We start from the raw sequence: 115343 nt of genomic DNA on the forward strand, positions 1-115343 counted from the left end.
GTGCCTTCGTTTGACGCCTACCTGCAATTTGAACTATTTAGAGGATGGATCCCGTGTGTTATTCAAACCGCGGCGGTGTTGGCCTCACTCAGCTACTTGGGTCACATACTTGTGTATGCTCCCCAAGCTATCTTCGTTTGCCACCTAGCTGCAGTCCGAATTATTTAGAAAATACATTTTGGTCATACTTTGACCTGTAGCGATGTTGGCTTCACTTGCCTATTGTTCCTTTTTATTCCTTTAATAACAAATCAACTATCTTTTGGGCGTGCAGGTAGCTTTGCTCATTACCGAAAATATGGGCTTGATTAAGTAAATAATATAATTGGTAAATAGGTTGCCTATCTAAAAAGCCATTTGGCAGCGGCCAAACACTTTGGTAACCATCAATAATTTGAATGGGAATATTTTTATACAATGGCAACATCGCAATGTCGCATTCTCTATCACCCCAATAACACGCAGGATCATAAAGAACTCCATCGATTTGATGGGTAATGGCACAGTTAGCTGGCCATAAATCACCATGTAATAAAGAGGGTTGTGGTTGGTGACCTGTTAATTTATTTTTAACAATATCCACAATTCGCTGAATATCACCAAATACCATGCCTTTTTCAGAGGCTAATTGTAATTGTAAGCCAATGCGTTTTTCCGCAAAGAACGAATTCCAGCGTTTTTCCCAGCCATTTGGTTGAATAATAGTACTTAACATGGTGTCAAAATCAAAACCATAACTAGGCTGTTCTTCCCATTGGTGTAAACGGGCAAGCTGTTGACCAAAATGCCAAGCGTTGGTGGTATCAAACGGTTTTAAAGGGAAGTATTCAAGAAGAAGAAAACTATGGTGCTTATTACTCCCCACGCCATATACCTTGGGAACGGTGATTGTTTGGCTTTTGGCGAGCATTTCAAGCTGTTCAGCTTCTTGCTTAAACAAAGGTAGAAACTCACGTCGATTTTGTTTAACGAATACTGTGTGTTCGCCATAGTCGATTCTTAGCGTATGGTGAATATCACCACCAGAGAGAATGACTTTGTTACGCAGCTCCGCTTCACCTAAGTGTTCACTTAATAAACGACACATTGCTTGCCACATGACTCACCTCGCTCTGCTTTGGTCTTCATTAACACAATACTATAGCGGCAGTTTGGGAATTAACAGTGATAATTATTTAAAAAGAAGCACCTATCACGAAATAACCGTTTAAGAATTTTATTCATTAAAATAAATTATCACAAATTTAAAGATAGCTGTTTTTGAACAGATTGAGAATGTTCAGATATTTGTCTATTAAAGCGATATGCCAGCGCGTTCCTTGTTTTATTCAGGTAAACTGCAAAAAATGAAATAATGAGGGGAAGACATGCATACTGATTTTCAAAATCCACGTTGGTTAAGGGACTTACTGCGATTTATCCCGCTGAAAAGTCAGTTTGTGTTATTTGGTAATGTTCGCGATTTACAAGCCAGTGAAATTGCGCCTTCAGTTGTCACGCCTTTACCATTTAACCAGTCTTTATTTAATAGCTTATTTAAAGCAGGTTATGCATATGCGCTGACTTACACGCCATTAGTGGGCTTTCAATGCTTAGCAAACCCCGCGCAAGATGCCCAAGAAACTGAGGCCGTTATGCAACGGCTTGGGTTAAATATTACTGAGGGTAAAGCAGCTGGTGGCATTGATATGTTGAATCATCTGCTTGAACGGCTTATTCAAGATAAACAAGAGCCTATTGCCTTATGTATCGACTTCGCTTCTTGTTTAATTTCCCATCATGATAACCTCACCCCTGCAGAACACAGTTTATTTACTCGTGCATTAGTTGCATCACATCAAAGCAAGGCAAGGCCAGCAGGGGAGCATCATCAGCCGTTCTATAATACGGTGTTTTGGATAGTCGAAAAAGAAACAGATTTACCCGATTGGTTTGTCATTAATAACCCACGTATTCGAGCTATTCCTGTTGCCAAACCTGATGGTCAAGTGCGCCGTTTATTAGCCCAAAGTTTATTAGGCTCGCTGGTGGATTTTAATGGTATTGAAGAAGCTGATAAGCCACAGATAATTAATGACTTTGTTGATGAAACCGAAGGGTTGCTTTTATTGGATTTAACGGCAATTGTGCAGTTGGCGCGTATTGAGCAGGTGCCTGCAGCCAGTATTCGCGATGCCGTTCGCCGATATAAAGTGGGGATCACCGAAGATCCGTGGAAAAAAATTGATAAGCAAAAAATTCATCATGCTCCAGCTGTGATTTCACGTAGAGTAAAAGGTCAACAACATGCTGTTACGCATTTATTAGATATTATCAAACGTGCAATGACAGGGGTTGGTAGCCATAAAGGTGGGCGTCCTCGCGGTGTATTGTTTTTAGCAGGGCCTACAGGTGTTGGTAAAACGGAACTTGCCAAAACGGTGACGCAATTACTGTTTGGTGACGAAAGTGCTTATATTCGCTTTGATATGTCTGAATTTAGTGCCGAACATGCAGACCAGAGACTGATTGGAGCCCCCCCAGGTTATGTGGGGTATGATTCTGGTGGTGAATTAACCAATGCGATCCGTGAAAAGCCATTTAGCGTGGTTTTGTTTGATGAGATTGAAAAAGCCCACCCTCATTTAATGGATAAATTCTTACAGATTATTGATGATGGAGTTTTAACATCTGGGCGTGGTGATCGCGTATATTTTTCGGAATCGTTGATTATTTTTACGTCAAACCTCGGTATCTACCGTTTAGATACTAATGGGGAGCGGGTGGCCAACGTCCAGCCACATGAACCGTTTGAAACGGTTACGCGTAATGTAAAAAATGAAATAGAACGCCATTTTAAATTGGTACTTAATCGCCCTGAGCTACTTAACCGTATTGGTGAAAACATTATTGTTTTTGACTTTATTCGTCCAGACGTTGCTGAGCAGATTTTTGAGCAAATGGTGGATAACATTTTGTTAGGCTTAGAAAAGCAGCTTTTAACTATTTCAATATCCGCTGAAGCCAAAGAGGCGTTAAAAGTGAGTTGCTTGGCGGATCTTTCTAATGGTGGACGTGGGATCCGTAATCAATTGGAAATGCATTTGATTAATCCATTATCGAGAGCAATTTTTGATCAAGACATACAAACCAATAGCGCTTATCAAATTACGTCCATTCAAATGGGGGAAAATACGCAAATCATGTTAACCGCGGTTGGTAATTAACTTAATGAATATTAGCGTCTCACGTATTCATTTCCCTGTGACAACCTTAGGACCAGGGAAGCGTATTGGTATCTGGTTTCAAGGTTGTTCATTGCGCTGTAAAGGGTGTTTATCTCCCGATACTTGGCATGTGAAAGAAAGTTATCTTACGGTGGCAAAGCTGATTAACCAAATTGTAGAATGGTATCCTGTTGCGGACGGTATCACCATTTCAGGGGGCGAGCCATTCGAGCAGCCAGATGCCTTATTTGAACTTATACGTGAAATGAAACAGCGATTTCAAGGGGATATCTTAGTATATAGCGGTTATGAATGGGATGTGATTGAAGATAGAGTTAAGCGAATGAATCCCTACATTGATGCGTTGATCAGCGAACCCTTTAAAGTCGAAATACCGCAAACATTGATGTTAAGAGGCAGTGATAACCAACAGCTTCACCTTCTAACACCGCTCGGAAAGACATTATTTAAGCAATACCAACGCGTTATAACACCAGAAGATAAGAAATTGGATTTAGCCTTCGATGAACAAGGGAGACTGTTTCTGGCGGGGATCCCTGAACGTGATGATATGTCGCGGTTGAGTCAACTCCTTGCTCTGCAAGATAACACTTTAAAACAACTCAAAAAATAGCAACGAGAGAGAAGGATGACGATGATACGCTTTTGCCCGCATTGTTTAACAGAACGGCCGCTGACGGAAATATTTTGTGCGGGGCAAATCCAAACAGAGCAAGGAAGTTTCCAACGCTGTAGTTGGGACCTAACATTAGAGCCTATTCATCCAAAAGGATGGCGACCAGAAAAAGAGCAAGTGACTCCGCTCGAAACTTCAGCTTCAAACAGTCATCAAAGAGAAACAGATAACCGTCAAGTACGCTACTGTGAAAATGGCCACCCAATAGCTGCAGATGACTTTATTTGCCTCGAGTGTGGGGCTGATGTCGCAGTAGAACCCGTCATTGAAGTTGTATCGTCATCCTATCCTCAAATAGGCGCTTGGCGTATAGAAAGACGGATTAATGGTAGTGATAGCCCCCGAGAACGCTACTTTGTCACGCATTGTACTGAAGAAAAACGTGGTGTACTGACCCTGTATCAAAAAGGGGAGGAGCCAGATCCCAATATTTATCAAGTCATTAAGCGTACCCCAACTGAGCATGTTCCCGAGTTTTATGAAATAGGCCGCTATGAAAACCGTGCATGGCATGTGACTGAAATGCTTGAGGGGGGATCATTAAGCCAATTTATACAACAAGGTGAATTTTGGCAACCTCATGAAATTCCTAGATTAGTGGAAGAAATGGGGCAGGCTCTTGCGGCGTTTGCAGAACATGGGCTGCGTCATCGTAATTTGTGTCCCGCTAATTTACTTATTCGTCGTCGTCATCCCTTAGATATCGTTGTGATTGAATATGGTTCCGCCTGCCTATCTGAGTTTGACCTTGATATTGTTACACCGCTGGATATTTCTCGTTATTCAGCACCTGAAACGCTAGCGGGTGGTGTCAGCGCAGCATCTGATTGGTGGAGCCTAGGAATTATTCTCTTGGAACAACTCACCCAAGGGCAGTGCTTTACCCAGGTTCAAGATAATGCCTTTCTTATCCAGGTTATGACGAATGGCGTTGATTTACCTGACGATTTACATCCGAATATTCAGTTGTTATTACGCGGGTTATTGTGTCGTGATCGTTTTTTACGTTGGCAATGGCCACAAGTATCAGCTTGGCTACAAGGGAAGCCTCAACAAGCTCCTCAAATTCAAGAAACCAATAGACAAAGCCATTTCCACACGCTGACGTTTGCAGGGCGGCAATTCCAGCAACCTGATGTATTTGCATTGATGGCCGCGGAAGCTAGCCATTGGGATGATGCGTTGCCACTTTTATTTCGGGGGGATATAAGCTCTTGGCTCGCACAATTTGAAAATAGCCAAGCGCAATTAGTAAAATTGCAGGCATTGCTGGATAGTGATTTTCATCAAGAAAATCTCGATGATATTAAGCTGACCTTCGCTTTAAAAATCTTGAATGAAAACATTCCATTGATTTACCGCGGTGAGATAATTACCCCTGCATGGTTGTTAGAAAACCCAAATTTAGCTTTTGCATTGATTAGCGAACCTCTTAACCAATACGTTCAAGATATTGACCCACAGCATTGGCTAGTACAGCTTTATCATCGCCAATACTTGGTGCGTGAACGTGCAAATCAGTTAAACATCATTTTGAATGAAGAAAGCCTCAGATTGTATTTATTGATTACGTCAATCAATCAATTATCGGCAAGATGGGCGCTCTTTCATGCCCAATTCCCTGATTCACATAATGAAAGTTTACAAGGGCTATTTGACAGGCAAAGTCCACAAGAAATTGATTACATTCTATTATTGAGTGCGGATATTGGCCAATTTATTTCAGTGTCAGCATTAGTTGAACAGGCATTTGAACTCGCTAAACAAAACGATATTCATAATTTTGATCATGAAATCGCCAAAAAGCAGCTTTCACTAACGCGTAAGGAATTGTATTTACTGCTTAGTGAACGAGTAAGTGACTTCAAGCGTATTGGGTTGGCCGTTTTAGACAGTTGGGTTGACCAGTTTTTATTGATGCGTAGGCTTTCACTTAAGAAAATATTGGTATTACTGGCAGTACCCGTAGAACACTGGCAAGTTCCTGAATCACAAAAATATGTACTAGAAGTGTTGCGCTTTTTTAACCAAAAACTAACGGCGGTGACACAGCGGGGTAATTTAGTTCGCATGCGTTTAACGCCAAATACAGGGCGTATTGATTTAACTGAGTGTGATAGCGCAGTTCGCCGTGCAAGCACATTATTGGAACATCTACTTAATCGTAAAAAAGGGTTGATAACGATTGATAGCGATATGTTGCTACAGCGAAAAGGTGTGAATAGCCGCTTAAGAATGTTGCAAGCAGATACGCAATTATATCAAAGGGATACAGGTATAAATGGAATGTATCTGGGATTTCCTTTTTTAGTACTGAATACCCAGCCAAACCAAATTAAACCCCGAATTGCCCCATTATTTTTATGGCCAATTTCAATGCAATCGGCTATTGCACAACAAAGTCCCATCCAATTGAATTTTGACCACGAACGAGGAGCCGTCCGTCTTAACCCTGCATTAGCGAGTTTTGTCGGTATTCCTGCGATGAGTCAATGGCAGGGAGCGTTAGACACGTTATTGTCTAAAGCAGGCTTGACCATTGGTGAAGTCATGGAAAGTTTGTCAGCATTGCTGCCAGTACAAGACCTTGATTTAGCTCCATTACCTGCATTAACCGACCCAGTTGCTGAAAACTGTGCGCAAATTGCCTGTTCCGCGGTGCTATTTCATACCTCATTTATTGGGCAGGCGATGAGTAGCGATCTACAGCAAATCGCGAATACCTCTATTGCTCAAACGGCGTTGTCGACCTTACTGAAAGTGAATTCAGTTAATATTCAAGAACCTGTTATGGACTCCGAAAATATCCTGAGCCCATTTGCGTTGTCCCTTGCTGACCCCTCTCAAGAACGTGTCGTTCAAGCGGCACAGCAACAAACTGGACTATTGATTGAAGGGCCACCAGGAACAGGGAAAAGCCAAACCATCGTTAGTTTAATTGCAGATGCATTAGGCCACCAACAGACAGTATTAGTGGTATGCCAAAAGCCTGCGGCACTTGAGGTGGTATATAAGCGATTGGTTGCCAATGGTTTAGGCGACAGAGCGTTGCTCATCAACCAGAACCAAAAGGGCCGTGATATTATTTTGACGGTACGTGAACAAATCGAGCAACTGTGGAACAAAGAAAACAGCGTATTATTTGAACAAGATTGGCAGGAAGAACGCGCTAATTTACTCTACCGAGTACAATTTTTTGAGCAAAAACTCGATGGTTATTACCATGCACTCAACCATGTTGATGAGTATTGGCAGCTGTCTTATAAGCAAATTTTAAGTCAATTAATTGAGGTTGAAGATTCAGAGCGCTTAAACATCCAGAATGATGCGTTAGCCCCAGTATTTAATGAGTTTAATCAAACCAAATTTGCCCAACTTTTTGATGATGTAAACCAGCATGCTCAGGCCTGGTGGCAACTCGATTATGAAAATAGTGCACTAAAAGCATTGGCCCTGTTTTCTGTGAACGACCATCAATATACGCTGTTTAATCAATATATTGCATTATTTATAGAGGCTGAAAAGCAGCGTGATCAGGTGTACCAATCGGATTATCACCGTATTCAACTCACTGAACTGACAAGCCATGAATTAATTCTGGAACAACTAAAACGGCATTTGGGCCTGCAAACGCAGGCGCAGTGGCAAAGCTTATCCCAGTGGCTAGCTTTGTTTATCAATTTACAGGGTTCAGTCACCACAGGTAAAACAGTTATTGAACAATTAGAACAATACTATCAACGCTTATTATTGATTGACGTGGTGAATACAGATTCACTGTTGTTCCCATTGTTTAAGGGGATTAAGTCGAAAAAACTGGCTCAGCTATCTCGTGCAGCAATTGAGTCAATGCAAGGTTCATGGTTACGCTTCCTCAACCCATTTTATTACGGGCGCCATAACCTGTTACAGCAATTTATAGCGCAAAGTGGGGTAAATCAGACGAGTTTGCCTGTGTTGCAAGCAACGATTGAGGTAGAGCAACAATGGCGTTTGATTGCACAAGAAATTATGCCTATTTATCAAAAAATGGGTGTTAATTTTGAACAGGATTGGCGAGCTCACTTACCGCAATTAATTGAGCAATTAAAATGGGTGGATAATACGAGCCAATTATTACTTCAATACCCTGAAATTTCACATTTTTTATTCGCTATTATTGATGAACAACAAATCGGGTTTGAACGCCAGTGCCTTGAGGTGCAGTCTGCGATTGCAAGAGTTAAAGCACAACGTGAAAGCACGAGCCAATTAAAACGTATGGCGTCTGTTTTTTCACCTCAGACGGTTGAACGTTTCCAATGTGCCATTAATAAAGGCGAATCATTTACGGACGAATTAGCCCAAATATTCCAAGAAAAAAATAACTTATTAAAATATCAATTATTTAGAATGGAAACGGCTAATTTTACTCAACAACATTGGCAAGTTTTATCAATATTATACCCTGTCGCTGCGCAATATATTCATGAGAATAGCCACCAAAAAGATTGGGTTGCGGTACTGAGCCAAACCATTAGCTACGGTTTCTATCACTTTGTCAAAGCGCAATTTGATGCCAAATTACCTGCACTTTCAACTAATAATATACAATTTATGGCGGATTTAGCGGAACTTGAAAGCGCACAGAAACAACTGCAATCGTTTAATCGTACAGCGCTGACACGCAATTATGACTTAGCTAAAATGGGGGGGCGCCGTGAATGGGAAGAAATTACACGCCTTGCAGGGCCAAGGGCGCGCCGTTTAAGGGAGTTTATTAATGAAGGACGCGAAATTGGCTTGATGCAATTACGCCCAATTTGGCTGATGACACCTGATGTGGCAAGCCAAGTATTGCCATTGCAAGCGGCAATGTTTGATAGTGTAATTTATGATGAAGCGTCTCAAATGCCGATTGAATTTGCATTATCTACCTTGTTTAGAGCGAAACAAGCCATTGTCAGTGGTGATGAGAAGCAAATGCCACCATCGAAATTCTTCACAGGGAAGCTGGTTGAAGAAGACAATCATGATGATGAAGATGAACAGCAGGAAGAGGCCGATGAGGAATGGGATTATCGGCAAATTAGTGATTGCCCTGACTTGCTGCATTTAGCGCGTACCGTATTGCCTGTGCATACTCTAGATATCCACTACCGTTCGGCATATCGGGAACTGATCAACTTTTCAAACTTTGCTTTCTATGAAAACCGGTTAAATATCCCAGCACAATTTTCAGCAAAATTAGTTAATAAAATTAAGCCGCTACAACTTGTGGCGGTTAATGGTGTGTATACAAATCAAACAAATGAGGCAGAAGCAGCAGCGATTGTCGACCATCTTGCAACATTATGGCAATTACCTTTTGCACAACGCCCGTCAGTAGGCGTGGTCACCTTTAACCAAAAGCAAACAACATTGATTAATCAACATATTCGTTTGCGTGCGGAGCAGGACGACGAATTCTTGGCTGCCTATACTCAAGAAAATCAACGTTTTTTAGATGAAGAAGATATGTCCTTTTTTGTCAAAAATGTGGAAAACGTGCAAGGAGACGAGCGTGATGTGATTTTATTTTCCACTACATTTGGCCGTAATACACAAGGGACATTTAGGCGTAATTTTGGCGTATTAGGGCAATCAGGGGGAGAACGTCGTTTAAATGTTGCGATCACACGGGCACGACAACGTGTGGTCATTATGTCTTCGATGCCTATTGAAGAAATATCGGATTTATTGACAACCTATCGTAAGCCTGAAAGCCCGCGAGATTACTTACAAGGTTATTTAGCTTATGCAAAAGACGCATGTGATCCGACAAAACAGAAAGAAAACCAAAAATTGCTTAACCGAATGTGCCAAACTCAGTTTGCCGTGCAGGATACACTTGAGGAACCAAGTGCGTTTGTCGCTTCAGTCGTTGAATTTATTCAGGAAAATGGTTGGCAGGTAACGGTATCTACAAAAAAAGAAGTGTTTCATTTTGATTGCCTGATTGAAGATAAAATAACAGGGCAATTACTCATTGGTATTGAATGTGACATGCCCTCGCACCCACTTTTGCATACGGCTAGAGCGCGAGAGTTATGGCGCAGCAATATTTTAAGTCGCGTGATCCCCCAACGTCACCGCATTTCGATTATTGACTGGTATAACAATAGAGCATCAGCGCAGCAACAGTTACAGGACGCGATTGTCCACGCATCATTAAATTTAAATGGCTCTAAGAGCATGGCGACTAATCAAGAGGGCGAGTTATGAGTTCATCTGTGCATCGTATCAGCGTTAGGGAAATGAATGAAATCCAGTGCCGTCGGCAATTGGCTGTGACAAGTAAAATGTTTCAACAATGGCAAAAAATGGCCAATACAACCCAGTATCATCAGTCACGTATTGAGCAATTAGCCACATTATTTCAGCAGCTTTCAACGAGTGACATTGCCACATTGCCTGCACGCCAGTTAACGGTGTTGAAAAATCAATTAAGTGAGTTGAATGGCACATTGAAACACGAGATTCAAACCGTTCGCGAACAACAACTTGAACAACAGGCATTAGTGGCCAGAACAAACGCGCACCGACAGCACAACCTTGAATCTTTAGCCGCGTTAGTTCGTGAAAAACTTCCCCATGAAAAACAGCTAATTGCGGAGTTAGAAAATGCAGATACGATGACCGAAAAGGCCACGAGCTCACTCATTTTCCGCGCACTCGCCGTATTAAATGACGTGCAAAATCAGCTTTCACCATTTGCTAATCAATTATTAGATCAGTTAAAAGCACAATCTGATGGTGTCCCTCAATTTTGGCAGCACGGAGCACCATTATCACCATTTGCCAAGCAATGTGAGCAAATTTTACTGATGATTGAAAAGCTTAAACTGGTGGAATATTTGGCTGAAGTACAAAGTGCACAGCAACAGCTCACTGAAATTCAAGCCATGAATGAAAGCCCACAGCGCCACTTACGAGCCGATTCACTCATCCTAATGTTGGCTAAGCAGTTGAAAGAAAGCCAGCAACATACTGAGTTAGTTGAAAAAATTGAACAGCTTTGTGCTGAGCTTGCTATTTTTTCTGATGAGGAAAATACAATAATTATTAATGAGGCATTAGCTTCAACGCATTTAAGCTCAGTTGCTGAGTTGATGTCACTGGCTGAACAATTAGATGCACGAATTAATTTCGCGGAACAGGCGTTTGTCGCAGAGGCGCAAAGAAGAACGGTGCTAGACGGCTTAGGTAAGCTGGGTTATCAAGTCCAAGAAACGGATGTTAAAACCTGGATGGATGATGGTAAAGTCGTGGTCAGGCACCCTGCAACCCCAGGATATGGTTTAGAGTTGGGGGGAAAACAAGCTCGTTTTCAAACACGTACAGTGGCATTATCCACAGAAAGAGACACTCAACGAGACAAAGATATTGATGCAATTTGGTGTAGTCAGCATCAGCAATTGCAAGCGTTAATTGCTCAATCGGACGCCGAGCTAGTGGTTGAACGTGCATTGCCCGCAGGAAGCGGCGAAATGAAAGTTTATGATATGGAAGCGGCTGAACTGCAGAGAAATACCGTTGTACACCAGCGACCTCGCACACTACGTAAATAAGCGATTACTCATAATTTATCATATTTCAAAAAAAGGCTGCTCTAACTATATAGGGTAAATTCAATAGCTTAGATCAGCCTTTTTATATGAACGTATGATTTTAGTTTAAGCTGTGTGCATACTTTGGGGATTTGTCTGGCTCCGTTTACGGGCTAATACCAGCTTGCTATAGATTAGGGCAATAACAAAATAAACAGCTTGAGTCACCACGATGGTTGGCCCTGTTGTTGCATTAATATGAAAGCTAAGAATAGTACCAATGACGCTAGATGTCACTGAAGCGATAATGGCGACGACCAGCATTTTGCCAAAGCTACGACAAAGAACGAACGCAATAATTCCTGGTGAAATCAGCATGGCAATGACAAGAATGATCCCAACAGCTTGCAGTGAGGCAACAATGGTCAACGCTAATAACGATAACAAACCATAATGAATCAACTTAACGGGTAAGCCAATCACGCGAGCTTGGTTTGGGTCGAAGCAATACAACATAAAATCTTTACGTTTCAGTAAAATAATTGCAATCGTGATCCCCGCAAACAGTAAAATCTGTTTAAATTCGCTATCGGTGATCCCCAGAATATCGCCAAATAAGATGTGCGTCAGGTGTTGCTCTGTATCGATTTTAGCAAACATCACTAAACCGATAGCAAACATTCCTGAAAACACAATCCCCATGACCGTATCTTCTTTTATTCGACTGTTTTCTTTGAGATACCCCGTAGCGACGGCACAAAATAACCCTGAGGCAAATGCCCCAATTGCTAATGGGATACCCAGCAGCGAGGCAATAATGATCCCTGGTAAAACAGCATGGGAAATAGCATCCCCCATAAGAGACCAGCCTTTTAACACCAAAAAGCAAGATAAAATCGCACACACAGTTCCTGTTACGATAGCGGTGATTAATGCCTTCTGCATAAAAGGAAATGCGAATGGTGCCATCAATAAGTCAATAAAATCACTCATGAGAGGCTCCTTGCTGGTGTAATCGGGCGACTTCTTTTTTCGCCTTGCGACGAGAGGCAAAAATGCCGTGCTTCGGTGCAAAGAAGAAAGCCAATAAGAAAATCATGGTTTGCAACGTGACGATTAACCCACCTGTTGCGCCATTAAGGTAGTAGCTGATATATGCACCAACTGCGCTGGTCACAGTACCGATAGTCACGGAGATGATTAACAATCGCTTAAATTGGTCAGTCAGTAAGTAGGCCGTGGCGCCAGGCGTGACAACCATTGCTATCACTAAAATAGCCCCAACCGTTTGCAGTGCGGCGACTGTACAGGCGCTTAATAATGTAAAGAAAATGATTTTTAAGCGTAAGGGGTTTAAACCGATGGAGCGCGCATGGCTTTCATCGAAAAAGACGGCTAAAAGGTCTTTCCATAAGCATAATAAAACGATGAATGAAACACCGATAATTATTTCAACTTGAAGCACATCCGCATCTGCAATGCCTAAAATATTACCAAATATAATGCTTTGCACGTTTACCGAGGTTGGGTTTAATGAAACAATTAATAATCCCGCAGCGAAGAAAGTGGAAAAGATAAAGCCGATAACGGCATCTTCACGCAGGCGAGTTAAATGTTTTACCAGCGTCATGGCAAGTGCCGCGAGGATCCCCGTAAAAAAAGCACCTGCAGCATAAGGTAAGCCTAATGCATAAGCTCCAGCCACCCCTGGAACAACGGAGTGGGAAAGGGCATCACCCATTAATGACCAGCCTTTTAGCATTAAATACGCAGATAAGAATGCACAGACGGCACCGACAATGGCGCTCACCCAAATGGCTTTTATCATAAAATCGTACTTAAAGGGCTCTAATAACAAATCAATCATTCTTCACCCTTTGGCTGATTTTTTCTCACTGGCGCATCGTGATCATGACCATAAAAAACCGCAGCCCTTTCATCATCGGTAATGACGGTAATTGAGCGAGGGTCATCATCATCATGCAGTTCTTGCCCTGACAGATTGATGTGGCGTAGTACTCCTCCAAAGGCCTGCTGAAGGTTTCTTTGTGTAAACGTCGTTTCAGTTGGGCCACTGGCTAATACGGTACGGTTAATCAAGATGACTTGGTCGCAGAACTCAGGGACGCTCCCTAAGTTATGAGTGGAAACCAAAATGAGGTGGCCTTCATCACGTAAACTGCGTAGCAGATCGATGATGGCATTTTCGGTTTTTACGTCAACCCCCGTAAATGGTTCATCTAAAAGCAAAACTTTACCTTGCTGTGCAAGGGCGCGAGCCAAAAACACCCGTTTTTTCTGCCCACCAGAAAGTTCACCGATTTGACGATGTTCAAGGCCAGCAAGGTCAACACGTTCCAGTGCCATCTTCACGGCATCTTTATCTTCTTTTTTGGGAATACGGAAAAAACCCATTTTCCCGTAGCGCCCCATCATGACAACATCCGACACTAAAACAGGAAAGTTCCAGTCAACTTCTTCTGTTTGCGGGACATAAGCAATAATGTTTTCTTTTAAAGCAGTTTTAATCGGTTGGGCATTTAATGTCACGCTGCCAGATGATGGGGTGACAAGCCCCATAATGGTTTTAAAGAGCGTCGATTTTCCACTACCGTTTACACCAACGAGTGCACAAATGGAGCCTCCCGTAATATTAAAACTCGCATCATAAATTGCGGTGTGACCGTTATTGTATGTTACGGTTGCATCATCAACGACCAGATTGGGATGCTCAAATTGATTAGAGTGAGTCATATTACTGTGAAAATCCTTTAGCTATCGTGTCTACAGTGGTTTTTAACAGGTCGATATAAGTTGGTACTGGGCCATCAGCGGTGGAAAGTGAATCTACATATAAGATACCACCATATTTAGCCCCTGTTTCTTTGCTGACTTGGCGAGCGGGTTTGTCAGAAATTGTGCTTTCGCTAAATACAACAGGGATATTATATTGACGAACAGTATCAATCACTTTTTTAACTTGTAGAGGAGTACCTTGCTCTTCCGCATTGATTGGCCACAAATAGACTTCTTTAAAGCCGTAATCTTTCGTCAAGTAGCTAAATGCGCCTTCACTGGATACTAACCAGCGTTCATTTTCAGGAATGCGGTTTAAACGTTCACGCAGTGGTGCATCAAGGGCTTCAATTTGTTGCGTGTAGTTTTTGGCATTTGTATTGTAGGTTTCAGCATTTTCAGGGTCATACTTGACCAAGGCTTGACGAATGTTTTCGATGTAAATCTTGGCATTTGCAGGAGACATCCAAGCATGTGGGTTTGGGTTATCTTTGTATTCCCCTTCACGAATAGGCATTGGCTCAATCCCTTCGGTCACAATAACAGCGGGAACATTGTTAAGGTTTTCAAAGAAACGTTGGAACCAAACCTCTAAATTCATGCCATTCCATAAGATTAAATCGGCATCATAGGCCTTCATAATATCTTTAGGTGTGGGTTGATAGCCATGGATTTCAGCGCCAGGTTTTGTAATTGATTCGACAACAGCGGCATCTCCGGCTACATTTTGAGCGATATCTTGTATAATGGTAAATGTGGTGACCACTTTAAATTTTTTAGCAAAGGCGGGTTGACTCACAAAGAGCATTGCCGCGAGCGCAAATACAGTGGTAAGTAAAGGTGCGGATAATCGAGATAAGTTCTTCTTCATAAAAGTTGACCCTGACATTATAGGCTTAGCATTTTTAACAGTATAGTTGTTAAGGTTGATAACAATTATACTTTATAACTTAGTTGATAATGATTATCAATATCATTTGTAAAAATAAACATAAAAAATGGGGAATTACATCTATAGTTATTATGGGTTTTGATTTCCCACTGTTATTTTGTATGACTAAAACACGTCCTGAAGTAAAAGTTAAGTAAAAATTATTTTATTTTTCTTGGGATTAGTTATTCTCCCAGTGGCTTTGATAGCAGAGGATACAACAGTGAAAAAAATAATCAGCGGTACTTTTGTGCTACTGCTACTTGCCGGTTGCTCTAGCGAGCCTGATAGGCAAACAACAAAAACGCGGATGTTGGACAATCGTAATACGCTGCCAACAACGGCACAAAATACCACGTTTCCACGTACGCCTTTTGATGAATTTATTCGTGACTCTGCTTCCCGTTATAGCGTCGATGAAACGCTTATTAGGGCAATCATTGAGGTTGAATCAAACTTTAGGCCAGAAGTGGTGAGTAAATCAAATGCAATTGGTCTTATGCAAATTAAAGCCTCGACAGCAGGGCGTGATGCTTATCGTTTCCAAGGCAAATCAGGGGAGCCAAGTTCCAATGATTTGAAAGACCCGCAAAAAAATATCGATATCGGCACAGCTTATATTCGAATTTTAAGGGATCAGCACCTTGCTGGGATCAATCATCCGCAAACGTTGTATTATGCAACCGTTGTTGCATACGTCAATGGCGCTGGGGCATTACTAAGAACCTTTGATAATGATAAAGGTCGGGCGATCGCGATGATTAATAATTTATCGCCTGAAGAATTTTATCAGCATGTACAATCTAAGCACCCAGCACCGCAGGCACCACGATATTTGTGGAAAGTGAAAAATGCCTACAATGCTTTAGCGATGTCTTATTGATACTCTGTGAGTAAGTGTGGGAGCTGCGCGATAATTTCAACAATCCCGTTGATGACAAATTGCACTCCCATACAAATTAATAAAAAACCCATTACGCGAGCAATCGCATCAATACCACTATTTCCTAACCATCTCATAATTGACGTTGCCCCTCGCAAACCAATCCACACAATTAAACTGGCTAAAAGAAAGGTAATGACAGGGGCGACTTTAAGCACCCAAGGCGCAAAGGTTACGTTTCCTTGCAGCGACGCAGTTGAACTGATGATCATCGCAATGGTACCAGGCCCCGCTGTACTTGGCATAGCCAAGGGAACAAAGGCAATATTGGGGGATTCTTGGCGTTTTTTGGGAACACTGGGGTCATCTAATGGGGTTGCCGGTGAATCATTGGATGGATCACTATTAGGAAATAACATCCCAAAACCAATAAAAGCAACAATTAACCCACCAGCAATACGTAAACCTGGTATTGATATACCAAATGTATTCATCACAAGTTGACCCGCATAAAAAGCAATTGTCATGATGGCAAAAACATAAATTGAGGCGAGAAAAGCTTGGTGGTTGCGTTGCTCTTTGGTCATGTTTGCTGAGATGCTGAGCATAACTGCAATTGCTGTTAATGGATTAGCAAGGGGGAGAAGCAAAACAAGGCCAATACCAACAGCTTGAAAGAGTTCTAGGAAATTTGTCATAGTAATTAAATTCAATCTCCTGATAAGTGTAAGTAATTTCCCTTATCCTAAATAATAACGAAAATTGTTATAGATCTGTATCTTAGCATTTTTAATTAGGTTAATGTTTTATTATTGAATAGGAACTAATGCAATGAATATTCAGAATAAGTGCTTACTATAAAGAATCAGGGGGAGGTTGAAGTTGTTCACATTTACTGTGGATAACTGCCGCATTCGTTTGTGAATAACCAAGATAAATACTTAACTTACAATTAGATAGCTGCTTGTGCTAAAAGTATGCAATTTTGATAGGCAAAAAAAAACCTTCTTATGGGGGTCATAAAAAGGTCAAGGGCATCTATTAACAGGTTATCTAATGTCGATGTGTTATTGAGTATACCTTCTGCGATGTGATGTACTGATAATTTATGTAAATTCATTAAAAGATATTTTTAAAGTATATAAAAAGAGAAAGATAATATGCTAAATGGGATTAATCATTTAACCTTGGCCGTGAGTGACATAATAAGAAGCATTTATTTTTATCAATCGTTATTAGGGATGAAACTACACGCTAAGTGGAAACATGGGGCGTATATTTCTTGTGGTGATTTATGGTTGTGCTTGTCTGTCGATATATCACGCCAACACTTAGCGCCGAGTGAAACAGATTACACTCACTATGCATTTTCCATATCAGAGAGCAATTTCGCTCTACTCGTCAATAAGCTAAAAGAGAACGAAGTTGTGGTGTGGAAGGAAAATAAGAGTGAAGGGGATTCTTTTTATTTTCTCGATCCAGATGGGCACAAATTAGAGTTGCATGTAGGTGATTTAACTCAACGCTTAAAAAGTTGCCAGAGTTCACCTTATGACGGTATGGAATTTTATTAATCAATAATGAGGTGAATATGGAAATCGTTACAATTACTTCACTTGATAACTATGAACAGCAGCTTGCTTCGTTATTAATTGATAGTGTAGAACATGGTGCTTCTGTGGGCTTTCTCGCCCCTTTATCTATTGATGAAGCATCGGGTTATTGGCAGCAAATAAAACCAGATTTAGTGCAACAAAAACGCTTTCTTATAGCATGTATTAATGATGATAAAATTGTGGGCGCCGTACAAATTGCGTTATGCCTAAAGGCTAATGGGCTACACCGTGCGGATGTTGAAAAATTAATGGTTCATAGTCAATTTCGCCAACAAGGAATTGCGACTCAATTACTTAATGTTGTTGAGAAAATAGCACTGAAAAATAATCGTACATTATTAGTATTAGATACTCGTAGTCAGGATGTTGCATCTGTTTTATACCGAAAACAAGGGTATAAAGAGGTTGGTGAAATTCCAAATTTTGTGGTTAATTCACAAGGTCGATTTGAAGGGACGACATTTTTTTATAAGCTGCTGGTTTAAAGCACACTGAATAAATTCCAATGATGATGTTTCTTTAAATAGCCGAAAGTCGCTAGAGTTTTCTTTACAAAGTATTTTTAATTTTAAAAATTGCTTTACGCACAATTGTATATCCTATGTTCAAGTTATTTTGAACAGTAGGAATGAGTATGAAAAAGCTGATAGCGACGTTTGCTGGGGCATCAATGTTATTTATTTTAGCTATCGCAATAATGCTCATTGTTTTTCCCCAGCAATGGAAAGAAAACATTTATCCTAGTTTGTCACAAGTAATCCCTGCATCATTAAGTTCTGTATTGCCTCAAGGACTTGTCAGTAATAATGTTTGTGATAGTTTGGAAAATAACTTACAGAGTTTCGCTAACTATCTGAAAGTGAATCAGGATATTGTGGATATAAAAGGTATGAATAGCCTAGATGAGCAATTAGCCAATATACAGGTGAGGATAGACTCAATGCCTGCAGATGTCCGTAATTTAGTATGCCAACAGGAATACAGCAAATTAGAAGGCTTAAAAAGTGTGTTCTCATTAGGGCACAATAATTAGTTTTTTGAGTCCATTATTCCACTTCACAATAGACACCACAAAGTTTCCTCGCTGTTTTATGGTATGCTAATTAACCTCATTTAGAGTTTAAGGTAGCATAATGAGAATTTTAAAATATCCATTGTTAAACTGGCTAATCGCAAATGGTGTGGCCATTTATTTTCTATTCAAACAGGATGCATTAATTTGGCAATTTTCAGGTTGGATGGGAATACTTGGCATTTTAGTTGCTTTTGAAAGTGCTAGCTGGGTCGCGACGAGTTTATTTTATTTTTATAAACATAAGACTTCACCAAATCCAAGTGTTCAAGCAACGCACCTTGTCACTAATGGACCCTATCGACTATCTCGAAATCCAATGTATTTAGCGTTTACTTCCATGAGCTTAGCATTGGCATTTTTTACACACTCACCTTACTTTTTGGTTTCTGGATTAGTCTTCTGGCTAATGACAGATTTATACACCATCCCGCAAGAAGAACGTTTTTTATCTGTCACATTCAGTGAAGAATGGGAACGTTATCGCAAACAGACTCGACGTTGGTTATAAATTAATGTTAATGAGACGTTTTCTCAATTATGATGGATCATTGTTTTTTATGATAATTAGGAATTTCAATGAACTACCAAGTTGCGCCACTTTGGATTAATTCTGCAAAGTTAGCGTGTTTGATTGTGATAAGTCTTTTTTTGGTTTTTTTTTCAGTTAGTGGGTTTATTGTATACTTACTGGCTATCGGGGTGGTATGGGCTGTAGTCGTTTCTTTTAAAATCCATGCAATGAAAGAAAAGGGGATTGTTTTAAAAAATAGTGATGTATCTGATTGGATGATTTATATCCAAGGTATTCCTGTTGAGGAAAAAAGACAGTCTTTAGCGAACCCTTGTTTTGCAATTTTACAGCAAGGTCAATCATTCTTTAGTAAAGCACTTATTTTAAGAGGGCTTATTCAAGCTTTTTTCTGTGTGTATATTTTTCAGCAAATCTATTTTGTGAATAATATTTATGTGCAGGTATTCGCTTTAATGTTTGAAGCATATATTTTGTATTCGTTATGGAATACCATCCAAAACTTCATTGCGATGAAACAAAATAAGATTATTACTGAAGAATTAGTCGCGCCTAGTGGATCGCATTGGTATCGCCTTTCATTCATGAAAAAAGGAAAACGAATTCCTGCCTTGGAGAGTTTATTCGCCATTTAATCGGGAAGGTGTTGATTCTTCATATATTGAGGCACAATAAACGGCTTTGCGCTATCGCCATAAAATATGTCTGTGTTATCATTGATAGTTGAGTAACTAGCGATGTATCAATTTATGTTGTCTTAAATTATCTATAATTGTGTACATATCTCGCACAGTGAAGCGAGAAATCGTTAGTAACGTATTGATTTATAAACTTTGGAATAATCAAGCAAGTGATCTGGCGTGTGGGTCACCACTGCTGATAAGGATTTTTTAATGCCTGTTATTACTCTTCCTGATGGAAGTCAGCGTCAGTTTGACCATCCTGTTTCTGTGATGGATGTTGCTCGCGATATTGGCGCGGGTTTAGCTAAAGCATGTATTGCTGGCCGTATTAATGGTGAGCGTGTTGATGCATGTGAAATGATTGAACATGATGCAAACGTGTCCATTATTACGAGTAAAGATGATGACGGACTCGAAATTATTCGTCACTCTTGTGCCCACTTATTGGGTCATGCAATCAAACAATTATGGCCAAACACTAAAATGGCTATCGGTCCAACTATCGATAATGGTTTTTACTATGATATCGATTTAGACCACATGCTGACGCAGGAAGATTTGGAAAAGCTTGAAAAGCGTATGCTTGAGCTTGCCAAAACAGATTATGACGTGGTGAAAAAACGAGTTTCTTGGGCTGAAGCTCGCGAAACGTTTGTCGCTCGCGGCGAAGACTATAAAGTCGAAATCTTGGACCAAAACATTAGCCAAGATGACCGCCCAGGTTTATATCATCACGAAGAATATGTGGATATGTGCCGTGGCCCGCACGTTCCTAATATGCGTTTTTGCCACCACTTTAAATTACAAAAAGTGGCTGGTGCCTACTGGCGCGGCAATAGCGACAACAAAATGCTGCAACGTATTTACGGCACAGCATGGGCTGATAAAAAGCAATTAGCGGCTTATTTATTACGTTTAGAAGAAGCGGCTAAACGTGACCACCGTAAAATTGGTAAACAACTAGACTTATACCATATGCAAGAAGAAGCGCCAGGTATGGCATTCTGGCATAACGATGGTTGGACAATTTTCCGTGAACTGGAAACTTTCGTACGTACAAAACTGAAAGCATATAACTATCAGGAAGTTAAAGGCCCATTTATGATGGACCGTGTACTGTGGGAAAAAACAGGCCACTGGGAAAACTACAAAGATGCGATGTTCACAACCTCGTCTGAAAACCGTGAATATTGTGTTAAGCCAATGAACTGCCCAGGTCACGTACAGATTTTCAACCAAGGTTTAAAATCTTACCGTGATTTACCACTGCGCATGGCAGAATTTGGTAGCTGTCACCGCAATGAGCCATCAGGCGCACTGCACGGTTTAATGCGTGTACGCGGCTTTACGCAAGACGACGCGCATATCTTCTGTACTGAAGAGCAAATCTTAAGTGAAGTGACCAGCTGTATTGAAATGATTTATGACGTTTATGCGACGTTCGGTTTCGAAAAAATCGTCGTTAAGCTGTCAACTCGTCCTGAAAAACGCATCGGAACTGATGAGATGTGGGATAAGGCAGAGGAAGATTTAGCGAATGCACTGAAATCAAAAGGCATTGAATTTGAATACCAGCCAGGTGAAGGTGCATTCTACGGCCCGAAAATTGAGTTTACACTGTACGACTGCCTTGACCGTGCATGGCAATGCGGTACTGTTCAGCTAGACTTTTTCTTACCTGGTCGTTTAACAGCTTCCTATGTGGGTGAGAACAATGAGCGCATTGTTCCTGTTATGATCCACCGTGCAGTGTTGGGTTCATTAGAACGCTTCATCGGGATTTTAACTGAAGAGTATGCAGGTTTCTTCCCTACATGGTTAGCACCACAACAAGTGGTTGTTATGAACATTACGGACGGTCAAGCCGACTATGTTCAAGAATTAGTAAGCAAGCTGCAAAGTGTTGGCATTCGTGCGAAAGCGGACTTACGTAACGAGAAAATCGGCTTTAAGATCCGCGAACACACACTGCGTCGTGTCCCTTACATGTTAGTCTGTGGTGATAAAGAAGTTGAGTCAGGTAAAGTTGCCGTACGTACCCGTCGTGGTAAAGATTTAGGCAGCATTGATGTCAACGAATTCACGACTGAACTGCTAAAAGAGATCCGCAGTCGTCAACTCAATCAGATGGAGGAATAAGGTATTAAAGGCGGAAAAAAACTCCCAACAGCACGTCCTAATCGTATCAACGAAGAGATCCGTGCAACCGAAATCCGTGTCACTGGTTTAGACGGTGAGCAACTTGGTGTCATGAGCGTGCGTGAAGCACTCTTTAAAGCAGAAGAAGCGGGTGTCGACTTAGTCGAAATCAGCCCAAATGCAGAGCCGCCAGTTTGCCGTATTATGGACTACGGTAAATATCTTTATGAGAAGAGTAAGTCTCAGAAAGAACAAAAGAAAAAACAAAAAGTTGTTCAAGTGAAGGAAATTAAATTCCGTCCAGGAACAGACGAAGGTGACTACCAAGTTAAACTGCGTAGTTTGATTCGCTTTTTGGAAGATGGTGACAAAGCTAAAGTTACGCTACGTTTTCGTGGTCGTGAAATGGCACACCAACAGATTGGTTTGGAAGTGCTTAATCGCATCAAAACTGATCTGGATGAACTGGCATCAGTGGAATCATTCCCTTCAAGAATTGAAGGACGCCAGATGATCATGGTATTGGCACCAAAGAAAAAATAATTAAGCCAGTATGGTAATAGTTAAACAGCGTTCATTTGAACGCTGTTTAACGTATTTTTTAGTAATATGAGGCGATTTTTCGCATGCTCGTAGCGTTTTTTTGAGTATAAAACTGGTACTCTCGACCCTCCTAAGATTAAAAATCTTACGCAAAAGCTAAGTTTTCAGATATGTTAGCGTGATTTATTTCAAGATTTACTTGAGTAATCGGACAATAAGCATTAAAATCCGCGGTCGAATCATATTGTCGACGGCTTATAGAGCCAAGACAAACAAAGAATATCGTATACACGTTAAGTTTTAACAACATAACGGGTGTATTTGCTTGAGAGAATATGCAAATCTCTTTACCCAGTTGGAGGAATGAAGTATTAAAGGCGGAAAAAGAATCCCAACAGCACGTCCAAATCGTATTAACGATGAAATCCGTGTTCCTGAGGTCCGTTTAACAGGTTTAGACGGTGAACAGTTAGGCATTATGAGCGCGCGTGAAGCGCTTGAAAAAGCTGAAGAAGCAGGTGTAGACCTCGTTGAAATCAGTCCAAATGCTGAGCCGCCAGTTTGTCGTATCATGGACTACGGCAAATTCCTTTATGAGAAGAGCAAGTCTCAAAAAGAGCAGAAAAAGAAACAAAAAGTTGTTCAGGTGAAGGAAATTAAATTCCGCCCTGGTACAGATGAAGGTGATTATCAGGTCAAACTACGCAACCTGATTCGCTTTCTGGAAGATGGTGATAAAGCAAAAGTCACGCTACGTTTTCGTGGTCGTGAAATGGCTCACCAACAGATTGGTCTGGAAATGCTTAACCGCATCAAAGCTGATCTTGAAGAACTGGCATCTGTGGAATCTTTCCCTTCAAGAATTGAAGGTCGTCAGATGATCATGGTGCTGGGACCGAAGAAGAAATAATTAGGCCTGCAAGTAATACGCATCCATAGCAATATGGTTGTTATTCGCCTAATTAATTCGTAGTTAATCACAATGCGAAGTTGGAAATTAAAGAAATGCCAAAGATTAAAACTGTACGTGGCGCAGCAAAGCGCTTTAAAAAAACTGCAGGCGGTGGCTTTAAGCGTAAGCATGCAAACCTTCGTCATATCCTGACTAAAAAGTCAACTAAGCGTAAACGCCATTTACGTCCGAAAGGAATGGTATCTAAAGGCGATCTGGGTCTGGTAGTTGCTTGCCTGCCGTACGCATAAGTAGACAATTTAGTTAATTAAGATAAAAGACGATAGGAGATAGCTATGGCTCGCGCAAAACGTGGTGTAATCGCACGTGCACGTCACAAAAAAATTCTGAAACAGGCGAAAGGTTACTATGGTGCACGTTCACGTGTTTACCGCGTAGCGTTTCAAGCGGTAATCAAAGCTGGTCAATATGCTTACCGTGACCGCCGTCAACGTAAACGTCAGTTCCGTCAACTGTGGATCGCGCGTATCAACGCAGCGGCTCGTCAGAACGGTCTGTCTTACAGCCGTTTCATCAATGGCTTGAAAAAAGCTTCAATTGAAATCGACCGTAAGATTTTAGCAGACATCGCAGTTTTCGATAAAGCAGCATTCACTGCTTTAGTTGAAAAAGCGAAAGGCGCTTTAGCTTAATTGTTTGCTTGAAAAGGGGAAGGTAACTTCCTCTTTTCATTTATAGCTATTTGTGTTACTACTTTAAAATGCAATTTTATTGGAAAGATATCACATGCACACTGTTATTTTTCGTTTCTTTTTTTACTTTAGCACCTGAGGTTCGGGGGCTTTTTCGCGTAAATAAAGAAGAAACGAAAAGTTACGCTAAAGCCTCCTTAGGGAGGCTTTTTTGTTTTTAGTTTAAGATTAAATGCAGTAAAATCAGTTAAGTACTCATCCATTATGTAATGGAATGTGAAGCTTAATAAATTTAGTGAATAACTAGCAAAAAGACCAAGTGGTCATAAAGGGGAAACAATGCCACATCTCGCTGAGTTGGTTGCACAGGCAAAAGCAGCCATTGAACAGGCCCAAGATGTTGCTACGTTGGAGTCAGTGCGTGTTGAATTTTTAGGCAAAAGCGGCCATTTCACACTCCAGATGAAAACGTTGCGTGATCTGCCTGCTGATGAACGTCCAGCAGCAGGGGCTGTGATAAATGAAGCCAAAGTACAGGTTCAAGATGCACTGAACGCCCGTAAGGATGCGATGCAAGCTGAGATCCTTAATGCGCGCCTCGCATCTGAAAAAGTTGATGTGTCACTACCTGGGCGTCGTATGGAAAATGGTGGGTTACATCCTGTTACCCGCACAATTCAGCGAATTGAAGAGTTTTTTGGCGAGTTAGGTTTCTCCGTAGAAACTGGCCCTGAAATCGAAGATGATTATCATAACTTTGATGCATTAAATATTCCTGCCCATCACCCAGCACGTGCGGATCACGATACGTTTTGGTTTGATGCAAAACGTCTGCTACGCACCCAGACCTCTGGTGTGCAAATTCGTACTATGAATGGGCAGCAGCCACCAATTCGTATTATTGCGCCTGGTCGCGTCTATCGTAATGACTACGACCAAACACACACGCCAATGTTTCACCAAACAGAAGGTTTGATAGTTGATAAAGACATTAGCTTTACCAACTTAAAAGGTACACTGCATGATTTCTTGAATAATTTCTTTGAAGAAGAAGTTCAAGTGCGCTTCCGTCCATCTTATTTCCCGTTTACTGAGCCTTCAGCAGAAGTTGATGTCATGGGTAAAAACGGCAAATGGCTAGAAGTATTAGGTTGCGGAATGGTACACCCAAATGTATTGCGCAATGTGGGTATTGATCCAGAAGTTTACTCTGGATTTGCATTCGGTATGGGAATGGAACGTCTGACAATGTTACGTTACGGTGTTTCTGACCTGCGTGCATTCTTCGAAAATGATCTTCGTTTCCTCAAACAGTTTAAATAAGGCGGGTTTATCTCATGAAATTCAGTGAACTCTGGTTACGCGAGTGGGTGAACCCGGCGATCAGTAGCGAAGCATTATCAGACCAAATTACTATGGCTGGCCTTGAAGTTGATGGCGTTGAAGGTGTAGCTGGTCAATTTCACGGCGTTGTTGTTGGTGAAGTGGTTGAATGTGGTCAACACCCAAATGCAGACAAACTGCGCGTGACAAAAGTCAACGTGGGTGGTGAGCGTTTATTAGATATTGTTTGTGGTGCCCCGAACTGCCGCCAAGGCTTAAAAGTTGCAGTAGCAACAGTCGGCGCAGTATTACCTGGTGACTTTAAAATTAAAGCCGCTAAATTACGTGGTGAGCCATCAGAAGGGATGTTGTGCTCGTATTCAGAGCTGGGTATTTCAGATGACCACAGTGGCATCATTGAATTACCACTCGATGCAACCATTGGTACCGATATCCGTGAATATTTAAAATTGGATGATAATGCGATTGAAATCAGCATTACACCAAATCGTGCAGATTGCTTAAGCATTTTAGGGGTTGCACGTGATGTGGCGGTTATCAATAAATTAGAATTAACAGAACCTACAATTAATGTAGTTCCAGTGACCACGGAAGACACTTTCCCAATTCGTGTTGAAGCGCCAGAAGCCTGTCCGCGTTTTGTGGGCCGTGTAATTAAAAATATCGATGTTTCTGCACCAACGCCGTTATGGATGAAAGAGAAACTGCGCCGTGGTGGTGTTCGTTCTATTGATGCAGTTGTTGATATCACCAACTATGTCTTACTGGAAATGGGGCAACCACAACACGCCTACGATTTAGACCGTTTAGACGGTGCTATCGTTGCGCGTATGGCGAAAGATGGTGAAAAACTGGTTCTGCTTGATGGTAATGAAGCTACGCTAAAATCAGACACACTAGTGATTGCGGATGAGTCTAAAGCACTGGGTATTGCGGGTATTTTCGGTGGTGAGCACTCAGGTGTGAACACAGAAACGAAAAATATCTTATTAGAATGCGCATTCTTTAATCCACTGTCGATTACTGGCCGTGCTCGTAACTATGGCTTACATACGGATGCATCACACCGCTTTGAGCGTGGTGTAGACCCGGAACTGCAATTCAAAGCGATTGAACGTGCAACAGCGTTGATTGTAGATATTTGTGGTGGTGAAGTGGGTGAGATCATCGATGTCACTAGCGAACAGTATTTACCAAAAGCGGCAAATATCAAACTGACTCGTCATAAATTAGACCGTTTAATTGGTCATTTTATTGAGGACAATTTAGTCACCGATATTTTAACTCGCTTAGGATGCAAAGTGACTGCTTCGGAAAATACATGGGATGTTGTTGCTCCGAGCTGGCGCTTCGATATGCAAATTGAAGAGGATTTAGTCGAGGAAGTTGCACGTGTTTATGGTTACAACAGTATTCCTGATGTGCCATTACGTGCTGACCTCATTATGACCAATCATAAAGAAGCCAATTTGCCATTAAAACGCCTTAAAGCGATGTTAGTAGACCGTGGCTATCAAGAAGCGATTACGTATAGCTTTGTTGACCCGAAAGTTCAGGCTTTATTGCACCCAGCACAAGAAGCATTACTGTTACCAAACCCAATTTCAGCGGATATGTCAGCGATGCGTTTGTCGCTGTGGACTGGCTTATTGGGGACGGTTGTCTATAATCAAAATCGTCAGCAGAACCGAATTCGTTTATTTGAAACGGGTTTGCGCTTTATTCCTGATAATCAAGCAGAATATGGAATTCGCCAAGAACCTATGCTTGCAGGTGTGATCACGGGCAATAGATTTGAAGAACATTGGTCATTAGATAAACAAGTTGTTGACTTCTTTGATTTAAAAGGTGATCTTGAAGCTGTTTTTGAATTGACTGGGAAACTAAATCAAATTACATTTAAATCTGAGGCACATCCTGCGTTACATCCAGGCCAAAGTGCTGGGATTTATCTGGAAAATGAACATATTGGCTTTATTGGTGTTGTTCACCCAGAATTAGAACGTAAACTCGATTTAAATGGTCGTACGGTGGTGTTTGAGGTTCGTAGTGATGCGATAGCACAACGTGTCATCCCTGAAGCTAAGGCGATTTCACGCTATCCATCGAACCGCCGTGACATCGCTGTGGTCGTGCCAGAAAATGTAGCTGCTGCAGAAGTTTTAGCAGAGTGTAAAAAAGTTGGCATAAATCATATAGTTGGCATAAACTTGTTTGATGTGTATTGTGGTGAAGGGATAGCGGAGGGTTATAAGAGCCTTGCTATCAGTCTCGTCTTCCAAGATACCCAGCGTACGATGGAAGAAGAAGAGATTACCGCTACCGTTGATCTGTGTGTTGCTGCGTTAAAACAGCGATTCCAAGCCTCCTTGAGGGACTAAACCTATGGCGCTTACTAAAGCTGAAATGTCAGAAAATGTGTTTGAAAAATTGGGTGTTAGCAAACGTGATGCTAAAGAACTAGTCGAAACCTTCTTTGAAGAGGTTCGCCTTTCTTTAGAAAACGGTGAGCAAGTAAAATTATCTGGATTCGGTAACTTTGATTTACGTGATAAAAATCAACGTCCCGGACGTAACCCAAAAACTGGGGAAGATATTCCAATTACTGCACGACGTGTTGTTACCTTCCGCCCAGGCCAAAAATTAAAAAGCCGCGTGGAAAAAGCAACGCCAAAAGAGTAATCATATCAATTCAATTTGGTATAGAAAAAGACCGCCTAGGCGGTCTTTTGTTTTACTGAAACCTAAACTATTTAAGCTGTTTATTAATTAGCTCCATAAGGAGTTTATTTGCGAGATCAATGTGAGCAGTTTCTTGCTTAATCAACTCTTTTTGTTGCTCGTTGTTTAATTTGTTGAACGCCTTTTCTTCAGCAATTGTTCTTTTAGTTGAGTGCAAACCCCCTCCAAAAGCAATGGCAATATTCATTGGTTTCATTTTATTTTCTTGTGAATGCTTAGCAACTTCAACAAACAGAGGCATACAAATTTGTAAATGTAATGGCAGCTCTTGCAACCCTGGTAATCTTTTATCTGCGTTGTTTTTCGCTATCTGTAAAATTTTATCTCGCTTGTCAGGGGGCATGTTTGCAACATATTCTTTCGTTGCATTTTCCTGATTAATAGATTCTTTGTATGTACTAATTAACTTATCAAGTTTGTCTTTTTCCTTTGGATGCTCGGTGAGTATTTTGTTTCGTAATGCCTTGATTGCACCTGTAAGTTCGTTTTGATTAAAACTCTGTTCTGTATTTAACTGTTGACCAAGAGTCGGATGATCAGCAAGTCTTGATAAGAGCTCAGATATCTTAGAGTTAACGCCATTGTTTCTAAAGATACCTTCTTGTTTAATAAATGCTGGGTTGCTCAGCAAAGCTGAAATGGCTTTGTTCATGCTAATAAAATCTTTTTTATCATCCTCTGATATATCAGCATACTGCTTGATTAATTCAATGTTCTTTGAGCTGATATTGTTGGATTTAGCCTTTTCTTGTTCGGCTTCTTGGGCTCTTTGAGGTTGCTTCTGAGCTTTTCCTATCATTTTGTGTTTATTCTGATGCAGTTTGGTATGATTTGGTTCAAGACGTTGATTTACAGAGTTTTCAGTATGTTGGTTATTGATAGGTACGTGTAAGCTTGTTGTTGTATTTTTAAGATATGCGGGGTTCTCTACAATTTCAATATTTGCCAATTTCTGTTTTAGCATAAATCTGAGTTTATGATATGTGGAAATAATGGATTGAATTACTGTGTTTTTAACGCTTTTTAGTGAGTGAATAAAAGACGTATTTTGTATCTTCTCAGGTGGTTTTTCTTTATTAGTGTGTACTAGACTCGTATTTATTTTTAAAGCTGACATGTGCATTACTCCAAAGTTAAAAAGCCAAAATAAGTTTAAATTCATTCATGTGCTATCTCTTACATAAAAAGCTATAATTGCTTAACTTAATAATAAATAAGTCAATCTATCGATGAGCTACTCTTTATTTCAGCTACAAAAACAACAGGAAAAATCAGACATTCGCTTGATTGTTTTCTTGTTGTTCACTCTTTGTATTGTGGCGATAGTTTCACTCAGCGCTGGAGAGATATGGTATTGGCCAAATCAATGGATGGATAACTCCGCACAGCTGTTTGTTTGGCAAATACGATTGCCAAGAATGCTTGCTGTAATCGTCGTAGGGGCAGGGCTCGCGGTTACGGGGGCGATTATGCAGGCTCTATTTGAAAATCCTCTGGCTGAACCTGGTCTCTTGGGGATCAGTAATGGTGCTGGTGTTGCAGTCGTATTCACGATATTAATGTCATCAGGCATCACACACTATGGAATACTGAGTGCTAGCGCGATTACAGGGGCTTTATTGCTCACGGCCTTATTGCTCTATTTTGCCAAACGAAAAAACTTGAATAATGCCAGTTTATTACTGGTTGGCGTCGCTTTAGGCGTCGTGAGTGGCGCTTGTATGACATGGATGGTGTATATGAGCAGTAACCTTGACCTGCGCCAACTATTATATTGGATGATGGGGAGCTTTAGCGGTGTTGATTGGCGGCAATTTGGTTTAGTTGTCGCCTGTATGCCATTTTTAGTGTGGGCTGGATGCCAAGGTAAAATATTAAATTACCTTTCTTTGGGCTCGCTGCAAGCTTATCAATTAGGTGTATCAGTACATAAGTGGCGTATTATTCTTATTATCATTAGTGGTGTATTAATTGGTTTGAGCGTTGCTATTGCTGGTGCCATTAGCTTTATTGGTTTAGTGATCCCGCATATTTTACGATTAAGTGGTTTAACCAATCATCGTTTACTGTTACCTGCTTGTGCAATCGCTGGGGCATTAGGCCTGTTATTAGCTGATTTATTATCACGGTTATTAATTGCGAATGCTGAAGTGCCTATTGGCGTTATTACTGCCACATTGGGTGCGCCAATATTTATTCTGTTGCTTATTCGTCATCAGCAATGGCGGTGAATCAAATGAATACACAGATAATTATTGATATTAAGAATATTACCTCAGAGAACCGCTTAATCAATTTTACTGAATATGTGTTTTCAGGTGAGCAAATCCATCTTTTAGGGGCCAATGGCGCTGGGAAAAGTACGTTACTTTCTGCGCTAAGTGGCTATCTTCCTGTCACAGGTGAAATTTGGCTCAATGGTGAAAATATTCACCATTGTTCTATTGCTCAGTTAGCTAAGCAAAGGGCTTATTTTATTCAGCTTGCGAGCAATGCACCTATCATAAAAGTTTTTCAATACCTTGAACTGTTTCTGCCATTAACACCTGTTGCTGCGGATATTTTTGTGCGGCTGTGTGATGATTTTCAATTATCACCACTTTTACATAAAGGCATTTATCAACTCTCTGGAGGGGAATGGCAACGAGTGAGAGTTTGCGCAGCATTTTTACAGGTTTGGGATGATAGAGACTTAACAGGGAAAATTATTTTATTTGATGAGCCAACCAATAATTTGGATATTATTCAACAGGCAATGCTAGATAAATGGATTAAATATTTTTGTGATTGCGAAGGAACCGTTATAATGAGTGGGCATGACCTGAATCATTCTTATAAAAATGCATCGCGAATTTGGCTATTAAAACAAGGCCAATTATTTGCTTCAGGGAAACCTGCTGAGGTGATGACGGAACATAATTTATCTGACATTTTTAAAACTGAAATTAAGATAAGTCAGAGCACATCCTATAGACAATGGCAAATTATAAATTTTGACGATTAGCCAAAAAGTTGTTTTAATCACTCGTTTTTATGCGGGATAATGCAGCAATGTTTGTCGGTGTTGAGGTTCGGTTAAAGTACAATTAACTAGAATATTCTATTCACAATGAAAACTAGGCTATAAACAATATGAGCAATTTCTTACCATTTTCAAAACCCGCAATTGGTGATGAAGAGGTCAAGGCAGTTGAAAAGGTTCTGCGTTCAGGCTGGATTACCACAGGTCCACAGAACCATCAGTTAGAAGAAGATTTTTGCCAACGTTATGGCTGTAAACATGCAATTGCATTGTCCTCTGCAACCGCGGGGATGCATGTCGTTTTGATGGCATTGGGTATTGGCCCTGGTGATGAAGTGATCACACCTTCACAAACATGGGTTTCAACTATTAATATGATTGAGTTGCTCGGTGCAACACCTGTCATGATTGATGTCGATCGCGATACACTGATGATCCAACCCGAAGCCGTAGAACACGCTTTAACAGCAAAAACAAAAGCGATTATTCCTGTTCACTATGCGGGGGCACCTTGTGATTTAGACGCGTTGCGTTTAATCGCACAAAAAGCAGGTGTTGCGCTAATTGAAGATGCTGCTCATGCTGTGGGTACACGCTATAAAAATGAATGGATTGGTGAGAAAGGTACATCTATTTTTTCATTTCATGCTATTAAGAATGTGACATGTGCAGAAGGTGGTTTAGTTGCCACTGATGACGATGAACTTGCTCAACGTGTTCGCACACTCAAGTTCCATGGTTTAGGTGTTGATGCATTTGATAGACAAATGCAAGGACGTAAACCACAGGCGGAGGTTGTCGAGCCTGGCTTTAAATATAACTTATCCGATATTCATGCTGCGATAGCGGTTGTGCAACTGTCCCGTGTGGAGCAGTTAAACCAACGTCGTGCTGAATTAACGGCGCATTACCGCGAATTGCTGAAAAACTCCTCGTTACAAATGCTCAGTATCCCTGAATATCCGCATTTACATGCCAATCATTTATTTATGGTGCGTGTTGATAAAGATATTTGTGGTATTGACCGCGATGCATTCATGGAAAAATTAAAAGCACATGATATAGGGACGGGGCTACACTTCCGTGCAGCACATACGCAAAAATATTACCGTGAAAAATATCCTGAATTAACACTGCCAGAATCAACATGGAATAGCGCGACGTTGTGTTCGTTGCCTTTGTTCCCTGATATGACAAATGCAGATGTTGAGCGGGTTGTTAATGCGGTAGAAGCAGTTCTTTTGGAGTCAAAATAGTGTCACACGCAGATGAATTTGATGAGATAAAAAAAGTCTCAGTGGTAATCCCTGTCTATAATGAAGAGCAGAGCTTGCCGCAATTACTTGAACGCACGATTAAATCGTGCAAGCAATTAACACAAAGCTACGAATTAATTTTAGTGGATGACGGCAGTAGTGACCGGTCAGCCGCGATGTTAACTCAAGCAGCAGAAAACCCTGATAACCATGTGATTGCGATTATCCTTAACCGTAACTATGGGCAGCATTCTGCGATTATGGCTGGGTTTAACCAAGCGGATGGGGACTTAGTTATTACGCTTGATGCAGATTTACAAAACCCACCAGAAGAAATTCCTCGCTTAGTGCAAACAGCGATGCAAGGTTATGATGTTGTTGGGACTCGCCGTGCTAATCGTCAAGACTCTTGGTTCCGTAAAACGGCATCTAAGATGATTAATGCGATGATCACTAAAGCAACAGGCCGCTCAATGGGGGATTATGGCTGTATGTTACGAGCATACCGTCGCCATATTATTCAGGCGATGTTGCAATGCCATGAAAGAAGTACATTTATACCGATTTTAGCTAATACATTTGCTCGTAGAACCATCGAAATTGATGTGGCGCATGCGGAACGTGAATTTGGTGATTCGAAATACAGCTTTATGAAGCTGATTAATTTAATGTATGACTTACTGACTTGTTTAACGACAGCACCGCTGCGTTTGCTCAGTGTGGTCGGTAGTGTGATTGCAGCAGGTGGTTTTTTGCTTGCGGTACTATTAATTGCATTACGTTTGATTTTTGGTGCAGAGTGGGCCGCAGATGGCGTATTCACTCTGTTCGCTGTGCTATTTATGTTTATTGGTGCACAATTTGTTGCTATGGGTCTACTGGGCGAATACATCGGTCGAATTTACAATGATGTACGTGCGAGACCTCGTTATTTTATTCAAAAAGTCGTCGGTGCAGACCTTAAATCCGACAAAAATCAGGAAGAAGACTAATGAAAGCTATTGTTTTTGCCTATCATGATATTGGCTGCGTAGGGCTAAAAGCGCTTGAAAAAGCAGGTTTTGATATTCAGGCTGTATTTACACACACTGATGACCCTAATGAAAACCATTTTTACTCTTCCGTAGCACGCCTAAGTGCCGATATGGAACTTCCTGTTTTTGCGCCAGAAAACGTCAATCACCCATTATGGATTGAACGTATTCGCGAAATGAAACCTGATGTGATTTTCTCTTTCTATTACCGCGATATGTTAAGTGAAGAATTACTAGCAATCGCACCGAAAGGGGCTTTCAACCTACATGGCTCATTACTGCCGAAATACCGTGGTCGTGCACCAATTAATTGGGCATTATTAAACGGTGAAAGCGAAACGGGTGTAACCTTACATAAAATGGTTGCGAAAGCAGACGCGGGTGACATCATTGCGCAAGAGAAAGTCACAATCACTGATACTGACACTGGCTTAACATTACACGCTAAAGTTCGTGAAGCAGCGGAAACATTATTAGACAAAACACTGCCTCTGATTGAAGCGGGTAGCTACAAAGCTGTTGCTCAAGATGAAAGCCAAGCGACTTATTTTGGTCGCCGTACTGCAGAAGATGGTCAAATCGATTGGAACCGTAGCGCAAAAGAAATTAACTGCTTAATTCGTGCAGTGACTGAGCCATACCCAGGTGCATTCACATATTTGGGCGCACGTAAAATGATTATTTGGCGCGCTCGCGTGTTGGATGACAACCAAGGTAAAGCTGCAGGTACTGTACTGTCTAATGACCCACTGCGTATTGCTTGTGGCCAAGGTGCGATTGAAGTTGTTAGCGGTCAAAGCGAAACGGGTCTTTACATGCAAGGTAACCGCCTTGCAAACGAAATGGGTATCGTGACTGATGTCCGTGTGGGTGCTAAACCAACTGCACAAGTTAAACGCCGTACTCGCGTACTGATTTTAGGTGTGAATGGTTTCATCGGTAACCATTTAACTGAGCGCCTGTTAAAAGATGGCAACTATGATATCTATGGTATGGATATTGGCTCATCTGCAATTGAACGCTTTATTGGTAACCCACGTTTTCACTTTATTGAAGGCGATGTCAGCATTCACACAGAGTGGATTGAGTATCACATCAAAAAATGTGACGTCATTCTTCCACTGGTTGCGATTGCAACACCAATCGAATACACCCGTAACCCACTGCGTGTCTTTGAATTAGACTTCGAAGAAAACCTGAAAGTAGTTCGTTACTGCGTGAAATACAACAAACGTATTATTTTCCCATCTACCTCAGAAGTTTACGGTATGTGTGATGATAAAGAGTTTGATGAAGACGAATCCCGCCTGATTGTTGGTCCAATCAACAAACAACGTTGGATTTACTCTGTTTCTAAACAGTTACTTGACCGAGTTATTTGGGCATATGGTGCGAAAGAAGGCCTGAAATTCACCTTGTTCCGTCCGTTTAACTGGATGGGACCACGTTTAGACAGCCTAAACTCTGCACGTATTGGTAGTTCACGTGCGATTACTCAGCTGATTTTAAACTTAGTTGAAGGCTCGCCAATCAAATTGGTTGACGGTGGCGCACAGAAACGTTGCTTTACGGATATTAAAGACGGTATCGAAGCACTGTTCCGCATTATCGAAAACAAAGACGGCAAATGTGATGGGCAAATCATCAACATCGGTAACCCAACGAACGAAGCAAGTATTCGTGAACTAGCAGAAATGCTATTAGCAAGCTTTGAAAATCATCCAGAGCGCAGCAAGTTCCCTCCGTTTGCGGGCTTCCGTGAAATTGAAAGCAGCAGCTACTACGGCCAAGGCTATCAAGATGTTGAGCACCGTAAACCAAGTGTTGAGAACGCGCGTCGTCTACTTGACTGGGTTCCGACTATCGACATGAAAGATACCATCGAAGAAACGTTAGATTTCTTCTTACAGGGTGCTGTTGAAGAGTTAGGTAACAAAGACTAATGAAAAAAGTTGGCTTGAGAATTGATGTGGATACCTACCAAGGTACGCTAAAAGGGGTTCCACAATTACTCAAAGTGCTTAAAGAGCACAACATTCAGGCCAGCTTTTTCTTCAGTGTAGGACCCGATAACATGGGGCGCCATTTATGGCGCCTTTTGCGTCCTAAATTTCTGTGGAAAATGCTCAGGTCTAATGCAGCATCCCTGTATGGGTTAGATATATTATTAGCGGGTACAGCATGGCCAGGCAAAAAAATTGCTAAAGATTTAGGCTACTTGATGAAACAAACTTTGGATGCAGGCCATGAAGTTGGCTTACATGCATGGGATCATCAAGGCTGGCAAGCCAAAGTGGCTAAATGGAGTGAGGTCCAACTCGCTGAGCAAGTTAAGCTTGGTGTGGATGCCCTTGAGTGCGCAATTGGGCAGCGTGTTACCTGCTCTGCGGTTGCGGGTTGGCGAGGCGATGAGCGTGTGTTAGAGGTTAAACAAAAGTTTAATTTTGACTATAACAGCGATTGTCGTGGGAAATTTCCTTTCAGGCCTATTTTGCGTGATGGTTCGTTAGGGGCGGTGCAAATTCCTGTCACATTACCGACTTACGATGAAGTCGTTGGAACGGTAGTTGCTGACGAAGCATTCAATGATTATATTCTTCAAGCGATTAAAGATGATAGCGGTGTTCCCGTTTATACTATCCACACTGAAGTGGAAGGAATGTCTAAGTCAGAACAATTTTCACAATTATTGGAACGAATTTCACAAGAAGAAATCCAATTCTGTACATTAAGCGAATTGCTACCTGACGATCTGAATTCATTACCAAAGGGGCGAGTGGTGAGAGCACCGTTCCCAGGACGTGAAGGTTGGCTGGGTTGCCAAGAAGAGGAATAAACACACCATGTTAAATAATCGAGCGAGCAAAGTAGGAGCCTCTCTGCTGGCTCTTTTTTTTATCCTAACCTATTTCTTGCCGTTGAATAGTCGTTTACTTTGGCAACCAGATGAAACCCGCTATGCGGAAATTAGCCGAGAAATGCTTCAACGTGGAGATTGGATTGTTCCTTACATGTTGGATGTGCGCTATTTTGAAAAACCAGTGGCAGGGTATTGGATAAATAACATTAGCCAAATGATTTTTGGTGAAACGAATTTTGCGGTTCGCTTTGGTTCAGTTTTTTGTATTCTTCTCAGTGCATTGCTCGTCTATCGCATGGCAAAAATGATGTGGCGTAATAACCATGTTGCTTATGTTGCAAGCTTAATTTATATCTCAATGTTCCTTGTTTTTTCTGTCGGGACCTACAGTGTGCTCGATCCCATGCTATCGTTGTGGATTGCAGCCAGTATGTTTTGTTGCTTGTGGGCAATGAAAGCGAGGGAGGTCAAAACAAAGCTTGCTGCATGGGTTTGCTTAGGGTTAGCCTGTGGTATGGCCTTTATGACGAAAGGGTTCTTAGCCCTTGCTATTCCTGTCATTGTTATGTTGCCTGTTACTATTTACCAAAAACGGTTCCTTGAACTGATAAAATATGGCCCACTCGCTATTATTTCAGCAGTTATCATTAGCTTGCCGTGGGCGTTGGCAATAGCTAAGCAAGAGCCTGATTATTGGAATTATTTTTTCTGGATTGAACACATCAAGCGTTTTACCGCTGATGACGCGCAGCACATAGCTCCATTCTGGTACTATATTCCTATTATTCTACTTGGTGCGCTCCCATGGGCGGGGTTAGTACCTGGATCTTTAATAAAAGGTTGGAAAGAACGCAAATCAAGTCCTGATATGTTCTTCTTACTGTGTTGGTTTGTTGTTCCCGTTCTATTTTTTAGTGTTTCACGTGGCAAACTACCTACTTATATGCTGCCGTTTATGGCTCCACTGGCGCTATTGATGGCAAAATATGGTGTTGATTGTGTACGAAATGGCACCATGCGAGCGCTAAAAGCGAATGGCATCATTAATATCATATTGGGGATTGCAGCGGTTATTGCCGTGATTGTAGTGAGTACTGTCATTAAAAAACCATTATATGAGCCTGACGAATGGTCGAAAATGGTTTTGGGTGTGGTTGCTTTCTCTATTTGGGCGATAATTGGTTATTTATGTACTGTCCTAAATGCTAAATATTGGCTGTGGGCGGCCTCGTGCTCCTTAGCGATCAGCCTATGTATTGGTAGCGCTCTGCCGAATAACACCATCGACTCCAAACTGCCGCAGAATTTTATTCATCAGAATCATGATTTATTAATGAATAGTAAGTATTTGATGGCAAGTAATGTAGGTGTAGCGGCTGGGTTAGCGTGGGAAACACAGAATTCCAATATTTATCTTTATAATAGCAGTGGTGAACTTAGCTACGGTTTAGAGTACCCAGATAGCCAGCATCGTATCGTTAAGCCAGATGCATTTGCACAGTGGTTAAGCAAAGCACGTAAAGAAGGGCAGGTTACGGTGGTGTTTTTATTAGGCCGTAATGAAGCTCTCCCTGATATACCTAAGCCAGATGAAGTCATCAAAAATTCACGTATGGCAATTGTGGTTTATCATCAACAATGATTGCGCAATTACTGTTGTTACTGCTTGTCAGTGTACTGACCTGTATTGGGCAAGTAGCTCAAAAGCAAGCTGTGGTGAATTGGCAAAGTGAAAAAGTAAATAAAACCGCATCAGCCATAAAGTGGCTGGTGTTGGCTGTTTTAATGCTAGGCCTAGGCATGTTGTTTTGGTTAAAACTCCTTGAAACCATGCCCCTGAGTATTGCCTACCCAATGCTTAGCATTAATTTTATTCTGATCACGTTGATTGGCCAATTTGTATACAAAGAGAAAACAGGGTTAAGCCATTGGCTTGGTGTAGTTGCTATTATGATAGGGATATTACTCATGAGTATCAGCGTATGAATAAAGGCTATTTATGGGTGATTGGTAGCGCCTTATTAGTGACCGTAGCTCAGCTTAGCTTAAAGATGGGGGTAGTTGAATTACCGTCTTTTTCTTTAGGTTGGCATTGGTTGCAAGTTGATTGGTTGTTGGCAAATATCACCAGTTTAAGCATTATCTTGTTAGGGTTAGTGTGTTATGTCTTATCGATGTTGTGCTGGCTGTTTGCACTAAAATATATAGCCTTAAATAAAGCATATCCACTAATTAGCTTGAGTTATGTATTTGTCTATATCTTAGCGGTTGTCTTGCCTTGGTTTAATGAGCCAGCTTCATGGTTGAAAGTCGCTGGAATTGCATTTATCTTGCTGGGTGTTTGGTTAATTAGTCGCTCAACTAAACCACAAGATAGGCATTAATAGCATAATGTGATGAATTGTTTGTTTTTTATTCATCGCACGTTATGATATAAGTTAAATATAGCAATAAGATGGATGATTAAGGTGCTTTATGGTGATTAAAATACAACACTTACCATTATTACTGTGCTTGGTTTTAATTGGTTGTTCATCAACATCCGTTAAGCGTACTGCACCGCCACCGTTAAAAACCCAGCTGTCAGACCCTATCATGACCATCGCTCAGTTAAAAGACCAGCTAGAACAATGGTATGGCACGCCTTATCATTATGGTGGGATGAGTCAAAATGGTGTTGATTGCTCAGGTTTTGTTTATCGAACTTTTAATGATCGCTTTGCTATTCAATTACCTAGAACTACCGTCGACCAAACACAGCTTGGTACGCGTATCGATAAAACGGATTTAATGCCTGGCGATCTCGTGTTTTTTAAAACTGGCTCTGGCGAAAATGGGTTACACGTTGGTATTTATGACACCGATAACACTTTTATTCATGCGTCAACCAGTAAAGGTGTGATCCGCTCGTCAATGGACAACGTGTATTGGCGAAAAGTGTTCTGGCAGGCAAGGCGCATTTAAATGCGCAATTTTTTTCAGTCATTATGCTATCTTAAGAGCAAGTTTTGTTTTTAGGATAGCTTCATGTCAACATTGCGTTTACTCATTTCAGAATCGTTTGACCCTTGGTTTAACCTTGCGGTCGAGGAAACTATTTTTAGGCAAATGTCTGCCGATCAGCGTGTGATGTTTTTATGGCGTAATGCTGATACGGTGGTCATTGGTCGTGCCCAAAACCCGTGGAAAGAATGTAATACTCGCCGAATGGAAGAAGACAATGTTCGCTTAGCACGTCGCAGTAGTGGCGGTGGAGCTGTCTTCCATGACTTAGGCAATACTTGCTTTACGTTTATGGCGGGTAAACCTGAATACGATAAAACGGTTTCTACACAAATTATTGTCGATGGATTGGCTAATGTGGGCATTGTGGCTGAAGTTTCAGGGCGTAATGATTTAGTGCTCAATACGGAAAATGGCCCACGCAAAATTTCGGGTTCTGCTTATCGCGAAACGAAAGATCGCGGGTTTCACCACGGTACACTATTGATTAATGCAGATTTAAGCCGACTAGCCAATTACCTTAATCCTGATCCCAAAAAATTACAGGCGAAAGGAATTACCTCGGTTCGCTCGCGTGTTGCGAATCTTTCTGAACTAGTGCCTAACATCAGCCATGAAACTGTCTGTGAAGGGGTGATTAAAAGCTTTTTTGATCATTTTGGTGAAACAGTTAAAGCGGAGTATATCTCTCCTGAAAAACTGCCTGACCTGCCTAATTTCACGGAAACATTTGCCAAGCAAAGTAGCTGGGAATGGAATTTTGGCCAAGCGCCTGCATTTTCCCATTATTCAGATACTCGTTTTCCTTGGGGTGGGATTGAATTTCATTTTGATATTGAAAAAGGGGTAATTAGTCGTTGTCAGTTTTTTACCGATAGTTTAGACCCAACGCCCCTTGAGTGGCTGAGTGAGCAAATGTTGGGGAAAGTTTATCAAACTGAAACGATCAAAAAATTATGTTGCCAGATGAAGCAACAGTGGCCTGAGTTACAAGATCAACTTAACGATTTAGAGAACTGGTTAGTGCATGAACTAAGTTAAAAAATGAGCCGACATAGTCGGCTCAGACATAGACTTCAAAATACTAACAACTAATAGGAAGGAATGATCTTGAAACTAACTAGTTATGACAACTGCATGTCATAAAACTTTTGCATTCAGGCAGTTCACCAGTTTGACGGAATTTTGCTGGCGTCGTATCAAAATGTTTTTTAAAGATACGAGTAAATGTAGCTTGTGAACTGAATCCATATTGCAGAGCAATATCAAGGATTGGTAAGTTGCCTTCACGTAATGATTTAGCAGCCTCTAACAAACGACGTTTACGGACGTATTCGCCAAGCGTGCATCCTTTCATTTCTTTGAAAACACGCTGTAAATGCCATTTAGAATAACCACTTTTATCGGCTATTGTGTCGATTTTGATGCCTTCATTGCGTTGCAACTGGCTTTCAAGCCATTTCACGATATCGTTGACTACACTTTCTGACATATTTACCTCCTACTCAAGTAGGCTATTGTTCATTAATAACTAATAATAACTCACGAAATTAGGGTCTATTCTTCCTTTTTTTCCGATATATCGATAGGCCAAACGTGCTTTTTTTATATGATAATAACTATTGATATGATAGTTGTTGAAAAAATCAATGATTTAAACATACACTTACGTATGTTTAAATTTATTTAAATACAAATAGTTATGCTTAAATTTTGTTTTTTATTTCCAATAAAAAATTATTTTATAATAATCAGTCAAATATTTTGACTAAGCAGTTCTAATTTATTAACCAAGTAAATAATTGAAAAATTATATTATAGATTTTATATAACAATAGACAGGAAATTCCGAGGTAATTGTTTTAGTGAAAACAACTAAAAATACAGCATAATTAAGATTAAATATCATCTTTATCACGAATGTTAAAAGAATTAACGTTATCTAGATAAATATGTGGAAACGCAATATTTTTAAGAGCGATATTGTTGTTTATGAGGGTTATTTACTATAAAAAACCGAAGAAAGGATTTTCGTAAAAACCATTTAAAATCAATAGGTAATGAAATTATAGGTCGAGTCATTTTCTATCTATGAAATATTAATCAGGTAGCTGTTCTAATTTTTGACGTATCTGTAACATCACTAAGGGAGTTCCTAGGCTAAAGTTTAGCATTCCTATATCATCGACGATGACTAATGCTTTATTTCGACCCGCGGGTGTCATTGAGATACCTGGAAGCCGCCAAATACTCTTTGCGCCCCCGAGAGTTTTTGCGCTCTCATGGCATACAACGATTAAATCAGGTTGTCCTTCGATAATGGCTTCGGGAGAAAGAGGCTGATATAGTTCAATGTTTGCCATCGCATTTTTAGCACCAATTGCGGTAATAAGTTTATCTGCAGTTGTATTTTTCCCAGCAATTAAGGGGATAACACCACCTTTATTGATAATAAAGAGAACATTTTTATTTATTGGTGATGTCTTAATTTTGCTAAGGTCACTCTGAAATTTTTGGATAAGTTGTTCCCCTAAATGGACTTGATTTATTTGTTTGGCAATTGTACGAATTTTTTTAGGAATGGCTTCTAATGTCATTCCGCGAGCAACTTTAATAACGTGTATTCCTTGGCTTTGTATATGTAACAGGGCAGAAGAAGGCCTGACTTGATCACTGGCTAAAACAAGGGTAGGTTGCATTGAAACAATGTGTTGAGGATTAATTTGTTTTATATCTTCAATAGTTGGAGGTTGCTGTTCTACAGAACCCGAAGTACCTTGAGCAATGATATTGCCACCGAAATTAAGGGCAAAAATAATTTCGGTGATATCATTCCCCAAAGACACTATGCGTTCTTTTGACCATGTACAATTTGAGATACAAAGTGTTATGAACATTAGAAGCCAATATTGCATAAAATAATTTAGTAATTAAATTCGATGTAAAGAAAGTATTTGTTGGCTCCACTGAGTTTGCTCAGGAACCCCCTCAGTGCGCTGCCCATACATTTGTATGATTTGGTTACCTTGATTATCGAAGACTTCTAGGCTTGTCACAAACCCGTCTTGTGTCGGTTTTCTCGTCACCCAGCATTCAGAAATACCATTCTCAATAATATGCAAATTGAAATCATTACTAGACACATTAAGCCAATCTGTTTGTGAGCTTTCAATTTTCAGTGGTGAGAGTTTGTTGATAACACCCGTGAAAATTTGGACGCATCCACGATTACCAATAAAAAGCATAATCTCATTTTTGGCTTGGTGGGCGAGAGAGAGTAACTGTGATAGTGAATTTGTTGGGACTTGCCAAGCGAGTTCGTTACTTACTATACGAAAAACTTGCTGGCGACTTAAATTATGCGTTTTTAATAAGGTGAAAAATTGATGAACATCGGACATATTGCGCCATTGTTGTTCAATTTGTTGCTTAGTTTCATCACTAATTTCGCTATTTGAAAATGATAAAACAGTATCGAGCTGTAGTGGGGGGTTATCGATGGACGTATAGTGAGTAATAATGTCTTGCCACACTTTCATGTCAGTGTGTTCACAGGAATAAACTTTATGTATGGCATCCCCATTCTTATCAAAAAATTGAATGCTGTGCCGAATGTCATTCCCTATTTGTTCCGAGAGCGTGAATATGGAATCCCATTGTGCAAAAAACATTCTCAAATCCAGTTTTCCTGGATTAAGGAATAGGCCCGCATGGTCACTAAAACGTGGGTTATCATATACGCCAGTTTGAATACTGACGGCGTAATTGTTGCGTGTAATGGCTTTAGCCTGGCCTATCGTTGATAGCGTATGAAGTAGTTCAGGTAAATGACCTGAAAGCCGTTTTACATTGTCATGACCAACTCTGCGATATAAAAGCTCAGCTTCAGTGATATTAAGCTGAGTAGCTAAATCCCGAGCATACTTATTTGGAAACTGTTGCTTTAACTGTAAGTAGTCTTTGTAATATACTGAGTTCACAATTATTTCCTTATTTATATTGTATCCAATAATAATTAGTTGGGCTTATTTACTGTGTTAATAGGCCCAACTAGCCTACTTAATTATTTCGTTACCATTTATAATTCAGGTTAAAATAGAAATTACGGCCTTCTTGTGGAACCCCCATGGAAGAAACGTAATTTTTATCGAACGCATTTTTGAGTGCTAAGGTAGAACTGAGACCTTTAATGAATTGGTCTGCTTGATAGCTAATGTAGAAGTCATGAAGGCTATAACCAGGATATTGAATGACTTCACGGCGATAGCGATCTAACTTCTCCACTGATTTTTGCCCAGGTAATACGTAAGTATCGTCCCCATCAAATTTGCTGCGTGCTGCAAATTCACCAACCCACCCAAGATTGACCCCTGTGTGTGCTATCGGTGCATTAAAACGGGCAACTAAGGAATTTGGGCGAAGAGAGGAAAGGGTATGGTGTGTTTCATCTTCTTTTCCAACAATGAGGTTATGGCTAACATCGAGGTCAAACCAATGTGTTTTATAGTGAACGAAGCTCTCAACACCTTTGATGGTCGCAGATGGCACATTGATATAATAAATCTTTTCAGGTAGCCAAAAAAACTTTAAGCTTCGATCAATTCTTTTTTTGTATTGAGCATCAAGGGCAATATGATTTTTGGCTTTAGTATGAAACACCGTGCTACCAAACTGAAGTGAGTCCCCTGTCAATGCTAGTTCGTCGAAGCTGAATTTCATACCTGCTTCAACTGTTTTATTTGTTTCAGGTTTTAGATCTGGTGAAGGGATAAAGTCCGATGTATATCCTATAAATGGAACACGAAAATGATGAGAGTTATTGTATAACTCTGCCATACGAGGTGTTCGGTAGCCTTCTGAATAGGAAGAAAATAGATTCAGCCAATGTGATGGTGTTGCACTCACAGCGAACCTTGATGACCAATTTGTATGACTATCTTCCGCGATATCTTTACGAGAGGTTTTATAATAAGTAAAACGTGTTCCTGCTGAAAATGTAATAGGTAAGTGGTGTAATGTGAGATCGTTGTTTAGCCACCCTGAACTATTTAATAGATGGGCATTAGGATAGCTGATTGAATACTCATTAGATTTTTGTTCTTGTTGATAATATTCGAAGCCACTTTGAATTGCGTTATTCGCCCAATTATTCATAGGTACTATGAAGCTATTGGTGAATTTGGTCCCGTATGTATATTGGTCTCGATCTTCTTCACGGTAATCGTTTGGTGTTTTTTTCACTTTAATGAGGTCTAACTGGTTAAGTGCGATACTTGAGTAGTAAAAGTCCCAGTTTGCCTGCCAACTAAGCGTATTATTGGGTGAGAAGTGTTGGCCAATGTGGATATCTCGTTGTAGTGAACTCCTTTCATGTGGGGTGTTTGGAAAGAGGGTTTGATTAAAAGATATACTTGGCTGTTTTTGGCCAATGCTGTTATTACGGTATTCTTTAAGTTGTATTGTGGTTTGATAGGCTGGGTGAGCAAACCACGTTGTTTTCAACATCCAATTATGAATTTCTTCATTGGTCTCTAGGCCTTGGGCTACGTATGGGTTATTGAGTTGTATTTTACGTTGCTGGTAGCTTAAGATGGTATCGAAAGTATCGACATGGCTAAACAGAGTTGCACCTGCATGATAGCTATGATCATTCCGGTTAATACCAGTGGTAACATGCCCACCAAAATGTTGCCCAGGTTTTAATAAATCAGATGCGTTGAGGGTTTTTATGGAGACGACACCTGCGAGTGCACCGTTACCATGGTGAAGCGAACCACCGCCTTTATGAACGGTAACTTTTTTAACTAGGGCAGGGTCAATAAAAGTGGCATCAAATAAGCCAGAGTTAAAATCTTGGGTGACATTATCGATAGTAATTTTTACGCCTCGTTGATCATAGCCTCGCATTTGAAGACTCTGCCCATATGTGCTACCTGCACCCGTGACGAGTACCCCTGCTTGGCCTTTGAGTAAATCCAATACTGAAGTCGCAGATTGCAATTCAGGAGCTTGGGCATTAATAACCTCAACTTGCTGAGCAACAGCAATTTTTTCATAACTCAATGGTGATTGAGATACATACATAACGTCTTTTGCTTCATTTTGGGCGAGTGCAGTATGACTCGTACTCGAAATTGCCAAAGCGGTAGCAAGCGTTGAAAAACGGAATTTATATTGGTGTTGAGGGTTAGAAATTGATGTAGGCATCAGTTTAAATGGCATAGGAAATCCTTTCCTTATGTGTGGTTTAAGCTGGCTGCCTTGATGATGTCTGGGTGGCGTGCTATAGATTGTCGGTATAACTTATTTATTTCGTTAGAATTAATTTACCTGAGCGGGTTTGCTTTAGTTGGTAAATTTCCCCACGGTGTAGAATTTCAACTTTTCCTTCCTTATTAAGTAGTTGCTGACTATCAACGATGTGTGTTGCTAACATCGCTTGGGTCGATTTTGCTTCAATAGGTACCAGAGTGGGGTCTTCTCTCTTAGCTAAAAAAAGATCCTTCGTTACCATTTGATTTGTCTTTTTTAATAAGGTCATAAAATTGTTCTCATGTGCTTTCTAACGAGTTGCGTGTTAGTAGTGAGAATTATTATCGTTAATGTATGGGGGGGCAAGAATTTTTTGGATTAAATTAAATGATTATTAAAAATTAATAGATATTAATATCGTGGGATTTATTGGTTTTGTTTTTTTATTTTTTTTGGTGATGTTTGAGGCTCGCTTTGGTGGGTGATTTACCAAAGCGAGAGAGATGCAGTGAAAAACTATTTAAAGCGGTGATCCACAGCTTGAGCAAGAATTTCAATCAGTTGTTCAGTATCATCCCAACCAAGGCAAGGGTCGGTAATAGATTGACCGTAAACTAATGGTTGTTCAGAGCTTACTTTTTGTGTGCCTTCAACTAAAAAACTCTCTGCCATTATGCCACTAATCGCGGTTGAACCATCTTTAATTTGCTCCGCTATATCCCGTGCAACCTCAAGTTGGCGACGATGAATTTTTTGGCAATTACCATGGCTAAAATCAACCACTAAATGCTCTGGTAATTCAAACTTACGGAGTTTATCGCATGCGGCTGCAAGGTCACCAGCGCTGTAATTTGGCTGTTTACCACCACGCATAATGACATGCCCGTGTGGGTTACCACTGGTTTGGTAGATGGTCATTTGGCCATTTTTATCTGGGGATAAAAACATATGTTGGGCTTTTGCCGCTCTGATAGCATCAATAGCAATATTAATGTTGCCATCGGTGCCATTTTTAAAACCGACAGGGCAAGACAATGCTGAAGCCATTTCACGATGGATTTGACTTTCGGTTGTACGCGCACCAATTGCACCCCAGCTTATCAAATCAGCAATATATTGACCTGTCACCATATCGAGGAACTCGGTGGCAGTGGCTAATCCTAACTGGTTAACTTCAATCAGTAATTTTCGTGCAAGGCGAATACCTGTATTGACTTGGCATGAATTGTCTAAATTTGGATCAGAAATTAAGCCTTTCCAGCCCACAACGGTGCGCGGCTTTTCAAAATAGGTGCGCATGACAATTTCTAAGCGGTCTTGATGGCGTTCTCTTAATGCATTTAATTTCGTTGCATATTCAATAGCGGCATCAATATCATGAATAGAACAAGGGCCGACAATCACCAGCAAACGAGGGTCTTGGCCTGATAAAATCTGTTCAATACGTTTTCGTGACGCTGTCACGTTTTCGGCAACTTTTGCGGAAATAGGAAATTCATCGGCAAGAGTTTGTGGTGTGATTAAACTGTCCACTCTTGCTGTACGTAACTCATCAGTTTTGTGCATTTTTGTTCTCAGAAACTTGAATAGGCTGTCGCCATATAAGTGATAAAGATCACAATAAACGAATATGGCTTAATTTCAACCTCCAGCGTAAATTGAATGAATAATTTTTTTTATTTTATATTCACTAGAATATACGTCTTTGTAACCCCATGGTATCAATCACTTTGGCAGAAATTTCCTCTACAGAATAGTTCGTCGTATTTAAGTAATTGATTTTATTTTGTCTAAATAAGGCTTCGACTTCAGCAATTTCAATTCGGCACTGCCTAATCGATGCATAACGGCTATTTTCACGGCGCTCTTCACGGATTGCCGCTAATCGCTCTGGACTAATGGTTAAACCAAATAATTTGTGGGTGTAAGGACGTAACGCGACAGGTAACTGCAAATTATCCATATCATCAGCGGTGAAAGGGTAATTTGCCGCTTGAATACCAAATTGCATTGCTAAATAAAGGCTAGTTGGGGTTTTACCACAACGGGAAACGCCAATCAGAATGACTTGAGCTTGGTCGAGATTTCTTAAGGAAATACCATCATCATGAGCCAGTGTATATTCAATGGCAGCAATACGTGCATCGTATTGGTTCATATTCTGCATAGATAAACCGTGGGTTCGGTTTAGCTTTGGTTCGGGTTCAAGGCCAACCTCCTTTTGAATCGGAGCGACTAAACTTTGGACGATATCTTGGCAAAACCCTAAGCTCTGAGTGATTATCTGTTTAACTTCTGGGGAGATGATGGAATAGAACACCAAAGGACGGATCTGTGTTTCTGTATAAAGTGTATCTATTTTTTGTTTGATTTCTTCTGCCCGAGTCAGCGTGGTGACAAACGGTAATGTGTAAGAGGTAAATGAAAGAGGAAACTGCGAAAGTACTGCATGCCCTATAGTTTCAGCGGTGATCGCTGTGCCATCAGAAATAAAGAAAACAGTGCGTTGAACTTGGCTTGCCATCGTATTCATTGCTCCTAATTCGGTCATTATTATTAGCCTCTTATTGTATTTATCACTGGATATTGAGGGATATTATCTTTGTTTAAAGTTTAAAAATTAGTTTATCAGGGGAAGTATAGCCATTTTTTGAACGATTTTTAGAACAAAAAAGTTTTCTTAATTGATGGAACGATTCACCAGTCCATCTTCTCATACCGTCTGTGCTAGTCTATTTCACGAGGCGATATTTCGCCAACGAGATTTTTTACGATTTGTACTCTGTCACTAAATTGCTATAAAAGGATCGCTTTCAATGTCCACAAATGGCCTCACTCCGTGTAATGTACTTTGGTATAACCAATTAGGGATGAATGATGTTGACCGTGTTGGTGGCAAAAATGCCTCTCTCGGTGAAATGATCACTAACTTATCTGATCTGGGTGTATCCGTACCTAACGGTTTCGCGACAACCGCACAGGCGTTTAATGATTTTCTGGAGCAGAGCGGTGTAAATCAGCGCATTTATAACCTGCTAGATGAAACGGATATTGATGATGTGAACCAACTGGCTGTAGCAGGTGCTCAGATCCGTCAATGGGTGATTGATACTCCACTGACGAAGGAGTTGGAACAAGATATTCGTGATGCATTTGCTCAGCTTTCTGAAGGTGAAGCTGAAGCTTCATTTGCTGTGCGTTCGTCTGCTACTGCAGAAGATATGCCAGATGCTTCGTTTGCAGGGCAACAAGAAACATTCTTGAACGTTCAAGGTATTGATGCTGTTTTAGTTGCGATTAAACACGTATTTGCATCTTTGTTTAATGACCGTGCAATCTCTTATCGTGTACACCAAGGTTATGACCACCGTGGTGTGGCATTATCTGCAGGTGTGCAAAGAATGGTTCGTTCTGACTTAGCGTCATCGGGTGTTATGTTCACCATTGATACTGAATCGGGCTTTGATCAGGTTGTTTTCATCACCTCAGCTTATGGGTTAGGTGAGATGGTGGTACAAGGTGCTGTGAACCCTGATGAGTTCTATGTACACAAGCCAACCCTGAAAAATAACCGTCCTGCAATTGTGCGCCGTACCCTTGGCTCTAAAAAATTACAAATGGTGTATGCCAACAGTAAAGAGCACGGTAAACAAGTGCAAATTGAAGATGTGCCAGAAGGGTTACGCAATCGTTTCTCTTTGACTGATCTTGAGGTTGAAGAGCTGGCTCGCCAAGCACTACAGATTGAAAAACACTATGGTCGTCCAATGGATATAGAATGGGCAAAAGATGGCCATAATGGGCGTCTGTATATTGTTCAAGCAAGGCCAGAAACTGTGCGCTCTAATCAACAAGTGATGGAGCGTTACCAGTTAAAACAGCAAGGTCAAGTATTGGTAGAAGGCCGCGCCATTGGTCATCGTATCGGTGCAGGTAAGGTGAAAGTTATCCATAACCTTAGCGAAATGGATAGAATTCAGCCAGGTGATGTGTTGGTCACTGACATGACAGACCCTGATTGGGAACCTATCATGAAAAAGGCTGCCGCTATCGTCACAAACCGTGGTGGACGTACATGCCACGCTGCAATTATTGCTCGTGAATTAGGCATCCCTGCGGTAGTGGGGTGTGGGGATGCAACAGAGCGCTTACAAGAAGGCCAAAATGTGACGGTTTCTTGTGCAGAAGGTGATACAGGTTTTGTGTATGGCGGTGAGTTAGCATTTGAAATTCACAGTTCAGAAGTCAGCGATATGCCTGATTTAAACGTCAAAATTATGATGAACGTGGGTAACCCTGATCGCGCATTTGATTTTGCTTGTTTACCAAACGAAGGTGTGGGTTTGGCACGTTTGGAATTTATCATTAACCGTATGATTGGAGTTCATCCAAGAGCATTACTGGAATTTGATAAACAATCCCCTGAATTACAAGTTGAAATTCGTGAAATGATGGCAGGTTATGAAGATCCGATTGAGTTTTATATCGGCAAATTAACTGAAGGGATCTCAACTTTAGCGGCAGCATTCTGGCCGAAACGTGTGATTGTTCGTTTATCTGACTTTAAATCGAATGAATACGCCAACTTAGTAGGTGGTGATATTTATGAGCCAGAAGAAGAAAACCCAATGTTAGGTTTCCGTGGTGCAGGGCGTTACGTCTCTGATAGCTTCCGCGCATGTTTTGCGTTGGAGTGTGAAGCGGTTAAACGTGTGCGTAACACCATGGGGTTAACTAACGTTGAAGTGATGATTCCGTTTGTGCGTACTGTTGCACAAGCTGAGTCTGTCATTGCTGAGCTGGCGAAGCATGATTTAAGGCGTGGTGAAAATGGCTTAAAAGTGATTATGATGTGTGAAATTCCTTCAAACGCACTATTAGCTGAACAATTCCTTGAGCATTTTGATGGTTTTTCAATCGGCTCTAACGATATGACTCAGCTAACATTAGGCTTGGATAGAGACTCTGGTGTTGTTTCAGAGCTATTTGATGAGCGTAATGATGCTGTTAAAGCGATGCTTTCTATGGCGATTAAAGCGGCAAAACGTCAGAATAAATATGTTGGAATTTGTGGACAAGGCCCATCTGACCATCAAGACTTTGCTCAGTGGTTAGTTGATGAAGGTATTGATAGCTTATCATTGAACCCAGATACTGTGGTTCAAACGTGGCTAACAATCGCAGAAAACCAATAATAAAACGATTTATTACCATTAGTTGAAAAGGCCGATTGGGTATCTCCCAATTGGCCTTTTTACTCATTTAAAATACCGATAATTGCAATTGGTAATAACGATTATTTAATACGATAGATATAAAAAAGTAGCGAATGATTATGCATTTAATATGTCATGAGCATTATAAATATATACATATTAATACTCTTATTATGTGTAATAATATGAGTATTGAGTTAATCATTCGCGTGATTAATTAAAACGAAAGTGGGGAAGATAATACTAAAGGAGTATATTCACTTATTTAACGTAAACTGAAAATTGATTTCAATCAATGTTTGTAAACTGATGATTTAATTTGGATGTGAATATTATTCATATTGAATATTTAGGCAAAAAAAAAGCCTATCATGGGCTGACAGGCAAAGACTACACACAGCAATTCGTTTATATCACTACGCCTATAAAAGGTTGGCATAGTGATTAAATTTATTTGATTCAATAATTAGATAATAAGCTAATTACATTATACAATCATTAAGAACACTCTCAATATTAATGTTACCTATTGTTACGTAAAGAGAAATATTCAGTTGTTTTATGTTAACATAAATTAAGCTGAATACTAACGTTAGAGTGTTAAATATTGTTTCTAAATATTAATGGCAAGGAAATCATTAATGAAACAGACATGTCTATTGATAAACATATCTGCTTCAATTAGCTAAAACTATTTCTTAATCAAAAATTCTTCCTCAAGAAACTTTTCGGTTTCGCTTAGGTCTTCATTAGGAGGGGCGACTTCGTTCATCCAAGCCTTTAATAGGCTGTATGAAACCGCCAAAACAACAGGGCCAATAAATAACCCTATCATACCAAATGATAAAATTCCGCCGATAACCCCAACAAGGATCAGTACCATCGGTAAATCAGCGCCCATTTTAATCAGCCATGGACGTAGTACACCATCCATGGTGGCCACTATTGCAGCCCAAACCGCCAAAATAATGCCCCATGTGGTGTCGCCAGTCCAAAATAACCATAATACTGAAGGGATCATGATTAATAAGGGCCCTAATTGCGCTACACAGCAAATAAACAGCAATACTGTCAGAATAGCCGCATAGCTGATGCCAGAGAGTGCAAGGCCAATACCACCGACAATCGCTTGAATCAATGCGGTCACCACCACACCAAGTGCAACTGCACGAATGGATTGTGCGGCTAAGACAACAGCTGCATCACCACGGATCCCCGCCAAGCGAACGGCAAAATGACGCATGCCTAACATGACTGTTTCGCCTTTTAGGTAGAGTAGCCCACTAAAGAGCAACATTAATACTAAGTGGAAAACAAAGCGTCCTGCACTAATCGCTTGTGTGGCAAACCAACCTGCTGCTTGCCCAAAGTATGGCTGAATTTTTGCCAGCAGGGCATTACCGCCACTTGCTACCAAGCTGTGCCATGCGTAATAAATTTTCTCACCCACCATTGGAATGGTATTTAACCACTCTAAGTCTGGTAATGTGAGACTAGATGGCGATTTTGCTAGCTCAATGAGTGGGGAGCTATTCTCAATGATACTGCCGATTAAGATACCAAGTGGAATAACAAACAGCAGTAAAATGAGGAGAACCATCATTAAGGCAGCAAGCCATCTTTTATTCCATAGGCGCGCCTCGAGGTGTAATAACAACGGCCAAGTCGCAATGACCATCATTCCAGCCCAAACAAAACCCAGAATAAAGGGGTTAAGCACCCAAAAACAGGCCGCTATCATTAAAACGATGGATAACAGCCCGAAAATAAGTTTGGGAAGGTCCAAACGTTTTTGCGATTTTTCCATTAATGATTGATCCTTAACAAATGAAAATTCTGCTTGTATGGCCTTTTTTAAGGTGAAAATAACGTAATTATTTTTCACGGTTAAAAAAAACAATATTGTGATATGGTTCATGACGACAATGTCATCAGCGGCTGTACTGTCTTTACAGGCTGTGAATACCATTTTTCATAAACCTAAGACACTATTGTGCAACTTAAAATAAAGATAGTACATAACGAGTAATGCGAACACTAAACAACAAGAGTCATCGTTAATAATGATCCCGCGTATATCAGAAGCACCTCATCTCAGCCAACTCGTCATCACGTTCTTGCATGAGCTACAAGAACAAGGTTTTACGGGTGATAATGGCACCAGTTATGCAGAAAGATTATCAATGGCGACAGACAACAGTATCTACCAGTTGCTGCCCCAAGCTGTCGTTTTCCCGCGTTCCAGTGCTGACGTGCAAATTATTACACGTGTTGCTGGACAAGAAAAATACCGTGAGCTCACTTTCACACCACGTGGCGGTGGTACGGGAACGAACGGACAATCCTTAACAGAAGGGATTGTTGTCGATATGTCTCGTTATATGAACCGCATTTTAGAAATTAACCCTGAGCAGGGCTGGGTTAAGGTCGAGGCAGGTGTTATTAAAGACCAGCTTAATCAGTTTCTTAAACCTTATGGCTATTTTTTCTCGCCCGAATTATCGACCAGTAACCGCGCCACATTAGGCGGGATGATTAACACAGATGCATCGGGGCAAGGTTCGCTGGTGTACGGTAAAACCTCGGACCACGTATTAGGCGTTAAAGCAATGGTATTGGGAGGTGAATGCCTTGATACACGCGCTATGCCTATTGCTCTTGCCCAAACGATTGCGTCTGAAGATTCAGTAATAGGACGTATCTATAAAACAGTTTTAGAACGCTGCCTTGAACAACGTCAATTAATTGAAACAAAATTCCCCAAACTTAATCGGTTCTTAACGGGCTACGATTTACGTCATGTATTTAATGATGAATTAACGGAGTTTGACCTTACGCGTATTTTGACGGGGTCAGAAGGGTCTCTTGCCTTTATCACGGAAGCGACTTTGGATATTACGCCGCTTCCTAAAGTGCGCCGTTTAGTGAATGTGAAATACGATTCATTTGAGTCTGCGCTGCGTAATGCACCATTTATGGTACAAGCCAAAGCGTTATCGGTTGAAACGGTGGATTCAAAAGTCCTTAACCTTGCAAAAGAAGACATCGTTTGGCACTCCGTCAAAGCGTTAATTACAGATGTGCCAAACAAAGAAATGTTAGGACTAAACATCGTTGAATTTAGTGGTGACGATGAAGATGAAATTAATCAATTGACGGAAAGCCTGTGCCAGCGCTTAGATGAATTAATGGCAAGCAACCAGGCAGGCGTGATTGGCTACCAAACTTGTCATGATCTTGAAGATATCACACGCATTTATAATATGCGTAAAAAGGCGGTTGGTTTACTAGGCAACAGTAAAGGGGCCGCTAAGCCTATCCCATTTGTTGAGGATACATGTGTTCCCCCTGAGCATCTTGCTGATTATATTGTTGAATTCAGGGCATTGTTGGATAACCATAAACTCAATTATGGCATGTTTGGCCACGTGGATGCAGGGGTTTTACATGTGCGTCCTGCGTTAGATATGTGTGACCCGCAGCAAGAAATATTGATGAAACAAATTTCTGATGAAATTGTTGCATTAACAGCGAAATACGGAGGGCTCCTTTGGGGGGAGCACGGTAAAGGTTTCCGTGCGGAGTACAGTCCTGAGTTTTTTGGTGAGGTGCTGTACGGTGAGTTGCGCAATATCAAAGCAGCTTTCGACCCTGATAACCGTTTGAACCCAGGTAAAATTTGCCCGCCAGCGGGTTTAGATGTGCCAATGAAACAAGTGGATGGCATTAAACGAGGAACTTATGACAGGCAAATTCCTATACAGATGCGTCAAGAGTTTCGTGGGGCAATGGACTGTAATGGTAATGGGCTTTGTTTTAACTTTGATGTGAAGAGCCCGATGTGCCCATCAATGAAAATCAGTGGGCAACGTATTCATTCACCAAAAGGGCGTGCTACCTTGGTGCGGGAATGGCTGAGATTACTTGCCGAGCAAGGTGTGACACCAGAGCATCTTGAAAAAGGCATCACGCAAAGCCAACCATCATTACGCGGGTTGATTGAGAAAACGCGCAACAGCTGGCGAGCTAAGCAAGGGGATTATGACTTTTCCCATGAAGTAAAAGCCTCGATGTCAGGGTGTTTGGCGTGTAAGGCGTGTTCAACACAATGCCCAATCAAAATTGATGTGCCATCGTTTAGAGCGAAATTTTTAGCGTTATATCACGGCCGTTATTTGCGCCCAGTTCGTGATCATATTGTTGCGAATGTGGAATCAAGTGCGCCATTACTGTCAAAAGCGCCAGGTGTTTTTAACTTTTTTTTACGCCAAAACATTGTGCAGAAACTCAGTGAGCGCACTATCGGTATGGTGGATTTACCGCTATTTTCGCAGCCAACTTTAAAACAAGAGCTTTCAGGCCATGCTGCAGTATCCATGACATTAGAGCAGCTTGAAGGGATGGGGGCAAGCCAACGGGAAAGCTATGTGCTAGTGGTGCAAGACCCATTTACCAGCTATTACGATGCGAAAGTTGTTGCTGATTTCGTGCGTTTAATCGAAAAATTGGGTTATAAACCTGTGTTGTTGCCGTTTTCACCGAATGGTAAAGCGCAACATATCAAAGGTTTTCTGGCTAAATTCGCGAAAACAGCCCGTAAGACCGCAGATTTCTTAAATCGCGTGGCAAAATTGCAATTGCCAATGGTGGGCGTCGACCCTGCGTTAGTCTTGTGTTATCGCGATGAATACCACGAAATCTTAGGCAAAGACCAGTGCCAATTTACGGTAATGTTGGCCCATGAATGGCTAATTACCTTGCCTGAACCACAAATTGTACAAACAAGCGCAGCACAGCCATGGTACTTTTTTGGTCATTGTACCGAATCGACAGCACTGCCAAATAGTGCGAACCAATGGGCGTCTTTATTTGCGCGCTTCGGGCATCAGCTTAATAATGTGAGTGTGGGTTGTTGCGGAATGGCGGGGACTTATGGGCACGAGGTTGCAAACCTAGAAAACTCAAAAGGAATTTATAACTTATCTTGGAAAGGGGCGATGTCGTCACTGCCAAAAGAGCGTTGTTTAAGTTCAGGTTATTCTTGCCGCAGCCAAGTAAAACGCATGGAAAATACATTAATAAAACACCCAATTCAAGCCTTGTTGGAGATTGTTTAATGATTTGGAAACGTCAATTTGATTTAACGCAATTAGCTGAAATGGCAAAAACTTGCATGTTAGGGCACATTGGTATCGAAATCACCAAAGTGGGTGATGATTATATGGAAGGAACGATGCCTGTGGATGAACGAACGAAGCAGCCTTTTGGTTTGTTGCATGGTGGTGCATCTGTTGTATTGGCTGAATCACTAGGCTCTATCGCAGGTTATATGTGTACTGAAGGTGAACAGCGCGTGGTGGGCGTTGAAATTAATGCTAACCATGTTCGCGCAGCGCGTTCAGGTATTGTGCGTGGCGTTTGCAAGCCCATTCATCTAGGTCGCCGTCAGCAAGTCTGGAACATTGAAATTTTCAATGAACAAGGCAAGCTATGTTGTACATCACGTCTGACAACGGCTGTGTTATTTGAGTAAATCCTTTCTTTGTCTACCTCGTTTTCGGGAAAATATCTCGAAAACGAGTTGTTGTTTTTATTAACTGACCCCATCTATATATTCAGATGAATGCATTTTCATTTTTCTCAAATAAATTAAGTTGTATAATAAATGCATCTTTATTAATTTGTGTCATTTTTGTGTATTTATTAGTACAAAATTGAATAAAAAATGCAACTCTATTTATCTGTTATTTTTCATTGTGTTAGGTGGCTTGTTGGTTGTTTTTGGTTAATAAATAAGCTCAATTTGAATAAAAAAAACGCTAAAATAGCTATAACCTCTTAAAACAAATGGTTGAAGTAGCATAGGTAATCATTACCATAGGGTAGACAGAGTTAATCTCCTGATAACAGGCTGAAAAGCCATAAGAAATGTGGGGTCAATATGACTGACGGTGTAGAGACATTTTCATTTGATGAAAACAATTGGCAGGGAGTTAGCCTGACACAAAGCGCTGCAAAACAAATCAAAAAATTGATGGTGCAAAACCCAAATACCAAAGGGCTTTCACTCGGCGTTAAACAGTCTGGCTGCGCGGGTTTCGGTTATGTTTTTGAAATGATCGAAAATCCAACCGACAACCATCTGTTATTTGAACTCGATGGCGCGCACCTTTATGTGCCAAAAGAAGCAATGCCATTTATTGATGGCACAGTCGTTGATTACGTCCAAGAAGGGCTGAATCAAATTTTCAAATTTAATAACCCGAAAGCCCAACATGCCTGTGGGTGTGGTGAAAGCTTCGGCGTTTAACATGTGAAGTCAGATTATGTCACAGAGCAATGTAGAAGTTGGCGATGATGTTCAAAGCTGGCTTGATGACCAGCGTTATAAAGAGGGCTTCTTTACGGAAGTCGCAACAGATGAAATGGCAAAAGGGATCAACGAAGATGTTGTCCGCGCTATTTCAGCGAAACGTAATGAGCCTGAGTGGATGTTACAATTCCGCCTTGATGCCTTTAATCACTGGAAAGGCATGGAAGAGCCCCATTGGCTCAAAGCTCATTACCCAAATCTTGATTATCAGGATTACAGCTATTATTCTGCGCCATCTTGTGGCTCGTGTGATGATACCTGTGGTTCCCAATCTGGGGCAACCCAAGCAACGGGCGTTGCTGAGACCAATAATTACTTAACGGCAGAAGTCGAAGAAGCTTTCAACCAATTAGGTGTGCCTGTTCGTGAAGGTAAAGCGGTTGCAGTGGATGCGATTTTTGACTCCGTATCAGTATCTACGACTTATCGTGAGGATCTTGCTAAACATGGCGTGATCTTCTGTTCATTTAGCGAGGCTATCCAAGAATACCCAGAATTAGTTCAGAAATACTTGGGTAGCGTCGTTTCAAGCCACGATAACTTTTTTGCAGCGTTAAATGCGGCGGTGGCTTCTGATGGCACCTTTGTGTACATCCCGAAAGGGGTACATTGCCCAATGGAACTCTCCACCTATTTTCGCATTAATGCAGCCAAAACGGGGCAATTTGAACGCACCATTTTAATTGCAGATGAAGGCAGTTACGTCAGCTATATCGAAGGGTGTTCTGCTCCTGTTCGTGATAGCTACCAGTTGCACGCCGCGGTGGTCGAAGTAATTATTCATAAAGATGCCGAAGTTAAATATTCCACTGTTCAAAACTGGTTCTCTGGTGGGGATAGCGAAGAAGGCGGTATTTTAAACTTTGTGACTAAGCGTGCACTGTGTGAGGGCGAAAACTCTAAAATGTCGTGGACGCAGTCTGAAACAGGCTCGGCGATAACTTGGAAATACCCAAGCGTGATCCTTAAAGGGGATAACTCAGTCGGTGAGTTCTTCTCTGTGGCACTGACAAACGGTAATCAGCAAGCAGATACGGGAACCAAGATGATCCACATCGGGAAAAATACCCGTTCAACGATTATCTCAAAAGGGATCTCTGCGGGTAAGAGCCAAAACAGCTACCGTGGTTTAGTCAAAATCCTGCCAAGCGCGCAAAATGCACGTAACTTCACGCAGTGTGATTCCATGTTAATCGGCACGCAATGTGGGGCACATACGTTCCCCTATGTAGAAGTTAAAAATAATACGGCACAGCTTGAGCACGAAGCCACAACTTCACGTATTGGCGAAGACCAGCTATTTTACTGCTTACAACGGGGAATTAGCGAAGATGATGCTATTTCTATGATTGTAAATGGTTTCTGTAAAGATGTGTTCTCGGAACTTCCATTAGAGTTTGCCGTAGAAGCACAAAAATTGCTGGCGATCAGCTTAGAGCACAGCGTTGGCTGATCCTTATCGAGTTTATTTGCGCGTGAGCGCTAAAGGCATGTAAATATGTTAAGTGTTAAAGATTTACACGTGAGTGTAGAAGGTAATGAAATTTTAAAAGGGTTATCTCTGGAAGTGAAACCAGGGGAAGTTCACGCTATCATGGGCCCAAATGGTTCAGGCAAAAGTACATTATCGGCAACGCTTGCGGGTCGCGAAGAATATGAAATTGATAGCGGTTCAGTGACCTTCAAAGGTAAAGATCTCTTTGAATTAGACCCTGAAGAACGAGCGGGCGAAGGTGTTTTCTTAGCCTTCCAATACCCAGTTGAAATTCCTGGCGTGAGTAACCAATTTTTCTTACAAACAGCTGTTAACGCAGTGCGTGAATATCGCCAGCAAGATGCATTAGACCGTTTTGATTTCCAAGATTTTATCGAAGATAAAATTAAATTATTGGAAATGCCAGAGGATTTATTAGCGCGTTCAGTTAACGTCGGTTTCTCTGGCGGTGAAAAAAAACGTAATGATATCCTGCAAATGGCCGCATTAGAACCACAACTGTGTATTCTTGATGAAACGGATTCGGGGCTGGATATTGATGCCTTAAAAATTGTCGCTAACGGTGTGAATTCACTGCGTTCTCCTGAACGTTCATTTATTATTGTGACACACTATCAGCGCATTTTAGATTATGTAAAACCTGACTTCGTCCACGTTTTATATCAAGGGAAAATCATCAAATCAGGTGATTTCAGTTTGGCGAAAAAACTGGAGGAGCAGGGTTATGGCTGGCTTATTGACCAACAGTGAAAGAGCACAAAAGCGTGCTGAAGTTGCTGCACTGAATGAGCAAGCTATGTCACGCTTTGCGAAGCTATTCGAACAACGCTTAGGCGAAAATTCACAGCACGCAAAAAACCATTGGGAACAGGCTAAACAAGTCGGCTTACCTGCGTTTCGCCATGAAGATTGGCACTACACACCACTAAATAGCGTACTGAATACTCAATATCAGTTTAGTGATGCAGATGCCGTCGCGAGTGAATGTGAAAAGTTAGCCTTACCAATTGATGCTTACCGTATTGTATTAATTGATGGGCGCTATAGTTCAGCTCTGAGTTCTATTGATGTCGGGCCTTTCCAAGTGTCTCTGCTCGATAATCAAGATTTACTCCCTGCGCCAGTCAATAGCGAAATTTTTTTGCATTTAACGGAAAGCTTGGCAGTACAGCCGTTAGTGATTCACTTGGCCGCGAATAAAATAGCAGAAAAACCGTTGTATTTACTGAATATTTCGAGTGGCAAAAATGATGAACAGGCGATGAATATCAGCCAGTATCGTTATCATTTAACACTCGATACCAACAGTAAAGCGCAGGTCATTGAGCACTTTGTTAGTTTAAATGGTCAAGCGCACATGACGGGGAGTCGTTTAACCGCCGAAGTGGGTGACAATGCAGACTTTAGCCACTTCAAACTCAATGTGGAAAGTTCACAGGCACAACATTTCGCCCATAATGATATTGTAGTTGGGCGTGATAGCCGCGTTAAAAGTACCAGTTTCTTGTTGGGTGCGGGTTTAACACGTAACCACACGAGTGCTCGTCTTGATGGTGAAAATACAGAGCTTGAGCTTAATAGCTTATTGTTGCCAAAAGATAGCGAAATTGCAGATACGCGGACGTATTTAGAACACAACAACAGTTTCTGTAACAGCCGTCAATTGCATAAAGTGATTGCGATGGACAGCAGTAAAGCTGTGTTTAATGGGATGATCAAAGTTGCCCCAAATGCGCTGAAAACTGATGGCCAAATGACGAACAATACCTTGTTGCTCGGTGATAAGGCTGAAATTGATACCAAGCCACAGCTTGAAATTTATGCAGACGACGTGAAATGTGGCCATGGTGCGACAGTCGGTCGAATCGATGACGAGCAATTATTTTATCTGCGCTCAAGAGGAATTGATGGTAAAGCTGCTAAGTATATGATTATCATCGCATTTGCTGCGGAATTGACTGAGTCTATTGAGTCAGAAGAGTTAAAACACGCTGTGATGGCAAACATCCGCCAGCGCTTAGCGGAGGTTTAATCCCATGTCATTTGATGTTGCGTTAGTCAGGCAGGATTTTCCTGCCTTATCACAATCAGTGAATAACCATCCACTCGTCTATTTAGACAGTGCAGCGAGTGCACAAAAACCGTTGCAAGTTATTGAGCGCGAGAGTGAATTTACGTTACATCAGTATGCCGCGGTTCACCGCGGCATTCACACGCTCAGTGCCAATGCGACAACCATGATGGAAGAGGTGCGCCAAAAGGCCGCAGATTTCATCAATGCAGGCTCAAACGAAGAAATTGTTTTTGTTAAAGGTACCACAGAAGGGATTAACCTCGTTGCCAATAGCTACGGGCGCAAACATCTCTTTGAAGGCGACAATATCGTCATCACCGAAATGGAGCACCATGCCAATATCGTTCCTTGGTTTCTATTAGCCGAAGAAATTGGTTTTGAAGTGCGAGTGATCCCTATTTCAGATGATGGAACCTTGCAGCTAGATAAACTCAATGAATTTATCGATGCACGAACACGGTTACTGAGCTTCACACATATTTCGAATGTGCTAGGCACTGTAAACCCAGTTAAAGAAATTATCCAGCAAGCACGTGATATTGCCTCGCAAAAAAGCAGTGAACTGGCAATTTTAGTGGATGGTGCCCAAGGTGCGATGCATCAACAGGTTGATGTACAGGATCTGGACTGTGATTTTTATGTGTTCTCGGGGCACAAATTATACGGGCCAACGGGTATTGGTATTTTGTTCGGGAAAAAGGCTATCTTAGATGTGATGCCACCATGGGAAGGCGGCGGGGCGATGATCCGCCAAGTTAGCCTAACTAAGGGGATTACCTTTGCGGATGCGCCTTGGCGTTTTGAGGCGGGCACGCCAAATGTGAGTGCAATTATTGGGTTAGGTGCCGCGTTTGACTATTTAACTGCATTAAATTTACGCGATGTTTTTGCTTATGAAGCGCAAATTATGGCGTATGCATCGCAAAAGCTCAAAGACATCCCGTCCATCAGGTTATACGGTAACGACCAGCGTGAAGGCGTTTTGGCTTTTAACCTTGGTGAACACCATGCCTACGATGTGGGGTCTTTTTTGGATAGGTATGGTATTGCTATTCGAACAGGGCACCACTGCGCTTTACCATTGATGGAACATTACCACGTTCCTGCTATGTGCCGTGCTTCGGTGGGAATTTATACCACTAAAGAAGATATTGATGCGTTATTCAATGCGTTACAGCGTATTAAAAAATTGTTAGGCTAAGCACAAAGAAATAAGTGAATGGTAAAGGAAGTGAGTATGCCTGCATTACCCGATGAAAATAAATTATTACGTAATTTTGCGCGTTGCCAGGATTGGGAAGAACGTTATTTGTATATGATTGAGCTGGGTGGTCGCTTGCCTGAACTTAATGAAACACAAAAAAGCGAGAGCAATCTTATCGCGGGTTGCCAAAGCCAAGTGTGGATTGATATGCAGTTACAATCTGATGGCACAATTGCCTTTGCAGGGGATAGCGACGCTGCAATCGTTAAAGGGCTGGTGGCGATTGTCATTATTCTTTTTCAAGGTAAAACACCACAGCAAATTTTAGCGTTAGATGTAAAATCTTTTTTTGAGCAATTAGCGTTAGAACAACATTTAACCCCTTCGCGAACACAAGGGTTGAATGCGATGATCCGCACCATCTTAGCCCGTGCAAATGAATTAGTTTAATTTTACCGAGGGAGTAACCCAGCTCCCTCGTCTATTTCCCCCTAACTTAGTGCTTTGTCAACGCTCTATCATCCAATAAAGATTTGTTCAATAATATTAGTTAACTAAAATATTCATTAAGTATTAAAGATATTAAGAATAGTTGCTATTATGAGCAATAATCATTGCATTATTGTAAGCACACTATTTTCCTTGGAGTAGGTATGAAAAGAGTTTTAACGGTGGCAAGTTTATTTGTCATGAGCGCGTTGTTAGCGCCAGCTCAGGCAAAAGAGTACCCATTACCTGACAGTAACACCCGACTCATCGGGGAAAATTACACGTATGTGGTGCCGAATGATGGCCGTCCCCTTGAGGCGATTGCCAGTGAGCATGAAATTGGCTTGTTGGGAATGCTTGAGGCAAACCCAGGTACTGACCCTTATCTGCCTGAAGCAGGTAAAGAGCTGATTATCCCTGCGCAAATGTTATTACCGTCAACGCCAAGAACAGGTATCGTGATTAACTTGGCAGAGCTGCGTTTATATTACTACCCTGCAAACAGCGACAATGTCGTTGTTTATCCAATTGGTATTGGTCAATTAGGTCGTGATACCCCAGAAATGGTCACGTCAGTCAGTCAATCGATTAAAGACCCAACATGGACACCGACAGCAAATATTCGTAAGAATTATGCAAAAGAAGGGATTACATTACCCGCTGTAGTGCCAGCAGGCCCTGAAAACCCAATGGGATTGTATGCCTTACGTTTAGCCTATGGTCGTGGCGAATATCTAATCCATGGTACTAACGCTGACTTCGGTATTGGAATGCGAGTAAGTTCTGGTTGTATCCGGTTACGCCCCAATGATATTGAAGCACTGTTTAAAACAGTTCCGAGAGGAACTCGTGTCCAAGTTATTGACCAAGCGGTGAAATATTCTAAAGAAGCAGATGGAAGCTATTACATTGAGGTGCATCAACCGTTATCCCGTTCGAGTCACGATGATCCACAAACGATGCCAATCAAGCTCTCTGATGATTTCAAGCGTTTTCTTGAAAATGAAGGGATTGATAAGGCTTTAGTACAAAAAGAGCTTGCTAGGCGTTCTGGAATGCCTGTACGTATAAATAATGATCAAGGCACTAATGAACCAGTGCATGAAAACCAATATGAAGGGCTAACCCCTATTGAGCCATTCACCATTTCACAGCCTGGCCCGATTTACGATGGTAAAATTGGCGCATTATTACCCACAAAATACCGCTCCTCTTTAGCTGCTCAATAATCAGCACAAAAAATAAGGGCCTATTTTCATAGGCCCTCATAAATACTATCAGCTTCTAAAAAGCGTCGTTTAAACTAGATAACGACCAATTCGAACTTATTTTTTGTAAGTACGAACTTGGTTGTCCAGACGCTGGTTAGCACGTGCTGCTTCTTCTTGAGCTGTCTGAACATCAGAGCGCAGTGACTGAACGTCGTTGCTCAGCTGATCAACTTTACCATTCAGAGTTTGTACGTCTGAAGAGAGTTTTTGCACTTCAGTGCTGTTAGAACAACCCGCTAGTAATGCTGAAGCTAATACGATAGAGCCCAGTAGAATTTTAGTACGAATCATTATTTTACCCTCTAGATTGATTATCTTGAAAATATAAAGAGCAAGTCACCAAATAATAGAGCCAAGACGATTATCTTTAAGCTTGCTATATCCCTTTAAAACAACCTAATGAAAATTAGGGTATGGCACTTACTAAGTCTTATGCTAGTACTTAATTTAAAGATTTGCTAGAAATACTTTACATTTAGTCGTAGGAAAAAGAAGAAAAATTTAAATTAAGATTAATGAAGGTTGTTATTTGAACAATCAAAGAGCATTTTGTGATATTACGCTTAAATAGAGATAGGATATTTGCTAAAGAAACCTAAACGGGTAAATAGTTAAGTCAAGGTAGCACTAAATGTTAACTTAAAATAAAAAAGGCCGATAACTGAATTAACAACTATCGGCCTTTTCGTATTCTATAAAATATTAATTATAGAACGTGAACAGAAGAGGTATTGGTTGTTCCGCTTTGAACAAGTGCACCTGACACCATCACAACGGCATCCCCTTCAACCGCTAAACCGCTTTCTAATGCAGCACGTTTACCTTCACGGTAGAAATCATCCGTAGAAGTGAAACCGCCGACAATCATTGGGATCACACCTTTAACTAACAGTAACTGGCGTGCAGTTTCTTCATTAGTGGTTAAGGCAAGAATTGGCGCAGTCGGGAAGTATTTACGAACAGACTTCGCTGATTTACCACCGTAGGTCGCGACAACAATCAGTGGAACGTCTAGCTTTTCAGACATTTCAACCGCACCACGGCATACCGCTTCAGTAACACGTAAGCGCTGGCTTGGTTTTTGGTTATCAATACGGGTTGGCATCACGCGGTCAGTACGTTCACAGATAGTTGCCATAATGGTCACAGCTTCTACTGGGTATTTACCTTTCGCACTTTCACCTGACAACATAACCGCATCAGTACCGTCTAAAATGGCGTTCGCTACGTCACCAGCCTCAGCACGAGTAGGGCGTGGGTTTTTGATCATTGAATCTAACATTTGTGTTGCTGTGATAACGACCTTGCGAGCCTTAACACATTTTTCAATCATCATTTTTTGCGCGAAGATAACTTCTTCAACTGGGATCTCAACGCCTAAGTCTCCACGAGCAACCATGATGCCGTCAGAGGCTTCTAAAATCTCATCAAAATTGTTTAAACCTTCTTGGTTCTCAATTTTAGAAATAATTTGGATATTTTCGCCGCCGTGTTTTTTCAGGTGCGCACGAATTTCTTCAACATCAGAGCGTTTACGGATAAATGATGCAGCAACGAAATCAACACCTTGTTCACAACCGAACACAAGGTCTTCTTTATCTTTTTCTGCTAATGCAGGTAGACCAATTGAAACGCCTGGTAAGTTGACACCTTTTTTCTCACCAAGATCACCATTGTTTAATACTTCACAAACCACTTCAGTTGCGGTGACATTGGTGACTTTCATGCCAATAAGGCCATCATCGACTAAAACAGTGTTACCTACTTTTAGATCAGCTGTTAAGCCAGCATAGGTGACGGCTACTTTATCTTTATTACCGACTACAGATGTGTCTGTGGTAAAGGTAAAGGTTTGACCTGCAACGAGGGAAACATCGTTGCCGCCTTCTAGTTTCATGGTGCGGATTTCAGGGCCTTTAGTGTCTAGCAGGATAGCTGCTTGCTTACCAGTTTTTGCACAAACAGAGCGAAGATTTTTGATACGTTGACCGTGTTCTTCATAGTCACCGTGGGAGAAGTTCAGACGCATGACATTCATGCCTGCATCTAAGAGTTGGGTCAGTTTTTCTTCAGATTCGGTTTTTGGGCCGATAGTACAAACAATTTTGGTTTTTTTCATGGCAGTCTATCTAAGGTTATAAAGGAAATCGGTATTGCCGCCGACGCTTAGTGCGCATGATAAAACTTGTTGCGCAACTCATTTATAAGAATAGGCGACAGTCTGGTATTAAATTCAATACTATAATGAAACTTGTCACAATTTGATTCTAATAATAGTGTAGTCGACAAGTTTCATTAAAGCTAACATACTGATTTATTGCTGGTGAAACCTTTCAGCCAGCGAGAGTATTATAGACAACAAAAAACTGTGAGACAAATCAAATTTTACTAAATTGAATGAAGAGATAGCTAAGATCAATTATTCGGTTGATTTTGTGTGGGTTATTTTGTTGCGCAACAAAATAAGGCAATTTTAAGTGACAATCAAGGAAAATATTGGAATATAAATGAAGTAGTTAGGAAATGGTGCGTCCGAGTAGACTCGAACTACCGACCCCCACCATGTCAAGGTGGTGCTCTAACCAACTGAGCTACGGACGCACTGAAAAATTAACCTATTGTGTTAACTTGAAATGGTGCGTCCGAGTAGACTCGAACTACCGACCCCCACCATGTCAAGGTGGTGCTCTAACCAACTGAGCTACGGACGCACTGAAATTAACGTGTTGTGCTAACTAGAATGGTGCGTCCGAGTAGACTCGAACTACCGACCCCCACCATGTCAAGGTGGTGCTCTAACCAACTGAGCTACGGACGCGCTTAAAACTTCTAGGTGACAACGGGGACGAATATTAACGTTATGCTGTGAATCTGGCAAGGGGAAAATGTAATTTTGCGACAGTTTGCTCGTATTTAAAACTATCTGGTGCGAAATACATCTTCCCACACAATTAATTGCTTAAAAAACTGGCGATTAGCGTGTTGAACGTAACAGAACAGCTTGCTCAGGTTGCTTATGGATCCACATAATTCGTGTTGCCATACCCACCGCTGCGGCGCTGAGTCCAATAATAAAGCCTATCCAGAAACCTTTGGGGCCCATTGCAGGTCCAACATAGTCGGTCAGTGCTAAAATATAGCCCGCTGGTAAACCTAATAACCAATATGCAGTGAACGTAATAAAGAAGATTGAACGCGTATCTTTATAGCCACGTAAAATCCCTGCGCCAATAACTTGCACAGAATCGGATAACTGATAGATAGCGGCATAAAGCATCAAACTAGTTGCTAAAACAACCACTTCTGGATTTTTGTTATACATCATTGCAATCGGTTCGCGGAAAACAGCGGTAAAAATTGCGGTAATTGTTGCAATCATTAAACCAACGGCAAGGCCAGTATAAGAAGAGACTTTCGCCGCCTCAGTAGATTGTTGGCCTAAGTTATAACCGACGCGAATTGTCGCGGCGATCCCCAGGGATAATGGGAACATGAACATGACTGAACTAAAGTTCAGTGCAACTTGGTGGCCTGCAACGGCAACAACCCCTAATGGTGCAACTAGCAGTGCAACAACGGCAAATAATGTAACTTCAAAGAACAACGCTAAGCCAATTGGCGTACCTAACACAATAATTCGTTTTAAAATTAATGGATTTGGCGATGTAAAAGGTACAGTCGGACGAATATCGCGCTGAGCTGAAGCGCGTTTCACGTACCATCTCATCATCATGCACATTGCCCAATACACTGATGCAGTCGCGACACCACAACCAACCCCACCGAGAGCAGGTGCACCAAAGTGGCCATAGATAAAGATATAGTTAATTGGGATATTGACCATTAAGCCTAGAAAACCAATCACCATCCCCGGCTTAGTTTTCGACAGGCCTTCGCATTGACTACGGTAGACTTGGTAGAATAAATACCCAGGCGCACCCCACATGATGGCATGTAAGAAACGAACGGATTTGTCGGCAAGTTCTGGATCAATGTGTGGCATGTTGCTAATAATTAGTTGGCTATTATAAAGCAAACACATAATACCCAAGGCTAAAAATAGCGCTAACCACAGACCTTGTTGAATTTGATCGCCAATTAAGTTACGGCGGCCAGACCCGTTCATTTGAGCAACGATCGGGGTCAATGCCATTAGTAAACCTTGACCAAAAAGAATAGCTGGCAGCCAGATGGAAAACCCAACTGCAACTGCGGACATCTCGATTTCACTGACACTACCTGCCATAACCGTATCGACAAACCCCATGGCGGTTTGTGAAAACTGAGCTAAAACGATAGGGATCCCGAGAGCCAACAAGCTACGCGCTTCTGTAAAATATTTCTGCACGCATACACCTTTATAATAAAAATAATGAAGAAGAAAAACGAGAAAAATAAATGATTTAGCAATAAATCAAAATGTTATTAAAAACCCTTTATTCTATCCCTTTTACCAATGTATTCCAATAAAGATATACTGCTTATTGATGAAAGAGCACTTTTGTCTCTTAGTGTATTTGATTACAGGTAGTTATTCAGTCTGTATCTCATCACTCAAATAAGATAGATCTCAAAAAATTCTTAGGTAAACTGGACAAATTAATTCACGACACAGAGAGTCATTATGTTTACAGGTATTGTTCAAGCGACCGCTCCAATTATTGAAATTACGGAAAGAGCGAATTTTCGCACTCATGTCATGAAATTCACCCCTGAATTACTGGTTGGTTTAGAAACGGGAGCCTCAGTAGCCCACAATGGTTGCTGTTTGACGGTCACTAAAATTGATGGTGAAAGGGTTAGCTTTGATTTAATTAAAGAAACGCTCCGTCTGACAAATTTGGGTGCGCTACAAGAGGGGGATGTTGTCAATATTGAACGTGCAGCGAAATACGGTGATGAAATTGGTGGTCATGTGGTATCTGGACACATTATGACAACCGCAGAAATCAGTAAAATTTTCACTTCAGAAGATAACCATCAAATATGGCTATCTATTCATGATAAAGCATTGATGAAATATATTTTACACAAAGGTTTTGTTGCCATTGATGGAATTAGCCTCACGGTTGGCGATGTTATCAATAACCGTTTTTGTGTACATTTAATCCCTGAAACGTTAGAAAGAACAACATTAGGGCAAAAGCGTTTAGGGGATAAGATTAATATTGAGATAGACCCACAAACTCAAGCAATAGTGGATACTGTTGAGCGAGTGCTCAACCAAAAAGAACAAGAAAAGTTATTGCAACAAGGAAATGACGCTGTCGAAAAGGCTAAATCAGAATAATTCATCAACAGCGGAAGAATATGAGGCTATAGTAGATATAGTCATACTATAGCCTTAATAACATGAAAATTTTAGAGTTGTTAGGATAAAGGTGTTTAATCAAGTGTAAAGTTGTTAAAAACATCGAGTCAATAACACCACAGACTACCAAAATAGCTAATTTGATTAAAACCTTGTTTTTTAATCGGTTACTTTTCACTAAAATTAACAGAAAAACTGGCATTATCACGTTCAATCGCTTCAACTAAGCGCCTAAAGTGCGGACTGTTTTTGTGCATTTCGAGTGCCTGAGTGCTTTCCCACTCTTCGAAAACAATATAGCCGTTTTCTTTAGCCATAAGATCATATTGAATGCATCCTTTCTCGCGGCGGCTCAGCTTTGCTAAGTCACGAATGATTTCTCTCGTTAAATACCCATCCGTTCTTTCAGTTGTAATTTGGGCATACACAACAATACTCATTCCGTTCTCCTTATGTATTAAGAACTATCTTAATGGGTACTTGGTTTTTGTATTGTAAAAAAGCGAATAATCTGATTTTAAAAAGGCGGACGGGGTCATAGTAAAGTATCTTTTGAAATCTCGATAAAAATGAGATTGATCATAATAGCCTGTTTCAAACCAGCGATAAGTATCATGATCTATTACCATGTTTTTTAAAACGTGTTCTAAGCGGCAATTGATCTGGTAGCGTTTGGGTGTAATACCGTACTCTTTTAAAAACTCTTTTTGAATGACACGCAGATGAAAACCTGTCTCATCGGCAATATCGGTGATTTTTTTTGTTGGATTACGGTAGAGCAATTCGATGATTTCATCCGTGAAATGCGGTTTTTTGGTCGCTTTAGTTTGAGTAAAGCAATCTAATAGCTCTTTAAAAGATGAACAGGCAAGCGCTTCAAACCAGTTATCTTGCCAAATATCAGCAAGGGCAATGGGCCTATCCGTATAATTGAATGTCCGTTGGGGTAACAAAAAGCGTAATGCGTCGTGGCGAATACGCAATACCATGGTTTTTGCATGATTAGGGTTTGCTGTAAACGTATTGATTCTCGGTATGATGAGTTGAAATGAGTTAGTCGTAGAGTGGCCGTCAGCAGACATACAAATTGGATCCGATGAAACCCAAATTTCAGCCCCTGTCCCTGGAAAAATTTTAATCGCACTGGTGAACTCTTTGATAATCAAAATAGAACTAACAAAGCCTTTCAATTCATCTGGTGGATAATACTGTTTCAACATCATACTTGAGCACTCATTATTTGTTATGGTAATGATAGCGTTTTTTGACAAGAAAAATAACCATTGAAAGCATGAGTTTTAGAAGATAAAAAAATAAAATAGCTTTTTTTTAGTGAAATACGCTTTAATTAGGTAAAGGTCGCTAATGGATAATGCGTTAAACCGCATTTTTAAGCAAATATCACCTGCTACGGAATATGACAAAAGCGTAGTCAATGCCTACAGTTAGCTTAAGAATAATATATTTGATTAATGGGGAAGTAATAATGAGAAACTGTACCGCATAGTAGCGGCACAGCGTATAACGAATCTAAAGGAATTAATTTGCTTGGCAATCAACTGGTTTTAACGTTTTTTCATCTTTGACAGCGCAGCGCTGCATAAAATAACCAATCGCCATTGGAATAATGGTAAAGGCCATCACACCCGTTGTTGCAAGAAGTGGGTCAAAAGTTAAAGCGGAAACTAACAAGCTAGCTAAGAAGCATAAGCCAAGTTGTAAAGCGTTTTGTAATGCCGCTGCTTTACCACTTGCTGTAGGGAAGGTATTTAATGCTTTTGAAACAGCTATTGGATACGATGCTCCGTTCATGGCAGCCATAAAGCAAAATGGAATTAAAATCATGGTTAATGATGGTTCAGTATAGATAGCCATGATGAATAAGATGGACATGCTAACTGCATAACCAATTAAGAGTAGTGGGAATAAGATTTCAGCACGCACCTTGGCCAAAACAAGGCGACAACCATAGCCACCAACAATGAAAGCAAGTGTTTGGGGGATATAGCTCAATCCAATATCCGCTGGGTTAAAGCCCATATTACGTAGGATAAAGGGGGAGCCAGTTAACCAAGCAAAAAAGCCTGCACTACAAGAGGCATAGACTAAGACGTTGCCACTAAAAATGGGAGAGCTCAGTAACTTACCAAATGAGATTTTGGTTTGAGGCTGGTTTTCATCTTCGTGTTTTTTTACAGAAATATTTTTGAGGAAAAATGTCGGTAAGAGTAATAAAACACCGACAGCCATTAAGATTAAAAAGATAGCTTCCCAAGTTTGGTGTTCAAGCACCCATGCACCTAATAACGGCGCAAGCGCAGGGGAGAGCGCGACTAATGGCATGATAGATGCGAAAACTTTTTGTGTGCTTGCTTCATCATAACGGTCGATAACAAGGGCTTGCCATAAAACGGCGGCGGAGCACACACCAACGGCTTGTAAAAAACGCAAGGTTAATAATTGTGTTGCTGTCGTGGCCCAAAAAATCGCTAAACTGCTCACAATAAAGATAGTAAGACCAACGATGAGCACAGGCTTGCGGCCAAGTTTATCTGAAAGTGGGCCCCAAAGTAGCTGAGCAAACGCGAAGCCTGCTAAAAAGATACTGAGAGAAGCACTGATAGCCCCTTCTGTTGTGCGCAAAGAGGTCTGCATTGCACCAAAAGCAGGCAGGTACATATCAATGGCTAAAAACCCCAACATGCTTAATCCTGCAAGGTACAGCATAAATCCAGGGGAATTTTTTTTCACAGTCGTCGTCATAATGATTTACTTATCTGATATTTAAAAAAATGTTAACGGTGATGACATTGTATAGGCTATTTTTTTGTCTTGTGAAACGGTAATATTTGGATCTTGCTATCAAAATATTTGAAAGGAGAGACTATGTGGTCAGCTCATGCACTTGAAGTAATTGATGCCGTTGCAAGAACGGGGAGTTTCAGTGGTGCCGCAGATGAGTTACACCGCGTACCTTCAGCAATCAGCTATACCGTCAAACAAGTTGAAGAATGGTTAGCCGTTCCCTTGTTTGAACGTCGACACCGGGACGTCATTTTAACCGAAGCAGGGCTGATTTTTATTAAAGAAAGCCGTTCTGTTATCAAAAAAATGACAGAGACACGTCATCAATGCCAACAAGCGGCTAATGGTTGGCGTGGGCAGTTCAGCATTGCAGTTGACTGCATCGTTAAACCACAGCGGACTGAGCAACTTATTCTCGATTTTTATCGCCATTTCCCTGACATTGAATTGTATATACACCCAGAAGTATTTAATGGTGTTTGGGATGCCTTAGCGGATGGCCGCGTGGATGTGGCGATTGGTGCCACCCGAGCTTCACCGATTGGCGAACGTTACAGCTTTCGTGATATGGGGTTTATGTCGTGGATGTGTGTCGCAAGCCCTGAACATCCATTAGCAAAAATAGAACATAGCCTAACAGACGATGAAATGCGTGCATATCCAAGTTTGTGCTTAGAAGATACTTCTCGAAGTTTACCTAAACGAGATACTTGGGCGCTGGATAACCAACGGCGTTTAGTGGTTCCCTATTGGGAAAATGGCTTAGCTTGTTTGGCAAATGGCCTTTGTGTGGGGATGGTGCCCGAACATCGAGCAGCTCCTTTATGCGCAGAAGGTAAACTGGTGGAATTGACATTAGCACAGCCATTTCCACCCAGCCCATGTTGTTTAACATGGGTAGAAAAAAACACCTCTCCCGCACTGAGCTGGTTATTAGATTATCTTGGCGATAATGAAACGCTCAACGCAGAATGGTTATCAACATCATATTGATTATCGACGATAGTCAATAAATGGCCCATCAGCAACCGAACGACGCTCAACAAGACGAGGATGAACTTCGATAGTTTGAGCGTCTTCGCGCTTATTCACTATACGGTCTAATAACATAGCGAACGCCATTTGCCCTAAACGCTCTTTAGGTTGGTGGATAGTAGTCAATGCAGGCGTAAAATAGCGCGCATTGCGCACATTGTCGTAACCGATGATTGAGATATCTTGTGGAACGCGCAAGCCCATTTCATCTGCCGCACAAATCGCCCCCATTGCCATGATATCACCACCACAGAAAACGGCGGTAGGGCGCTGTTTATGGCTCAAAATCTGCATCATCGCTTTATAGCCAGACTCAGGTTCAAAATCCCCTTGGACAATCCATTCGTCTTTTAAGGTCACTTTGGCTTCTTCCATTGCTTTTTGGAAGCCAGTCAGACGCCCAATCCCAGTATTCCGCTCAAGGGAGCCTGGGATCACACCAATATCACGATGTCCTCTATCAATGAGATAACGTCCTGCGAGATAGCCCCCATGGAATGAATTATCGATGATGCTATCGGTAAAATCCCCTCTCGATGTGCCCCAATCCATTACCACCATCGGAATATTGCGATAATCTTCGAGCATGCCAATGAGTGTATCAGGATATTCAGAACACATTACCAGCAGACCATCGACACGTTTTTGTGCAAGCATTTGCAAGTAGGCTTTTTGTTTACCCAAATTATTATGAGAGTTACAGAGGATCAGTGTGTAGCCTTTTTCATAACAGCTGTTTTCAACGGATTCGATAACTTCAGCAAAATAAGGCGCCTCACTCGACGTCGCTAACAAACCAATTGATTTCGTGTGATTCACTTTTAAACTACGGGCAACCGCACTAGGTGAATAATTGAGCGCTTTGATGGCAGCCCAAACCGCAGCCTTGGTGTCATCAGCCACAAAGCGCGTTTTATTAATAACATGGGATACGGTGGTGGTAGAGACGCCAGCGCGTTTCGCCACATCTTTAATCGTTGCCATGGGGGAATAAAACTCCTGACCAACTATAGGTCTCTCTAAGAATTCTAGTTAAAAAATTACCTGCATATTGATGCATAGATCCTTCGCTGGCAATAATTTAGCGATTTGTTGTCGATTTTGTCTGATCTAGCGCAAAAACGAAAGAAATAATTGATGTTATAACATGTGATATAGACACTGGTTTCGCTTTTTTGGATGTGTATACTTAATAACCTTATGGTTTGAGTGGTTATTGTTAATTCAATTTTGTTAGGATGAGAGGAACTCATGGATACAGATGTTAAATATGGATTACTAGCTGCGCTGGGTTCATTAGCAATGATTATTTTTATTGCTGCACATATCTTCTAATTTGTGTTTCATCTTCATTGGGTGAATGCATAAGGGCGAGTTTTAACTCGCCCTTAATCGATCTAGAATAACTGTTTAATAATTAAGCTAAATTTTCTTCTACAAATTTCCAGTTAACTAGTGCCCAGAAATTTTCTAAATATTTAGGGCGTGCATTACGGTAATCAATATAATAAGCGTGTTCCCAAATATCTACTGTTAACACAGGTTTATCATCACCAGAGATTGGTGTTGCTGCGTTAGATGTGTTAACAATAGCTAAATTACCATCGGCTTTTTTCACTAACCAAGTCCAGCCAGCCCCAAAGTTTTTGGTTGCTGCATCCGTAAATTGTGCTTTAAACTCGGCGAAAGAACCAAAGGTTTTATTGATAGCGTCTGCAACTTTCCCCGTTGGTTCGCCACCTGCATTTGGTGCTAAGCAGTGCCAATAGAAGGTATGGTTCCAAACCTGAGCCGCATTGTTAAATACCCCAGCTTCAGAAGTCTTAATGATTTCTTCTAACGATTTACCTTCAAAATTAGTGCCTTTGATTAGGTTGTTTAAGTTAACAACGTAGGTATTGTGGTGCTTACCGTAGTGGTATTCTAAGGTCTCAGCAGAGATATGAGGTTCTAAAGCATCTTTTGCATACGGTAGAGCGGGAAGTTCAAATGACATAACGTACTCCTTGATTGCTTTTGTATCAAAACATATGGGTGTTTGCTCGTAAAGTGAGCTAAGTGTCGTACTTCATTGTTTATCTACAGTTTTGCCAAATGGCCTGTATGATTCTTAATATATTAATAGTAACACGATTAACCCTACAAAGGGTAAATGTAATCGCGTTAATCGCATGTTAACAATAAAATGTTTGAATAATATTTTATTGTTATTGGATTAAGTGATGTGTTCGGTTCTTGCATACAGAGAACATGTAGAAATAATAACGAGCGAGGGTGGTTCTAAAGGACTGTCATCAATGGGGGCAATATTGCAGAGGATTGGCATAATGCTTTGAATTTTAGTATTTATTTGCCAGTGGTTGACATTAGTTCCAGCCAATGAAAGTTCTAATCAAAAAAATGACATTGATGAAAATGATAGTTGTAAGCAAGTAGATAAAAGCCTTGAAGAAAAGAGGGGCTATGTCTGGTTGCCCCCGATCTTTAATAATAAAAAATATCATAAATACAAAAAATGGGACGACTATTAGTAAGGTTGTAATGGGATTGCTATGCATAAGATTCATATTTTAGAAAAATATAATTCTATCCTTATTGCAGAGTTGTGCAAGTATGATGAGAGAGCTATGTGGGGCATATCCAGTAGATTTACGTTGCTAAGTATAGTTATACCGTATTTTATTGCTACCCTCACGTTGATTTATTGTTATTTGTTTAGATTAATGCAAAACAATTAGCAAAATATGAAGTTAAACATATTGTTAAAGACATCAAATTGGCAGATAGATCACCGTTAAATATAGACAATATACTCTTAGTGAAAATGATGTTTCGCTATAAAACAAGGTATAGTTTTGTTTGACTTGAATCATAAATAAGTCACAATAGTAGCAAATCGAAGGAGGGGGATTCCCCCTCTTTTTTCATACAATAGCCGTTGACATATTCAAAGCAAAATATCGTATTACGTAGTATATTTTAGGGCTAAAAATCAATTATCTAATTGATAAATAAGAATATACTAATCATGTTTAATGTTAAGGAAGTAAAAATGACAACAATTGAAAGAATTGAGCGCCAAATTAAAGAAAACCCAATTTTATTATACATGAAAGGTTCTCCAAAACTTCCGAGCTGTGGTTTTTCAGCTCAAGCAGTTCAAGCCCTATCTTCATGCGGTGAGCGCTTCGCTTATGTTGATATTTTACAAAACCCAGACATTCGTGCCGAATTGCCAAAATATGCAAATTGGCCGACTTTTCCTCAGTTATGGGTAGATGGCGAGTTAGTTGGAGGTTGTGACATTATTATGGAAATGTTCCAACGTGGTGAGCTGCAATCGCTAATCAAAGAAACTGCGGATAAATACCGCCCAGAAGATGACGCTAACGCGTAATCACTGAATAGTAATAAAAAACCGCAGTAGATAAAACAAAAGCTGTTTATCTACTGCGGTTTTTTTATTGTCTGTTTATTTTTCGTCTTCAATAATTGGCCAACCACCAAGTTTCTTGAATTTATTCACAATTTCGCAAAATAAAAGTGCAGTGCGATTCGTATCATACAGTGCACCATGGGCCTGTTTACCATCGAATGGTATTCCTGCACTAACACAAGCTTTCGCTAAGATTGTTTGACCAAATACTAAGCCACTTAATGCTGCGGTATCAAAAGTCGCAAAAGGATGGAATGGGTTGCGTTTTAGCCCCGCACGTTCGGCAGCATTCATGACAAAACTGTGATCGAAATTTGCGTTATGTGCAACAATTATCGCGCGGTTACAATCAGTATTTTTCATTCCTTTACGGATGACTTTAAAAATGGCATGTAGTGCATCATACTCACTAACCGCACCACGCAATGGGTTTGTTGGGTCAATACCAGTAAACGCAAGAGCGGATGGTTCTAAATTGGCACCTTCAAATGGATCAACATGGAAATGCAGTGTTTCATCCATTGAAAGCCAGCCATCTTTGTCCATTTTTAGTGTGATAGCGGCGATTTCAAGTAGACCATCTGTTTTCGCGTTAAACCCACCCGTTTCAACATCAATAACAACAGGGTAGTATCCCCTAAAACGGCTTACTAGGGCATTTGGATTATTTTTTTCAGACATTAGGACTTTCGATTATAAAGTTGCTGATTAGCATATATTATGCCTAAATCAGGAAAAAATGGCAGAGAAACTCAGAAGAAAGTTTAAACGGCTATTTGACCGCTTAAACTTAGAAATAGTAAATGCAATTAATGGCCTAAACCTTTACTTGCGCTTTTGTTTTCGATCAATTCAATTTTATAGCCATCTGGGTCTTCAACGAAAGCAATGATTGTTGAGCCACCTTTAACTGGGCCTGCTTCTCGAGTCACATTCCCCCCCGCATGGCGGATATCATCACAAGTTTTTGCAACATCATCTACGCCTAGAGCGATATGACCATATGCATTCCCCATATCATAGCTATCAACGCCCCAATTGTAGGTTAGTTCAATAACAGCGCCTTCACTTTCATCACTATAGCCAACAAAAGCTAAAGAATATTTATACTCAGTATTTTCACTTGTTCTAAGTAAACGCATTCCTAACACTTTGGTATAAAAATCAATTGAACGTTGCATATCAGTAACACGTAACATGGTATGAAGTAAGCGCATATAACCCTCTTAAAATTTACTCAACATTTCTGAATCGATTTACCTATTAACTATTAATATAACGTGGTTAAATTGCTAAATACAGCGATAGCAGTTTATTTTTTGGTCAAATAGTGGTAATACTCAGTTTTTAAGAGTATATCATACCTTTACGATAGTTTTTACAGTTGAAGGGGAAGCGATGGCTGAACAACTTGAGTTTTTTGACATTCCTAGCCCTTGTCGTAGTATTTGCCAAACGAATGAGCAAGGTTATTGCCTAGGCTGCTATCGAACTCGTGACGAACGATTCAATTGGTTAAAATTTTCGAATGCAGAAAAACGCAATATCATTCGGTTATGCCGCCAACGCTATCTAAGAACGATAAATAAAAAAGTCGTTCAAGGTGACGTTATCGATAGTCAGCAACAACTTTTTAATGAATAACATTGGGAGATTGTTGATTGATTTTAATCATATAGTTTTCATCTAAATTAATTCATCTAAATTAATTCATTTATAATTATTTTAATTTTATTAGTTTCCGTGTTTACATTTCAATTAAATTTTATTTATTAAAATTTAATATGCTTGAATTAAAATGAATTTCATATCGAATATTTTTAAGATTAACTATATTGTTTTGTTTTTTAATGAGTTATATTAAGTTGTATTTTCTATTGTTTCTGGTAATTACCATAAAGACTAAAATAGATAGATCCAAAAGAAGACTCCAGCTATTCTTATTAGTAAGAAAGTTTATAGATTATGGTATTTTCCTGAGTAGACTTTCCAATTTAAAATAGATAAGTATTAACCTGATACATATCACTTTAAGCTGATGGAGATATCACTACAAATAGGTATTTGTTAGCTTTTACGTCAATAAAAAGTTGTAAACATAAAAGGAAATTAATATATAATTTAAAAAATAATATGAGTCTGGTATATTTTTTAGACATTATAATTATATAAAAGGAGGGTAAATTGGAATCACAAATAGGGACAGAGCTATCACGTGTAGTTCGCATGTGGAGAGCATTAATTGACCATCGATTAAAACCACTAAAACTAACGCAAACTCATTGGGTTACACTACATAATATTAGCCAGCTACCACCTGAACAATCACAGATCCAACTGGCGAAAGCCATAGGAATTGAGCAGCCGTCGCTCGTCAGAACATTAGACCAGTTAGAGGAAAAAAAACTCATTTCAAGGCATACTTGTGCAAATGATAGACGTGCAAAAAGAATCAAACTAACTGAGGAATCAGAGCCATTTATTAAAACAGTTGATCAAGTGATTAACAATACGCGAATTGAAATATTAAGTAACATTAACCAAGAGGAGCTTGACCTACTGTCTCAACTTTTATTAAAGCTTGAAAGGAATATTATTCGCTTACAGAATGATTCATGATATTTATATTATATCATGAATAACAAATGGATTTGTAATTATTTGGTTTGTTATGTTTATTAGCCAAGCGTAGCTTTAAATAGTTTGAACAGCATATATATATAACCTATATACTTTTGCTTTAATCATTAAAGTCATGAGTGATATTATTTCAATAGATCAATTTTAATGTGCCATAACTATTGTGAATAGGAAAGGGGTTTAATCATATTGGTTAAAAAATATGTCATTAACTAGTTTAATATGGAATTCAGTACTTAGAATAGAAAAATACGTTTATGGTAATATCAACATGCATCAATGTTGCGCAGGAAAAATAAGTCAGTCTTTTTAGTTTATACACAAATAATCTAAAGATTAACGTGCGCATCATTAGTTAATCAATGAAGATAATACTATATGTGATAGATAGTTGAATGTTATTGAATGGCAGATGATAAGTGATGTTCACCGACATTGTCGTCGGTGAACATGCTTTAATCATTAATATGACAAAATTAGCGAGGGGATACTGTAACTGTATTTCCGCTATTTGCAATCATGACACGTTGGCCATTACGAAATGTACTAGGATCTTGTTTTTGTACAACAACAATATTTTTACCGCTGTCTAAACGGATCTCTAGTTGAACACCTTGGCTTCTATTTAAGGCGCCTTGCGCTTGTTGCCCAGCTAGACCACCAGCAATAGCACCCGCTGCAGTTGCAAGAGTATTTCCTGTACCACCACCAATGGTATTACCTAATAAGCCACCTAGAACTGCACCACCAATTGCACCGATGACATTACCATCTTCACCAGCTTGAATAGTCACAGGGCGAGCGTTCAAAACAGTACCATAGGTCACAGTTTGAACCTGTTTTGCGTCATTGGCCGAAATAGTATCACCAGAAAGTGTACTGGTATTGACACAGCCTGATAACGCTGCAACTGCAACAACACCTACAAAAACTTTCTTAAGCATAATAACTCCTATGAGATTTGCTGTTTGTGGCACTAACATAGCATCGTATATTTGTTTTCACCATCAACACAACAACTATCAAAATAATGGTATTTAAAGCGATGGTTAGAATACTGATTCTGATTTAAATAGAGTGTAAACACTAGGTAAAATATCTCAAATTCAACAATATTTCATTGAGTAAGGCACGCTTTGTTAAACATACCTCACGAACAGTCATTTTATGAATGTCTTTCGCATTGATAGCTAAAACGCATCCGAATAGTGCCTGTTTAAAATTGAAACACTTTCATGTTTAGCAGATTATTTTATTGCAAAACATTATGTTTAGAATTTTAAATCCATATTTTAAAAAACGCCATTTTTATTTAGGTTGTAAAGCAATTTCTGCTCTAAAAATAAATATTTATTATTCCTGCGAAGCAGCACGAGAAATCACATCGAATTGTTGACAAAATTCTCCTTCAAAGCACAATCTTTAATAACTGAAATTGAAAGCGAATGTACACTCTGAAGGAACAAGAATGATGATTAAGTCAGGTCGTTACATAGGGGTTATGTCAGGAACTAGTCTCGATGGAGTTGATGTTGTTCTCGCCGCAATTAGCGATAAATTTGTTGCAGAACAGTCCAGTTTGAGTGTCACATTTCCAATTGACTTGAAAAAAAGAATTTTAAACATCTGCCAAGGCCAAGAAACAACACTATCTGAAATTGGTAAGATAGACCGCGAATTAGGTTCACTTTATGCAGACGCGATTAATCAATTATTGGTAAAAACAGGGTTAACTTCGGCAGATATCATTGCAATTGGGTGCCATGGGCAGACAGTTTGGCATGAACCTGACGGAGAACAGCCATTTACTATGCAACTTGGTGATAATAATCGTGTTGCAGCGTTAACAGGGATCACGACTGTTGGTGATTTTAGGCGTCGGGATATGGCTTATGGCGGTCAAGGTGCTCCCTTAGTGCCTGCTTTCCACTTAGCCGTTTTAGGCCATCCAACTGAAAAACGTATTGTTTTAAATATTGGTGGGATAGCGAATATCACAGCGTTATTACCAGGCGCTTATGTAAAAGGCTATGACACAGGGCCAGGTAATATGCTAATGGATACTTGGACTTGGCGTATTAAGCAAAAGTCGTTTGATAATGATGGTGAATGGGCTAGTCAGGGTCATATTGATAATTTGTTACTTAAAAACATGATGAATGATCCTTACTTCAAACGGTCATCGCCAAAAAGTACAGGGCGTGAATATTTTAATATGCAATGGCTAGAACAACATTTAGTCGCGTTCCCTTCAATATCTGCCCAGGACGTACAAACCACACTGTGTGAGCTCACCGCAGCTTCTATTGCTGAACAAGTTTTATTATGTGGTGGAAGTGAGCGGCTAATTGTGTGTGGTGGAGGCGCTAAAAACGCCTTTTTGATGCAGCGTTTATCAGCTCTGTTACCTGGTATTGAAGTAGCGGCAAGTGATAAATTTGGTCTTAGTGGTGATGATATGGAAGCTTTGGCGTTTGCTTGGTTAGCAGCACGTACTGTCGCTGGGTTATCAGGTAATCTTGCTTCAGTGACAGGCGCGACAAGGGAAACCGTTTTAGGTGCAGTGTACCCTAAAAATAGTGACTAGAAATAATCGAATTAAAGGATATCAAATGAATGAGATAAGTGAAGTCGATCTCGCCTCTATTCGTCGTGAGTACACAAAAGGCGGTCTACGACGCAGTGACTTAACTGCTAACCCATTAACCCTTTTTGAATTATGGATGAAACAGGCGTGTGAGGCGCGACTAAGTGACCCGACTGCGATGTCAGTGGCGACAGTGGATGAAACTGGGCAACCCTATCAACGGATAGTACTGTTAAAGCATTTTGATGATAAGGGCTTAGTATTTTATACCAATATGGGAAGTCGTAAGGCACAACACCTTGAAAAAAATAATAAAATAAGTTTGCACTTCCCATGGTATCCACTTGAACGTCAAGTGAACTTTACGGGCGTTGCTGAACGTTTAAATCCGATTGAGGTAGTTAAATATTTCCACAGCCGGCCTAAAGATAGCCAAATTGCAGCTTGGGCATCTGAACAATCTTCTAAAATTTCAGCAAGAGGAATTTTAGAAGGTAAATTTTTAGAATTAAAACAAAAGTTTAAAAATGGAGAAGTGCCTTTGCCGAGTTTTTGGGGGGGCTTTCGTGTGGTATTTGATAGTGTCGAATTTTGGCAAGGTGGTGCTCACCGCCTACATGACCGTTTTTTATACCAAAGGGAAGGGGATGGCTGGAAAATTGATAGATTAGCCCCTTAGGATCATGTTTTTTAGCTGGCACTTAATTGATATGCGCTTTATGCTATAGACTCGTTTAAGAAAATTGACAAATTATACTGGCGCGTTTGTGAGATCCATCAAAAACGCGTTGGCCATTCAAACTAAAGTAGATAGACAAAATACAACAGATGGAGTCATTGATGTCTAGCAATAACCTGATTAAACAATTGCAAGAGCGGGGCCTCGTTGCCCAGGTAACGGATGAGGATGCGTTAGCAGAGAGACTGGCGCAGGGCCCTATCTCTCTCTATTGTGGTTTCGATCCTACCGCTGACAGCTTGCATTTGGGACATCTGGTTCCTTTGCTGTGTTTAAAACGATTCCAACTAGCCGGGCACAAGCCTGTGGCGTTGGTAGGTGGCGCAACGGGCCTTATTGGTGATCCGAGCTTTAAAGCTACTGAACGTAAATTAAATACCGCAGAAACCGTTCAAGAGTGGGTAGAAAAAATCCGTAACCAAGTTTCACCATTTTTAAGCTTTGATTGTGGTGATAACAGTGCGCGTCTTGCTAACAACTATGATTGGTTTGGCAAAATGGATGTACTGACTTTCTTACGTGATATTGGTAAGCATTTTTCGGTTAATCAAATGATTAACCGTGAATCCGTTAAGCAACGTCTTAACCGTGATGATGTTGGTATCTCCTTCACTGAATTTGCGTATAACCTATTACAAGGTTATGACTTTGCAAATATGAACCATGAAATGGGTGTAGAACTGCAAATTGGTGGTTCCGACCAATGGGGTAACATTACCTCTGGTATCGATTTAACTCGCCGTCTTCATCAAAACCAAGTGTTTGGCATGACCGTTCCGCTGATCACTAAAGCTGATGGGACTAAATTCGGTAAAACTGAGGGTGGTGCAGTTTGGTTAGATCCGAAAAAAACCAGCCAATACAAATTCTACCAGTTCTGGATTAATACTGCGGATGCAGACGTTTATCGCTTCCTCAAGTTCTTCACCTTCATGGAACTCGATGAAATTAACGCGCTGGAAGAAGAAGATAAAAACAGTGGTAAAGCACCACGTGCGCAATACGTTTTAGCGGAGCAGGTGACTAAATTAGTTCACGGCGAAGCGGGTTTAGCGGCTGCTAAACGCATTACTGAAAGCTTGTTCTCTGGTGCGGTTTCTGATTTAACAGAAGCAGATCTTGAACAACTAGCACAAGATGGTATGCCATGCATCACTTTAGAAGAGGGTGCTGACCTGCAACAAGCATTAGTTGACTCAGAATTAACGCCATCACGTGGGCAAGCAAGAACAGCAATTAGCTCTAATGCGGTTTCTATCAATGGTCAAAAACAGACTGAGCCAATGTATGTCTTTACAGACGCAGACCGTTTGTTTGGCCGTTATACCTTGATCCGTCGTGGTAAGAAAAACGACTGCTTAATTAATTGGAAATAGCTCTGACTAACCTTTGTAATATCAGCCTGGGGAGTTTTCCAGGCTATACTCGTCATATTTCAAGTTGCATGGGTGTTAACTGAACTTAGCTAGCTTGATGACATGCTTATATATGTTCATCAGGTTATCTTCTCTTTTCGACGACATGCAATTTGAATTATTTGGGGTATATTCATATTAGCAATGGCTAATCACTGATTTCTCTTCATTCGATATAACAATTCTCTGGGTTCTTAATGAAAAGCGTATTATCAATTCAATCCCATGTTGTTTTCGGCCATGCAGGAAACAGTGCTGCTGCATTCCCTATGTGCCGTATGGGCGTAGATGTGTGGCCACTCAATACCGTACAATTTTCTAATCACACGCAATACCCTCAATGGACGGGAACCGTATTTCCTGCTCAGCATTTAACAGACATTGTTGAAGGGCTTGCTAAAATTCATAAACTTGAAATCTGTGATGCCGTATTAAGTGGTTATATCGGTTCCGCGGAACAAGGTGACGATATACTTGCGATCGTGAAAAAAGTGAAAGCTTCCAATCCACAAGCCCTGTATTTTTGTGATCCAGTAATGGGGCATCCTGAGAAAGGCTGTATTGTTGCTCCTGGCGTTGCTGAATTCTTATGTGAAAGAGCATTGGCGGCAAGTGATGTTATTGCACCAAACTTACTTGAATTAGAAACACTCGCAGGTAGAACAATCAAGACGGTAGAAGAGGCCATTGGCGCAGCAAGAGAACTTTGTCATAAAGGTCCCAAAATTATTCTTGTGAAACATTTGAGCCGTGCAGCCTATAGGGCTGATCGTTTTGAAATGATTTTGGTTACTGCGGAGCATAGCTGGCATGTTAGTCGTCCATTAGTTGATTTCGGCGAGAAGCAACCTGTAGGGGTGGGCGATTTGACGAGTGGCTTGATGCTAGTGAATTTATTAAAAGGTGAACCCCTTAATAAAGGACTAGAACATGTTGCAGCTGCAGTTTATGAAGTAATGATTAAAACAAAAGAAATGGGTGAGTACGAACTGCAACTGGTGGCAGCTCAAGATAAAATGGTTAATCCAGAACACAAGTTTTGTGCCACTCAGGTAGACTGATTTATCTGTTTTTGACTAGAAATAAAATAGCGCCCTAGTTTTAGGGCGCTATGATTGAAATCTTAGATTAAACCTTCTGCTTTTAGTGCCTCTTGGACATTCGGGCGTTTTGCAACTTTAGTAATGTAATCTTGTAAATGCGTTAAGCTTGATAAATCTAAGCCAACGTGTTTTGCCCATCCACTAACTGTAAATAAATAGGCATCTGCTACGCTAAAATTGTCGCCAGCAAAGAACGCCTGCTTTGCTAATACGGAGTCAGCATATTTGAATTTATTCAATAATACTTTGCGAGCTGTTTCTTTATAATCCTCAGGTGTTCCAGGGGTAAATAAAGGCGAGAAGTTTTTATGAAGTTCTGTTGAGATGAAATTTAACGCTTCCATTTGATGGTAGCGTTTCATTGAGCCAGCAAGAGCAATCAGATTTCTATCTGGTTTTTGGTCTGCAAGATACTGAACAATAACAGCACCTTCAGTAAGTTGATCCCCATTATCTAACACTAGAGTAGGAACTTGGCCTTTCGGGTTTATTGCTAAGAAATCTTCACCTTTCTCTGTTTTTTTCTCTTTGATGTTTACACGTTCAATCGAGAAATCTAATCCAGTTTCACGCAAAATAATATGTGGAGAAAGAGAACAAGCACCGGGAGCGTAATACAATTTCATCATAGGACTCCTAAGTTTTGAAATGGGTAATAATTAGCAAATAAAAATCTCTCTTGTTAAGTATATCACTACTTTCTGTTAGCAAATTGCCATCGGGTGCGAGTTATGCCATAAAAGGTGAATTTAAATAAAAAGGAGTGTGAATAATGCCTTGTCGCGTAGATTTGGATATTCATACTGAAAATGAAAAAAATCAAAGAGATTTAAGATAGTTACCTTATCGAATTAAAAACTAATTTGATAAAATTCTTCACTTATTGGCACATAAAAATTAATAATAAATTTAAATAATAAGTGAGTGAATAAATGGGGAGTATGAGTCATAAGCTCAAATTTTTAGGTAAATTAGACCAAAAACTCATGGCACATACGCCAAGTAATAGTCGTGGCATTAAACGTTTTATTTTAGAATTTTGGTTTTTTGGCCTTATCAATGCACGTTCTTGTTTATTCGCTGGTTTTTTCTTTTTAGCACTATTTTTAGTGCCCGCAAAAGGTATTTTAGGATTACCCCGTTATGATGCCTTGCTGATTTTTGCTGTCGTATTTCAGGCCATATTAGTGTGGTCAAAATTAGAAACATGGGATGAACTAAAGGCGATTTGTGTGTTTCATTTGGTCGGATTTATGATGGAGTTATTTAAAACGTCCGCAACTATAGCGTCATGGCAATATCCCGATGCAGCATTGACTAAACTTTGGGGGGTTCCTTTATTTACGGGGTTTATGTATGCTGCTGTGGGGAGTTACATTATTCAATCATGGCGTTTTTTTAAAGTTAGAATTGAACATTACCCACCCTATTGGATGGCAACGTGTGTCGCACTGGCGATTTATATTAATTTTTTTAGCCATCATTATATTGACGATTATCGTTGGTATTTAACCGCCTTTATTTTTGGTTTGTATGCACGGAGTGTGGTTTTTTATACTCCACTTGATAAAGAGCGCAAAATGCCTTTATTACTTGCCTTTATGTTAATCGGTTTTTTTATTTGGCTAGCCGAAAATTTTGGGACTTTTTTCGGTGTTTGGCAGTATCCCAACCAAATTGGTGCATGGTCAATGGTGCATGCGGGCAAATGGGGAGCGTGGTCTTTATTAGTGATTGTCACCTTTACGATTGTCGTTCACCTTAAACATATTAAGGCGAACGTCACAGTGGCTAGTTAAGGTTACTTTGTCATAAGTATGTTGGTTAAGGAGATAATGATATTCCTTAACCAAGTAGCTAAGGTTCAATTTCAATGAGAAAGCGGGATTTTTGTTGATGTTTTTGATCTCCCCAAGGCATCATTCGCTGTTTAGGGTAACTGGCGAAAAATAAAACGATTTCTTGCAATTATAACCATTTTATCTAGGGTGATTTCTCCTTCAATATTCTTATCGAAACGACTTGCAGTCAAATTTGTAATTGTATTGATAACAGATAATGCTTCTATGTTTTCATCATCTAATGCGTGTATTTCGGCTATGCCTTGTAATGCATATGCAGCTGCTTTTTGAGTATTTTAAAGGTTTGAAATGCCACGAAAATTACTGATACGTACCATATCTATTTGAATGCTCATTCCTTTTCCCTTTCCTCTTTAATCCATAGACTATCATTTAGTGTTGTACAATTTTATAGAAAGTAGCTAGAGGTTACAGGTCTTGCCGCCACGCATCAATTGACAGAGGTTCGCCAAAGTGGCTCTCAATTAAACGGCGGGTCACATCGTGAAGTGGAGCGGCAAGTACTTCTGCTGTATTGCCACGCTCCACAACCTCGCCTTTATCCATCACAAGCATTTTATCACTGATATGTTTCATCATCCCAAGGTGTTGAGTTACATAGATATAAGCGATGTCATGTTTGGCTTGTAAGTCTAACATTAAGTTAATAATTTGCGAGCGCATGGACATATCAAGTGAGGCCAGTGCTTCATCCGCCACGATAATTTCGGGTTGTAAAATAAGCGCGCGAGCAAGGGCGATACGTTGTTTTTGCCCTGACGCTAGCATATGTGGGTAATATTCTGCGTGATCTGCTAACAATCCGACTTGGCGCAACGTTTGGATAATTCGCCTTTCACGCTCTATACCTGTTAAATCTGTATTTAGTTTTAACGGTAACTCCAATGTTTGGCCGATACGTTGTCGAGGGTTCAGCGAGGTACTAGGGTCTTGGAAGATCATACGGATACGTTGACTACGGTAACTATAATCACCAAAATTTAGACGCTGTCCGCGGATCATGATATCTCCGCTGGTGGGTTCTACAACCCCAGAGAGCATTCGGGCTAATGTTGATTTTCCTGAACCATTAGCTCCAATAATTGCCAGGGTCTGGCCTGCTTGTAAATTAAAGCTAATCGGCTTAACGGCTTGCAGTTCGTGGCGGTGGAACAAACCTTCACGAAACCGAAAGGTTTTTGTTAGATTACGGACTTCCAATAACGTTTCCATTAGGGTTGCTCCTCAGTATTGAGTGGGTAATGGCAAGCCACTAAATGGTTTTTGATATTACGTAGCTGTGGGGCTTCAATACAGGTGCGCTGTGCATAAGGACAACGTGGCCCAAGCCGGCAGCCAATAGGTAAATGTTCTAATGATGGAATTGCGCCAGGCAAGGTATTTAAACGGCCTTTATGGGGGATTGGGCTTTCAAAATCAGGAATAGATCGAATCAAAGCTTGGGTATAAGGGTGGCGTGGTCGCTGTAAGATATCTTCAGGTGTCGCACTTTCCACGGTTTGTCCACAATATAAAACATTAATGCGGTCTACTAATTTTGACATCATTTCCATATCATGACTGATTAGCAAAATCCCCATGTTATTATTTTGATTCAGCTTATCTAGCAGGCGGAAAATCTGTGCCTGTGTAGTGGATTCCATGGCATTTGTGGGTTCATCTGCAATTAACAAGCGAGGTTGGTTAGCGATAGCAATCGCTATCATGACTTTTTGGCACTCACCATCTGTTAGCTCATAAGGATAGCTGTGCATGATATCTTTATGATCTTTAATACCAACCCGATGCAAAAGCTCAATTGCACGACGTTTTCTCCAGTTAAAACGTTGCCACCAGCGGCCTTTATAAGTCCAACCAGGAATGGATTGAATGAGCTGTTTACCTATGTCAGCTGCAGGGTCTAAGCACGATTGTGGTTCTTGGAATATCATCGAAATATTGTGGCCAATTAACTTACGGCGCTTGCGGGGGCTAAGCTTTAATAAGTCAATATCTTGGAAGCGAAAGCGGTCGGCAGTAACACGGATGTTATCTTTTGTTACGCCACAAATGGCTTTGGCAATCAAGCTTTTCCCTGAGCCAGACTCACCGACTAAACCGCGAATTTCACCTTCAGAAAGTGTCATAGAGACACGGTCAACGGCTTTGACAGGGCCGTTGGCAGTCATAAACTCAATCGTTAAATTGCGGATGTCTAAGAGCGGCATTATTCAACCCCCGCATTGATGGCTCGGTGTAATCCGTCACCTAGTAAGTTTACAAATAAAACACTTATCATGATAGCGACCCCAGGTAAAATTACTGTCCAAGGGGCAACATAAATCAATTCTAAGGTATCACCTAGCATGGCTCCCCATTCCGAAGAGGGTAACTGTGCGCCTAAATCTAAAAAACCTAAAGCGGCAATATCAAGAATAGCGATAGATAGCGCACGGGTTAATTCCGTGACTAAGATAGGGGTAATGTTCGGTAATACGGTATACCACAAAATAAAAATGTTAGATGCGCCATCAAGGCGGGCAGCAACGATATATTCTTTGTCTAACTCATCATGCACCGCAACGTAAATTGTTCTTACCATTCGCGGTATCAATGCAAGGCAGATGGCCAACATGGCATTTTCAAGACTTGCTCCCATAAATGCGACAACAATAATCGCTAACAGTAAGGATGGGATAGATAAGAGAGTGTCGAGGATATGATTAAATACGGCAGATTTTAACCCTTTCGTCATTCCTGCAAGGCAGCCTAGAACTAAACCGATAACAGTGGCAATAAAAGTGACAAGGATTGCAGAGCCAAAAGTCGATTTAGTCCCGATTAATAAGCGGCTTAAAATATCACGGCCAAGATCATCTGTGCCGAAGAAGAAAGCAACTTCACCGTAATGTGACCACGATGGTGGCGTTAATTGATACCCTAAAAATTGTTGATCTAAGGCGTAAGGTGCGAGATAAGGACCGATAAAACACAAAATAAGCAAAAATAGCACACCAAAAAAGCCAACCATCGAAACGATGTCTGATGAAAATAAATTCCATACCACCCGCGCAGGGGATGGCATTTTCTGTTCACGATAAAAATTATCTGAGGACATACCAATCCTTATGTTTTAACGGGTCCATCATTGCGCCTAAAATATCGGATAACACGTTGACAGTAATGACGAGTGCGCCAATTAACATAACACCTGCAGAGATTGCGGAGTAGTCTTCTTGTCGGATAGCAGTGACAAGCCAACGTCCAAGCCCTGGCCAGTTAAACACTAATTCAGTAACCATGGTGAGTGTAAGCATAGTGGAAAATTGCAGACCCAGCTTTGGTATTATGGGGGGAATAGCATTATGAAAAATATGACGGCGAATTATTTTAAGGCGAGAAAGCCCGCGGATAGCCGCAGCTTTGATATAGTTTTCACTTGCAATTTCTTCAGTGCTGTTTCTCACTAAGCGAATGACTTCAGTCGTTGGCGCTAAGGCGAGGGTGAGTACAGGTAAAATCATATGTTCTAACACATTGATTATCATGTCTTTACGATAAGGTGATTCAGAGAGCCATGCATCAATTAGTGCAAAACCAGTGACTGGTTTTAGGTTATATAATAGGTCAATACGGCCTGAAACTGGAAGCCAGCCAAGATGTAATGAGAAAAATAAAGTCAGTACCAGAGCTAAAACAAATACAGGAACGGAAAAACCCAGTAAGGCAAACACACTAATGGCAATATCTGCGGGTTTGTTACGCCAAAATGCAGCAATAATGCCAAGGGGGATACCTGTTGTTAAAGCAAAAATAAATGCCAAAATGCACAACTCCATTGTGGCAGGAAATGTGTCTTTAAGTTGTTCGGTAATAGGTTCACCATTAATACTGGACACACCAAAATCAAAATGCAATAAACCGTCAAAGTAGAAAATATAGGCATCTAAGAGTGAGGCACCGCTGAGCGGGGCATTAGGGGTGAAGTAGCTCAGGCTAAAACTGACCAATGACAAAAAGAAGACGGTAACCAGTAATAACAAAAAGCGGCGCAATGAGTAAATAATCATGGTTGCCCCCCTTGTTTTTTCGGTGCCACTTTCGGTTTTTGTTCCATTTCACGATATACCCCTGCAAATGAAGTATTACCAAAGGCACTGATCACGAGTCCTTTCATATCATAACGATAAGCTTGTAATCGTAATGAATAGGCTAATGGTAAAATAGGTAAGTCCTCACCTAAAATTTGCTGAGCTTGATGGTAGTAATCAATCCGTGAGGCTAATTGTTGGGTCAGTAGTGCTTTATGCAGAACTTCATCAAATATGGGGTTACACCAATGGCTTAAGTTAGTTTGTGAACCAATTGCTGCACAACTGAGTAACGGGCGGAAAAAACTATCAGGGTCGTTACTGTCTGTTGTCCAACCTGCTAATGTCATATCGTGAGTTCTATCCATTAGCTGATTCTCTTGGAAGCGGCCTTCTACTGAGCGGATATTCATGGTGATGCCAACTTGGGCTAAGTCTGCTTGAATAAGCTCTGCCATTTTTAATGGGCTTGGATTATACGATTGTGAGGCAATAGGCACCCACAAATCTAATTTCAGATTTTCTAACCCCATATCTTGTAGCATTTGCTTGGAAAGTTCAGGGTTGTAATCTGTAATTTTAGCTTGGTTATCATAAGCCCAAGATGCACGTGGTAAGATTGATGCGGCTGTTTCTGCGGTGCCATAATAAATCGATTGCATCAGTCGCTCATTATTAATGGCGTAAGCAATCGCTTGACGAACTTTGAGTTGATCCAGCGGCGGCTTGCTTGTATTAAATGCCAAATAGGCAATATTCATCCCTGAACGCATGGAGATGCGCAGGCGAGGGTCATCTCGTAGGACTTTTAGTTGACTCGCAGCAGGGTAAGCTAACACATCACACTCCCCTGTGAGCAGCTTTGAAATACGTCCTGTGCCTCCAGCGCCCATATCGATCACGACTTCTTCCATACGTGGCTGGCCTTTCCAGTAATGATCATTTCTTAGCAAGCGAACAAATTGGCCGGCTTGGTAGTCATCTAGCTTAAATGGCCCTGTACCAATGGGGCGCCAATCAATCAATTCTTGGCGATTAACACTTGATAGCGAGTCAGCATATTGAGCCGAGAGAATGGGGGCGTAGTGAGTCGCTAAATGCCATAAGAATGATGCATCAGGGGAATTTAGGCGAAATTCCACGGTGTAATTATTAATTTTGCGAATGCTTTGTACACTGCTGGCAAATTGCAGGCTATCAAAGTAAGGATAACGACCACCATTAATATAATGATAAGGATGGTTAACTTCAAACATCCGAGCAAAGCTAAAAACCACATCATCTGCGTTCATATTGCGTGAAGGGGTAAACCAAGGTGTTTCTTGGAACTTAACATCTTTTCTTAGGTAAAGACGATAGGTCGCGCCATTATCAAACACTTCCCAGCGTTCAGCGAGTTCTGGAATGAGACGATATGTAAATGGGTCGACATCCAGTAAGCGGTCATAAATTTGTGCGCCTAGCGGATCAACGATTAACCCACTACTGACGAGTTGAGGGTTAAAAGTTGTCACAATCCCATTCACACAGTAAATGAAACCTTTCTGGCGAATATCTGCAGGGACTTCATTAGCGACAATATCTGTAAACCGCTCTTGGTTACTGAGCGCATTGGCAGATGTAAGAATGAGAAATAAAAAGCAAAGAGTTAGTCGGCGCATAACACTGATATCGTTAACCTGAATTGACCTATTGTAGCGTAAAAAAGAGCAAACAGGGTATAAGCAAAAATTTGACGTTAACGCTGAACGAAAAGCCATCTAGATAAAACTGATAATAATAAAATTATGATGTTTATCATTGAAGTATGTCTGAATGAGAAAAAATCGCATTAAAAAGCTTTACAAATGACACTGATAACTATTATCATTCGCTTTGTCACTTAGGTGTATACCTATAGTGACAAGGCATGACATTGCTCACATTGCTTCCAGTGTTTTATTTGATAGCCAGCTTGGGTGCTGGCTTTTTTTTGTACTTTTTATAAGAAAAGTCTACGGCTTGTCATTTTATGACTATTATGGCTGAGCAGGCTTGTCTAAACCAACAAATTTTAAATCATCTTCTGTAACATTACCTTGTAGTGTACATAAAAAGCGGACGACACCGCGTTTTTCATCTTTCTCGATAATCATCATTTTTTCCGCGGAATAAGGTTTTAACCCATAGTTTTGAGCTGCATATTCATTAAATACCCATTTTTCGTCTAAGCTGTGTCTAATCATTGGTGCATAAATATAGCTATTGCCTATTTTTAGAATGCTAATTTTTGAGGATGTATAGCGGATGACTTCATCAAGACTTTGTGTTGTTTCAAACCCCCAAAAATAATACTGCCCACGCATCCCCATATAAGTAAAATTATCATACTTATCGAAGTCACTGTGGCTAACAAAAAAACGGTTAAAGGTGACAAAACCTGTTGGCGAAAAATGAAGGTCAACTGAAAGTGAAGGGCTATCATTAATGTTTGTATGTTTTAGTGTTTTTGAAATATCTTCAAGTACAGGGTATTCATTTATTTTTTTAAAAAAAGAAGCATCGCAATAGCTAAATGTACGCATCAATGATTCGGCATGGGTCATAGCAGACATCCCTAGGAGCAACCAAGGGATAGCAAATATGTTTAGTTTTTTCATAATAAGCTCCTTGTGCTATGCAATAGTATTAACATAAATACCATATAAATATATTTTTCGTTGTGGGGAATTATGTCAATATGTAAAAATAAATAAAAAAAATTGAAAAAAGGTTTTATATCCACATGATTTCCGTCTTTGAATAAAGAATTAAAAATAAAATCATAAACTATTTGGATAAAACGAATGTATATAAATAAAACGCTAATGTTTTCTTTATGCTGATTTTCATTGTTAATTTTTGTTTGGTCAATGAGCTTTAGTTATAGAACTATATGAATATTATATTTTTATTAAGGTGTAAAATGAAAAGTGAATAATCGTATTTCAATAAGCATCGGATAATGATTTGTTATTATGAGTAAATACGTAATTACATTAATAGAAACACTGAAAGTACTGAAATATTTAGTAAGAAAAAATACTCTCTGAATATTAATTAAAAAATTAGGAGAGTAAATACCTAAAACAATATCGCTGAATATTGTTTTAGGTATATCTATTCATTTTCAATTTGATATTTTTTTACCAATCCTCGCAATTGATCATAGCTTAGGGATAGGGATTGGGCCGCTTTGCGTTGATTGTAGTGACTCGCGATGAGAGCACGTTCAAGTAGCTGTTTTTCAGTCTGTTGCTGCCATTGTCGCAAATCACAAGGGAGTGTTGGCAGAGTGCAATGTGCGGGCACGACGTCAACCTTGCTAGTGGGTGTCTCATGTAACTCAGCTAGCTTTTCGCCAAATGGGTTGAAAATAATGGTGTTGACGGGAGTCGCTTGATCTCCATGGCGGTATACTGAACGCTCAATGACATTTTTCAATTCTCGCACATTTCCTGGCCAAGGGTATTGCAATAATGCTTGCTCTGCGTCAGGTGTAAATCCTGTAAAATGCGAACGTTTTAACTCCCCACACATTAAAATGGCAAAGTGTTCTGCTAATAATAAGATATCTGGCTGACGTTCGCGTAGGGGAGGAATACGGATGACATCAAATGCAAGCCTATCGAGCAAATCGGCACGAAATCTGCCTTGCTTGGCGAGCTCAGGTAAATTGGCATTGGTCGCACAAATCAAACGCACATCAACTCGCAGAGATTGGCTACCCCCAACACGTTCTAATTCACCGTATTCGATGACTCTTAATAGCTTTTCTTGCACTGACATTGGCGCAGTAGCGAGTTCATCAAGGAATAATGAGCCTTTGTCTGCGCGTTCAAAACGCCCTTGATGGCGCTTTTGTGCACCCGTAAATGAACCTGCTTCGTGGCCGAATAGTTCAGAATCCAGTAAATTCTCATTGAGTCCACTGCAGTTGAGAGAGATAAAGGCTTCTTGCCAACGGGGAGAAAGGTAATGTAAGCGGTCTGCTATCAATTCTTTACCTGTACCACGTTCACCAATGACGAGTACAGGTTTGTTTAATTGAGCAAGTTCGGATGTTTGCTCGAGAACATCTAAAAAATTACTAGAAACTCCGAGGATCGTATCATTAGTCTGTTTCATGGTTATATTTACCAATAATTGGTTTATTTGACCGATAGTTTAACTATAAACGAAACCTGCTTGATGTAAAGATTTTTTATTAAACATAATAAAATCAATTGATTATTTAAAATTTAAAAAGTTGGCACGTAGGTTGCTAAGTTATAGGTAAGAAGTAGTAAGAAAGATGTACCAAAGATTGAGTATCATAAAATAAATTGTTTCACTTACGGAGCGTCAGATTGGCTGGAAGCCACATCAGGTCAGGCGCTGCAGAAATGATAAATCCATCAAGAGGAAATAAATAATGGGTATTTTTTCACGTTTTGCCGACATCATTAATGCAAATATCGCTTCACTGCTAGATAAAGCTGAAGATCCGCAAAAAATGATCCGCCTGATGATTCAGGAAATGGAAGACATGTTAGTTGAAATTCGCTCAACGTCTGCGCGTACGTTAGCAGAGAAAAAAGGCTTAGAACGCCGTATCGAAATGGGCGAAAAACAAGTTGCAGATTGGCAAGAAAAAGCTGAATTAGCTCTGGTCAAGGACAAAGAAGATTTAGCGCGTGCGGCGTTAATTGAAAAGCAAAAAGTCAGTGCAATGGTTGATACATTAAAACATGAACTGATTATTGTTGATGAAACATTGACTCGCTTAAAAGGTGAAATTTCAGAATTAGAAAATAAATTGCAAGAGACGCGTGCGAAGCAGCAATCTATGGTAGTTCGAATGGAAGCTGCGCAATCTAGCCGTAATGTCCGCCGTCAATTAGACAGTGGTAAAATGGATGAGGCAATGGCTCGTTTTGAGCAGTTTGAGCGCCGTATTGACCATATGGAAGGTGAAGCGCAAAGTTATGGTATTGGAAAACAAAAATCACTGGATCAGCAATTTGCTGAGCTTAAAGCGGATGATGAAATTAGCGCACAGTTAGCGGCACTTAAAGCTAAAATTAATAAAGACCAGTAATTGTATTTTGCCACTTTGGTGTTTTGTGCCAGAGTGGCAAATAGACTAACCATATTGATAAGGAAATGTGATGGGCTACGTTTTACTGTCTCTCGTATTAATCATTTTTGTTATTTTTGTTCTGCCTGTTTGGTTGTGGTTGCACTACAGCAAAAAAAATAACGGACAGGGGAGCCAGCTAACCGAAAATGAAGTGCAGCGTTTAATGCAACTTGCTGAGCAAGCTTCGCGCATGCAACAACGTATTAAGACACTTGAAGATATTTTGGATGCAGAACACCCGAATTGGAGGCAAAAATAATGACTCAACTTCGCAACCGTAAACTTTACCGTTTGTCAGACAGACGCGTGTTCGGTGGTGTCTGTTCTGGTATTGCGGAATATTTAGAATTACCTGTTGCGTTGGTCAGGGCACTGGCCGTATTGGCTTTATTTGTGAGCTTTGGTATCACATTAATTCTTTATATTGTTATGTGTTTTGTGGTGGAAACCGCACCAAGTGGGTATCGATCTGAGCAAGATATTGGTCCTGAAGTTAGCAGCTTGATTAATCAGATCGATATGCAACTGAAATCAGGTGAAATGAAGCTACGCCAAATTGAGCGTTATGTCACTTCAGACACCTATACTGTAAACAGTAAATTCCGCGATTTATAATCATTATATAGCCATCACAAAAAGGGGTGAGGTTTTGACCAAATCCCTTTTATTTTTGTGTATAGGAAATTGGGGTACACAATATGCCGAACATACCGCATCAGCAAATTAAAAAATATGCAAAACAACGTATTTTAGCGAAAGCGTTTAAGCTTCTTTTTGTGTTCTTACTCACATATGGCCCCGCAGGCCTAGTAGGGAGAGTCATCAAATTGTTGAGCAGCAAATGGATAATTAACCTGCTCATCAAACGTTTAAGCTAATACAGTTTGTTTTATGCCAAATTATTGCGCAAAATAATAAGTAAGTTTAAGCGTAATTTCTAACGGTAAGTCTCGGGAGGAGCATGAAACGCCTGCAAAATGAATTGACGGACTTGATGAACCGAAGCGTTGATCGTCATGTCAGACTGGCAGTAACGGGGCTAAGTCGTAGTGGTAAAACTGCGTTTATTACTTCGCTGGTTAATCAGTTATTAAATGTGAATACAGGGGCTCGCTTGCCACTTTTTTCAGCGGCAAGAGACAAGCGGTTATTAGGTGTAAAACGCATTCCTCACCGTGATTTATCTGTACCGCGTTTTGCTTATGATGAAGGAATTGCATCCTTATATGGTCAACCCCCTGAGTGGCCAACACCAACCCGTGGTGTCAGCGAAATTCGTTTGAAATTACATTATCGCTCTGATGACTCTTTTTTGCGCCATTTTGTTGATAATTCATCCCTATATTTAGAAATTGTTGATTACCCAGGTGAATGGTTGCTAGATCTACCGATGTTAGATCTCAGTTTTATCGATTGGTCAGAGCAAATGAATATACTGATCAAGGGGAAAAGGGCGCATTTAGCCCAAGATTGGTTAGCCCTATGTGAACGATGTGACCCATTAGCGCCAGTTGATGAAAATTTATTGGCTGAAATTTCTAAAGCCTATACGCAGTATTTAGTTGAATGCAAAGCACAAGGGCAACATTTTATTCAGCCAGGCCGCTTTGTTTTACCTGCGGAATTGGATGGTGCTCCAGCCTTACAATTTTTCCCTTGGCCAAATGTGGCAAAATATGGGTTAAAAACCTTGGCTCAAGCAGGAAAGAATACTAACTTTGGTGCATTACAACAGCGTTATCAATATTACTGTGAACATGTGGTAAAAGGGTTTTACCGCGACTATTTTCAACGGTTTGATCGTCAAATTGTCCTTGTTGATTGCTTGCAGCCATTAAATAGTGGGCCAGAAGCGTTTAATGATATGCGGATGGCTCTGACGCAATTAATGCGTAGTTTTCATTATGGGAAACGTACGTTACTGCGTCGTTTATTTTCCCCATGTATTGATAAGCTGTTATTCGCTGCGAGTAAATCTGACCACGTCACCCCTGATCAACATGCGAATTTAGTGTCTTTACTGCAACAATTGGTACAAGAAGCGTGGCAACATGCTGCATTTGAAGGTATTAGTATGGATTGTATGGGACTAGCTTCCATTCAAGCAACAAAAAGTGGCATTGTGGATTATAAAGGAGAAAAGTTGCCTGCATTAAAAGGTGACCGTTTAAGCGATGGGCAACCATTAACGTTTTACCCTGGAGAAGTGCCTAAACGTTTACCGACGGAACAATTTTGGCAACAGCAAGGTTTTCAATTTGAAAACTTTAGGCCACAACCAACACCGATTGACCAACCCTTACCCCATATACGCATGGATAGCGCGTTAGAATTTTTGTTGGGAGATAAACTAAAATGAATGAACCAATAAAACAACGCCTTGATTTTGCTGATGGCATGACTAAAGAAACTGCAGAAAAACTGAAACAAGCACATGTCTTTGATGACCAGGAATTTGACAATTTTACGCCTATCGAATTAGACATGGAGCAAGAAGCCCAAGATGGGGAAGTTGAAAGCCTGATTAATGAAGCGTTAAAACCTAAGCGTTCTTTTTGGCGTAAGCTTATCGGGACAGCAGCGGGGATCTTCGCTGTTAGCGTAGTTGCTCAGTTGGGCATTTGGATCCATCAATCATGGGTGATGCAAGATTGGACAGCATTAGGCACAGCATCAGCAGGTGGCTTGATTGTTATTGCAGGAGCAGGTTCTATTGTCGGGGAATGGCGTCGTTTATATAAATTGCGTGAACGTGCGGAGGAACGGGATTTTGCTCGTGAATTACTGCATAGCCATGGCATGGGAAAGGGGAAAGACTTCTGTGTAAAATTAGCTAAACAGTCAGCATTGTCTGCGCAACATCCCGCAGTTCAACGTTGGCAAAGTATGCTACATGACTCGCATAATGACCGCGAAGTGGTTGAATTATATAGTCGGATGGTTCAGCCAATCCTTGACGAACAAGCACGAAAAGAAATTAGCCGCTGTAGTGCTGAATCCGCCATTATGATTGCGGTGAGCCCATTAGCGATTGTCGATATGGCGTTTATTGCTTGGCGGAATATTCGATTAATTAACCGTATTGCGGCAATTTATGGTATTGAGTTAGGTTATTATAGCCGTATTCGATTATTTCGTATGGTATTGATAAATATTGCATTTGCGGGAGCTTCAGAACTTATTCGTGAAGTTGGAATGGATTGGTTATCGCAAGATATTACTGCTAGGTTATCTACCCGTGCGGCACAAGGAATTGGAGCTGGGTTATTAACGGCGCGCTTAGGGATTAAGGCTATGGAACTGTGCCGACCGTTACCTTGGATTGAAAATAAGCCACGACTGGCTGATTTTCGCCATCAGTTAATTGGTCAGTTAAAGAGCGTTATTCCAAATAAAAAGGCAAAAAGCTAAGGTTTTTTCGATGGCAGGGTGAGTTGACAGTTTTTGCTCACTCTGCAGCATTATTTATTAATATTGTAGATAACCCCCTCCTAAAATGAATGAAAAGTGGGCTTGCGTGCCATTTTATTCGGTTAATTTTAATTGAGTTACAGTGTGTCAACAATTTGTGACACAAACACTGTCTTCTCATTGCGATTAACGTTAAAATAATCCCATCAAATCGACTTTTTAATAAGGTTTCCTCCCAATGCGCCTCGAAGTGACTTGCCAAGACCGAATTGGTTTAACGCGTGAATTGCTTGATCTTTTAGTTCTACAAAATATTGATCTTAAAGGCATTGAAATATCCCCACAGCGTCGCATCTACCTTAATTTTACGCCTGTCGATTTTCAGGTATTTAGCTCGTTGATGGCTGAAATACGTCGAATTAATGGCGTGTTGGATGTACGTCGCATCTTTTTTATGCCATCAGAACGTGAACACAAAGCAGTATGGGCATTATTGAATTCATTCCCTGAAGCGGTTTTATCTATCGATAATAAGTTAAATATAGAATTGGTTAATCCAATGACATTGCAGTTATTTGGTTATGATGAAACCAAAATACGGGAAAAAACGTTTTCTCAGCTGATTGGAAATAATGGCTTAGTGCGTTGGTTTGAACGTGAATCTCCAGAACCATACAGTGAAAAAGTGACGATCAAAGGCCAAGACTATTTGATGCAGGTCACTCCAATTATTTTAGCGGATGAAACGGGTAAATCCCATTGTACAGGGGCTGTTTTGCTGCTTAAGTCGGTCGCTATTTTGGATAAGCAACGTCAGCAAGTGGTAGACGTGGATAATAGCGGATTTGAGCAAATCATTGCTGTGAGCCCTGTGATGTCAAATGTCGTCGAACGTGCAAAACGCATTGCGATGTTGGATGAACCATTGTTGCTGGTGGGAGAAACAGGAACAGGGAAAGATATTTTAGCTAAAGCTTGTCACTTATACAGTGCCAGAGGCAAAGAGCCATTTTTAGGCTTAAATTGCGCCTCAATGCCTGATGATGTGGTTGAAAGCGAGTTATTTGGCTACGCCGCAGGGGCATACCCAAATGCTGTCGAAGGGAAAAAAGGTTTTTTTGAACAAGCTAATGGCGGTACGGTGTTGCTGGACGAAATTGCCGAAATGTCACCACAAATGCAGATTAAGTTACTGCGTTTTTTAAATGATGGAACCTTTAGGCGTGTCGGTGAAGAGCGTGAAGTGAAAGTGAATGTGCGTGTGATTTGTGCGACACAGAAAAACCTTCCTGCACTTGTCGCAGAAAAGAAATTCCGAGAAGATCTTTATTATCGTTTAAATGTATTAACACTGACGATCCCGCCTCTTCGTGAACGAAAAGAAGACCTACTTCCATTAACAAAAACGTTTGTTGCTAATTTTTCAAAAGAATTACATGTCGCAGAACCCAAATTAGCACCTTCATTAATTGAATATTTAAGTAGTTATTATTGGCCTGGTAATGTCCGCCAATTAAGAAATGCGCTGTATCAAGGCCTAACAGAGCTTGAAGGTAGCACTTTAGAGGCAGGTAATATTCAATTGCCTGATGTGGTAAATACTCCTACTCTTGCTTTAGATTCATTGAATGGTTCTCTGGACGAAATAACTAAACGGTATGAAGCGTCGGTGTTATCACGTTTATATCGTGACTACCCGAGTACGCGTAAATTAGCAAAACGTTTGGATATTTCTCATACAGCAATTGCCAATAAACTCCGAGAATATGGCCTTAATGCAAAAAAAGAGCAAGATTAAATAAAATGAATAAATATTTAATGTTTATATTTGCCACAATTTTTTTGGGTGCGAGTGCTTCTAGTCAGGCTAATACAACTATCCCAAATGATGGATTGAATAAATATTGCCAAGATGAAGAGCAAACCATGGATGAAATCTATGAAAATGGAGCCTTGACTAAGTGTTATTTTGCGGGAAGCTCTTTATCTGAGGCGTATAAACACTATCGTAGTGGGTTAATTGAAGATGGTCAGTTATTCTTAGCTGAAAAGTTAGTCATCAAAAAAAATATGGCAATGCCTTGCCCAGTAGAAGGAGGCATTGCCATTAATTACCGTTGGGATGGCGATAAAAAATTAAATATTGTTCAGGAGTTCGAGGGTGGTGAAACACACTTACAATTTACGCAAGATAATCAAGGTACAACGATAGCGATAACTCAACATATGGATTAATTTTCTCTTCAATAACACAATGGTAAGTAAGTGGAGAAGGACAAGGTGCCTGTTTTAAACTCTTTTCGGCTTATTTTTGCAGTTTATCTCTTCTATACTTTCTTGCTTGAGTAAACTTTGAGCAATCTCCTTGCTTGTTGACTATTTTTCCTGCTATATAACATAGACAGCTGCTGTATTGGGTTCTTATCTTATTTAATGGGGTTAAGCCTACAAGGAGTTGCCATGGATCAATTCACGATTAATTTTGTTGTCAACCTTAAGCTACGCGAGTATATGGGCCAATGTCATTACAAAAATGATATGTTTGAGTCTGCGGCGTCAGCAGCAGAGCTTTATTTAATGAATAAAGCTGCAGTTAAATACTTAGCGAAGAAAAACCGTTTTACATGGGAAGTTTTGGTTAAGAATGGCCATAAGCCCCGAGATTTGATTATTGATATTCTGACATCTTGTTGCCCTGTTACACAGGATCAGGCGCTAAAAATCTTAAGTACGTTATCCCACACATTGATTAGTTACATGAAAGGTAACCCGCTATTTGTTAATGTTGTTAATGCTAAAAATCACCACCCTCTATATTGGGCGTATGTTGATTAATGTGATAACTATTGAAAGATAAAATTGAGATACAAGAAAGCGGGAAATTATCCCGCTTTTTTATGTTAGAAGCTCGATAATCAAATAAGCTTATTTCAGGCTATTTAATGCGTTATCGTAGTCAGGTTCTTCAGTAATTTCAGATACTAATTGGCTATAAATGACTTTGTCGTTTTCATCTAACACAACGACAGAGCGTGCGGTTAAACCTTTTAATGGGCCACTTGCAATTGCAACACCATAATCATCAGCAAAAGAAGGGCTACGGAAAGTGGATAATGTGACGACATTATCGAGGCCTTCAGCACCACAAAAACGTGCTTGAGCAAAAGGCAAGTCAGCAGAAATGCACAGGACAACTGTGTTATCAAGGTCGTTAGCAAGTTGGTTGAATTTACGAACAGAGGCCGCACAAACCCCTGTATCAACGCTTGGGAAAATATTTAATACTTTGCGTTTACCAGCATATGTTTCTAATGTGGCTTCGCTAAGATCTTTTGCGACTAAAGTAAAAGGTTTTGCTTTTGTGCCAGATTGCAAGAAAACACCATTAACTGCGATATCATTACCTTTTAATTTAACTGTTTGCGACATGAATTTTTCTCCCGTTTATAAGTTGTATCAGTGCCAACTTAACCAGTTTCTTAAGGAAAATCTTTGCGATAAAAGGTTTCCATTCAGGCTAAATTAGACCTTTGAGTTTTACATTCTATTAATGACCAAAATAAACTGTATACCGAAAAAACTAACTGTATACCTTAACGTATATGCGGCGCAAGGACGTTACTTGTATGGCTGGTAAGTTTCTCACAGTCAGCGATTATACAACTGACAATCGCTAGCCGAGTTTACGTTTTTTATTATATTGTCTTTTAAAATACATTATTGAGTGTAACAAAAGTAAGGTTATAAGTATCGGTTTCTTTAGTGATCATCAGTTTATCAGCACAATTATAAGGGGATGGACGAATGTATCAGAGGGCTATAACAATTAAAGTAAGCCATCTATTGAAAAATCGTACCAAAGATTAATTTGTTATTCAGTAACCGCATTCATAAATTAAACTGGATGTATGGATTTTTAAAACATGAAAGCATATGATGCAAAAAGGAAAACATTCCACTTTGTATGGGTGTACCCACGATAAATTCGGTAGTGCTGTTAATGCGTTAGTCTCTTTTCAATACTGTGTCGCTAAACATTTAGCTGATTTCGTTTATATTAACAAAGATAGAAAATAACATGCATAAACCTTCATTCTCTCCTTTAGCTGTATTGTTCGCTTCACTTTTTCTTGCTACACCGGCTATTAGCGCAATTATTCCAGCTGGGACAATTTTAGCTGATAACCAAACCGTAACTCGCCATTTGAAAGATGAGCCCGCGTCATTAGATCCCATTAAATCAGTCGGGTTGACCGAAGCACAAGTCATGCGTGATTTGTTCGAAGGCTTGGTGAACCAAGATAGCCATGGCAAACCTATTCCTGGGGTTGCGCTCAAATGGGAGACCGCAGATAACCGTATTTGGACATTTACACTCAGACAAGATGCTCGTTGGTCAAATGGTGAACCTGTAACAGCCGATGATTTTGTCTACAGTTGGCAGCGTTTGGTGGCACCTGCAAATACATCTCCTTTTGCGTGGTTTGCCGCATTGGCTGGGATTAATAATGCGCAAGATATTATTGATGGCAAACTATCTGTGGATCAGTTAGGTGTGGAAGCGGTTGATAAACAGACACTAAAAATTGTTCTTAATAAGCCAGTCCCTTACTTTCCCTCTTTAGCTGCAAATTTTAGTTTATACCCAGTTCACCGTGGGACTATTGAAAAATTAGGGGCGGATTGGATTAAAGTAGGTAATTTAGTCGGTAATGGCGCTTTTACGCTAGCTGACCGCGTCGTAAATGAAAAAATTGTTTTAACCCAAAACCCTTATTATTGGGATCACAAAAATACAGTTATCACCCAAGTCACATTTGTTCCTATTAACCAAGAGTCCCATGCGACAAACCGTTATTTAGCGGGGGATTTAGACATTACAGAGTCATTCCCGAAACAACGTTATCAAAAATTATTACAAGATATTCCTAATGAAGTGTTTACACCTGACCAATTAGGGACTTATTACTATGCTTTTAATACACAACGTGCGCCAACAAATGATGTGAGGGTAAGAAAGGCGTTATCAATGGCAATTGATAGACAATTAATTGCTAATAAAGTATTAGGAACAGGTGAAAAACCTGCTTACTATTTTACACCTGATGTGACGGATGGTTTTAAACCTGAAAAAGGACTTTATAATAGCCATTCGCAAAAAGAATTAGATCAACAGGCGAAAATATTATTACAAGAAGCGGGTTTCGGACTTAACCATCCCTTAGAACTGACTTTATTGTATAACAGTTCAGAAAATCACCAAAAAATTGCCATCGCTATTGCTTCAATGTGGAAGAAAAAATTAGGGGTGAATGTCAAATTAGTGAATCAAGAATGGAAAACGTACATCGACAGCCGTAATACAGGGGATTTTGATGTTATCCGAGCATCTTGGATTGGGGATTTTAATGAGCCGTCAACATTTTTATCGCTTTTGACATCACAGCATAGCGGTAATATTCCAAAGTTTAATAGCCAGCAATATGACCAAGTGATGAACTCTGCAAGTATAGAAACCAATGCACAATTGAGAAACCGTTATTACAATAGTGCAGAAGCTATTTTAGCGAAAGAAGCACCTATTGCGCCGATTTATCAATATACTAACGCACGGTTAATTAAACCGTGGCTTAAAGGGTATCCTATTGAAAATCCAGAAGATGTAGCATATAGCCACAGTTTTTATATTATTAAGCATTAATTTTAAATGCGACTAGCGGCCTGTATTGTATATGGGCCGTTTTTATTTTTTGAAAAAAACTCCTCCCACTGGAGAATGGGAAGGAGGACCAAAAAGGAATAAACACTACGCTTTTATCATAAAAAATTTATGGGCGAGTTTATTGCTCGTTTGTGTCAAATTAGTGATGCTTATTTAACAAAAATGGCGCTTTTTTTTTATCAAAGCTCATTTGATTATATTTTGTATCTTGTTGATTTCGTTAATTACCTACGAATAGCTACGTGAATAGCATTATCAAACATTTCATTGAAATTATTGCAATATTTCCTCTATTCTATTAAAAATAACTTATTATTTATAAAAGGGAGATATTGCATGGCGTTGGTTTATGGTTCGTTATTTGAAAACTCAAATCCTGTACATGCATTTCAATTAAATGGAAATGGGGGCCTGCTCCCGATTGATGTTAATGCGAGTGCAACGCAGCAATGTCCATTTTGGCTTCATTTTGATTATAAAGACCCAAAAAGTTTTAATTGGATCCAACAATCTGAGTTATTTAATGACCAAGTTAAATCGGCGTTGTCAGGGCAATCAGGGCGCTGGCGGTTAATTCGAGTTGGTGATGGTATATTATTGACATTACAAACCTTAAATACCAATACAGGGCAACGTCCAGAGCAACTTGTCGCATTCCGTGTATTTATCAATAACCGTATTATTATTTCAAGCCGACACCGTAAAGTGAATTCGTTGGACTCTGTTATTGATGATCTGAAAGAAGGGGTCGGAGCACAAAGTACAGGTGATTGGCTTGTTGAAGTGGCAGATTCTATCACAGATGAAATTAGTGATTTCACGGATTCTTTGCATGAACGCTTGATTGAGCTTGAAGATGTCATATTAAATGGCGAAATTCCTGAACGTGGTGAATTAGCATTATTACGTAAGCAAATTATTGTTGTTCGTCGTTACATGGCACCACAAAGAGATATGTTATCTCGCCTAACGGCAGAAAAGTTACTTTGGTTGGATGATACTGATCGTCGAAGACTTCAAGAAATTTCAGATAGATTAGGCCGATGTATCGAAGATTTAGATGGCTTTATTGCACGTACCGCGATCATCTCTGATGAAATTACTAATATGATGACGGAGATGATGAATCGCCGTATTTATACGATGTCACTGATGGCGATGATTTTTTTACCGACGACATTTTTGACGGGGCTATTTGGTGTTAACTTAGGCGGGATACCTGGAAATGAATTTCGTTTTGCTTTTAGTGTATTTTGCGTATTACTTGCCGTTTTAATTGGAACGGTGCTGTGGTGGCTACGAAAAAGCCGCTGGCTCTAAATTTGATGACTTATTTTGTATAACCAGACCTAGTTTGAGATAAATCAATAAAACTAATGGAGTTTTAGGGCACTATTACTTCCGCAGGTGAATGCAACGTTGAGCGATGAACGTTGTGCTCCATAATTGTAGTTTTTCTCATATTGAGTTCTTATACAGAATAATTGACCACTGTAATGCCGATGTAATTTACATCGGCTTTTTTTTGCTTAAAATCTGATAGCAAAAAAATAACCTCCAGTTAGGAGGCTATTTAACGGTTTATTTCACTTCGACAATATCCAAGCGCTGCGTAGTAAAATCGGGTGTATCATCTTCATCAATGAAAGGTTGTGTTGGTATATCTTCTCGATCAAAGGCTAAATCACCGCCAGCGATAACGTCATCACCATGCGAAATGTTTTTAAAATCAAATAGTTCAGTGTCACATAAGTGAGAGGGAACAATATTTTGTGTTGCACGGAACATGGTTTCAATCCGGCCTGGATAACGTTTATCCCAATCACGCAGCATTTCTTTAATCACTTGGCGCTGTAAATTTGGTTGTGAACCACACAAGTTGCAAGGAATAATCGGGAATTCTTTCGCTTGAGCAAAGCGTTCAATATCTTTTTCACGGCAATAAGCGAGTGGGCGAATAACAATATGTTTTCCATCATCACTCATCAGTTTTGGTGGCATGCCTTTTAGTTTGCCACCATAAAACATGTTTAAGAACATAGTTTGTAAAATGTCATCACGGTGATGCCCTAATGCAATTTTGGTTGCACCTAATTCCGTTGCTGTACGGTACAGAATGCCACGACGTAAACGTGAGCATAAAGAACAGGTTGTTTTTCCTTCAGGTATTTTTTCTTTCACAATTCCGTATGTATTTTCTTCAACAATTTTATATTCAACACCTAAATCATCGAGATAAGCTGGCAGAATATGCTCAGGAAAACCTGGTTGCTTTTGGTCAAGATTAACTGCGACTAACGAAAACTGAATAGGCGCGCTTTTTTGTAAACTTTGCAAAATGGAAAGTAACGTATAGCTATCTTTCCCACCAGATAAACAGACCATGATACGATCGCCATCTTCAATCATATTGAAGTCAGCAATAGCTTGCCCAACATCACGGCGAATCCGTTTTTGCAATTTGTTTAAGTTGTACTGTTCTTTATTGGTTGTCATTCTATAAGATTCTGTTGCGGATTGTTATTTATGTTGCTGATAGATAGTAGTTTTATAAAATTTAATTAGTATTTTTATTGTTTTTTATAAATCGCTATTAGCAAAAATCTGTGAAAAGAAGCACATAATAACAGAATCGAGGGGGGGAGTGATACTTGTTAGTAAAAAGACATTTTTAACATGTGAAACTTATTCTATAAAAGGTGTCATTATCGTGTTTATCTGATTGAATAATGGAAAGTTGCCAATTAGGCTAAGGTAAAATGGAGGAAATATGCCAGCAACGAACCCTGTAGATCTTATTGCGTTAACACTCGCAAATACCATAAAAATGGTTGTTACCCCAATCGATTATGTATTCCAAAGTGGGGCTGTCGGAGATGTGCTCTATATTAGCTGGCTTCTTATTGGCGAGTTGTAGAGATAATAATTGTCTGAAAGTACCATCTAAAAAAGGAAGCATACTGCTTCCCTTGAGGTTGTTGACAAAGCAGGATAAAAGCGTGGTTTTTCCTGCTTTGTGTTATCAGCCAAAAATCAATGAATTGATTTTCCTCGTCTATTTTCAAAAACAATCCAACCTACAGTCAAACCTAATCGGTTTGTCAGTAGTCTGAAGGGCAGCATACTGCTGCCCTTGCTTATCTGTATGATTGAATAATAACACTAAGATCGTTCAATTAATCCGCTAATTGATTGCATAACGTTTGTAATTCATTCACGAATCGGCCTACATGAAACCCATCGCAGACAGCATGATGTACTTGAATTGAAAGGGGTAATAGTATTTTATTACCTTCACGATAGAATTTCCCCATTGTAAAAATAGGTGTGAAATTGCTGGCGATATTGGCAATATTCAAATTAAAACTGTCAAACGAAACCCAAGGCAATGAAGAAATATAAAAAATATTTTCTGCTTGCACTGGTTGAGGGGCTAGTTTGTTATCATCTTTATATAATGCTAGCTGAAGATGATAATTATCCATAAAAATATGAATATTATCAGAATGTTCGCACCACAAAGAGGAGAATGTTTCTGTTTGATTATGAAAAATAGTGAAACTGGGGTGTACTTTGTCCCATAAAATAAGCTCATTGTTTTTTTTAGATAGTTTAAACTCATCGTGTTTATTCACTATGGATGAGAGTAAGTAAATCATCGTAGGATAAAAGCGATAGTCACGTAATGATATAAAACTATATAGCGATGTTATGTCAATTTTTGCTGTTAGGCTGAACCCACAGTTTACTTGTTCATTATAAACATGGTAGTGTTCTTTTCGTTGCCATGCTTCAACGTTGAATCGAGTATAACTCATTGTTTTTCCCTTCTAATAATTAATAAATAACGTTATTAGAAGGGCGATCTTTCCGCTTTTGAAAACAACATATATTGCCTCGCAATAATCATGAATAGTTAATACTATATTAATAGAGCTACACATATTGTCGAGAATAATATTCGTTATATCAAAAAAAGAGCATGTTTGATGCGACCATCAATCTTTAATTCGCATAATTTAGTGATGCATTTCAGGATTAAGATAAATATTGAATAATAAGTTTAAATCAAGGTTAAAGATTTTTGACAATATGACAAGGTCGTCAATGAATATTGATAATGAGCCATCTTCATACCTAAGATAGGTAGCTTCAGGAATGGAAATATTTTTCGCCATTTCTTGAGGTGTTATTTGGCATTCTAAGCGTTTTTTCTTAATGAAATGTCCTAAAGCTATATTTCCTGATTTTTTGTTTGTCATAATGATTTCCCTAAAGTTAAATTCACGTCGATTATCATGGATAAAAACGAATATTCAATGGGAAAAAATCTGTAAATTAAATAGACAAATAAAATTGTATAATCAATGTTAAAAATCTTTGAAACTAATAAAAATATGAATTAGTCATTAAAAGATTTTAATCTAAATAATTTAATGAAGCTAAAATATATAAATATAGATTTTTATTCTGAATTTGAATCTGGATATTTTTTTGGCCTATGAAAAAAGTGATGAATAGTAAGATACTATCTTGATTTTTTTTATTTAAAGATAGTACCTTCACATGTTTTTATATTAAATTGATAATGCAATTTCGACAGTTTTTTCTGCATGAATAGCCGTGGTATCAAAAACTTTTACTGTTGTATCATTGAGGCCAACCAGTAATGTAATTTCAGTACATCCTAAAATGATACCTTCTGCGCCTTGTTGGACAAGATATGACATAATTCGTTGATATTCTTTTTTAGATGACGGGAGAACTTTTCCTAGACACAATTCATTATAAATAATGTCATGGATAATCTTTCTATCGTCACTATTAGGTGTTAGTACATCCAATCCATATTGCTTGGCTAACCTATCTTTATAAAAAGATTGCTCCATAGTAAACGCGGTACCCAATAGACCAACTTTCTTTAATCCTGCCTGAACAATACGTTCACCAGTGGCATCGGCGATATGTAATAATGGAAGGTGTACATGTGATTCAATCTCATTAGCAACCTTATGCATTGTATTGGTACATAATACAAGGAAGTCTGCACCAGCAAGTTTTAAGCGTTTTCCTGCATCTACTAAGCACTGAGCAGCAAGATCCCATTGACCATGGGTTTGATAGTGCTCAATTTCAGCAAAATCAACGCTATATAGTACAATTTTAGCAGAATGTAAACCACCCAAACTTTGCTTGATGGATTCATTGATTTGTTGGTAATAAAGTAATGTGGACTCCCAACTCATTCCACCGATTAAGCCGATTGTTTTCATTTGAAGACTCCGAATAAATGATTTAGCTGAGGTGCTCACTATACTGATAATTTTTATATATGCACAATACAAGAACATCTATGAGTGAAGAAATACTGGTGTTATAGAGATGTAACTTATTAGTTGGATTTACTTCAAAGTTTAGCTTAAGTTGTATTTATTTGTGGTGTTAGCATTAATAAATGTGTGGTTATTAATGTATGTAAAAGTAAGCATATTTATTTAAGGAAAGTTGTAAATATTATTTACGTTTTAATGATGGATTTTAGCTGATATAAGGTTATCATCATGAATGAATATACGTTATGTCTACACTTAATGGCGACAATAAAATGAATTTTTTTAAAGCGGTCATTGCAATACTTATTTTTGGCGCTGCATTTTTACTCGGTACATTGTACATGAAGCCCACACAGCTAAGTTTAGTTGAGCAAGTAAAAAAAAATGTAAATGATGTTCTTGCTTATCCACAAGCTGCACAATTCAAAAATATTGAATACCATTTTTCGCGCTACACTGAGGATAACGGTAAGGTGGGCTATGTTTGTGGGGAAGTGTTTCGCTATAAAAATGATAAACCAGACGGATATAAACGGTTCATTGTAAAAGCATACACTCGCGATGACGATTCACGAATGGATATATCTATTCCCTTTGTTGAAGGTGGTCATGAAATTTTATTACCAGAACAAGTTAATCGGATTTGGAACGAAAAGTGTTCTAGTCCTGCATCTCCTTTAGTGTAATTAAATGCGTGCTAAAATGTTGATTAGCACGCTTGCTTAATTCTATTTTTTATACAGTATTGGGAGTGATGCATTTAAAACAATAGGGTGCTCAATTAGTGTTAATAACAGACGTTGCATAGATAAACAGAAAATAATATCTACCGAGGTGAATTTTTTACCACAGATATATTTATACTGTTCTTATTTGATTTTTGTTTCAAAGTGAAATTAATAAGTTTAATTACATTAAATAACATTAAATTGCTGCTATACTAGTTAGGTTACATTTTGTTTTACATTTGATGTAAAACAAAAAATACCCTTGTGGTCAACGATGACTATATTTTTTATATTCATTAAATTAATGAATTTAAATTGACTAGTATAAGGAGTCGATAATGGTTAGTAATAACAGTGCACGTCGCTTATTAGGAATGCCTTATAAGCAAAGTCGTTCTAAAAAAAATATTCGCGTATCAATAGGTTCAAAAGAGAATAAAACTGTTGCTATTCAAAACAATAAAGCGACGGAAAAGAAAACATACCATTCAGTAACGGTATTTTACCCTGAATATGTGGTGAGTTAACTGAGAGTATGTCGCCCTCTAGTATTGACTAGAGGGTTATAGATGGCTAAATGCTATAAATTGTCCTCCAATATTTATTTTGCCTCCCATCATTACATTCTATTCAAATTTTGTGATCACGATTTTCAATTTAAGTCTCTTTTATAATAAGTGATAGTCATAAATAATTTTTGACGATAACATGAGTATTCCATTAAAAAATGTAGAATAGAATGTTGGGTGTTTTAGAATGAAGTTTCAATTTTTGCTTTTGTTTGTATTTTATTTTTTTCTCTCAGGGTGCTCAACTCAATTTAAATCCGATGAAGAAACTAATCGTTTCAAATTCAGTATTCAACATGCGAATACTGTACCTATCAAAGATACAGTAGAGCCTTTGTCTGTCTCAGATATGTTACCTGGTGATATCCTATTGTCATCCGCTACAGGGTTGAATTCTTGGGGGATTCGGTTGTTTAGTATCAGTGGTGTAAGCCATGCCTCTATTTATTTAGGGCTTGGGGAAGTTGCTGAGTCGGTTGGTAGTGGTGTTAGAATCATTACGTTGCAACAAGCCGTTAAAGATTCAAACAATATGGTGGTATTAAGGCAGGCTGGGTTAACCTCGTTTCATGCGGATAAGCTACGTGAATTTTCAGTACACAACAACGGAAATAAGTATAACTATAAAGGTATTGTGATGATAGCCCCGTGGATGATCACTAAGCGGGTATGTGAATTACCTTTAATTGGTGAAACTGTGCGTAATTTTTGCTTGCGCACCTTAGCAAAGGTCCAACTAGGGGATGATATTGACCAATCGAACGGCTTCTTTTGTTCGCAGTTTGTCCTAGATGCTTATAAATATGCAGGCATTCCGTTGTTTGAAGGAAATTCATCATGGATCACCCCTGCTGATATATTGCATATGCGTACAGACGATGTACCAACATTTATGCCAACTCAGCGCTTACTATATGTTGGTCACTTAAAGTCATGGAGCTTTAGCAGCGCGATACGAAAGCAATAACAACATACTGAAGAATAAAAAAAGGCCAACAACTAAGTTGGCCTGCTAAACTGGAAGCAATGTGAGCAATGTCGTTTGTGACAAACCTGAGTGATTTACTCAAGTATTCACGAGGTAAAAGATAACCATTCTCATTTAATAAATCAACCCCTTTTTTTGTATTGCTACTCATGGTTTTTTCATGACGGAATTGCCTTTTATTTCAAATAAAACAAATAATTATGTTTTTGTCTGTTATGTTATTGAGTTTTTCGACAAAAAAATTTTTAAAAAAAATTATAATAATGAGATGATTTCCGACTAGATAAATCACTTAAGAGCGAAATTAAGATGGGTAGATTAAAGATTGGAGTCGTAGGCCTAGGGGGAATTGCGCAAAAAGCCTATTTGCCTATTTTAACTAAAGAAGATAATTGGCATTTAGTTGGCGCATTCTCGCCAAATCAGGCAAAAGCTAAATTAGTCTGTGACAGCTATCGGCTCCCTTTATTTAGCTCCATTGATGCTTTGGCTGCTCAATGTGATGCTGTTTTTGTTCACAGCGCGACTGCGAGCCATTTTGATGTGATACAACGCTTGTTGCAAGCGAATGTGCATGTATATGTAGATAAACCACTGACTGAACAGATTGTACAATCTGAACAATTGATTGAATTAGCGCATCAACAACAAAGAACCTTAATGGTGGGGTTTAATCGCCGATTTTCTCCTTTCTATGTCGCGTTAAAACAAAACACGCAACACTTTTCTTCTATTCGTATGGATAAGCACCGCATCAATAGCATTGGGCCTAAAGATATGGCTTATACGCTGTACGATGATTATTTACATGTGGTTGATACAGTGCTTTGGTTAGGCGGTTTTGAGGCTGTTTTGAAAAGTGGCAACATTCAACAAACTCGTAATGGTGAATTATTCTATGCAGAACATCACTTACAGGCGGGTGATTGCTGGCTAACGACTTCGATGCACCGTAAAGCAGGTAGCCAGCAAGAACAGGTCACGGCTATCGCTGAAGATGTGCTTCACCAAATTACCAATATGAACCATTGGCGCTGCGAAACGGCGTCAGAGATCCGTGATAAACAACCTGGCAACTGGGATTCTATTTTGGTGCAACGTGGTTTTGATGGTGCTGTTCGGCATTTTATCGATTCAGTCGCAAACCAGACACAACCCATAATCAGCGCAGAGCAGGGAATTATTGCTCAGAGAATGGTTGAATCTATGCTGTTACAGTTGCAAAATGACTGAATAAAATAAAATGGCGAGCGCTAAAGGCGGGTGTTTTGTTCGCTATGTTTAATAAGGTCGGATGATACATTATTGAGGTCACACCATGTTAGATTTACACGATAGCTCGGATGTATTGTTTATTGCTGGATTTGGCCCAGTTGTAGCGGATTTCGAAAAAAGTCAGCATTTTTATTTAGATGTTTTAGGGCTGCCATTGAAACCGATAGAAAATGGTAGCGAATATTTGATCTGTGAGCCTGAACATCTTGATGGTGTTAAACATTTTGCACTTTGGCCTTTAAATCAAGCTGCGCAATCGTGTTTTAACAAAGACCAATGGCCTGCAGATATTCCTATTCCACAAAGTTGGATGGAATTTGAAGTTTCAGATATTGAAAAAGTGACTCAGACTTGCCAAGAACACGGTTATCAATTGTTGGTTAATAACCAAATGGAGCCATGGGGACAAACTGTCACCCGTTTATTAAGCCCAGAAGGCATGTTAGTAGGTTTAACAATCACTCCATGGTTACGGGAATAGTGTTTGAATTTGTCGCTAGAGATCTCATTTATCTTTATGAATAAGAGACATTTATAAGTAATTGTTTATAATTTTGTTGTAGAGCTTAATTTTAACATTTATTTAGGAGGGGTTATGTATAAAACGATTCTGGTCCCTATTGATTTAACTGAAGACGAATTAACCAGTAAAGCGGTTCGCCATGCGGTTAATCTAGCAAAACAGTCTGGCGCGAAAATTCACCTAATTCATGTCTTGCCTATTTCCTCTGCAATTATCAACGCATACGCGTTAGGTTATATGGAAATAAAAGATCGTGCGACGGTAAAAGCGGAAGAAGACATGAAAATGTTGATGGATTCGATTGATTTACCTCATGAAGATGTGAGTTACACTATTACCTTTGGTTCCCCACGTGATGAGGTTATTAATACAGCCAAAGATATTGAAGCCGATATCATTGTGGTTGGTTCTCGCCGTCCTAATATTACGACTCACCTGTTAGGTTCAACAGCAGCGGGTATTGTCCGCTACGCAGAAACATCCGTACTTGTTGTTCGTTAATGAATAAGAAAAGAGCCTACACTATGTTGTAGGCTCTTTTTTATTTATATTGATTAAGTTATGGGCTTAATTGTGCTTAGTTTTATATTTAATCAGTTTAGCTAATAATAAGGTTTCACTAAGTTTATATGGAAAAATTTTCGAAAGAATTACTGCGTATTGAGCATTTTGTTCTCAGGGTAATACGCTTTTATTTATTGGCTCTTTTGGTTTTTTTTCTTGGATTATTGCCTGGTATTATTGG

General features: G+C 40.0%; 108 protein-coding genes, 3 tRNA genes, 1 other RNA gene and 1 other annotated feature (1 of these 113 running past the window's edge). Of the genes, 69 read left to right on the top strand and 43 right to left on the bottom strand.

Going from position 1 to position 115343, the window contains the following annotated elements; genetic code table 11:
* Positions 1-232: 232 nt before the first annotated feature.
* Positions 233-1099, bottom strand: coding sequence for a fructosamine kinase family protein (locus PSF27_RS02815; protein WP_206083993.1), 867 nt, complete (start codon positions 1097-1099; stop codon positions 233-235).
* Between the two features lie 268 nt (positions 1100-1367).
* Here PSF27_RS02815 and PSF27_RS02820 point away from each other — a divergent pair, with 268 nt between their 5' ends.
* From PSF27_RS02820 to PSF27_RS02835, 4 genes are read left to right on the top strand one after another with little or no spacing between them, the layout of a single operon-like run.
* Entirely contained in the window at positions 1368-3206 is a 1839-nt protein-coding gene (locus PSF27_RS02820) for an AAA family ATPase (protein WP_272538618.1), read from the top strand.
* Positions 3207-3210: 4 nt separating this feature from the next.
* Entirely contained in the window at positions 3211-3840 is a 630-nt protein-coding gene (locus PSF27_RS02825; protein ID WP_272680840.1) for a 4Fe-4S single cluster domain-containing protein, read from the top strand.
* A gap of 15 nt (positions 3841-3855) precedes the next feature.
* Positions 3856-10146 (top strand): protein kinase domain-containing protein, encoded by a 6291-nt coding sequence (locus PSF27_RS02830; RefSeq protein ID WP_272680841.1) that lies wholly within the window; start codon positions 3856-3858, stop codon positions 10144-10146.
* Complete coding sequence (locus PSF27_RS02835) at positions 10143-11492, top strand: hypothetical protein (protein ID WP_272680842.1); 1350 nt, start codon at positions 10143-10145, stop codon at positions 11490-11492. Before PSF27_RS02830 ends, PSF27_RS02835 begins: the two co-directional genes overlap by 4 nt.
* A gap of 105 nt (positions 11493-11597) precedes the next feature.
* Here the strand turns inward: PSF27_RS02835 and PSF27_RS02840 are convergent, their stop codons facing one another.
* From PSF27_RS02840 to PSF27_RS02855, 4 genes are read right to left on the bottom strand one after another with little or no spacing between them, the layout of a single operon-like run.
* Positions 11598-12464 carry a metal ABC transporter permease gene (locus PSF27_RS02840; protein WP_206083998.1) on the bottom strand — a complete coding sequence of 289 codons (867 nt, stop codon included), beginning with the start codon at positions 12462-12464 and terminating at the stop codon, positions 11598-11600.
* Positions 12457-13338 carry a metal ABC transporter permease gene (locus tag PSF27_RS02845; RefSeq protein ID WP_206083999.1) on the bottom strand — a complete coding sequence of 294 codons (882 nt, stop codon included), beginning with the start codon at positions 13336-13338 and terminating at the stop codon, positions 12457-12459. The genes PSF27_RS02840 and PSF27_RS02845 overlap by 8 nt, the downstream gene beginning before the upstream one ends.
* Positions 13335-14225 carry a manganese/iron ABC transporter ATP-binding protein gene (locus PSF27_RS02850; RefSeq protein WP_206084000.1) on the bottom strand — a complete coding sequence of 297 codons (891 nt, stop codon included), beginning with the start codon at positions 14223-14225 and terminating at the stop codon, positions 13335-13337. Before PSF27_RS02850 ends, PSF27_RS02845 begins: the two co-directional genes overlap by 4 nt.
* A gap of 1 nt (position 14226) precedes the next feature.
* Positions 14227-15138 (bottom strand): metal ABC transporter substrate-binding protein, encoded by a 912-nt coding sequence (locus PSF27_RS02855; protein ID WP_206084001.1) that lies wholly within the window; start codon positions 15136-15138, stop codon positions 14227-14229.
* 283 nt (positions 15139-15421) lie between these two features.
* Here PSF27_RS02855 and PSF27_RS02860 point away from each other — a divergent pair, with 283 nt between their 5' ends.
* Positions 15422-16081 (top strand): transglycosylase SLT domain-containing protein, encoded by a 660-nt coding sequence (locus PSF27_RS02860; protein ID WP_206084002.1) that lies wholly within the window; start codon positions 15422-15424, stop codon positions 16079-16081.
* Here the strand turns inward: PSF27_RS02860 and PSF27_RS02865 are convergent.
* Entirely contained in the window at positions 16075-16779 is a 705-nt protein-coding gene (locus tag PSF27_RS02865) for a MarC family NAAT transporter (protein ID WP_272680843.1), read from the bottom strand. The two genes, PSF27_RS02860 and PSF27_RS02865, sit on opposite strands and share 7 nt — an antisense overlap.
* A gap of 462 nt (positions 16780-17241) precedes the next feature.
* Between PSF27_RS02865 and fos the strand changes: the two genes are divergently transcribed.
* The 14 genes from fos to ihfA all read left to right on the top strand — a co-directional run bounded on the left by fos (position 17242) and on the right by ihfA (position 28297).
* Positions 17242-17655 (top strand): fosfomycin resistance glutathione transferase, encoded by a 414-nt coding sequence (gene fos, locus PSF27_RS02870; protein WP_206084004.1) that lies wholly within the window; start codon positions 17242-17244, stop codon positions 17653-17655.
* A gap of 17 nt (positions 17656-17672) precedes the next feature.
* Complete coding sequence (locus PSF27_RS02875; protein ID WP_206084005.1) at positions 17673-18182, top strand: GNAT family N-acetyltransferase; 510 nt, start codon at positions 17673-17675, stop codon at positions 18180-18182.
* A gap of 149 nt (positions 18183-18331) precedes the next feature.
* Positions 18332-18730, top strand: coding sequence for a hypothetical protein (locus PSF27_RS02880; protein WP_206084006.1), 399 nt, complete (start codon positions 18332-18334; stop codon positions 18728-18730).
* A 100-nt stretch (positions 18731-18830) separates the two neighbouring features.
* Positions 18831-19280, top strand: coding sequence for a methyltransferase family protein (locus PSF27_RS02885; protein WP_206084007.1), 450 nt, complete (start codon positions 18831-18833; stop codon positions 19278-19280).
* A gap of 68 nt (positions 19281-19348) precedes the next feature.
* A complete protein-coding gene (locus tag PSF27_RS02890; protein ID WP_206084008.1) occupies positions 19349-19936 on the top strand; it encodes a hypothetical protein in 588 nt (195 codons plus the stop codon).
* 258 nt (positions 19937-20194) lie between these two features.
* Complete coding sequence (thrS, locus tag PSF27_RS02895; RefSeq protein ID WP_206084009.1) at positions 20195-22123, top strand: threonine--tRNA ligase; 1929 nt, start codon at positions 20195-20197, stop codon at positions 22121-22123.
* A gap of 3 nt (positions 22124-22126) precedes the next feature.
* A complete protein-coding gene (gene infC / locus PSF27_RS02900; RefSeq protein WP_206084385.1) occupies positions 22127-22666 on the top strand; it encodes a translation initiation factor IF-3 in 540 nt (179 codons plus the stop codon).
* A gap of 370 nt (positions 22667-23036) precedes the next feature.
* Entirely contained in the window at positions 23037-23576 is a 540-nt protein-coding gene (gene infC, locus PSF27_RS02905) for a translation initiation factor IF-3 (RefSeq protein ID WP_206084392.1), read from the top strand.
* A 95-nt stretch (positions 23577-23671) separates the two neighbouring features.
* Complete coding sequence (rpmI, locus tag PSF27_RS02910; RefSeq protein WP_004263702.1) at positions 23672-23869, top strand: 50S ribosomal protein L35; 198 nt, start codon at positions 23672-23674, stop codon at positions 23867-23869.
* Between the two features lie 45 nt (positions 23870-23914).
* Entirely contained in the window at positions 23915-24271 is a 357-nt protein-coding gene (rplT, locus tag PSF27_RS02915) for a 50S ribosomal protein L20 (protein ID WP_004263714.1), read from the top strand.
* 88 nt (positions 24272-24359) lie between these two features.
* Positions 24360-24487, top strand: a sequence feature (Phe leader region).
* Positions 24366-24410, top strand: coding sequence for a pheST operon leader peptide PheM (pheM, locus tag PSF27_RS21195; RefSeq protein ID WP_206084394.1), 45 nt, complete (start codon positions 24366-24368; stop codon positions 24408-24410). It overlaps the preceding feature by 45 nt.
* A gap of 123 nt (positions 24488-24610) precedes the next feature.
* Positions 24611-25594, top strand: a complete 984-nt coding sequence (pheS, locus tag PSF27_RS02920) for a phenylalanine--tRNA ligase subunit alpha (RefSeq protein WP_048606990.1) — start codon at positions 24611-24613, stop codon at positions 25592-25594.
* 14 nt (positions 25595-25608) lie between these two features.
* A complete protein-coding gene (gene pheT, locus PSF27_RS02925; protein ID WP_206084011.1) occupies positions 25609-27996 on the top strand; it encodes a phenylalanine--tRNA ligase subunit beta in 2388 nt (795 codons plus the stop codon).
* A gap of 4 nt (positions 27997-28000) precedes the next feature.
* Entirely contained in the window at positions 28001-28297 is a 297-nt protein-coding gene (ihfA, locus tag PSF27_RS02930; RefSeq protein WP_206084012.1) for an integration host factor subunit alpha, read from the top strand.
* 67 nt (positions 28298-28364) lie between these two features.
* Here ihfA and PSF27_RS02935 read toward each other — a convergent pair whose 3' ends face one another.
* On the bottom strand, positions 28365-29474 hold the full coding sequence (locus PSF27_RS02935; RefSeq protein WP_272680844.1) for a RhoGAP domain-containing protein: 1110 nt from the start codon (positions 29472-29474) through the stop codon (positions 28365-28367).
* A 112-nt stretch (positions 29475-29586) separates the two neighbouring features.
* Between PSF27_RS02935 and btuC the strand changes: the two genes are divergently transcribed.
* From btuC to PSF27_RS02990, 11 genes are all read left to right on the top strand, one after another.
* Positions 29587-30588, top strand: a complete 1002-nt coding sequence (btuC, locus tag PSF27_RS02940) for a vitamin B12 ABC transporter permease BtuC (protein WP_206084014.1) — start codon at positions 29587-29589, stop codon at positions 30586-30588.
* Between the two features lie 5 nt (positions 30589-30593).
* The gene (btuD, locus tag PSF27_RS02945) at positions 30594-31361 is read left to right on the top strand and encodes a vitamin B12 ABC transporter ATP-binding protein BtuD (protein WP_206084015.1); all 768 of its coding nucleotides are present in this window, start codon (positions 30594-30596) and stop codon (positions 31359-31361) included.
* 128 nt (positions 31362-31489) lie between these two features.
* Positions 31490-32635 (top strand): UDP-4-amino-4-deoxy-L-arabinose aminotransferase, encoded by a 1146-nt coding sequence (gene arnB / locus PSF27_RS02950; protein WP_272680845.1) that lies wholly within the window; start codon positions 31490-31492, stop codon positions 32633-32635.
* A complete protein-coding gene (gene arnC / locus PSF27_RS02955) occupies positions 32635-33627 on the top strand; it encodes an undecaprenyl-phosphate 4-deoxy-4-formamido-L-arabinose transferase (RefSeq protein ID WP_206084017.1) in 993 nt (330 codons plus the stop codon). The genes arnB and arnC overlap by 1 nt, the downstream gene beginning before the upstream one ends.
* The gene (gene arnA / locus PSF27_RS02960; RefSeq protein WP_206084018.1) at positions 33627-35612 is read left to right on the top strand and encodes a bifunctional UDP-4-amino-4-deoxy-L-arabinose formyltransferase/UDP-glucuronic acid oxidase ArnA; all 1986 of its coding nucleotides are present in this window, start codon (positions 33627-33629) and stop codon (positions 35610-35612) included. Before arnC ends, arnA begins: the two co-directional genes overlap by 1 nt.
* Positions 35612-36505 carry a 4-deoxy-4-formamido-L-arabinose-phosphoundecaprenol deformylase gene (arnD, locus tag PSF27_RS02965; RefSeq protein WP_272680846.1) on the top strand — a complete coding sequence of 298 codons (894 nt, stop codon included), beginning with the start codon at positions 35612-35614 and terminating at the stop codon, positions 36503-36505. The genes arnA and arnD overlap by 1 nt, the downstream gene beginning before the upstream one ends.
* A 7-nt stretch (positions 36506-36512) precedes the next feature.
* On the top strand, positions 36513-38171 hold the full coding sequence (gene arnT / locus PSF27_RS02970; protein ID WP_272538609.1) for a lipid IV(A) 4-amino-4-deoxy-L-arabinosyltransferase: 1659 nt from the start codon (positions 36513-36515) through the stop codon (positions 38169-38171).
* Entirely contained in the window at positions 38168-38515 is a 348-nt protein-coding gene (gene arnE / locus PSF27_RS02975) for a 4-amino-4-deoxy-L-arabinose-phosphoundecaprenol flippase subunit ArnE (protein ID WP_272680847.1), read from the top strand. The genes arnT and arnE overlap by 4 nt, the downstream gene beginning before the upstream one ends.
* Positions 38512-38913, top strand: a complete 402-nt coding sequence (arnF, locus tag PSF27_RS02980) for a 4-amino-4-deoxy-L-arabinose-phosphoundecaprenol flippase subunit ArnF (RefSeq protein WP_206084022.1) — start codon at positions 38512-38514, stop codon at positions 38911-38913. Before arnE ends, arnF begins: the two co-directional genes overlap by 4 nt.
* Positions 38914-39004: 91 nt before the next feature.
* Positions 39005-39493 carry a C40 family peptidase gene (locus tag PSF27_RS02985; RefSeq protein WP_206084023.1) on the top strand — a complete coding sequence of 163 codons (489 nt, stop codon included), beginning with the start codon at positions 39005-39007 and terminating at the stop codon, positions 39491-39493.
* 63 nt (positions 39494-39556) lie between these two features.
* Complete coding sequence (locus tag PSF27_RS02990; RefSeq protein WP_206084024.1) at positions 39557-40573, top strand: lipoate--protein ligase A; 1017 nt, start codon at positions 39557-39559, stop codon at positions 40571-40573.
* Positions 40574-40652: 79 nt separating this feature from the next.
* Here PSF27_RS02990 and PSF27_RS02995 read toward each other — a convergent pair whose 3' ends face one another.
* The 7 genes from PSF27_RS02995 to ppsR form a co-directional block, all read right to left on the bottom strand.
* The gene (locus PSF27_RS02995; protein ID WP_206084025.1) at positions 40653-41024 is read right to left on the bottom strand and encodes a helix-turn-helix domain-containing protein; all 372 of its coding nucleotides are present in this window, start codon (positions 41022-41024) and stop codon (positions 40653-40655) included.
* Between the two features lie 607 nt (positions 41025-41631).
* On the bottom strand, positions 41632-42378 hold the full coding sequence (locus PSF27_RS03000; RefSeq protein ID WP_272538608.1) for a heme/hemin ABC transporter substrate-binding protein: 747 nt from the start codon (positions 42376-42378) through the stop codon (positions 41632-41634).
* A gap of 84 nt (positions 42379-42462) precedes the next feature.
* Complete coding sequence (locus PSF27_RS03005; RefSeq protein ID WP_272680848.1) at positions 42463-43512, bottom strand: hemin-degrading factor; 1050 nt, start codon at positions 43510-43512, stop codon at positions 42463-42465.
* A gap of 91 nt (positions 43513-43603) precedes the next feature.
* Entirely contained in the window at positions 43604-45754 is a 2151-nt protein-coding gene (locus PSF27_RS03010) for a TonB-dependent receptor domain-containing protein (RefSeq protein WP_272680849.1), read from the bottom strand.
* A gap of 85 nt (positions 45755-45839) precedes the next feature.
* The gene (gene hemP / locus PSF27_RS03015; RefSeq protein WP_206084029.1) at positions 45840-46046 is read right to left on the bottom strand and encodes a hemin uptake protein HemP; all 207 of its coding nucleotides are present in this window, start codon (positions 46044-46046) and stop codon (positions 45840-45842) included.
* 254 nt (positions 46047-46300) lie between these two features.
* Entirely contained in the window at positions 46301-47350 is a 1050-nt protein-coding gene (locus PSF27_RS03020) for a 3-deoxy-7-phosphoheptulonate synthase (RefSeq protein ID WP_272538605.1), read from the bottom strand.
* A 124-nt stretch (positions 47351-47474) separates the two neighbouring features.
* Positions 47475-48308 (bottom strand): posphoenolpyruvate synthetase regulatory kinase/phosphorylase PpsR, encoded by an 834-nt coding sequence (gene ppsR / locus PSF27_RS03025; RefSeq protein ID WP_272680999.1) that lies wholly within the window; start codon positions 48306-48308, stop codon positions 47475-47477.
* A 292-nt stretch (positions 48309-48600) separates the two neighbouring features.
* On the opposite strand from ppsR, the gene ppsA reads away from it, so the two are divergent.
* On the top strand, positions 48601-50979 hold the full coding sequence (ppsA, locus tag PSF27_RS03030; RefSeq protein WP_206084031.1) for a phosphoenolpyruvate synthase: 2379 nt from the start codon (positions 48601-48603) through the stop codon (positions 50977-50979).
* Between the two features lie 375 nt (positions 50980-51354).
* Here the strand turns inward: ppsA and rprA are convergent.
* Together rprA and ydiK are read right to left on the bottom strand one after the other, a co-directional pair.
* Positions 51355-51465: antisense sRNA RprA (gene rprA, locus PSF27_RS03035), an RNA gene on the bottom strand.
* A 226-nt stretch (positions 51466-51691) separates the two neighbouring features.
* Entirely contained in the window at positions 51692-52807 is a 1116-nt protein-coding gene (gene ydiK, locus PSF27_RS03040; RefSeq protein WP_206084398.1) for an AI-2E family transporter YdiK, read from the bottom strand.
* A gap of 256 nt (positions 52808-53063) precedes the next feature.
* Between ydiK and ydiJ the strand changes: the two genes are divergently transcribed.
* The 9 genes from ydiJ (at position 53064) to PSF27_RS03085 (ending at position 63864) form a co-directional block, all read left to right on the top strand.
* A complete protein-coding gene (gene ydiJ / locus PSF27_RS03045) occupies positions 53064-56117 on the top strand; it encodes a D-2-hydroxyglutarate dehydrogenase YdiJ (protein ID WP_272538603.1) in 3054 nt (1017 codons plus the stop codon).
* Entirely contained in the window at positions 56117-56533 is a 417-nt protein-coding gene (gene menI / locus PSF27_RS03050; RefSeq protein ID WP_206084033.1) for a 1,4-dihydroxy-2-naphthoyl-CoA hydrolase, read from the top strand. Before ydiJ ends, menI begins: the two co-directional genes overlap by 1 nt.
* Positions 56534-56941: 408 nt before the next feature.
* The gene (gene sufA, locus PSF27_RS03055) at positions 56942-57310 is read left to right on the top strand and encodes a Fe-S cluster assembly scaffold SufA (RefSeq protein ID WP_047757040.1); all 369 of its coding nucleotides are present in this window, start codon (positions 56942-56944) and stop codon (positions 57308-57310) included.
* A 16-nt stretch (positions 57311-57326) separates the two neighbouring features.
* The gene (sufB, locus tag PSF27_RS03060; RefSeq protein ID WP_206084034.1) at positions 57327-58826 is read left to right on the top strand and encodes a Fe-S cluster assembly protein SufB; all 1500 of its coding nucleotides are present in this window, start codon (positions 57327-57329) and stop codon (positions 58824-58826) included.
* Between the two features lie 45 nt (positions 58827-58871).
* On the top strand, positions 58872-59618 hold the full coding sequence (gene sufC, locus PSF27_RS03065; RefSeq protein ID WP_047757043.1) for a Fe-S cluster assembly ATPase SufC: 747 nt from the start codon (positions 58872-58874) through the stop codon (positions 59616-59618).
* On the top strand, positions 59593-60900 hold the full coding sequence (gene sufD, locus PSF27_RS03070) for a Fe-S cluster assembly protein SufD (protein ID WP_272680850.1): 1308 nt from the start codon (positions 59593-59595) through the stop codon (positions 60898-60900). Before sufC ends, sufD begins: the two co-directional genes overlap by 26 nt.
* Before the next feature lie 4 nt (positions 60901-60904).
* Positions 60905-62143 (top strand): cysteine desulfurase SufS, encoded by a 1239-nt coding sequence (gene sufS, locus PSF27_RS03075; RefSeq protein WP_206084036.1) that lies wholly within the window; start codon positions 60905-60907, stop codon positions 62141-62143.
* Between the two features lie 36 nt (positions 62144-62179).
* Complete coding sequence (gene sufE / locus PSF27_RS03080; protein ID WP_272538654.1) at positions 62180-62596, top strand: cysteine desulfuration protein SufE; 417 nt, start codon at positions 62180-62182, stop codon at positions 62594-62596.
* Positions 62597-62799: 203 nt separating this feature from the next.
* Positions 62800-63864 carry a L,D-transpeptidase family protein gene (locus PSF27_RS03085; protein ID WP_206084037.1) on the top strand — a complete coding sequence of 355 codons (1065 nt, stop codon included), beginning with the start codon at positions 62800-62802 and terminating at the stop codon, positions 63862-63864.
* Positions 63865-63960: 96 nt separating this feature from the next.
* Here the strand turns inward: PSF27_RS03085 and PSF27_RS03090 are convergent, their stop codons facing one another.
* The 6 genes from PSF27_RS03090 to PSF27_RS03115 form a co-directional block, all read right to left on the bottom strand.
* Positions 63961-64197, bottom strand: coding sequence for a major outer membrane lipoprotein (locus tag PSF27_RS03090; RefSeq protein ID WP_047756290.1), 237 nt, complete (start codon positions 64195-64197; stop codon positions 63961-63963).
* A 415-nt stretch (positions 64198-64612) separates the two neighbouring features.
* Positions 64613-66025 carry a pyruvate kinase PykF gene (pykF, locus tag PSF27_RS03095; RefSeq protein WP_206084038.1) on the bottom strand — a complete coding sequence of 471 codons (1413 nt, stop codon included), beginning with the start codon at positions 66023-66025 and terminating at the stop codon, positions 64613-64615.
* 405 nt (positions 66026-66430) lie between these two features.
* Positions 66431-66507 (bottom strand) — tRNA-Val (locus PSF27_RS03100).
* 33 nt (positions 66508-66540) lie between these two features.
* Positions 66541-66617, bottom strand: a tRNA-Val gene (locus tag PSF27_RS03105).
* A 30-nt stretch (positions 66618-66647) separates the two neighbouring features.
* Positions 66648-66724 (bottom strand) — tRNA-Val (locus PSF27_RS03110).
* 156 nt (positions 66725-66880) lie between these two features.
* A complete protein-coding gene (locus PSF27_RS03115) occupies positions 66881-68254 on the bottom strand; it encodes an MATE family efflux transporter (protein WP_206084039.1) in 1374 nt (457 codons plus the stop codon).
* A gap of 276 nt (positions 68255-68530) precedes the next feature.
* On the opposite strand from PSF27_RS03115, the gene PSF27_RS03120 reads away from it, so the two are divergent.
* On the top strand, positions 68531-69196 hold the full coding sequence (locus tag PSF27_RS03120) for a riboflavin synthase subunit alpha (RefSeq protein ID WP_206084040.1): 666 nt from the start codon (positions 68531-68533) through the stop codon (positions 69194-69196).
* 188 nt (positions 69197-69384) lie between these two features.
* Here the strand turns inward: PSF27_RS03120 and PSF27_RS03125 are convergent, their stop codons facing one another.
* The 3 genes from PSF27_RS03125 to punC all read right to left on the bottom strand — a co-directional run bounded on the left by PSF27_RS03125 (position 69385) and on the right by punC (position 71980).
* Entirely contained in the window at positions 69385-69657 is a 273-nt protein-coding gene (locus PSF27_RS03125) for a putative quinol monooxygenase (protein ID WP_206084041.1), read from the bottom strand.
* 24 nt (positions 69658-69681) lie between these two features.
* Positions 69682-70440: a helix-turn-helix transcriptional regulator gene (locus PSF27_RS03130; protein ID WP_241016832.1), complete on the bottom strand. Its 759-nt coding sequence runs from the start codon at positions 70438-70440 to the stop codon at positions 69682-69684.
* A gap of 316 nt (positions 70441-70756) precedes the next feature.
* Positions 70757-71980 carry a purine nucleoside transporter PunC gene (punC, locus tag PSF27_RS03135; protein WP_206084042.1) on the bottom strand — a complete coding sequence of 408 codons (1224 nt, stop codon included), beginning with the start codon at positions 71978-71980 and terminating at the stop codon, positions 70757-70759.
* A 123-nt stretch (positions 71981-72103) separates the two neighbouring features.
* Here punC and punR point away from each other — a divergent pair, with 123 nt between their 5' ends.
* Positions 72104-73015, top strand: coding sequence for a DNA-binding transcriptional activator PunR (gene punR, locus PSF27_RS03140; RefSeq protein ID WP_272538600.1), 912 nt, complete (start codon positions 72104-72106; stop codon positions 73013-73015).
* Here the strand turns inward: punR and purR are convergent, their stop codons facing one another.
* Together purR and sodB are read right to left on the bottom strand one after the other, a co-directional pair.
* A complete protein-coding gene (gene purR, locus PSF27_RS03145) occupies positions 73016-74041 on the bottom strand; it encodes an HTH-type transcriptional repressor PurR (RefSeq protein WP_206084044.1) in 1026 nt (341 codons plus the stop codon). It lies immediately after the preceding gene.
* Positions 74042-74474: 433 nt separating this feature from the next.
* Positions 74475-75053, bottom strand: coding sequence for a superoxide dismutase [Fe] (gene sodB / locus PSF27_RS03150; RefSeq protein ID WP_206084045.1), 579 nt, complete (start codon positions 75051-75053; stop codon positions 74475-74477).
* 1056 nt (positions 75054-76109) lie between these two features.
* Here sodB and PSF27_RS03155 point away from each other — a divergent pair.
* Complete coding sequence (locus PSF27_RS03155) at positions 76110-76454, top strand: Grx4 family monothiol glutaredoxin (RefSeq protein WP_206084046.1); 345 nt, start codon at positions 76110-76112, stop codon at positions 76452-76454.
* 75 nt (positions 76455-76529) lie between these two features.
* Here PSF27_RS03155 and rnt read toward each other — a convergent pair whose 3' ends face one another.
* Positions 76530-77174, bottom strand: a complete 645-nt coding sequence (gene rnt, locus PSF27_RS03160; protein WP_206084047.1) for a ribonuclease T — start codon at positions 77172-77174, stop codon at positions 76530-76532.
* A gap of 128 nt (positions 77175-77302) precedes the next feature.
* Positions 77303-77710 (bottom strand): lactoylglutathione lyase, encoded by a 408-nt coding sequence (gene gloA / locus PSF27_RS03165; protein WP_206084048.1) that lies wholly within the window; start codon positions 77708-77710, stop codon positions 77303-77305.
* Positions 77711-77891: 181 nt separating this feature from the next.
* Between gloA and PSF27_RS03170 the strand changes: the two genes are divergently transcribed.
* On the top strand, positions 77892-78137 hold the full coding sequence (locus PSF27_RS03170; RefSeq protein WP_206084049.1) for a DUF1289 domain-containing protein: 246 nt from the start codon (positions 77892-77894) through the stop codon (positions 78135-78137).
* A 540-nt stretch (positions 78138-78677) separates the two neighbouring features.
* Positions 78678-79112: a transcriptional regulator SlyA gene (gene slyA / locus PSF27_RS03175; RefSeq protein WP_272680851.1), complete on the top strand. Its 435-nt coding sequence runs from the start codon at positions 78678-78680 to the stop codon at positions 79110-79112.
* Between the two features lie 497 nt (positions 79113-79609).
* Here slyA and PSF27_RS03180 read toward each other — a convergent pair whose 3' ends face one another.
* The gene (locus PSF27_RS03180; RefSeq protein WP_206084051.1) at positions 79610-80077 is read right to left on the bottom strand and encodes a glycine zipper 2TM domain-containing protein; all 468 of its coding nucleotides are present in this window, start codon (positions 80075-80077) and stop codon (positions 79610-79612) included.
* 527 nt (positions 80078-80604) lie between these two features.
* Between PSF27_RS03180 and anmK the strand changes: the two genes are divergently transcribed.
* The 4 genes from anmK (at position 80605) to pdxY (ending at position 84935) form a co-directional block, all read left to right on the top strand.
* On the top strand, positions 80605-81720 hold the full coding sequence (anmK, locus tag PSF27_RS03185; RefSeq protein ID WP_206084404.1) for an anhydro-N-acetylmuramic acid kinase: 1116 nt from the start codon (positions 80605-80607) through the stop codon (positions 81718-81720).
* Positions 81721-81745: 25 nt separating this feature from the next.
* Positions 81746-82399, top strand: a complete 654-nt coding sequence (gene pdxH, locus PSF27_RS03190) for a pyridoxamine 5'-phosphate oxidase (protein ID WP_272680852.1) — start codon at positions 81746-81748, stop codon at positions 82397-82399.
* Positions 82400-82560: 161 nt separating this feature from the next.
* The gene (tyrS, locus tag PSF27_RS03195; RefSeq protein WP_206084053.1) at positions 82561-83835 is read left to right on the top strand and encodes a tyrosine--tRNA ligase; all 1275 of its coding nucleotides are present in this window, start codon (positions 82561-82563) and stop codon (positions 83833-83835) included.
* A 236-nt stretch (positions 83836-84071) separates the two neighbouring features.
* Positions 84072-84935 carry a pyridoxal kinase PdxY gene (gene pdxY, locus PSF27_RS03200; RefSeq protein WP_272538597.1) on the top strand — a complete coding sequence of 288 codons (864 nt, stop codon included), beginning with the start codon at positions 84072-84074 and terminating at the stop codon, positions 84933-84935.
* A 62-nt stretch (positions 84936-84997) separates the two neighbouring features.
* Here pdxY and gstA read toward each other — a convergent pair whose 3' ends face one another.
* A complete protein-coding gene (gene gstA, locus PSF27_RS03205) occupies positions 84998-85603 on the bottom strand; it encodes a glutathione transferase GstA (protein WP_206084055.1) in 606 nt (201 codons plus the stop codon).
* A 306-nt stretch (positions 85604-85909) separates the two neighbouring features.
* On the opposite strand from gstA, the gene PSF27_RS03210 reads away from it, so the two are divergent.
* Positions 85910-86776 (top strand): DUF817 domain-containing protein, encoded by an 867-nt coding sequence (locus PSF27_RS03210; RefSeq protein WP_272680853.1) that lies wholly within the window; start codon positions 85910-85912, stop codon positions 86774-86776.
* Positions 86777-87247: 471 nt separating this feature from the next.
* Here the strand turns inward: PSF27_RS03210 and sapF are convergent, their stop codons facing one another.
* From sapF to pspF, 7 genes are all read right to left on the bottom strand, one after another.
* A complete protein-coding gene (gene sapF / locus PSF27_RS03215) occupies positions 87248-88051 on the bottom strand; it encodes a putrescine export ABC transporter ATP-binding protein SapF (RefSeq protein ID WP_206084057.1) in 804 nt (267 codons plus the stop codon).
* Positions 88051-89046, bottom strand: coding sequence for a putrescine export ABC transporter ATP-binding protein SapD (gene sapD, locus PSF27_RS03220; RefSeq protein WP_206084058.1), 996 nt, complete (start codon positions 89044-89046; stop codon positions 88051-88053). Before sapD ends, sapF begins: the two co-directional genes overlap by 1 nt.
* Entirely contained in the window at positions 89046-89936 is an 891-nt protein-coding gene (sapC, locus tag PSF27_RS03225) for a putrescine export ABC transporter permease SapC (protein WP_206084059.1), read from the bottom strand. Before sapC ends, sapD begins: the two co-directional genes overlap by 1 nt.
* On the bottom strand, positions 89923-90888 hold the full coding sequence (gene sapB / locus PSF27_RS03230) for a putrescine export ABC transporter permease SapB (RefSeq protein ID WP_206084060.1): 966 nt from the start codon (positions 90886-90888) through the stop codon (positions 89923-89925). The genes sapC and sapB overlap by 14 nt, the downstream gene beginning before the upstream one ends.
* Positions 90885-92570 carry an ABC transporter substrate-binding protein SapA gene (sapA, locus tag PSF27_RS03235; RefSeq protein ID WP_272538595.1) on the bottom strand — a complete coding sequence of 562 codons (1686 nt, stop codon included), beginning with the start codon at positions 92568-92570 and terminating at the stop codon, positions 90885-90887. The genes sapB and sapA overlap by 4 nt, the downstream gene beginning before the upstream one ends.
* Before the next feature lie 357 nt (positions 92571-92927).
* A complete protein-coding gene (locus PSF27_RS03240) occupies positions 92928-93548 on the bottom strand; it encodes a hypothetical protein (protein WP_206084062.1) in 621 nt (206 codons plus the stop codon).
* Positions 93549-94047: 499 nt separating this feature from the next.
* Positions 94048-95055: a phage shock protein operon transcriptional activator gene (gene pspF, locus PSF27_RS03245; RefSeq protein ID WP_272538594.1), complete on the bottom strand. Its 1008-nt coding sequence runs from the start codon at positions 95053-95055 to the stop codon at positions 94048-94050.
* A 286-nt stretch (positions 95056-95341) separates the two neighbouring features.
* Here pspF and pspA point away from each other — a divergent pair, with 286 nt between their 5' ends.
* From pspA to PSF27_RS03290, 9 genes are all read left to right on the top strand, one after another.
* On the top strand, positions 95342-96007 hold the full coding sequence (gene pspA / locus PSF27_RS03250) for a phage shock protein PspA (protein WP_206084064.1): 666 nt from the start codon (positions 95342-95344) through the stop codon (positions 96005-96007).
* A gap of 70 nt (positions 96008-96077) precedes the next feature.
* Positions 96078-96308 (top strand): envelope stress response membrane protein PspB, encoded by a 231-nt coding sequence (pspB, locus tag PSF27_RS03255; RefSeq protein ID WP_206084065.1) that lies wholly within the window; start codon positions 96078-96080, stop codon positions 96306-96308.
* Complete coding sequence (gene pspC, locus PSF27_RS03260) at positions 96308-96664, top strand: envelope stress response membrane protein PspC (protein ID WP_206084066.1); 357 nt, start codon at positions 96308-96310, stop codon at positions 96662-96664. The genes pspB and pspC overlap by 1 nt, the downstream gene beginning before the upstream one ends.
* A gap of 83 nt (positions 96665-96747) precedes the next feature.
* Positions 96748-96927: a hypothetical protein gene (locus tag PSF27_RS03265; protein ID WP_272538593.1), complete on the top strand. Its 180-nt coding sequence runs from the start codon at positions 96748-96750 to the stop codon at positions 96925-96927.
* Positions 96928-97010: 83 nt separating this feature from the next.
* Positions 97011-98408 (top strand): YcjX family protein, encoded by a 1398-nt coding sequence (locus PSF27_RS03270; RefSeq protein ID WP_272680854.1) that lies wholly within the window; start codon positions 97011-97013, stop codon positions 98406-98408.
* Positions 98405-99460 carry a YcjF family protein gene (locus PSF27_RS03275; protein WP_272573285.1) on the top strand — a complete coding sequence of 352 codons (1056 nt, stop codon included), beginning with the start codon at positions 98405-98407 and terminating at the stop codon, positions 99458-99460. The genes PSF27_RS03270 and PSF27_RS03275 overlap by 4 nt, the downstream gene beginning before the upstream one ends.
* A gap of 238 nt (positions 99461-99698) precedes the next feature.
* Positions 99699-101258: a transcriptional regulator TyrR gene (tyrR, locus tag PSF27_RS03280; protein ID WP_206084070.1), complete on the top strand. Its 1560-nt coding sequence runs from the start codon at positions 99699-99701 to the stop codon at positions 101256-101258.
* A 5-nt stretch (positions 101259-101263) separates the two neighbouring features.
* Positions 101264-101695 carry a hypothetical protein gene (locus PSF27_RS03285; RefSeq protein ID WP_272680855.1) on the top strand — a complete coding sequence of 144 codons (432 nt, stop codon included), beginning with the start codon at positions 101264-101266 and terminating at the stop codon, positions 101693-101695.
* 225 nt (positions 101696-101920) lie between these two features.
* Positions 101921-102295, top strand: coding sequence for an ATP-binding protein (locus PSF27_RS03290; protein ID WP_206084072.1), 375 nt, complete (start codon positions 101921-101923; stop codon positions 102293-102295).
* A 90-nt stretch (positions 102296-102385) separates the two neighbouring features.
* On the opposite strand, the gene tpx is transcribed toward PSF27_RS03290, so the two are convergent.
* Positions 102386-102889 carry a thiol peroxidase gene (gene tpx, locus PSF27_RS03295; RefSeq protein WP_272538591.1) on the bottom strand — a complete coding sequence of 168 codons (504 nt, stop codon included), beginning with the start codon at positions 102887-102889 and terminating at the stop codon, positions 102386-102388.
* 649 nt (positions 102890-103538) lie between these two features.
* On the opposite strand from tpx, the gene PSF27_RS03300 reads away from it, so the two are divergent.
* The gene (locus tag PSF27_RS03300; protein WP_272680856.1) at positions 103539-105161 is read left to right on the top strand and encodes a peptide ABC transporter substrate-binding protein; all 1623 of its coding nucleotides are present in this window, start codon (positions 103539-103541) and stop codon (positions 105159-105161) included.
* Positions 105162-105518: 357 nt separating this feature from the next.
* Entirely contained in the window at positions 105519-106502 is a 984-nt protein-coding gene (gene zntB, locus PSF27_RS03305; RefSeq protein ID WP_206084075.1) for a zinc transporter ZntB, read from the top strand.
* Between the two features lie 261 nt (positions 106503-106763).
* Here zntB and ttcA read toward each other — a convergent pair whose 3' ends face one another.
* Positions 106764-107678, bottom strand: a complete 915-nt coding sequence (ttcA, locus tag PSF27_RS03310; protein ID WP_206084076.1) for a tRNA 2-thiocytidine(32) synthetase TtcA — start codon at positions 107676-107678, stop codon at positions 106764-106766.
* Between the two features lie 274 nt (positions 107679-107952).
* Here ttcA and PSF27_RS03315 point away from each other — a divergent pair, with 274 nt between their 5' ends.
* Positions 107953-108099, top strand: a complete 147-nt coding sequence (locus PSF27_RS03315) for a hypothetical protein (protein ID WP_206084077.1) — start codon at positions 107953-107955, stop codon at positions 108097-108099.
* A gap of 259 nt (positions 108100-108358) precedes the next feature.
* Here the strand turns inward: PSF27_RS03315 and catA are convergent, their stop codons facing one another.
* From catA to PSF27_RS03330, 3 genes are all read right to left on the bottom strand, one after another.
* Positions 108359-109000 (bottom strand): type A chloramphenicol O-acetyltransferase, encoded by a 642-nt coding sequence (gene catA, locus PSF27_RS03320; RefSeq protein WP_272538589.1) that lies wholly within the window; start codon positions 108998-109000, stop codon positions 108359-108361.
* A 201-nt stretch (positions 109001-109201) separates the two neighbouring features.
* The gene (locus PSF27_RS03325; protein ID WP_206084079.1) at positions 109202-109444 is read right to left on the bottom strand and encodes a helix-turn-helix domain-containing protein; all 243 of its coding nucleotides are present in this window, start codon (positions 109442-109444) and stop codon (positions 109202-109204) included.
* A 315-nt stretch (positions 109445-109759) separates the two neighbouring features.
* Entirely contained in the window at positions 109760-110455 is a 696-nt protein-coding gene (locus PSF27_RS03330; RefSeq protein ID WP_206084080.1) for an aspartate/glutamate racemase family protein, read from the bottom strand.
* A 305-nt stretch (positions 110456-110760) separates the two neighbouring features.
* Between PSF27_RS03330 and PSF27_RS03335 the strand changes: the two genes are divergently transcribed.
* The 7 genes from PSF27_RS03335 to PSF27_RS03365 all read left to right on the top strand — a co-directional run.
* Positions 110761-111201 carry a hypothetical protein gene (locus PSF27_RS03335; protein WP_272680857.1) on the top strand — a complete coding sequence of 147 codons (441 nt, stop codon included), beginning with the start codon at positions 110761-110763 and terminating at the stop codon, positions 111199-111201.
* 380 nt (positions 111202-111581) lie between these two features.
* Positions 111582-111770, top strand: a complete 189-nt coding sequence (sra, locus tag PSF27_RS03340) for a stationary-phase-induced ribosome-associated protein (RefSeq protein WP_206084082.1) — start codon at positions 111582-111584, stop codon at positions 111768-111770.
* Between the two features lie 229 nt (positions 111771-111999).
* Positions 112000-112779, top strand: a complete 780-nt coding sequence (locus PSF27_RS03345; protein WP_206084083.1) for a YaeF family permuted papain-like enzyme — start codon at positions 112000-112002, stop codon at positions 112777-112779.
* A 330-nt stretch (positions 112780-113109) separates the two neighbouring features.
* Positions 113110-114033, top strand: a complete 924-nt coding sequence (locus PSF27_RS03350; protein ID WP_272680858.1) for a Gfo/Idh/MocA family protein — start codon at positions 113110-113112, stop codon at positions 114031-114033.
* An 85-nt stretch (positions 114034-114118) separates the two neighbouring features.
* Positions 114119-114556, top strand: a complete 438-nt coding sequence (locus PSF27_RS03355; protein ID WP_206084085.1) for a VOC family protein — start codon at positions 114119-114121, stop codon at positions 114554-114556.
* A gap of 114 nt (positions 114557-114670) precedes the next feature.
* Positions 114671-115099: a universal stress protein gene (locus tag PSF27_RS03360; protein ID WP_206084086.1), complete on the top strand. Its 429-nt coding sequence runs from the start codon at positions 114671-114673 to the stop codon at positions 115097-115099.
* A gap of 128 nt (positions 115100-115227) precedes the next feature.
* A protein-coding gene (locus tag PSF27_RS03365; protein WP_206084087.1) for a hypothetical protein crosses the window boundary here: on the top strand, positions 115228-115343 show its beginning. Its footprint extends 220 nt past the window's final position; the window shows 116 of its 336 coding nt (coding positions 1-116); the start codon lies at positions 115228-115230; its stop codon lies off the right edge, out of view.

Origin of the sequence: Providencia sp. PROV129, assembly GCF_028482245.1 — a bacterium.
GTDB lineage: Bacteria > Pseudomonadota > Gammaproteobacteria > Enterobacterales > Enterobacteriaceae > Providencia > Providencia vermicola.

Coding starts and splice junctions, on each gene's coding strand:
- PSF27_RS02830 (WP_272680841.1), top strand. CDS start 3,856: ATGACGATGATACGCTTTTGCCCGCATTGTTTAACAGAACGGCCGCTG.
- PSF27_RS03170 (WP_206084049.1), top strand. CDS start 77,892: ATGGCTGAACAACTTGAGTTTTTTGACATTCCTAGCCCTTGTCGTAGT.
- hemP (WP_206084029.1), bottom strand. CDS start 46,046: ATGGTAACGAAGGATCTTTTTTTAGCTAAGAGAGAAGACCCCACTCTG.
- PSF27_RS02825 (WP_272680840.1), top strand. CDS start 3,211: ATGAATATTAGCGTCTCACGTATTCATTTCCCTGTGACAACCTTAGGA.
- PSF27_RS03285 (WP_272680855.1), top strand. CDS start 101,264: ATGAATAAATATTTAATGTTTATATTTGCCACAATTTTTTTGGGTGCG.
- PSF27_RS02890 (WP_206084008.1), top strand. CDS start 19,349: ATGAACTACCAAGTTGCGCCACTTTGGATTAATTCTGCAAAGTTAGCG.
- pspC (WP_206084066.1), top strand. CDS start 96,308: ATGACTCAACTTCGCAACCGTAAACTTTACCGTTTGTCAGACAGACGC.
- sufC (WP_047757043.1), top strand. CDS start 58,872: ATGTTAAGTGTTAAAGATTTACACGTGAGTGTAGAAGGTAATGAAATT.
- sapB (WP_206084060.1), bottom strand. CDS start 90,888: ATGATTATTTACTCATTGCGCCGCTTTTTGTTATTACTGGTTACCGTC.
- PSF27_RS03355 (WP_206084085.1), top strand. CDS start 114,119: ATGTTAGATTTACACGATAGCTCGGATGTATTGTTTATTGCTGGATTT.
- PSF27_RS03270 (WP_272680854.1), top strand. CDS start 97,011: ATGAAACGCCTGCAAAATGAATTGACGGACTTGATGAACCGAAGCGTT.
- sapD (WP_206084058.1), bottom strand. CDS start 89,046: ATGCCGCTCTTAGACATCCGCAATTTAACGATTGAGTTTATGACTGCC.
- PSF27_RS03010 (WP_272680849.1), bottom strand. CDS start 45,754: ATGCCATTTAAACTGATGCCTACATCAATTTCTAACCCTCAACACCAA.
- menI (WP_206084033.1), top strand. CDS start 56,117: ATGATTTGGAAACGTCAATTTGATTTAACGCAATTAGCTGAAATGGCA.
- pdxY (WP_272538597.1), top strand. CDS start 84,072: ATGAAAAGCGTATTATCAATTCAATCCCATGTTGTTTTCGGCCATGCA.
- gloA (WP_206084048.1), bottom strand. CDS start 77,710: ATGCGCTTACTTCATACCATGTTACGTGTTACTGATATGCAACGTTCA.
- purR (WP_206084044.1), bottom strand. CDS start 74,041: ATGGCAACGATTAAAGATGTGGCGAAACGCGCTGGCGTCTCTACCACC.
- PSF27_RS02815 (WP_206083993.1), bottom strand. CDS start 1,099: ATGTGGCAAGCAATGTGTCGTTTATTAAGTGAACACTTAGGTGAAGCG.
- PSF27_RS02935 (WP_272680844.1), bottom strand. CDS start 29,474: ATGTCAGCTTTAAAAATAAATACGAGTCTAGTACACACTAATAAAGAA.
- PSF27_RS02875 (WP_206084005.1), top strand. CDS start 17,673: ATGGAAATCGTTACAATTACTTCACTTGATAACTATGAACAGCAGCTT.
- PSF27_RS02845 (WP_206083999.1), bottom strand. CDS start 13,338: ATGATTGATTTGTTATTAGAGCCCTTTAAGTACGATTTTATGATAAAA.
- pheS (WP_048606990.1), top strand. CDS start 24,611: ATGCCACATCTCGCTGAGTTGGTTGCACAGGCAAAAGCAGCCATTGAA.
- tyrR (WP_206084070.1), top strand. CDS start 99,699: ATGCGCCTCGAAGTGACTTGCCAAGACCGAATTGGTTTAACGCGTGAA.
- PSF27_RS02865 (WP_272680843.1), bottom strand. CDS start 16,779: ATGACAAATTTCCTAGAACTCTTTCAAGCTGTTGGTATTGGCCTTGTT.
- arnT (WP_272538609.1), top strand. CDS start 36,513: ATGTTAAATAATCGAGCGAGCAAAGTAGGAGCCTCTCTGCTGGCTCTT.
- arnD (WP_272680846.1), top strand. CDS start 35,612: ATGAAAAAAGTTGGCTTGAGAATTGATGTGGATACCTACCAAGGTACG.
- punR (WP_272538600.1), top strand. CDS start 72,104: ATGTGGTCAGCTCATGCACTTGAAGTAATTGATGCCGTTGCAAGAACG.
- thrS (WP_206084009.1), top strand. CDS start 20,195: ATGCCTGTTATTACTCTTCCTGATGGAAGTCAGCGTCAGTTTGACCAT.
- PSF27_RS03125 (WP_206084041.1), bottom strand. CDS start 69,657: ATGAGTATTGTTGTGTATGCCCAAATTACAACTGAAAGAACGGATGGG.
- sapC (WP_206084059.1), bottom strand. CDS start 89,936: ATGTCCTCAGATAATTTTTATCGTGAACAGAAAATGCCATCCCCTGCG.
- sapA (WP_272538595.1), bottom strand. CDS start 92,570: ATGCGCCGACTAACTCTTTGCTTTTTATTTCTCATTCTTACATCTGCC.
- btuC (WP_206084014.1), top strand. CDS start 29,587: ATGAGCTACTCTTTATTTCAGCTACAAAAACAACAGGAAAAATCAGAC.
- rplT (WP_004263714.1), top strand. CDS start 23,915: ATGGCTCGCGCAAAACGTGGTGTAATCGCACGTGCACGTCACAAAAAA.
- PSF27_RS02990 (WP_206084024.1), top strand. CDS start 39,557: ATGTCAACATTGCGTTTACTCATTTCAGAATCGTTTGACCCTTGGTTT.
- rpmI (WP_004263702.1), top strand. CDS start 23,672: ATGCCAAAGATTAAAACTGTACGTGGCGCAGCAAAGCGCTTTAAAAAA.
- btuD (WP_206084015.1), top strand. CDS start 30,594: ATGAATACACAGATAATTATTGATATTAAGAATATTACCTCAGAGAAC.
- PSF27_RS03240 (WP_206084062.1), bottom strand. CDS start 93,548: ATGAAAAAACTAAACATATTTGCTATCCCTTGGTTGCTCCTAGGGATG.
- sufD (WP_272680850.1), top strand. CDS start 59,593: ATGGCTGGCTTATTGACCAACAGTGAAAGAGCACAAAAGCGTGCTGAA.
- PSF27_RS03120 (WP_206084040.1), top strand. CDS start 68,531: ATGTTTACAGGTATTGTTCAAGCGACCGCTCCAATTATTGAAATTACG.
- sufS (WP_206084036.1), top strand. CDS start 60,905: ATGTCATTTGATGTTGCGTTAGTCAGGCAGGATTTTCCTGCCTTATCA.
- PSF27_RS03085 (WP_206084037.1), top strand. CDS start 62,800: ATGAAAAGAGTTTTAACGGTGGCAAGTTTATTTGTCATGAGCGCGTTG.
- PSF27_RS03330 (WP_206084080.1), bottom strand. CDS start 110,455: ATGAAAACAATCGGCTTAATCGGTGGAATGAGTTGGGAGTCCACATTA.
- tpx (WP_272538591.1), bottom strand. CDS start 102,889: ATGTCGCAAACAGTTAAATTAAAAGGTAATGATATCGCAGTTAATGGT.
- PSF27_RS02820 (WP_272538618.1), top strand. CDS start 1,368: ATGCATACTGATTTTCAAAATCCACGTTGGTTAAGGGACTTACTGCGA.
- pheT (WP_206084011.1), top strand. CDS start 25,609: ATGAAATTCAGTGAACTCTGGTTACGCGAGTGGGTGAACCCGGCGATC.
- PSF27_RS03020 (WP_272538605.1), bottom strand. CDS start 47,350: ATGCACAAAACTGATGAGTTACGTACAGCAAGAGTGGACAGTTTAATC.
- pspA (WP_206084064.1), top strand. CDS start 95,342: ATGGGTATTTTTTCACGTTTTGCCGACATCATTAATGCAAATATCGCT.
- fos (WP_206084004.1), top strand. CDS start 17,242: ATGCTAAATGGGATTAATCATTTAACCTTGGCCGTGAGTGACATAATA.
- pspB (WP_206084065.1), top strand. CDS start 96,078: ATGGGCTACGTTTTACTGTCTCTCGTATTAATCATTTTTGTTATTTTT.
- arnB (WP_272680845.1), top strand. CDS start 31,490: ATGAGCAATTTCTTACCATTTTCAAAACCCGCAATTGGTGATGAAGAG.
- punC (WP_206084042.1), bottom strand. CDS start 71,980: ATGACGACGACTGTGAAAAAAAATTCCCCTGGATTTATGCTGTACCTT.
- PSF27_RS03180 (WP_206084051.1), bottom strand. CDS start 80,077: ATGCTTAAGAAAGTTTTTGTAGGTGTTGTTGCAGTTGCAGCGTTATCA.
- PSF27_RS03345 (WP_206084083.1), top strand. CDS start 112,000: ATGAAGTTTCAATTTTTGCTTTTGTTTGTATTTTATTTTTTTCTCTCA.
- PSF27_RS03315 (WP_206084077.1), top strand. CDS start 107,953: ATGCCAGCAACGAACCCTGTAGATCTTATTGCGTTAACACTCGCAAAT.
- sodB (WP_206084045.1), bottom strand. CDS start 75,053: ATGTCATTTGAACTTCCCGCTCTACCGTATGCAAAAGATGCTTTAGAA.
- PSF27_RS02985 (WP_206084023.1), top strand. CDS start 39,005: ATGGTGATTAAAATACAACACTTACCATTATTACTGTGCTTGGTTTTA.
- sufA (WP_047757040.1), top strand. CDS start 56,942: ATGACTGACGGTGTAGAGACATTTTCATTTGATGAAAACAATTGGCAG.
- PSF27_RS02885 (WP_206084007.1), top strand. CDS start 18,831: ATGAGAATTTTAAAATATCCATTGTTAAACTGGCTAATCGCAAATGGT.
- zntB (WP_206084075.1), top strand. CDS start 105,519: ATGGCGTTGGTTTATGGTTCGTTATTTGAAAACTCAAATCCTGTACAT.
- pspF (WP_272538594.1), bottom strand. CDS start 95,055: ATGAAACAGACTAATGATACGATCCTCGGAGTTTCTAGTAATTTTTTA.
- PSF27_RS02855 (WP_206084001.1), bottom strand. CDS start 15,138: ATGAAGAAGAACTTATCTCGATTATCCGCACCTTTACTTACCACTGTA.
- ppsR (WP_272680999.1), bottom strand. CDS start 48,308: ATGGCAAGCCAAGTTCAACGCACTGTTTTCTTTATTTCTGATGGCACA.
- PSF27_RS03130 (WP_241016832.1), bottom strand. CDS start 70,440: ATGATGTTGAAACAGTATTATCCACCAGATGAATTGAAAGGCTTTGTT.
- sufE (WP_272538654.1), top strand. CDS start 62,180: ATGCCTGCATTACCCGATGAAAATAAATTATTACGTAATTTTGCGCGT.
- PSF27_RS03275 (WP_272573285.1), top strand. CDS start 98,405: ATGAATGAACCAATAAAACAACGCCTTGATTTTGCTGATGGCATGACT.
- PSF27_RS03300 (WP_272680856.1), top strand. CDS start 103,539: ATGCATAAACCTTCATTCTCTCCTTTAGCTGTATTGTTCGCTTCACTT.
- sra (WP_206084082.1), top strand. CDS start 111,582: ATGGTTAGTAATAACAGTGCACGTCGCTTATTAGGAATGCCTTATAAG.
- arnF (WP_206084022.1), top strand. CDS start 38,512: ATGAATAAAGGCTATTTATGGGTGATTGGTAGCGCCTTATTAGTGACC.
- PSF27_RS02835 (WP_272680842.1), top strand. CDS start 10,143: ATGAGTTCATCTGTGCATCGTATCAGCGTTAGGGAAATGAATGAAATC.
- anmK (WP_206084404.1), top strand. CDS start 80,605: ATGATTAAGTCAGGTCGTTACATAGGGGTTATGTCAGGAACTAGTCTC.
- PSF27_RS03290 (WP_206084072.1), top strand. CDS start 101,921: ATGGATCAATTCACGATTAATTTTGTTGTCAACCTTAAGCTACGCGAG.
- PSF27_RS02995 (WP_206084025.1), bottom strand. CDS start 41,024: ATGTCAGAAAGTGTAGTCAACGATATCGTGAAATGGCTTGAAAGCCAG.
- arnA (WP_206084018.1), top strand. CDS start 33,627: ATGAAAGCTATTGTTTTTGCCTATCATGATATTGGCTGCGTAGGGCTA.
- pdxH (WP_272680852.1), top strand. CDS start 81,746: ATGAATGAGATAAGTGAAGTCGATCTCGCCTCTATTCGTCGTGAGTAC.
- ihfA (WP_206084012.1), top strand. CDS start 28,001: ATGGCGCTTACTAAAGCTGAAATGTCAGAAAATGTGTTTGAAAAATTG.
- sufB (WP_206084034.1), top strand. CDS start 57,327: ATGTCACAGAGCAATGTAGAAGTTGGCGATGATGTTCAAAGCTGGCTT.
- ydiK (WP_206084398.1), bottom strand. CDS start 52,807: ATGGAAAAATCGCAAAAACGTTTGGACCTTCCCAAACTTATTTTCGGG.
- catA (WP_272538589.1), bottom strand. CDS start 109,000: ATGAGTTATACTCGATTCAACGTTGAAGCATGGCAACGAAAAGAACAC.
- sapF (WP_206084057.1), bottom strand. CDS start 88,051: ATGGAAACGTTATTGGAAGTCCGTAATCTAACAAAAACCTTTCGGTTT.
- tyrS (WP_206084053.1), top strand. CDS start 82,561: ATGTCTAGCAATAACCTGATTAAACAATTGCAAGAGCGGGGCCTCGTT.
- arnE (WP_272680847.1), top strand. CDS start 38,168: ATGATTGCGCAATTACTGTTGTTACTGCTTGTCAGTGTACTGACCTGT.
- ydiJ (WP_272538603.1), top strand. CDS start 53,064: ATGATCCCGCGTATATCAGAAGCACCTCATCTCAGCCAACTCGTCATC.
- PSF27_RS03360 (WP_206084086.1), top strand. CDS start 114,671: ATGTATAAAACGATTCTGGTCCCTATTGATTTAACTGAAGACGAATTA.
- ppsA (WP_206084031.1), top strand. CDS start 48,601: ATGTCCACAAATGGCCTCACTCCGTGTAATGTACTTTGGTATAACCAA.
- PSF27_RS03325 (WP_206084079.1), bottom strand. CDS start 109,444: ATGACAAACAAAAAATCAGGAAATATAGCTTTAGGACATTTCATTAAG.
- PSF27_RS02840 (WP_206083998.1), bottom strand. CDS start 12,464: ATGAGTGATTTTATTGACTTATTGATGGCACCATTCGCATTTCCTTTT.
- PSF27_RS03350 (WP_272680858.1), top strand. CDS start 113,110: ATGGGTAGATTAAAGATTGGAGTCGTAGGCCTAGGGGGAATTGCGCAA.
- ttcA (WP_206084076.1), bottom strand. CDS start 107,678: ATGACAACCAATAAAGAACAGTACAACTTAAACAAATTGCAAAAACGG.
- PSF27_RS03335 (WP_272680857.1), top strand. CDS start 110,761: ATGTCTACACTTAATGGCGACAATAAAATGAATTTTTTTAAAGCGGTC.
- PSF27_RS03265 (WP_272538593.1), top strand. CDS start 96,748: ATGCCGAACATACCGCATCAGCAAATTAAAAAATATGCAAAACAACGT.
- gstA (WP_206084055.1), bottom strand. CDS start 85,603: ATGAAATTGTATTACGCTCCCGGTGCTTGTTCTCTTTCTCCACATATT.
- PSF27_RS02850 (WP_206084000.1), bottom strand. CDS start 14,225: ATGACTCACTCTAATCAATTTGAGCATCCCAATCTGGTCGTTGATGAT.
- PSF27_RS03210 (WP_272680853.1), top strand. CDS start 85,910: ATGGGGAGTATGAGTCATAAGCTCAAATTTTTAGGTAAATTAGACCAA.
- PSF27_RS03090 (WP_047756290.1), bottom strand. CDS start 64,197: ATGATTCGTACTAAAATTCTACTGGGCTCTATCGTATTAGCTTCAGCA.
- PSF27_RS03155 (WP_206084046.1), top strand. CDS start 76,110: ATGACAACAATTGAAAGAATTGAGCGCCAAATTAAAGAAAACCCAATT.
- rnt (WP_206084047.1), bottom strand. CDS start 77,174: ATGTCTGAAAAAAATAATCCAAATGCCCTAGTAAGCCGTTTTAGGGGA.
- PSF27_RS02880 (WP_206084006.1), top strand. CDS start 18,332: ATGAAAAAGCTGATAGCGACGTTTGCTGGGGCATCAATGTTATTTATT.
- pykF (WP_206084038.1), bottom strand. CDS start 66,025: ATGAAAAAAACCAAAATTGTTTGTACTATCGGCCCAAAAACCGAATCT.